Source organism: Tatumella terrea (assembly GCF_039523755.1).
Classification (GTDB): domain Bacteria; phylum Pseudomonadota; class Gammaproteobacteria; order Enterobacterales; family Enterobacteriaceae; genus Tatumella; species Tatumella terrea.
On the sequence record NZ_BAAAFX010000018.1, the window covers coordinates 115,344 to 230,686 of the forward strand.

The 115,343-nt window shown below is 53.8% G+C and carries 99 protein-coding genes, 4 tRNA genes and 6 pseudogenes (1 of these 109 only partly in view); 59 read left to right on the forward strand and 50 right to left on the reverse strand.

Going from position 1 to position 115,343, the window contains the following annotated elements; genetic code table 11:
- Positions 1 to 265: 265 nt before the first annotated feature.
- Complete coding sequence (locus tag ABD035_RS13760; protein ID WP_343870779.1) at positions 266 to 451, reverse strand: hypothetical protein; 186 nt, start codon at positions 449 to 451, stop codon at positions 266 to 268.
- 101 nt (positions 452 to 552) lie between these two features.
- Between ABD035_RS13760 and ABD035_RS13765 the strand changes: the two genes are divergently transcribed.
- Positions 553 to 1,131 carry an acyltransferase family protein gene (locus tag ABD035_RS13765; protein WP_343871024.1) on the forward strand — a complete coding sequence of 193 codons (579 nt, stop codon included), beginning with the start codon at positions 553 to 555 and terminating at the stop codon, positions 1,129 to 1,131.
- Between the two features lie 613 nt (positions 1,132 to 1,744).
- Here ABD035_RS13765 and fliE read toward each other — a convergent pair.
- Positions 1,745 to 2,053 carry a flagellar hook-basal body complex protein FliE gene (gene fliE / locus ABD035_RS13770; protein ID WP_343870781.1) on the reverse strand — a complete coding sequence of 103 codons (309 nt, stop codon included), beginning with the start codon at positions 2,051 to 2,053 and terminating at the stop codon, positions 1,745 to 1,747.
- 217 nt (positions 2,054 to 2,270) lie between these two features.
- On the opposite strand from fliE, the gene fliF reads away from it, so the two are divergent.
- The 14 genes from fliF to rcsA all read left to right on the forward strand — a co-directional run bounded on the left by fliF (position 2,271) and on the right by rcsA (position 13,875).
- Positions 2,271 to 3,962 carry a flagellar basal-body MS-ring/collar protein FliF gene (gene fliF / locus ABD035_RS13775; RefSeq protein WP_343870782.1) on the forward strand — a complete coding sequence of 564 codons (1,692 nt, stop codon included), beginning with the start codon at positions 2,271 to 2,273 and terminating at the stop codon, positions 3,960 to 3,962.
- Entirely contained in the window at positions 3,956 to 4,951 is a 996-nt protein-coding gene (gene fliG / locus ABD035_RS13780; RefSeq protein WP_343871025.1) for a flagellar motor switch protein FliG, read from the forward strand. Before fliF ends, fliG begins: the two co-directional genes overlap by 7 nt.
- Positions 4,944 to 5,678 carry a flagellar assembly protein FliH gene (locus ABD035_RS13785; RefSeq protein WP_343870783.1) on the forward strand — a complete coding sequence of 245 codons (735 nt, stop codon included), beginning with the start codon at positions 4,944 to 4,946 and terminating at the stop codon, positions 5,676 to 5,678. The genes fliG and ABD035_RS13785 overlap by 8 nt, the downstream gene beginning before the upstream one ends.
- Complete coding sequence (gene fliI, locus ABD035_RS13790; protein ID WP_343870784.1) at positions 5,678 to 7,045, forward strand: flagellar protein export ATPase FliI; 1,368 nt, start codon at positions 5,678 to 5,680, stop codon at positions 7,043 to 7,045. Before ABD035_RS13785 ends, fliI begins: the two co-directional genes overlap by 1 nt.
- On the forward strand, positions 7,042 to 7,491 hold the full coding sequence (fliJ, locus tag ABD035_RS13795; protein WP_212712771.1) for a flagellar export protein FliJ: 450 nt from the start codon (positions 7,042 to 7,044) through the stop codon (positions 7,489 to 7,491). Before fliI ends, fliJ begins: the two co-directional genes overlap by 4 nt.
- Complete coding sequence (locus ABD035_RS13800; protein WP_343870785.1) at positions 7,482 to 8,684, forward strand: flagellar hook-length control protein FliK; 1,203 nt, start codon at positions 7,482 to 7,484, stop codon at positions 8,682 to 8,684. The genes fliJ and ABD035_RS13800 overlap by 10 nt, the downstream gene beginning before the upstream one ends.
- 161 nt (positions 8,685 to 8,845) lie before the next feature.
- Positions 8,846 to 9,337 carry a flagellar basal body-associated protein FliL gene (gene fliL, locus ABD035_RS13805; RefSeq protein WP_343871026.1) on the forward strand — a complete coding sequence of 164 codons (492 nt, stop codon included), beginning with the start codon at positions 8,846 to 8,848 and terminating at the stop codon, positions 9,335 to 9,337.
- 4 nt (positions 9,338 to 9,341) lie between these two features.
- The gene (fliM, locus tag ABD035_RS13810) at positions 9,342 to 10,349 is read left to right on the forward strand and encodes a flagellar motor switch protein FliM (protein WP_343870786.1); all 1,008 of its coding nucleotides are present in this window, start codon (positions 9,342 to 9,344) and stop codon (positions 10,347 to 10,349) included.
- Positions 10,342 to 10,731, forward strand: coding sequence for a flagellar motor switch protein FliN (gene fliN / locus ABD035_RS13815; RefSeq protein ID WP_343870787.1), 390 nt, complete (start codon positions 10,342 to 10,344; stop codon positions 10,729 to 10,731). The genes fliM and fliN overlap by 8 nt, the downstream gene beginning before the upstream one ends.
- A gap of 2 nt (positions 10,732 to 10,733) precedes the next feature.
- Positions 10,734 to 11,120, forward strand: coding sequence for a FliO/MopB family protein (locus ABD035_RS13820; RefSeq protein WP_343870788.1), 387 nt, complete (start codon positions 10,734 to 10,736; stop codon positions 11,118 to 11,120).
- Positions 11,117 to 11,857, forward strand: coding sequence for a flagellar type III secretion system pore protein FliP (gene fliP, locus ABD035_RS13825; RefSeq protein WP_343870790.1), 741 nt, complete (start codon positions 11,117 to 11,119; stop codon positions 11,855 to 11,857). Before ABD035_RS13820 ends, fliP begins: the two co-directional genes overlap by 4 nt.
- A 53-nt stretch (positions 11,858 to 11,910) precedes the next feature.
- Positions 11,911 to 12,189 (forward strand): flagellar biosynthesis protein FliQ, encoded by a 279-nt coding sequence (gene fliQ, locus ABD035_RS13830; RefSeq protein ID WP_212712764.1) that lies wholly within the window; start codon positions 11,911 to 11,913, stop codon positions 12,187 to 12,189.
- Positions 12,186 to 12,956, forward strand: a complete 771-nt coding sequence (gene fliR, locus ABD035_RS13835) for a flagellar biosynthetic protein FliR (protein WP_343870791.1) — start codon at positions 12,186 to 12,188, stop codon at positions 12,954 to 12,956. The genes fliQ and fliR overlap by 4 nt, the downstream gene beginning before the upstream one ends.
- 289 nt (positions 12,957 to 13,245) lie before the next feature.
- Complete coding sequence (gene rcsA / locus ABD035_RS13840; RefSeq protein WP_343870792.1) at positions 13,246 to 13,875, forward strand: transcriptional regulator RcsA; 630 nt, start codon at positions 13,246 to 13,248, stop codon at positions 13,873 to 13,875.
- A 30-nt stretch (positions 13,876 to 13,905) separates the two neighbouring features.
- Here the strand turns inward: rcsA and dsrB are convergent, their stop codons facing one another.
- From dsrB to ABD035_RS13865, 5 genes are all read right to left on the reverse strand, one after another.
- Positions 13,906 to 14,109, reverse strand: a complete 204-nt coding sequence (gene dsrB, locus ABD035_RS13845; protein ID WP_212712761.1) for a protein DsrB — start codon at positions 14,107 to 14,109, stop codon at positions 13,906 to 13,908.
- A gap of 119 nt (positions 14,110 to 14,228) precedes the next feature.
- Entirely contained in the window at positions 14,229 to 14,360 is a 132-nt protein-coding gene (locus ABD035_RS13850; RefSeq protein ID WP_256437052.1) for a hypothetical protein, read from the reverse strand.
- Positions 14,361 to 14,392: 32 nt separating this feature from the next.
- Positions 14,393 to 15,307 carry a DUF808 family protein gene (locus ABD035_RS13855; protein ID WP_212712760.1) on the reverse strand — a complete coding sequence of 305 codons (915 nt, stop codon included), beginning with the start codon at positions 15,305 to 15,307 and terminating at the stop codon, positions 14,393 to 14,395.
- An 82-nt stretch (positions 15,308 to 15,389) separates the two neighbouring features.
- Entirely contained in the window at positions 15,390 to 15,668 is a 279-nt protein-coding gene (locus tag ABD035_RS13860) for a hypothetical protein (RefSeq protein WP_212712962.1), read from the reverse strand.
- Between the two features lie 646 nt (positions 15,669 to 16,314).
- On the reverse strand, positions 16,315 to 17,019 hold the full coding sequence (locus ABD035_RS13865; protein ID WP_343870793.1) for a phosphohydrolase: 705 nt from the start codon (positions 17,017 to 17,019) through the stop codon (positions 16,315 to 16,317).
- Between the two features lie 376 nt (positions 17,020 to 17,395).
- Here ABD035_RS13865 and shiA point away from each other — a divergent pair, with 376 nt between their 5' ends.
- The 5 genes from shiA to ABD035_RS13890 all read left to right on the forward strand — a co-directional run bounded on the left by shiA (position 17,396) and on the right by ABD035_RS13890 (position 22,858).
- Positions 17,396 to 18,718 (forward strand): shikimate transporter, encoded by a 1,323-nt coding sequence (gene shiA / locus ABD035_RS13870; protein ID WP_343870794.1) that lies wholly within the window; start codon positions 17,396 to 17,398, stop codon positions 18,716 to 18,718.
- Between the two features lie 613 nt (positions 18,719 to 19,331).
- Positions 19,332 to 20,297: a metal ABC transporter solute-binding protein, Zn/Mn family gene (locus tag ABD035_RS13875; protein WP_343870795.1), complete on the forward strand. Its 966-nt coding sequence runs from the start codon at positions 19,332 to 19,334 to the stop codon at positions 20,295 to 20,297.
- A 1-nt stretch (position 20,298) separates the two neighbouring features.
- Positions 20,299 to 21,123 carry a metal ABC transporter ATP-binding protein gene (locus tag ABD035_RS13880; RefSeq protein ID WP_343870796.1) on the forward strand — a complete coding sequence of 275 codons (825 nt, stop codon included), beginning with the start codon at positions 20,299 to 20,301 and terminating at the stop codon, positions 21,121 to 21,123.
- 12 nt (positions 21,124 to 21,135) lie between these two features.
- On the forward strand, positions 21,136 to 22,035 hold the full coding sequence (locus ABD035_RS13885) for a metal ABC transporter permease (protein ID WP_343870797.1): 900 nt from the start codon (positions 21,136 to 21,138) through the stop codon (positions 22,033 to 22,035).
- Complete coding sequence (locus tag ABD035_RS13890; protein ID WP_343870798.1) at positions 22,028 to 22,858, forward strand: metal ABC transporter permease; 831 nt, start codon at positions 22,028 to 22,030, stop codon at positions 22,856 to 22,858. The genes ABD035_RS13885 and ABD035_RS13890 overlap by 8 nt, the downstream gene beginning before the upstream one ends.
- 80 nt (positions 22,859 to 22,938) lie before the next feature.
- Here the strand turns inward: ABD035_RS13890 and ABD035_RS13895 are convergent, their stop codons facing one another.
- A complete protein-coding gene (locus ABD035_RS13895; RefSeq protein ID WP_343870799.1) occupies positions 22,939 to 23,157 on the reverse strand; it encodes a DUF7661 family protein in 219 nt (72 codons plus the stop codon).
- 155 nt (positions 23,158 to 23,312) lie between these two features.
- On the opposite strand from ABD035_RS13895, the gene ABD035_RS13900 reads away from it, so the two are divergent.
- The 4 genes from ABD035_RS13900 (at position 23,313) to ABD035_RS13915 (ending at position 25,463) form a co-directional block, all read left to right on the forward strand.
- Positions 23,313 to 23,624 carry a hypothetical protein gene (locus tag ABD035_RS13900; protein ID WP_212712754.1) on the forward strand — a complete coding sequence of 104 codons (312 nt, stop codon included), beginning with the start codon at positions 23,313 to 23,315 and terminating at the stop codon, positions 23,622 to 23,624.
- Between the two features lie 384 nt (positions 23,625 to 24,008).
- Positions 24,009 to 24,509: a GNAT family N-acetyltransferase gene (locus ABD035_RS13905; RefSeq protein WP_343870800.1), complete on the forward strand. Its 501-nt coding sequence runs from the start codon at positions 24,009 to 24,011 to the stop codon at positions 24,507 to 24,509.
- A 193-nt stretch (positions 24,510 to 24,702) separates the two neighbouring features.
- A complete protein-coding gene (locus tag ABD035_RS13910) occupies positions 24,703 to 25,077 on the forward strand; it encodes a VOC family protein (protein WP_343870802.1) in 375 nt (124 codons plus the stop codon).
- A 310-nt stretch (positions 25,078 to 25,387) separates the two neighbouring features.
- Positions 25,388 to 25,463 (forward strand) — tRNA-Asn (locus ABD035_RS13915).
- 603 nt (positions 25,464 to 26,066) lie between these two features.
- Here the strand turns inward: ABD035_RS13915 and ABD035_RS13920 are convergent.
- Positions 26,067 to 27,626, reverse strand: coding sequence for a methyl-accepting chemotaxis protein (locus ABD035_RS13920; RefSeq protein WP_343870803.1), 1,560 nt, complete (start codon positions 27,624 to 27,626; stop codon positions 26,067 to 26,069).
- A 402-nt stretch (positions 27,627 to 28,028) separates the two neighbouring features.
- Here ABD035_RS13920 and ABD035_RS13925 point away from each other — a divergent pair, with 402 nt between their 5' ends.
- The 4 genes from ABD035_RS13925 (at position 28,029) to ABD035_RS13940 (ending at position 31,334) form a co-directional block, all read left to right on the forward strand.
- A complete protein-coding gene (locus ABD035_RS13925) occupies positions 28,029 to 29,117 on the forward strand; it encodes an ABC transporter ATP-binding protein (RefSeq protein WP_343870805.1) in 1,089 nt (362 codons plus the stop codon).
- Entirely contained in the window at positions 29,110 to 29,739 is a 630-nt protein-coding gene (locus ABD035_RS13930) for an ABC transporter permease (RefSeq protein ID WP_212712749.1), read from the forward strand. Before ABD035_RS13925 ends, ABD035_RS13930 begins: the two co-directional genes overlap by 8 nt.
- On the forward strand, positions 29,727 to 30,413 hold the full coding sequence (locus tag ABD035_RS13935; RefSeq protein WP_343870806.1) for an ABC transporter permease: 687 nt from the start codon (positions 29,727 to 29,729) through the stop codon (positions 30,411 to 30,413). Before ABD035_RS13930 ends, ABD035_RS13935 begins: the two co-directional genes overlap by 13 nt.
- 99 nt (positions 30,414 to 30,512) lie before the next feature.
- Positions 30,513 to 31,334 carry an ABC transporter substrate-binding protein gene (locus ABD035_RS13940; protein WP_343871027.1) on the forward strand — a complete coding sequence of 274 codons (822 nt, stop codon included), beginning with the start codon at positions 30,513 to 30,515 and terminating at the stop codon, positions 31,332 to 31,334.
- Between the two features lie 179 nt (positions 31,335 to 31,513).
- Here ABD035_RS13940 and ABD035_RS13945 read toward each other — a convergent pair whose 3' ends face one another.
- Both ABD035_RS13945 and ABD035_RS13950 read right to left on the reverse strand, forming a co-directional pair.
- Positions 31,514 to 32,269, reverse strand: a complete 756-nt coding sequence (locus ABD035_RS13945; RefSeq protein ID WP_343870807.1) for a phosphate/phosphite/phosphonate ABC transporter substrate-binding protein — start codon at positions 32,267 to 32,269, stop codon at positions 31,514 to 31,516.
- The gene (locus tag ABD035_RS13950; RefSeq protein ID WP_343870808.1) at positions 32,262 to 33,230 is read right to left on the reverse strand and encodes a fatty acid desaturase; all 969 of its coding nucleotides are present in this window, start codon (positions 33,228 to 33,230) and stop codon (positions 32,262 to 32,264) included. Before ABD035_RS13950 ends, ABD035_RS13945 begins: the two co-directional genes overlap by 8 nt.
- Positions 33,231 to 33,445: 215 nt before the next feature.
- Here ABD035_RS13950 and ABD035_RS13955 point away from each other — a divergent pair, with 215 nt between their 5' ends.
- Positions 33,446 to 34,144 carry an RluA family pseudouridine synthase gene (locus ABD035_RS13955; protein WP_343870809.1) on the forward strand — a complete coding sequence of 233 codons (699 nt, stop codon included), beginning with the start codon at positions 33,446 to 33,448 and terminating at the stop codon, positions 34,142 to 34,144.
- 475 nt (positions 34,145 to 34,619) lie between these two features.
- Here the strand turns inward: ABD035_RS13955 and ABD035_RS13960 are convergent, their stop codons facing one another.
- From ABD035_RS13960 to ABD035_RS13970, 3 genes are all read right to left on the reverse strand, one after another.
- A complete protein-coding gene (locus ABD035_RS13960) occupies positions 34,620 to 35,096 on the reverse strand; it encodes a cold-shock protein (protein ID WP_343870810.1) in 477 nt (158 codons plus the stop codon).
- 332 nt (positions 35,097 to 35,428) lie between these two features.
- Positions 35,429 to 35,674 carry a DUF2543 family protein gene (locus ABD035_RS13965; protein ID WP_343870811.1) on the reverse strand — a complete coding sequence of 82 codons (246 nt, stop codon included), beginning with the start codon at positions 35,672 to 35,674 and terminating at the stop codon, positions 35,429 to 35,431.
- A gap of 511 nt (positions 35,675 to 36,185) precedes the next feature.
- The gene (locus ABD035_RS13970; RefSeq protein ID WP_343870812.1) at positions 36,186 to 37,433 is read right to left on the reverse strand and encodes a hypothetical protein; all 1,248 of its coding nucleotides are present in this window, start codon (positions 37,431 to 37,433) and stop codon (positions 36,186 to 36,188) included.
- Between the two features lie 544 nt (positions 37,434 to 37,977).
- Between ABD035_RS13970 and blc the strand changes: the two genes are divergently transcribed.
- Entirely contained in the window at positions 37,978 to 38,511 is a 534-nt protein-coding gene (gene blc, locus ABD035_RS13975) for an outer membrane lipoprotein Blc (protein WP_343870813.1), read from the forward strand.
- A gap of 37 nt (positions 38,512 to 38,548) precedes the next feature.
- On the opposite strand, the pseudogene fhuE (ABD035_RS13980) reads toward blc, so the two are convergent.
- Positions 38,549 to 40,696: pseudogene (gene fhuE, locus ABD035_RS13980) on the reverse strand (ferric-rhodotorulic acid/ferric-coprogen receptor FhuE).
- 763 nt (positions 40,697 to 41,459) lie between these two features.
- Here fhuE (ABD035_RS13980) and ABD035_RS13985 point away from each other — a divergent pair.
- Positions 41,460 to 43,085 (forward strand): FAD-NAD(P)-binding protein, encoded by a 1,626-nt coding sequence (locus tag ABD035_RS13985; protein ID WP_343870814.1) that lies wholly within the window; start codon positions 41,460 to 41,462, stop codon positions 43,083 to 43,085.
- Positions 43,086 to 43,840: 755 nt separating this feature from the next.
- On the opposite strand, the gene ABD035_RS13990 is transcribed toward ABD035_RS13985, so the two are convergent.
- The 12 genes from ABD035_RS13990 to ABD035_RS14045 form a co-directional block, all read right to left on the reverse strand.
- Entirely contained in the window at positions 43,841 to 44,857 is a 1,017-nt protein-coding gene (locus ABD035_RS13990; RefSeq protein ID WP_025903503.1) for a 1-aminocyclopropane-1-carboxylate deaminase, read from the reverse strand.
- A gap of 459 nt (positions 44,858 to 45,316) precedes the next feature.
- Positions 45,317 to 45,799, reverse strand: a complete 483-nt coding sequence (locus ABD035_RS13995) for an Lrp/AsnC family transcriptional regulator (RefSeq protein ID WP_025903504.1) — start codon at positions 45,797 to 45,799, stop codon at positions 45,317 to 45,319.
- A gap of 232 nt (positions 45,800 to 46,031) precedes the next feature.
- Positions 46,032 to 47,630, reverse strand: a complete 1,599-nt coding sequence (locus ABD035_RS14000) for a rhodanese homology domain-containing protein (RefSeq protein ID WP_343870816.1) — start codon at positions 47,628 to 47,630, stop codon at positions 46,032 to 46,034.
- A gap of 2 nt (positions 47,631 to 47,632) precedes the next feature.
- Positions 47,633 to 48,220, reverse strand: coding sequence for a cysteine dioxygenase family protein (locus ABD035_RS14005; protein WP_343870818.1), 588 nt, complete (start codon positions 48,218 to 48,220; stop codon positions 47,633 to 47,635).
- Entirely contained in the window at positions 48,217 to 48,993 is a 777-nt protein-coding gene (ssuB, locus tag ABD035_RS14010) for an aliphatic sulfonates ABC transporter ATP-binding protein (RefSeq protein ID WP_212712731.1), read from the reverse strand. Before ssuB ends, ABD035_RS14005 begins: the two co-directional genes overlap by 4 nt.
- A gap of 2 nt (positions 48,994 to 48,995) precedes the next feature.
- Entirely contained in the window at positions 48,996 to 49,835 is an 840-nt protein-coding gene (ssuC, locus tag ABD035_RS14015; protein WP_343870820.1) for an aliphatic sulfonate ABC transporter permease SsuC, read from the reverse strand.
- 14 nt (positions 49,836 to 49,849) lie between these two features.
- Entirely contained in the window at positions 49,850 to 50,815 is a 966-nt protein-coding gene (locus ABD035_RS14020) for an ABC transporter substrate-binding protein (RefSeq protein WP_343870821.1), read from the reverse strand.
- Positions 50,812 to 51,801 (reverse strand): ABC transporter substrate-binding protein, encoded by a 990-nt coding sequence (locus ABD035_RS14025; RefSeq protein WP_343870822.1) that lies wholly within the window; start codon positions 51,799 to 51,801, stop codon positions 50,812 to 50,814. The genes ABD035_RS14020 and ABD035_RS14025 overlap by 4 nt, the downstream gene beginning before the upstream one ends.
- On the reverse strand, positions 51,801 to 52,886 hold the full coding sequence (locus ABD035_RS14030; protein WP_343870823.1) for an LLM class flavin-dependent oxidoreductase: 1,086 nt from the start codon (positions 52,884 to 52,886) through the stop codon (positions 51,801 to 51,803). Before ABD035_RS14030 ends, ABD035_RS14025 begins: the two co-directional genes overlap by 1 nt.
- Positions 52,887 to 53,058: 172 nt before the next feature.
- Complete coding sequence (locus ABD035_RS14035) at positions 53,059 to 53,916, reverse strand: N-acetylmuramoyl-L-alanine amidase (RefSeq protein ID WP_343870824.1); 858 nt, start codon at positions 53,914 to 53,916, stop codon at positions 53,059 to 53,061.
- 647 nt (positions 53,917 to 54,563) lie between these two features.
- On the reverse strand, positions 54,564 to 55,868 hold the full coding sequence (locus ABD035_RS14040; protein WP_343870825.1) for a PQQ-dependent sugar dehydrogenase: 1,305 nt from the start codon (positions 55,866 to 55,868) through the stop codon (positions 54,564 to 54,566).
- The gene (locus tag ABD035_RS14045; RefSeq protein WP_343870826.1) at positions 55,865 to 56,305 is read right to left on the reverse strand and encodes a DUF2231 domain-containing protein; all 441 of its coding nucleotides are present in this window, start codon (positions 56,303 to 56,305) and stop codon (positions 55,865 to 55,867) included. Before ABD035_RS14045 ends, ABD035_RS14040 begins: the two co-directional genes overlap by 4 nt.
- Positions 56,306 to 56,723: 418 nt before the next feature.
- Between ABD035_RS14045 and ABD035_RS14050 the strand changes: the two genes are divergently transcribed.
- Positions 56,724 to 56,799, forward strand: a tRNA-Asn gene (locus tag ABD035_RS14050).
- A 197-nt stretch (positions 56,800 to 56,996) separates the two neighbouring features.
- Positions 56,997 to 57,263 (forward strand): annotated as a pseudogene (locus tag ABD035_RS14055) (Arm DNA-binding domain-containing protein); the annotation flags it as partial.
- Positions 57,264 to 57,522: 259 nt separating this feature from the next.
- On the opposite strand, the gene ABD035_RS14060 reads toward ABD035_RS14055, so the two are convergent.
- The gene (locus ABD035_RS14060) at positions 57,523 to 57,855 is read right to left on the reverse strand and encodes a type II toxin-antitoxin system PemK/MazF family toxin (protein WP_343870827.1); all 333 of its coding nucleotides are present in this window, start codon (positions 57,853 to 57,855) and stop codon (positions 57,523 to 57,525) included.
- Positions 57,856 to 58,113: an AbrB/MazE/SpoVT family DNA-binding domain-containing protein gene (locus ABD035_RS14065; RefSeq protein WP_343870828.1), complete on the reverse strand. Its 258-nt coding sequence runs from the start codon at positions 58,111 to 58,113 to the stop codon at positions 57,856 to 57,858.
- Positions 58,114 to 58,206: 93 nt separating this feature from the next.
- Between ABD035_RS14065 and ABD035_RS14070 the strand changes: the two genes are divergently transcribed.
- Positions 58,207 to 58,413 (forward strand): hypothetical protein, encoded by a 207-nt coding sequence (locus ABD035_RS14070; RefSeq protein ID WP_343870829.1) that lies wholly within the window; start codon positions 58,207 to 58,209, stop codon positions 58,411 to 58,413.
- 46 nt (positions 58,414 to 58,459) lie between these two features.
- Here the strand turns inward: ABD035_RS14070 and ABD035_RS14075 are convergent.
- The 3 genes and pseudogenes from ABD035_RS14075 to ABD035_RS14085 form a co-directional block, all read right to left on the reverse strand.
- Positions 58,460 to 58,618: pseudogene (locus tag ABD035_RS14075) on the reverse strand (helix-turn-helix domain-containing protein); the annotation flags it as partial.
- 31 nt (positions 58,619 to 58,649) lie between these two features.
- Positions 58,650 to 60,338 carry a thiamine pyrophosphate-binding protein gene (locus ABD035_RS14080; RefSeq protein WP_343870830.1) on the reverse strand — a complete coding sequence of 563 codons (1,689 nt, stop codon included), beginning with the start codon at positions 60,336 to 60,338 and terminating at the stop codon, positions 58,650 to 58,652.
- Between the two features lie 791 nt (positions 60,339 to 61,129).
- A pseudogene (locus ABD035_RS14085) lies at positions 61,130 to 61,369 on the reverse strand (hypothetical protein); the annotation flags it as partial.
- Between the two features lie 428 nt (positions 61,370 to 61,797).
- On the opposite strand from ABD035_RS14085, the gene ABD035_RS14090 reads away from it, so the two are divergent.
- The 5 genes from ABD035_RS14090 to ABD035_RS14110 all read left to right on the forward strand — a co-directional run bounded on the left by ABD035_RS14090 (position 61,798) and on the right by ABD035_RS14110 (position 66,119).
- A complete protein-coding gene (locus tag ABD035_RS14090; protein ID WP_343870831.1) occupies positions 61,798 to 62,460 on the forward strand; it encodes a DUF3313 domain-containing protein in 663 nt (220 codons plus the stop codon).
- A gap of 126 nt (positions 62,461 to 62,586) precedes the next feature.
- Entirely contained in the window at positions 62,587 to 63,219 is a 633-nt protein-coding gene (locus ABD035_RS14095) for a paraquat-inducible protein A (RefSeq protein WP_343870832.1), read from the forward strand.
- A complete protein-coding gene (locus ABD035_RS14100) occupies positions 63,212 to 63,829 on the forward strand; it encodes a paraquat-inducible protein A (RefSeq protein WP_343870834.1) in 618 nt (205 codons plus the stop codon). The genes ABD035_RS14095 and ABD035_RS14100 overlap by 8 nt, the downstream gene beginning before the upstream one ends.
- A complete protein-coding gene (locus ABD035_RS14105; RefSeq protein ID WP_343870835.1) occupies positions 63,826 to 65,475 on the forward strand; it encodes a PqiB family protein in 1,650 nt (549 codons plus the stop codon). Before ABD035_RS14100 ends, ABD035_RS14105 begins: the two co-directional genes overlap by 4 nt.
- Positions 65,472 to 66,119 carry a PqiC family protein gene (locus ABD035_RS14110; RefSeq protein ID WP_343870836.1) on the forward strand — a complete coding sequence of 216 codons (648 nt, stop codon included), beginning with the start codon at positions 65,472 to 65,474 and terminating at the stop codon, positions 66,117 to 66,119. Before ABD035_RS14105 ends, ABD035_RS14110 begins: the two co-directional genes overlap by 4 nt.
- Before the next feature lie 489 nt (positions 66,120 to 66,608).
- On the opposite strand, the gene ABD035_RS14115 is transcribed toward ABD035_RS14110, so the two are convergent.
- From ABD035_RS14115 to ABD035_RS14125, 3 genes are all read right to left on the reverse strand, one after another.
- Complete coding sequence (locus ABD035_RS14115) at positions 66,609 to 67,226, reverse strand: TetR/AcrR family transcriptional regulator (RefSeq protein ID WP_343870837.1); 618 nt, start codon at positions 67,224 to 67,226, stop codon at positions 66,609 to 66,611.
- A gap of 253 nt (positions 67,227 to 67,479) precedes the next feature.
- Positions 67,480 to 69,651 (reverse strand): catalase/peroxidase HPI, encoded by a 2,172-nt coding sequence (gene katG / locus ABD035_RS14120; protein WP_425579727.1) that lies wholly within the window; start codon positions 69,649 to 69,651, stop codon positions 67,480 to 67,482.
- Positions 69,652 to 70,125: 474 nt separating this feature from the next.
- Complete coding sequence (locus ABD035_RS14125) at positions 70,126 to 70,509, reverse strand: DUF488 domain-containing protein (protein WP_212712711.1); 384 nt, start codon at positions 70,507 to 70,509, stop codon at positions 70,126 to 70,128.
- Positions 70,510 to 70,778: 269 nt separating this feature from the next.
- Here ABD035_RS14125 and ABD035_RS14130 point away from each other — a divergent pair, with 269 nt between their 5' ends.
- Genes ABD035_RS14130 through ABD035_RS14140 form a run of 3 tightly spaced genes read left to right on the forward strand, consistent with a single transcriptional unit; the run spans position 70,779 to position 73,009 of the window.
- On the forward strand, positions 70,779 to 71,450 hold the full coding sequence (locus ABD035_RS14130) for an amino acid ABC transporter permease (protein WP_025903521.1): 672 nt from the start codon (positions 70,779 to 70,781) through the stop codon (positions 71,448 to 71,450).
- Between the two features lie 4 nt (positions 71,451 to 71,454).
- Positions 71,455 to 72,219: an amino acid ABC transporter ATP-binding protein gene (locus tag ABD035_RS14135; protein ID WP_212712710.1), complete on the forward strand. Its 765-nt coding sequence runs from the start codon at positions 71,455 to 71,457 to the stop codon at positions 72,217 to 72,219.
- A 19-nt stretch (positions 72,220 to 72,238) separates the two neighbouring features.
- Complete coding sequence (locus ABD035_RS14140) at positions 72,239 to 73,009, forward strand: amino acid ABC transporter substrate-binding protein (RefSeq protein ID WP_212712709.1); 771 nt, start codon at positions 72,239 to 72,241, stop codon at positions 73,007 to 73,009.
- Between the two features lie 919 nt (positions 73,010 to 73,928).
- Here ABD035_RS14140 and ABD035_RS14145 read toward each other — a convergent pair.
- A complete protein-coding gene (locus tag ABD035_RS14145) occupies positions 73,929 to 75,083 on the reverse strand; it encodes a pectate lyase family protein (protein ID WP_343870840.1) in 1,155 nt (384 codons plus the stop codon).
- 751 nt (positions 75,084 to 75,834) lie between these two features.
- Positions 75,835 to 76,692, reverse strand: a complete 858-nt coding sequence (locus ABD035_RS14150; RefSeq protein ID WP_343870841.1) for an MBL fold metallo-hydrolase — start codon at positions 76,690 to 76,692, stop codon at positions 75,835 to 75,837.
- Between the two features lie 160 nt (positions 76,693 to 76,852).
- Here ABD035_RS14150 and ABD035_RS14155 point away from each other — a divergent pair, with 160 nt between their 5' ends.
- Positions 76,853 to 77,755 (forward strand): LysR family transcriptional regulator, encoded by a 903-nt coding sequence (locus ABD035_RS14155; RefSeq protein WP_212712704.1) that lies wholly within the window; start codon positions 76,853 to 76,855, stop codon positions 77,753 to 77,755.
- A 56-nt stretch (positions 77,756 to 77,811) separates the two neighbouring features.
- Here ABD035_RS14155 and ABD035_RS14160 read toward each other — a convergent pair whose 3' ends face one another.
- Positions 77,812 to 78,600 carry a formate/nitrite transporter family protein gene (locus ABD035_RS14160; protein ID WP_212712703.1) on the reverse strand — a complete coding sequence of 263 codons (789 nt, stop codon included), beginning with the start codon at positions 78,598 to 78,600 and terminating at the stop codon, positions 77,812 to 77,814.
- Between the two features lie 352 nt (positions 78,601 to 78,952).
- Between ABD035_RS14160 and yghU the strand changes: the two genes are divergently transcribed.
- Positions 78,953 to 79,741 carry a glutathione-dependent disulfide-bond oxidoreductase gene (yghU, locus tag ABD035_RS14165; RefSeq protein ID WP_343870842.1) on the forward strand — a complete coding sequence of 263 codons (789 nt, stop codon included), beginning with the start codon at positions 78,953 to 78,955 and terminating at the stop codon, positions 79,739 to 79,741.
- Positions 79,742 to 79,889: 148 nt separating this feature from the next.
- Here yghU and ABD035_RS14170 read toward each other — a convergent pair whose 3' ends face one another.
- The 4 genes from ABD035_RS14170 to nac all read right to left on the reverse strand — a co-directional run bounded on the left by ABD035_RS14170 (position 79,890) and on the right by nac (position 86,518).
- The gene (locus ABD035_RS14170) at positions 79,890 to 81,989 is read right to left on the reverse strand and encodes a putative bifunctional diguanylate cyclase/phosphodiesterase (protein ID WP_343870843.1); all 2,100 of its coding nucleotides are present in this window, start codon (positions 81,987 to 81,989) and stop codon (positions 79,890 to 79,892) included.
- Between the two features lie 178 nt (positions 81,990 to 82,167).
- Positions 82,168 to 83,595: an EmmdR/YeeO family multidrug/toxin efflux MATE transporter gene (locus tag ABD035_RS14175; protein WP_425579728.1), complete on the reverse strand. Its 1,428-nt coding sequence runs from the start codon at positions 83,593 to 83,595 to the stop codon at positions 82,168 to 82,170.
- Between the two features lie 370 nt (positions 83,596 to 83,965).
- A complete protein-coding gene (locus ABD035_RS14180) occupies positions 83,966 to 85,261 on the reverse strand; it encodes an NCS2 family permease (RefSeq protein WP_212712699.1) in 1,296 nt (431 codons plus the stop codon).
- A 339-nt stretch (positions 85,262 to 85,600) separates the two neighbouring features.
- The gene (nac, locus tag ABD035_RS14185) at positions 85,601 to 86,518 is read right to left on the reverse strand and encodes a nitrogen assimilation transcriptional regulator NAC (RefSeq protein ID WP_212712698.1); all 918 of its coding nucleotides are present in this window, start codon (positions 86,516 to 86,518) and stop codon (positions 85,601 to 85,603) included.
- 1,361 nt (positions 86,519 to 87,879) lie between these two features.
- Between nac and ABD035_RS14190 the strand changes: the two genes are divergently transcribed.
- The 7 genes from ABD035_RS14190 to ABD035_RS14220 all read left to right on the forward strand — a co-directional run bounded on the left by ABD035_RS14190 (position 87,880) and on the right by ABD035_RS14220 (position 96,178).
- A complete protein-coding gene (locus ABD035_RS14190) occupies positions 87,880 to 88,419 on the forward strand; it encodes a DUF2058 domain-containing protein (RefSeq protein ID WP_343870845.1) in 540 nt (179 codons plus the stop codon).
- A 431-nt stretch (positions 88,420 to 88,850) separates the two neighbouring features.
- Positions 88,851 to 88,926: transfer RNA gene (locus ABD035_RS14195), tRNA-Asn, on the forward strand.
- Positions 88,927 to 89,519: 593 nt separating this feature from the next.
- A protein-coding gene (locus tag ABD035_RS14200; protein WP_343870846.1) for an IS3 family transposase occupies positions 89,520 to 90,631 on the forward strand; the annotation gives its coding sequence in 2 pieces (ribosomal slippage) (positions 89,520 to 89,781 and positions 89,781 to 90,631; 1,113 coding nt in all).
- Between the two features lie 122 nt (positions 90,632 to 90,753).
- The gene (locus ABD035_RS14205; RefSeq protein ID WP_343870847.1) at positions 90,754 to 91,383 is read left to right on the forward strand and encodes a LysE family translocator; all 630 of its coding nucleotides are present in this window, start codon (positions 90,754 to 90,756) and stop codon (positions 91,381 to 91,383) included.
- A 392-nt stretch (positions 91,384 to 91,775) separates the two neighbouring features.
- Positions 91,776 to 93,236 (forward strand): APC family permease, encoded by a 1,461-nt coding sequence (locus ABD035_RS14210; RefSeq protein WP_343870849.1) that lies wholly within the window; start codon positions 91,776 to 91,778, stop codon positions 93,234 to 93,236.
- Positions 93,237 to 93,339: 103 nt separating this feature from the next.
- The gene (locus ABD035_RS14215; protein ID WP_343870850.1) at positions 93,340 to 94,665 is read left to right on the forward strand and encodes an APC family permease; all 1,326 of its coding nucleotides are present in this window, start codon (positions 93,340 to 93,342) and stop codon (positions 94,663 to 94,665) included.
- Positions 94,666 to 94,726: 61 nt separating this feature from the next.
- On the forward strand, positions 94,727 to 96,178 hold the full coding sequence (locus ABD035_RS14220) for an NAD(P)/FAD-dependent oxidoreductase (RefSeq protein WP_343870851.1): 1,452 nt from the start codon (positions 94,727 to 94,729) through the stop codon (positions 96,176 to 96,178).
- Positions 96,179 to 96,229: 51 nt separating this feature from the next.
- On the opposite strand, the gene ABD035_RS14225 is transcribed toward ABD035_RS14220, so the two are convergent.
- Together ABD035_RS14225 and ABD035_RS14230 are read right to left on the reverse strand one after the other, a co-directional pair.
- Positions 96,230 to 96,940: a PDC sensor domain-containing protein gene (locus ABD035_RS14225; protein WP_343870852.1), complete on the reverse strand. Its 711-nt coding sequence runs from the start codon at positions 96,938 to 96,940 to the stop codon at positions 96,230 to 96,232.
- Between the two features lie 18 nt (positions 96,941 to 96,958).
- Complete coding sequence (locus tag ABD035_RS14230; RefSeq protein ID WP_212712688.1) at positions 96,959 to 97,684, reverse strand: FadR/GntR family transcriptional regulator; 726 nt, start codon at positions 97,682 to 97,684, stop codon at positions 96,959 to 96,961.
- Positions 97,685 to 97,996: 312 nt separating this feature from the next.
- Between ABD035_RS14230 and ABD035_RS14235 the strand changes: the two genes are divergently transcribed.
- Positions 97,997 to 99,421: a gamma-aminobutyraldehyde dehydrogenase gene (locus tag ABD035_RS14235; protein ID WP_343870854.1), complete on the forward strand. Its 1,425-nt coding sequence runs from the start codon at positions 97,997 to 97,999 to the stop codon at positions 99,419 to 99,421.
- 547 nt (positions 99,422 to 99,968) lie between these two features.
- Here ABD035_RS14235 and ABD035_RS14240 read toward each other — a convergent pair.
- The gene (locus tag ABD035_RS14240) at positions 99,969 to 100,271 is read right to left on the reverse strand and encodes a helix-turn-helix domain-containing protein (RefSeq protein ID WP_212712686.1); all 303 of its coding nucleotides are present in this window, start codon (positions 100,269 to 100,271) and stop codon (positions 99,969 to 99,971) included.
- A gap of 4 nt (positions 100,272 to 100,275) precedes the next feature.
- A pseudogene (locus ABD035_RS14245) lies at positions 100,276 to 100,629 on the reverse strand (type II toxin-antitoxin system RelE/ParE family toxin).
- A 229-nt stretch (positions 100,630 to 100,858) separates the two neighbouring features.
- Here ABD035_RS14245 and ABD035_RS14250 point away from each other — a divergent pair.
- Entirely contained in the window at positions 100,859 to 100,999 is a 141-nt protein-coding gene (locus ABD035_RS14250) for a hypothetical protein (RefSeq protein WP_343870855.1), read from the forward strand.
- A 532-nt stretch (positions 101,000 to 101,531) separates the two neighbouring features.
- Here the strand turns inward: ABD035_RS14250 and fhuE (ABD035_RS14255) are convergent.
- A complete protein-coding gene (gene fhuE, locus ABD035_RS14255; protein ID WP_343870857.1) occupies positions 101,532 to 103,748 on the reverse strand; it encodes a ferric-rhodotorulic acid/ferric-coprogen receptor FhuE in 2,217 nt (738 codons plus the stop codon).
- A gap of 402 nt (positions 103,749 to 104,150) precedes the next feature.
- On the opposite strand from fhuE (ABD035_RS14255), the gene ABD035_RS14260 reads away from it, so the two are divergent.
- The 4 genes from ABD035_RS14260 to ABD035_RS14275 all read left to right on the forward strand — a co-directional run bounded on the left by ABD035_RS14260 (position 104,151) and on the right by ABD035_RS14275 (position 108,263).
- On the forward strand, positions 104,151 to 105,245 hold the full coding sequence (locus tag ABD035_RS14260; RefSeq protein ID WP_343870858.1) for a YncE family protein: 1,095 nt from the start codon (positions 104,151 to 104,153) through the stop codon (positions 105,243 to 105,245).
- A gap of 315 nt (positions 105,246 to 105,560) precedes the next feature.
- A complete protein-coding gene (locus ABD035_RS14265) occupies positions 105,561 to 106,952 on the forward strand; it encodes an NAD-dependent succinate-semialdehyde dehydrogenase (protein ID WP_343870859.1) in 1,392 nt (463 codons plus the stop codon).
- 739 nt (positions 106,953 to 107,691) lie between these two features.
- Positions 107,692 to 108,024: a gamma-glutamylcyclotransferase family protein gene (locus tag ABD035_RS14270; protein WP_343870860.1), complete on the forward strand. Its 333-nt coding sequence runs from the start codon at positions 107,692 to 107,694 to the stop codon at positions 108,022 to 108,024.
- 163 nt (positions 108,025 to 108,187) lie between these two features.
- Positions 108,188 to 108,263 (forward strand) — tRNA-Asn (locus ABD035_RS14275).
- A gap of 259 nt (positions 108,264 to 108,522) precedes the next feature.
- Here the strand turns inward: ABD035_RS14275 and ABD035_RS14280 are convergent.
- Positions 108,523 to 109,580 (reverse strand): annotated as a pseudogene (locus ABD035_RS14280) (IS3 family transposase).
- A 529-nt stretch (positions 109,581 to 110,109) separates the two neighbouring features.
- The gene (locus ABD035_RS14285; RefSeq protein WP_343870861.1) at positions 110,110 to 111,015 is read right to left on the reverse strand and encodes a LysR family transcriptional regulator; all 906 of its coding nucleotides are present in this window, start codon (positions 111,013 to 111,015) and stop codon (positions 110,110 to 110,112) included.
- Positions 111,016 to 111,183: 168 nt separating this feature from the next.
- Between ABD035_RS14285 and ABD035_RS14290 the strand changes: the two genes are divergently transcribed.
- Together ABD035_RS14290 and ABD035_RS14295 are read left to right on the forward strand one after the other, a co-directional pair.
- Positions 111,184 to 112,722, forward strand: coding sequence for an MFS transporter (locus ABD035_RS14290; RefSeq protein WP_343870862.1), 1,539 nt, complete (start codon positions 111,184 to 111,186; stop codon positions 112,720 to 112,722).
- Between the two features lie 38 nt (positions 112,723 to 112,760).
- Positions 112,761 to 114,011: an MFS transporter gene (locus ABD035_RS14295; protein WP_343870863.1), complete on the forward strand. Its 1,251-nt coding sequence runs from the start codon at positions 112,761 to 112,763 to the stop codon at positions 114,009 to 114,011.
- Between the two features lie 39 nt (positions 114,012 to 114,050).
- On the opposite strand, the gene ABD035_RS14300 is transcribed toward ABD035_RS14295, so the two are convergent.
- Positions 114,051 to 115,343 carry the 3' portion of an NtaA/DmoA family FMN-dependent monooxygenase gene (locus ABD035_RS14300; RefSeq protein ID WP_343870864.1) on the reverse strand. The gene runs 12 nt beyond the window's last position, so 1,293 of the gene's 1,305 nt are visible here — the last part of the coding sequence; its start codon lies beyond the right edge, outside the window; the stop codon is at positions 114,051 to 114,053.

A 115,343-nucleotide genomic window follows, 5' to 3' on the forward strand; every position in this document is an offset into this window, starting at 1 on the left:
ACGCAGATCAAAAAAAAATACTCATCCGGCGAGGGCACAGATAAATACGGTAACATCCCCTGCTGATATTATCACCGGAAATAACGTCATAATGGAAATAAAAAGAAACCCTGTTATTGATTATATGCGCTGTTTAGGGATGGCTTTAATTATCTTCGCTCTTATTTCCCCGCCTCTCGTTTTGTTTCAGTTACGAACGTTTGACGTTCCGATGATGGTTTTTATTTCCGGCATGATATTTTACTGCGCGGAAAAAAAGTTAAATTTACATCTTATGCCCTTTCACGAGTAAAAAGGCTCGTTTATCCCGTCCGGGCATTTCAGTTGTTTTTTTCCTGGCTCTTTTCATTGTAAAACCTGCCTCCCTGTATCCGTTGGTGTCGTTACAGACCATCATCAGCTCCGCAGCCTTGAGCGGGTTTGGGTTTTTCTGGATAATAAAAATATTCATTCTACTCTCAGTGCTGTCTCCTCTGTATTTCAGGGCGTCAGAGTACCTTTCCGGCGTTAGGCTGACGATAGTGGTACTGATACTCTCTGCTGACAGCCAGCATACTCCCTGCCCTGCAACCGCACGGGGATAATATCAGTACGGATATGATTAATTATCTGATCACGGAGATGATTATACCGTCACTGACCTATGGTGCGATGTTTATTTCAGGTGTCAAATGGCTGACAATGCAGCGAAGTGAACGGATGTTTTGCTTTGTGACTTTTACCGCAACCACCCTGGGATTCATTGTTTACCGCGAAGTGGTTCACGGCACATGCCCCTATCTACAGGATGATAAATATCCGCCCGGATTCTATTTTATCTCCTATGCTATCCCGATGACCTGCCTGGTTTATCACTTTTTATACCGGTTCACTGATAAAGAACAATCACCACCAGAGATTATTCGTTTTATTTCATCCAACACGCTATGGATTTATCTCTGGCATATTCCGGTGGTGACTTATTTCTCCATGAGTCAAAGCAGCATGCATTTTATTCTGAAATATCTGATAGCATTATCCTGTGGTCTGCTGCTGACGCGGATTCAGCATCAGATAATACAGAAAATCCTGTACACCTTCCGGCATCACCGCGGAGTGTCCGCCTTTATCAGACAAACATTTACCGGGTAAGAATTTATTTGATTCTCCGGTGAGTTACCATTTTCGTCGACAGGCCGGTGACGTTATCCCTTAGATGAGTCGCCGGAGATATAAAACAGCCCCTCATGTTCAGAAAGGATCTGATATCCCGGGCTATCCGGCGGTACGGGGAATAATGCCGGCCCCGGGAAAAGTGTCAGAGCGGAAGCCCCTGGGGATCGCTGCACCCGCCGGGAACACTCGCCCGCAGACGACCCTTTTTTGGTGTCGTGTGGGAGGACGATGATTATCGTACTCTTATTCTGTCGTCGCTCATCGGGGTAACGCACACCACAGGCAATCACTCCATCGTCCGGAAAGCAGCCTTGACCAGGCAGGGACAACAGTCAGAGAGGTTTACTCGTGCAGCTGTTTTTATACCGGCGGGTAACCCGATGCAGGAACAGATACTGATCGCGGCATAGCGCGAAGCGCACCCTGCCATTGTCCGGAGGGCAGACAACGGTTACAGGATAGCGATGCCGGATAATGAGAAGTCACAGAGAGCGACTCTGAACGAAAAATTAAATATTTTTAGTCCCATACTGTTCCACGATGGAATAGCAATGAATAATTAATGAGTTAAAACAATATATTAACTACATCATACAGACATATTCATAATGTCGGTATAAGCGCTCACCAGTTTATTACGAACCTGAACCCCCATCTGTAAAGAAAGCGCAGCCTTTTGCTGGTCGATCATCACATCATTCAATGACACATCCGGGATACCGGCTTCAAACGCCTCTGCTTTGTTTTGCGCTTTTTGATAGCGTTCACTCAGGTTATTCAGCGCCCGATGCAATATGCCGGAAAACTCCCCTGCCTGCGTATCGACGCCTGACAGACGCTCTGTCCCGGCAGATACCGGAGTAATCCCGCGGTCGATTTGCTGAAGCAGACTATTCATACCTTATCTCCTCTCTGCCCGATGAGCCTGATAATCTACCCTGCTGCGACAGGAATGAAGCGGAAAACTAACCCTTAAAATACTGACTGTTTCAGCCATCATTCACGGGAAGGAAGTCAATAATGCGCGATATTTCTCCGCAACTTTTCTGTGTTTTTTGGGAGTATGTCGTATTGTTAATTGAATATTATCCTCTTCGGGCCGACTGGAAGATCCTATGACCCTGAGTCCGGCCACCGTTACCTCATCATTTAACGCCTGGCGACAACAACTCCAGTCAAAGCTACGTACCCTGCCAGGGATCCCGGTCATTTTTGCCGGAGCACTCTCCGTGGCACTGGTCGTGGTACTGGCTCTGTGGGCTAAGGCACCGGAATATAAAGCGCTGTACAACACGCTGTCAGACCAGGACGGCGGGCTGATTATCAGTAGCCTGAATCAGATGAATGTCCCGTATAAAGTGGATGATAAAAGCGGTGCGCTGATGGTTCCGGCCGAAAGTGTACGTGAGTTGCGTCTGAAACTGGCAGAGCAAGGGTTGCCGAAAGGCGGGTCAAACGGGTTCGAATTACTGGATAATGAAAAGTTTGGTATCAGTCAGTTCAGCGAACAGGTTAATTTTCAGCGTGCGCTGGAGGGGGAACTGGAGAGGACTATCGAGAGTCTCTCCGCCGTAAAAACGGCACGGGTCCATCTGGCTCTTCCCAAACCGTCGGTCTTTATCCGCGAAGAACAACTCCCGTCGGCCTCGGTGACGCTTGAACTGCGCCCTGCGCGGGCACTGGATGACGGTCAGGTCAATGCCATTGTGCATATGGTGTCCAGCAGTGTCAGCCGGCTACCGCCTGGTAATGTCACTGTGATTGATCAGAATGGTAACCTGCTGACCAGCCCCGGTCTCAACGGTCAGGGACCCGACAGGGTACGTCTGAAATATGCGGCCGAAGTCGAGCGAAATATCCGCCAGCGTATCGAGAATATTCTGGCACCGATGGTCGGTGCCGGCAATGTCAGGGCACAGGTCACCGCGCAAATCAACTTTGACCGTCAGGAACAGACGGAAGAGCGCTACGGCCCCAACGCGACGCCGGATAAAAAAGCCATCCGTTCGCAACAGACCAGTGACAATCAGCAAAACGGGGGCGCATTACCGGGCGGTGTTCCGGGGGCATTAACGAATCAGCCGTCACCGGCCGCGACGGCCCCCATCACTACGCCTGTACCCGCAACTGGCGCAGCCAGTGCGCAGGGGAAATCAGCCACGCCGGCCGTGAAAACGACCACCACGGCGAAGGATCCCGTCCCGATCAATCAGCAATCCAGCCATGACGCTACCACTAATTATGAGCTGGATAAAACCGTGCTGCATACCCGGCTTAACAGTGGAACCCTCCGGCGGCTTTCGGTGGCGGTGGTGGTGAACTATCAGCAGGATGACAAAGGCGTCCCACGCCCTCTGCCGGCCGGGGTGCTGAAGCAGATCGAGGCGCTGACCCGGGAGGCCATGGGATTTTCCGAACAACGCGGCGACTCGCTGAACCTGGTCAATGCCCAATTCACCCCCGATGAAGATAAGGTCGGCCGGTTCTGGGAGCAGCCGGAATTTATGACGCAGATGATCTCTGCAGGTCGCTGGCTGGTCGTGGCGCTGGTCGCTTTTCTGCTCTATCGCAAAGTTGTACGACCAGTCATTGATAAGCAGAAACAGATCAGAGACGAGGAAAATGCCGCAGCTGAAACAACTCCGCCACCTGAGGAACCTCAGGATAATGGCATGCAGGAGACGGCACGTAAGGCACAACAACGAATTAACAGCGAGATCCTTAGCCAGCGCGTACGCGAGATGTCAGAAAATGATCCTCAGATAGTCGCCCTGCTGATCCGCGGATGGATGGGGAATGAATTATGACTCTTAGCGGTACCGATAAAAGCGCCATCCTGATGATGACGCTGGGCGAAGAGCAGGCAGCGGAAGTTTTCCGCCACCTGAACCAGCGAGAAATTCAGCATCTCAGTGCGGCCATGGCTGCAATGAAACAGATTTCACATCAGCAACTGACTCAGGTCCTGCAGCAGTTTGAGAAAGATGCAGAACAGTATTCTGCTCTCAGCCTGAATAACAGTGATTATCTGCGCTCGGTGCTGATCAAAGCCCTGGGTGAGGAACGTGCCAGCAGCCTGCTGGAAGATATCTTTGATACACGGGATACCAGCTCCGGTATGGATACCCTGAACCTGATGGATCCGCCTTCGGCAGCCGATTTAATCCGTGACGAACATCCGCAGATCATCGCCACGATCCTCGTCCATCTGAAACGGTCACAGGCTGCGGATATTCTGGCGCTGTTTGATGAGCGTCTGCGCCATGACGTAATGTTACGTATCGCAACCTTCGGGGGGGTTCAACCGGCGGCGCTGGCCGAGCTGACTGAGGTACTGAACAACCTGCTGGACGGACAAAATCTCAAGCGGGCGAAAATGGGCGGTGTCCGTACCGCGGCAGAGATTCTGAACCTGATGAATGCCCGGCAGGAAGAGTCCGTGATTGAAGCTGTGCGCGATTTCGATAATGAACTGGCACAGAAAATTATCGATGAAATGTTTTTGTTCGAAAATCTGGTCGACGTGGACGACCGCAGCATACAGCGCTTGCTTCAGGAAGTAGATTCCGAGCAGTTGCTGGTGGCGCTGAAAGGGGCACAGCTGCCGTTACGCGATAAGTTCCTGAAAAATATGTCTGTGCGGGCGGCCGACATACTGCGTGATGATCTCAGCAGCCGGGGACCGGTGCGTATGTCTGCGGTAGAGTCTGAACAAAAAGCCATTCTGCTGATTGTCCGTCGTCTGGCCGAAGCCGGCTATATTGTGATCGGAGGTGCGGATGAAACTTATGTCTGATATCCCTGCGGCTGAGCTGTGGAAGAACTGGCAGCCTGAGGAATTTGATCTGACTGGCGAAATTATCACGGCCAGCCTCCCGCAACCTGACATCGCGCAGCCGCCCGCCCCGGCCCCTGAAGGGGAGGCTCCCCCCCGGCACAGCGCCCCGCCACCCTCAGCGCCGTGTCCGGTGTCACTGACGGAAGAAGAGAAACAACAGGCCTGGCAGGAAGGTTATCAGCAAGGCATGGCCCGGGGGGAAATGCTGGGCCACCAGCGTGGCATCGACGAAGCGTTGCAGCAGGCACGGCAGGAAAGCGCGCAGAAAACGGAAGAGATGCAACAACAATTATCCGGACTGGCCGCCGGTTTCTCCCGTTCACTGGCGATGTTTGATGGCATGGTGACGGGACGATTACTGCAGCTGGCGTTGCAGATTGCCTGGCAGATTTGCGGTGACAATGTCGCCTGCGACACGCGGTTGCTTACCGAAAACATCCGTCAACTGCTGGCGCAGGACCCGCTGTTCAGCGGCACGCCTTTCCTGCGTGTTCACCCGCAGGATCTGGATGTCGCGCAACAGGTATTCGGTACGCAAATCAGCGAACACGGCTGGCAACTGGTGGCAGACGCCACCCTGCGACCGGGAGACTGCCGTTTACAGGGCGAGGACGGTGAACTTGACAGCAGCCTGTCAACCCGCTGGCTGGCACTCTGCCAGCGGGCGCAGTCAGGAGCCTACTGATGACCTCATCTCCCCTGAACTGGCCGCAACAGCTGGACCGCTTCGAGCAGTCACTCGCATCTTTGTCCGCGGTGCGTCGCAGCGGCTCACTCACCCGGGCCACCGGGCTGGTGCTGGAAGCCAGCGGGCTCTCGTTACCGCTGGGAGCCTCCTGTCGGGTCGAACGCCGGGCGGCCCCTCCGGCTATCTGTGAGGTCGTGGGCTTCAGCGGACATCGTTTGTTCCTGATGCCGCTGGAAGAAACCGACGGACTGGCCCCCGGGGCGCGCGTGTTTGCCGCAGAACAGCAGGACGCGACACAGAGTAAAACATTACCTCTCGGCCCACAGTTGCTCGGCAGGATCCTCGACAGTGCCGGTCACCCGCTGGATAACCAGCCCTTACCCGCAAATACAGACAAGGGGACGCTCTCCACCCGGCCCTTAAACCCGTTACAGCGTGCGCCGATCAGACATGTGCTGGATACCGGTATCCGGGCCATCAATGGGTTGTTAACCGTAGGGCGCGGTCAGCGTATGGGGCTTTTCGCCGGGTCCGGGGTCGGGAAAAGTGTTCTGCTCGGCATGATGGCACGTTATACCCGGGCCGATGTTATTGTGGTCGGCCTGATTGGTGAGCGTGGCCGTGAGGTCAAAGATTTTATCGAAAATATTCTGGGCGCGGAGGGGCTGCGCCGGTCGGTAGTGATTGCTGCGCCGGCCGACGTCTCGCCCCTGTTACGGCTTCAGGGCGCGGCCTACGCGACGCGAATAGCGGAAGATTTTCGTGACCGTGGCTTACACGTATTACTGATTATGGACTCACTGACCCGCTACGCCATGGCTCAGCGTGAGATCGCACTGGCCATCGGTGAACCCCCGGCCACCAAGGGTTACCCGCCTTCGGTGTTTGCCCGCCTGCCGGCGTTGGTGGAACGGGCAGGAAACGGTGATACCGATCAGGGATCGGTCACGGCATTTTATACCGTCCTGACGGAAGGCGACGACCAGCAGGACCCGATCGCTGATGCCGCCCGCGCCATCCTGGACGGACATATTGTGCTTTCCCGCCAGCTCGCCGAAGCCGGTCACTATCCGGCGATCGACATTGAAGCCTCGATAAGCCGCGTAATGTATGAGTTAGTCAGTGGATCGCAACTGCACCAGGCGCGTTACTGTAAACAACTGCTTTCTGTCTGGCAGCGTAATCACGACCTGGTCAGCGTAGGCGCCTATGTGGCCGGCAGCGACCCGTTGCTCGATCAGGCCATCGCTCATCAGTCAGCCTTGTCCGCCTATCTGCAGCAGGGGATGGGTGAACATTGCAGCTATCAGTCAGCCTGTGAACAGTTACAGCAGCTTTTTACTTCATCTGAGGATGTGCAATGAACAACGATCTTGCTCTGACAACCGTCTGTGACCTGGCCCGGGAAGCACTGGCTGAGATGACCGTCAGGCTGGGCCGGTTGCAACAGGCCCAACAGCAGGCGTTTGAGCAGAAGGTGTTACTGGAAAATTATCATCAGGATTACCAGAAACATCTCCGTCAACGTGCCTTACCGGGGATCACTTTTAATCACTGGAAAGATTATCAGCAGTTTATGCCCTTTCTGCAGCACTCATTACAGCTACAGCAACAGGTCCTGCAACAAAGTGAGCAACAGCTGGAACAATGCCGCCGGCAATGGCATGAAAAGAAACAGCGTCTGCATGCGCTGGAAACCCTGCTGAAACGTCAGTCAAAACGGCAGGCGTTACAGGTAGCACGTCAGGAACAGAAGCAGACCGATGAATTTTCATCCCGCCGATCCGCCGGAGGCACGTTATGCCTGTAATTAATCATGCGACATCTCCGGCGGAGCTGCTTGTGGCCCGGCCGGATTCGCCAGAGGCTCAGCCCTCCAACCCGTCGCCGCTCTTTGCTTCACTGTTTCAGCAGGTACGACAGTTAAGCGGTAAAGGCGGAGTACCGGCGGACTCAGCGCTGACAACGGCCTCGCAGGTAAAAAACAAAAAAAACCATAAACCCGCCGTCACTCCGGCAGACATTTCCCCGCAAATACTGCTGGTTACGCCTGACAGTGCCCCCGTACCTTCCAGGCTGAATATGAGCGGGCTACGGGCACTGACCGCACAGGCTGCTGGCAGCGCCCTGCGCGGACGAGCGGCCACGGCGATTACCGGGGCCGGAAAACCCGCCACCGACGCCGGACCTGGCGGAAAGTTACCGCTCCCTGCCCCTCTGTCCGCGCCAGGAGAGCACGCCGGCGGGGCGCGGCCACCCGCCACGTCTCTCCCACCCGAAGCCAGGCCGTCCTCACGGCCCACGTCAGCGCCCCGGAGAAACCGGTTGGATGACAACAGTGTGCCGATCACCCCCCGACAGAAAACAACGGCAGAGACATCCCGCAATGTGCCGTTTTCCCTGCCTGCGGGCGTGATATCGCCGCCGGCAACCGGGATCCGTCAGGGCCGGCAGGAGGCCCCCGGCACCGTAACACTACCGCCGTTTTCACCGGGGCCGTTACCGGAAAGCCTGCCGGAGAATGCTCCCGCTGCCGGCAGTGCCGTCAGTCTTTCTGCACCGGTTAACGGTCAGTCGTACTGGCAGACCCCGCTGGACCAGCAGATTCTGTTTATGCGGCGTAATGGAGTCCATACCGCGGAACTGCGGCTTCATCCGCGTGAACTGGGCAGCCTGAAAATTTCTCTGGTGATGAATAATGACAGGACCGACCTGGCCTTTATGTCAGACCATAGTCAGGTAAGGAGCGCACTGGAAGCGGCTCTTCCTCATCTGCGTCATGCGCTGGCCGAAAGCGGGATCAGCCTCGGGCAGAGTCATATCGGGCGTGAGCCCCCTTCTCCGTTCTCCGGCTTTACTCAGTCCGATCACTCACCTGACCAGCCGCAGTCCAAAGCCGCTGCCCGGCAGGAACCGGAGAGTCTCGCCGGACACAACCCTTCTCCCGAACCCTCATTACAGGGGCATCCGCCGTCAATATCAGGGGTCGATCTCTTCGCCTGAGCCGGGAATTCCCGGCCGGTGGCTGCCCGCCGGGATAGCCACCGTTAATGACTCCGCAGGATTTTCTGCCGTAAATGGGCTCTTTTCCGGCCATTGGCTGCCGGTGAACTCAGGATAATTCTCCCCGGAAACGCTGTTTATCACAGGAATTGATGAAACTCATGGCTACACTGAAACAAAAAAGCGGCAAAACCTCCCTCCTGATACCGATACTTCTGCTGATCACCGTCTCTGCCTGCGGCATCGCCGGATACAGTTATTACCGGATGAAAAATCCGGGGTCAGCAGCGGCGTCACCGTTGGCGAATACGATGGGGGTCCAGCCTGCACAAACTCCGGTTTTTCTGAAACTGGAGCCTTTTACGGTCAATCTTCACGGATCCCCTGAGGAAGATGATCGGGTGCTCTATACCGGCTTTACACTGCGTCTGCCGGATGATGCTACCCGCGAAAGGCTGGATCAGTATTTGCCGGAAGTCCGCAGCCGCCTGTTGCTGTTACTGACACGACAGGACCAGAAGGCGCTGACCACCGAAGAAGGAAAACAGGCTCTGATCAACGAAATCAAACAGGTTCTGGCACCGCCTTTTACCCGTAATCAGCCACCACAGGCGATCACAGGCGTTTTATTTACCTCCTTTATTCTGCGATAACACCATGGCGGATACTATTCTCTCTCAGGCCGAAATCGACCAGTTGCTTAACGGTGACAGCGCCGGCAACGGCCCTGCAGATACCGCGTCAGCCGGTGAAGACAGCGTCAAAACCTATGATCCCTCCACCCAGCGACGGGTGGTGCGGGAACGGTTGCAGGCGCTGGAAATTATCAATGAGCGGTTTGCCCGCCAGTTCAGAATGGGGCTGTTTAATTTATTACGGCGGAGTCCGGATATCAGTGTCGGGATGATTAATATCCAGCCGTATCAGGCGTTCGCCCGCAATATGCCGGTTCCGACCAACCTGAATCTGATCCATCTGAAACCCCTGCGGGGGACAGCACTGCTGGTCTTTTCGCCAAGCCTGGTGTTTATCGCCGTCGACAATCTGTTTGGCGGGGATGGTCGTTTTCCGACCAAAGTGGAAGGCCGCGAATTCACTTATACCGAACAGCGGGTGATCAACCGGATGCTGAAACTGGCGCTGGAAAGCTACAGTGAAGCCTGGCAAGGGATCTACCCGCTGACCATCGACTATGTACGTTCAGAAATGCAGGTCAGATTCACCAATATCACTACCTCTCCCAATGATATTGTGGTCAATACGCCGTTTCAGGTTGAAATCGGCAATCTGGTCGGCGAATTCAACATCTGTATCCCCTTTTCTATGATAGAGCCTATACGTGAATTGCTGGTCAATCAGCCGCTGGAAAATTCGCGTATGGAAGATCATCAGTGGCGGGAGACGCTGGTCAGCGAGATGAAGCATTCCGAACTGGAACTGACCGCACATTTTGCCGACCTTTCCCTGCCTCTGTCGCAGATCCTGGCCCTGTCCTGCGGGGATATTCTGCCCATAGATAAACCGCCCTATGTCACGATGCACGTTGATAATGTCCCGGTATTCACTGCCGATCACGGGATCATTAATCACCAGTATGCGCTTCGTGTCAGGACACTGATGAATCCGATATTACAATCTTTGCACGAGGAAAAAACCGATGAGTGATAGCCAGCGCCCTTCAGAAATCCGTTCTTCTGAAGACGATCTGTGGGCTGAAGCCATGGAGGAACAGACGGTGGCTGACAGCGCTGAAGGGCCTGCCTCTTCTGAGATGCCGGAAGGCGCACAGGACATCAGCCTGATCATGGATATTCCGGTACGGATGACCGTTGAGCTGGGCCGGACGCGAATGACAATCAAAGAGCTGCTGCGTCTGACGCAAGGGTCGATTGTGCCGCTGGAAGGGCTGGCCGGGGAACCGCTGGATATTCTGATCAATAATTATCTGATTGCTCAGGGTGAAGTGGTGGTGGTGAATGATAAATACGGCGTCAGGATCACCGACATTATTACTCCCTCTGAACGTGTCCGCCGTCTGAGCCGCTGACCATGGCACTGACCTTACCCGCAGAAAAAACCGCATCTGCCGGTTCTGCACTTTCTGCCGTGCCGCTGCTGCAAACCACCACCGCACTCCTGCTGATCATCGTCTTACTGGTACTGGTCGGGTGGCTTATCAGAAAGCAACGGCCGGGCAGGACTTATGGCCCGTTGAATATTACTGCCAGCCTCAGTGTCGGACCACGTGAAAAAATCGTGCTACTGGCGCTGCCGGATTGCCAGTTACTGCTGGGGATCACCGCACAACAGATCACCCACCTTCATACGTTACCGGCCGAGGAAGGGACACAGGGAACGGAAGATGGCTCTGCGGCCGGCATGCCATTTGCCGACAGGCTACGGGCGTTACTGGAAAAAAGAGCGCTGCACAAATGAAACAGACCCGCTGGTTACTCTCTTTCACCCTTCCGACCCCCGCGCTGGCAAACGCTGCCACGCACGCTGCTACCCTGCCCATTCAGTCACTGACCATTAATAGCCCGGACTGGCCTCTGCCGGTGCAGACTCTGGTCTTTATCGGTGCCCTGACCCTGCTGCCTGCGGCATTACTGATGATGACCAGTTTTACACGCATCATTATTGTCCTCGGACTGTTACGTAATGCCCTGGGAACGCCTTCGGCACCGCCAAATCAGGTGATGCTCGGGCTGGCCCTGTTTCTGACCTTTTTCGTTATGTCTCCGACACTGGATCAGGTGTATCGGCAGGCCTGGTTACCGTTCAGTGAAAACCGGATCACCGCCGGTGAGGCACTGGAAACCGGCAGCAAACCGCTGGCGGCATTTATGCTCAGACAGACCCGGGAGTCGGATCTGGCGCTTTTTATGCAACTGGCTAAACAACCGGAGTTTAAACGCCCTGAGGATATCCCCCTGAGGATCCTGATCCCGGCCTATGTCACCAGTGAACTGCAAACCGCCTTCCGCATCGGTTTTACGGTGTTTATTCCCTTCCTGATCATCGACCTGGTGGTGGCCAGTGTCCTGATGGCGTTAGGAATGATGATGGTGCCGCCGGCCAGTATCTCTCTGCCATTTAAACTGATGCTGTTTGTGCTGGCTGATGGCTGGCAGCTGTTAATCGGGTCACTGGCGCAAAGTTTTGTCCATTGATCCTGCCCCTGCCGGACGGTATCCGATGCCGGCGACTGCATAAGGAACTGTCAATGTCTCCGGAAGCTGTGATGTCACTGGGCCAGGGTGCGATGAAAGTCGCACTCTCACTGGCAACCCCGCCGCTGCTGGCCGCCCTTATCAGCGGATTAGTGATAAGCCTGTTGCAGGCGGCAACCCAGATCAACGAACAGACGCTCTCTTTTATTCCTAAAATCATCGCAGTCACACTGACTCTGCTGGTCGCGGGGCCGTGGATGCTGAATCTGCTGCTGGGCTACATTCAGGTGATGTTCAGCTCGATTGCGTTTGTCGGGAGCGGCGCAGGATGACCGGCATTGCCGGGTACCCGGCGGTGGCTCTGGTCAGTGATTATTTCTGGCCCTTTTGCCGAATTCTGGCGCTGTTCAGCACGGCGCCGATACTCAGCGACAAAAGTGTGAATAACCGGGTGAGGATCGGGCTGGCGCTGTGCATCAGCATGCTGATCACGCCGCTGCTCGAAAGCAGCGGGATCCCGCTGTTCTCGCTGCCGGGTTTGCTGACATTATGTTGCCAGTTAATGCTGGGCATGGCGCTGGGCTGGGGGATGACGCTGGTCTTTGCGGCCATCCGTCTGGCGGGCGAAGTGATCGGATTGCAAATGGGGTTATCTTTTGCGTCTTTCTATGACCAGGCCAGTCACGGCTCCGTTTCTGTGCTGGCGAGAATACTGAATACACTGGCACTCTTACTTTTTCTCAGTATTGACGGGCATCTGGTATTACTGCGCCTGTTGACCGAGACCTTTATCGCGTTACCTGTCGGCAACGACTATCATCAGGTACCTTTTTTTACCGGGCTTTGTGATATGGCCGGGCTTATATTCAGCAGTGCCCTCAGGCTCGCATTACCGGTTATTCTTTTATTACTGACCATGAATATGACTCTGGGATTACTGAACCGTATGTCACCACAGTTATCTGTATTTGTGATAGGTTTTCCTCTGACCCTGACATTCGGGATCCTCAGCTGTCGCTGGTTATTTCCGTGGTTTATTTCTTACAGCCACCAGCTGATGAACCAGACATTCAGTGTGCTGACAAAGTTATTACTATAATGACTGGTGCTCGACGTCAGGGACTGATATCCTCAGTTAAAATAAGGCGTTATCAGGATAACAATGCCGATGGTGTCGCAGATTAACACCCTGATAATCAGTTAGCTGCCTTGCGGATGACGTTATTATGACCGTAATTTTCCGGCGGGCCTGGCAATAAATTTTGCGTTTTATATTTTAACACCGGATATTCTGTAACGACCTTCAGCGGAGAAGACAGATATGATAATTATCAGTCGTCTCTTAGCGTGTCATGAAACGATAATTGATCCAGGCAGGAAGAATCAGTATGTCAAGTGTTATCATTGACCCTTGTTGTTTTACCCGACAGGGCTTGAGGGAATATCTGCTTTCCCATCGTATCGATAGCCAATGCTATAACGGAATAGACACACCGCAACACTTCAGTGACATTCTTGGGCAACAGACGCCCTCCTTCGTCTTTATTTCCGGTCACTGTGTGGATAATTTTTGTCCTGAAAACCGCGAGATGGAAGACGTCATCGCCCGTCATCCGGAGACTCTGTTCTTTATCTTTCTGACGCTGCCTAACGGACACTTCAATGGTTACCTGTATCTGCGGGAAAACATTATCGTCACCTCCAAAGCGCTGGAACGCGAAAACCTGGACCGTCTGCTTTCCCCGCATCTGAACAGTGTAAAGAATAACCAGCGCCGGTTGCGAAAGCAGGCCATTAAGCCGGTTGCCCTCAGCCGGGCCGAAACCGATATGTTACGGATGTGGATGTCAGGCTGCGATACCCTGCAGATTTCAGACAGGATGCAGATAAAAGTGAAGACAATCTCTTCACATAAAGGGAATATTAAGAAGAAAATAAATACGCGTAATAAGCTGGTGATCCATCAGTTGATGAAAATCAGCGAGACGCTGACCGGCGGGCTGAACACCAGCTGCTGAACGCTGGCCGGTGTCCCTGCAGGACACCGGTTATCCCCCTGCCGGAGCCTGCGCCGGCTGAACGAAGATCCCCTCAGCGCTCGTATTTTCATTGAAGAACCAGATACCTCGCGGATAGTCCTCCAGTGCCACCAGATACATTATCCCTTCACTGAACGTTTCGACCGCGAGAACTTTCCCTGTCCGTGGTGATCCGCCGGCCGTTTTAACACTGACCCATTCATCCACCTGCATGACGGTTACTCCTTACCGAAAAGCGCCCCTGCACTCCGCGCCGGACGCCGGAAACAACACAGGACAACCGGCTGGTTGTCCTGTGTGAGTATAGCACGCTGACTCAGTGCGTCCCGGTATCAGATCTTACAGCTTTCACAGTCGCCTTCATCTTCAGTACTGACAGGAACGGCACTGGCTTTTTCCTGAGCTTTGGCTTCAGCGTCGGCCAGCTGTGCATCAATGTCAAATTCAAAAATATCGTCACTCATCATCATTCTCCTGTACTGATTGCTGAGCGCTGTTATACCTGCTTACCGGTCAATTTTCCAAACAGTTTTACCAGTAACAGCACAATCGACCCAATGATGGCACCGACAATCAGCGGGGCCAGAATATCGCTCAGTAAGGTCAGCAGCATGCCATGGGTATGTCGGGTTACCCCGCTTAACACATGATGCAACCAGGGAACGCCATGGATAACAATTCCCCCGCCGACCAGAAACATCGCCAGCGTCCCGACAACAGACAGCACCTTCATTAACAGAGGCGCCAGAAACAACAATGCCGCACCGATCTTGCGGGCGACCACAGAGCGTTTCTCTTCCAGCCAGTATCCCAGGTCATCAATTTTGACAATCAACGCCACAATACCGTAGACGCCCACCGTCACCAGTATCGCTATCCCGGCCAGGATCAGAATCTGATTCAGCAGCGGTGCTTCAGCGACAATCCCCAGCGTCAGCGCCACAATTTCAGCAGACAGAATAAAGTCGGTTCGTACCGCCCCTTTGATTTTGTCTTTCTCATAACTGACTGCATCCTGCTGGCTCAGTGTCTCTAAGCGTTTGCGACGTTGTTCAGGGCTTTTACGTTGCTTATCCGCGGTTAACCAGTGCAGAACTTTCTCCACCCCTTCATAACTCAGATAAGCCCCGCCCAGCATCAGCAGCGGTGTGATAAGCCAGGGAGCAAAGGCAGATATCACCAGCGCCAGCGGAACCAGAATCACTTTATTCAGGAAGGAGCCTTTCGCCACCCCCCACACCACCGGCAGCTCGCGGTTAGCTTTAACACCGGTCACCTGCTGGGCATTGAGCGACAGATCGTCCCCCAGCACCCCGGCCGTTTTTTTTGCCGCGACCTTTCCCATCACGGAAATATCGTCCAGTAAGGTAGAAATATCATCAAGTAATGCAAGTAAGCTGGTTCCGGCCAAAGGATGTTCCTTTATTATCTGTTATCCGCTCGCGCAGAGGATCTGTGTATGTCGGGACCGGTCATCATGGCAGTGTCGTAGCTCACAGCTCAGGAGGTTCGTGCCGGCAGCAGGGACAGATCTCGACTTCGGTGACCGTCATATCGGCAATACCTGGCGTCTGCCACTCAACCCTGACCGGCTGACCGGCAGGTAACTCATGATGGATATATTTGCTGACAGCGCTTTCCGTCAGACCGCTGATCTCTTCACTGGCAATCAACTGATCCCCCACATAGATACTGGCTGTGGCCCGGGTGCTCACCATCCGCTCATTCTGTAAGGCGTAAAGCCGCCTGACTGTCAGTTTGATACTGGCCATCATTAAGATCCTGAGAGTGAGTGTAGATTATCGTTCGTCACTTTACTCAATTGTTAAGGGGTTACGCAAATTCCGGCAAGGGATTTATCGCCCGGAGCCGCGTCGTGATCTCTCTGCTGCGCTATCCCTTGCGGATAGCGCAGGGGTGTTACGCCGTGCAATAAATAACAGGCCGGATACCGTTGGTGTTGTACTGTCGTGTTGAGAGGCTGTGTTTGATATTCGGTCGGGCCGTCACAGTATCGTGCCCGGGGGATGACCTGCCCGGCTAAAATCAATAAATAACAGGCCGGAGACCCCTGGTGTTCTACTGTCGTGTTGAGAGGCTGTGTTTGATATTCGGTCGGGCCGTCACAGTATCGTGCCAGGGGGATGATCTGCCCGGCTAAAATCAATAAATAACAGGCCGGGCATCGTTGCTATTGCGCTGTCGTGTTGAGAGGCTGTGTTTGATGTTCTGTCGGGCCGTCACAGTATCGTGCCCGGGGAATCACCTGTCATCAGACGCCGGATAGTCGTTTTCTGCCGCCGATGTCCGGACGGCCCGGGATAAATGGCGTCCGTTAAGATGTGATATCGCTGAAAAGCTGACGGAGGCCCGACGTGGGACGTCAGCCCCTGGCCATGGGCCGGGGCTGACGGGATTTCAGGAGGGTTTTAACCGTTCCATAAATTCCCGGCGGATCTCTCCGGCAGGTTGCTGTTCAGGAAAGAGTTCATCGCTCAGACGGGCCATATACTCCACCAGAAAGGCAGCATGATACTCCGCCAGTGCTCTGCCGGCGTCCGTATGCATGGTCGCCGGTAACCCCAGTAATTTAGTCTGAAAGTGATCCAGTGCCCAGCGGGTATCATCCAGCGGACGCTCGCGGGCGAACGGATCCTGACTGTCGAACAACGGACGACCGAGCGCCCCGGACGTATAAAAGACACGCGCCAGCCCGATGGCTCCCAGTGATTCCAGTCTGTCCGCGTCCTGAACAATTTTCGCTTCGGGCGTACGGGCCGGGATTCCGGCACTGAAACTGTGGGCTTCCACCGCATGGCTGACAGCCGCATACAGTGCCTGCGGGAAGTCAGGAAAATCAGCCGCCAGTATTCTCAGGGTCTCGCGCGCCGCATAGCCCGAGGCCAGGTGCCGTTCAGGGTGGTTTTTCGGTAAATTGACGACATCATGAAAATAACAGGCCGTCAGCACCACCAGCGGGTCTGCATCACTGTCCTGCATAATTTTACGTGCGCTGGCCCATACCCGTTGCAAATGTGCCAGATCGTGTGCTTTATCTTCATGATCCCAGTTTAGCCGAAACCATTGGTCAAACGCTGATTGCCAGTCACTTAATTTTTTCATCCTGCTGCTCCTCTGTCTGACCATCACACTCCTGTCCTGCATTAAGCATATGACAGCTTTGCTGTCTGAGCCTGCTATCCTGTCACTTTTAATGTAACAAACTCAATATCCTGCCGGTTATTTGTCCTGTATTTCCGGCCGGTTAGCATATCTCAGCCAGCGAAAAACACTGACGCCTGCGGGATCACACAATTTTGCGGGGCGTTATAACTTTATTTTATATTTTCTGCCTGAATCTTTAGTAAAACTGTTTTCACAGACCGCTTGTCGCGCTAGTCTCTAACCCCTGCATGCTTTCCGGCCTCAGTGACATCCGAATGCCACGGCCAATAACATGCCTCTGTGATAATAAAAACTAATTTCTGGCAGGACAATTATGGACTCAACACTTACATCAGAGCGCCCGGGGGATACTCTCCATGCGCTGTCCCGGGCGAAGCGGGCAGCCTGGGGAAGTTTCGCCGGTGCCGTTGTCGACTGGTACGACTTTCTGTTATACGGCATCACCGCGGCTCTGGTGTTTAACCATGCATTTTTTCCACAGATAAGCCCTGCGATGGGAACGCTGGCGGCGTTTGCCACCTTTGGCGTAGGTTTTCTGTTCCGCCCGCTGGGGGGCATTATTTTCGGTCATTTCGGTGACCGGCTGGGCCGAAAACGTATGCTGATGCTGACCGTCTGGATCATGGGGTGTGCGACCGCGGCCATTGGCCTGCTGCCGTCGTTTGATCAGATAGGCTGGCTGGCTCCGGTGCTGCTGGTCACACTGCGCGCCATTCAGGGCTTTGCCGTTGGTGGCGAATGGGGAGGCGCGGCCCTGTTGTCTGTCGAAAGTGCCCCCGAGAAGAAGAAAGCCTTCTACAGTAGCGGTGTTCAGGTGGGCTACGGCGTCGGACTGCTGCTATCGACCGGGCTGGTTTCGCTGATCAGCCACTTTACCAGCGATCAGCAGTTCCTGAGCTGGGGATGGCGTCTGCCGTTTATTTTCAGTGTATTACTGGTGGCCATCGCGCTCTGGATCCGCTGTGGTATGCAGGAGTCTGAAGAGTTTGAACAGGCGACACTACAGCAGACCTCGGCCCCGGAAGCCTCTGCCGGTCTGCCGGTGATCCAGGCGATGCTTCGTCACCCGGGCGCCTTCCTGCAGATTATCGCGCTGCGGTTATGTGAATTACTGACGATGTACATCGTGACGACCTTTGCCCTGAACTACTCCACCCAGAGTCTGGGGTTATCGCGCGAGCTGTTTCTGAATATCGGTCTGCTGGTGGGGGCGGTCAGTTGCATCACCATTCCCTGTTTTGCCTGGCTTGCGGACAAATATGGCAGAAGACGCATTTATATCGCCGGTGCGCTCATCGGTACCCTGAGCGCGATTCCGTTCTTTATGGCCTTAGAAACCCGTTCGGTGGCCGGGATTATTTTCTTCTCCCTGATGCTGGCGAATATTGCTCACGATATGGTGGTCTGTGTTCAGCAGCCAATGTTTACCGAAATGTTCGGTGCCCGCTACCGTTACAGCGGCGCCGGCGTCGGATATCAGGTTGCCAGCGTGGTCGGCGGAGGCTTCACACCGTTTATCGCCGCGGCGCTGGTCACCTGGTCAGAAGGTGCCTGGCACAGTGTGGCACTCTATCTGACGGCCGGCTGTCTTATCTCCCTGCTGGTCGCAATTTTTATGAAACCCCGCCGCGCCTGACCCCGAATCCCGGCCCTGCTCCCTCTGGCCTGTGCGCCTGAGGGAGTCATCTCTCTCCCGCTTCTGTTTTTACTGTCCTTCACCGCATAGAAATCGTCATTCCACAGGACGGGTTCCGTTATATTCCGCCGTCATGGCACACTGATGCAGTGTGTACAGGATGTGTCTTAAACATCTTCTGCCGGGTTGACGGAGAGGGGGACTGCTCAGCCCCTGAAAGTGGCCGGCTTACGCCGCCCCGCCGCCATTACCCCGTAAAAAAACCTCTGCAGACTTCACAGATACCCGGTGTTTCTGCGCCGCCAGACGTATGCGGACCTTATCGCTACGAACCACAGGTCGCGGAGAAAATCCCACTGTCCGAAAGGCGTTACACTGCTGCTCAGCGCGACTCTGTGTGCGCTGAGCCTGCCGGGACCCGTGAAGCGCCGTTTCCATTCCGCGCCCCGGAGATGGAAATTTATTCGCACTTACCGTCAAACCCTTGACACTCTCTCCGGATGGTATAGCATTAGCCCGCACAACAATTGTTATATTATAACATTACATTTATATCTGCGAATTCAGGATGGGGATCACGATGCATATCAGCAGGAAATCAGCAAAACACGCAATGAGTGAACAAAACACAGCGCCGCGCGGGAGCCGTCTGCGGCTCAACGCGATGGGAGTACTGGCTGCCATGACGGCTCTGCTGAGTGTCAGCCCGCAGACCCTGGCCGCAGAGACCCCTCACCCTCATATCCATGCTATCGGTGTTGAAAATCAGTACGCAGATATCATCAGCCAGATTGGCGGCAAATACGTGGAAGTCACCTCGCTAATCTCAGATCCGAATACCGATCCGCACTCGTTTGAAGCCAGCCCCGGCATTGCCCGTCAGATAGCGAATGCCACCCTGATTGTCGAAAACGGCGCCGGTTATGATGACTGGGCAGACAAACTGATTGCGGCTTCACCGAATGCCGGGCGTCAGGTAATCAATGTCCACTCACTGTTGAAATTACCCGCGGATACCGCCAACCCGCATTTGTGGTATGACCCTCAGACCATGCCTGTGGTTGCCGATGCCATTGCTGAACAACTGGCGAGTAAAATGCCGGAACATGCGGCAGAGTTCCGGCAAAATGCCGGTAAATTTCGACAGTCCATGGAACCGGTCAATGCAGCAATCACTGCCTTTAAGCGCGATTTTCCTGCTACCCCGGTCGCCGTGACTGAGCCGGTGGCCGACTATCTGCTGAAAGCGATGGGGACTCAGAACCTCACCCCTGCAGCACTGGAATACGGCATTATGAATGATATCGACCCCGCGCCACAGCTAGTCAGTGAACAGAATGAATTGCTGGCACAACGGAAGGTGCGGGTCTTTGTGTATAACCAGCAGGTCACCGACCCGATCACCAGCCATTTCCTGGCGCTGGCGCGCAAAAACCAGATTCCGGTGGTGGGTGTGTATGAGACGATGCCGGAACCCGGTTATCACTATCAGTCATGGATGCTGGCTGAAGTCAGTGCCTTGCGGAAGGCGCTGAGTGATCGGGTGTCTACCGAATCACTGATCGCGGGTAAACAGTGACATGATCTGCGTCTCACCGGTATTACGTGTCCGTCAGCTGGGGGTTAACTACCCTGGCCGACGGGTACTTGAGGATGTCAGTTTTGACATCGGCCACGGGGAATTCTGTGGCCTTATCGGGTCGAACGGTTGCGGAAAAACCACCCTGTTTCGCGCGCTACTGGGTTTACAGGATTTTTCAGCCGGGGAGATCACGCTCAATGGTGGTAATGTCAGGCAGGGGATCTCTGCGGTCGGTTATGTGCCGCAGAAGAATAGTCTGGATCCGGATATTCCTCTCACTGCCCGCGATGTCGTTGCGCTTGGTCTGGATGGTCACCGGCCCGGGATAAGTTTGCGTCCCCGCCGCGACCGGCAGCGTATCGATGAAATACTGGACGCGGTGGATGCGCTGCCTTTTGCAGGACAGCGGATTGGCCGCCTCTCCGGCGGGCAGCAACAGCGGGTGTTAATTGCCCATGCACTGATCCGTCGTCCGCGCCTGCTGTTACTGGATGAGCCTCTGGCGAACCTGGACATGGCCGCAGCGGCTGAGATAGTCAGTCTGCTCAAACGACTGGTCCGTGAGCAGCAAGTGTCTGTGCTGCTCTCCGCCCATGATATCAACCCGCTATTACCGGCCATGGATCGGGTGGTGTATCTGGCTAACGGCCGGGCGGCCAGTGGCCCGACCGGCGAGGTTATCCGTACCGGCGTGCTGAGTCAGCTCTACGGCTATCATATCGATGTTATCCGGGTACACGGCCGTATTCTGGTGGTGGCCGGTGATCCCGCTATAGCTGAAGCGGACACATGTCAGCCGCCACATATTATTTCTGTTCCCTGAAGGACGACGCGGATGTTCTCCTTATTTATCAGCCACGGATTTTTCAGCAGTACTCCCGTACAGACCGCACTGACCGTTGGCGGTGGTGCCGCCATCGTCTGCGGGGTCACCGGGGTCTTTGCATTAATGCGCGGTCATGCCTTTGCCGGGCATGCATTGTCTGACATCAGCAGTGCCGGCGGCGCGGCCTCTTTTTTACTGGGCATGAATGCGCTGGCCGGTTTTATTCTGATGGCTCTGGCAGGGGCTGCAGGTATCGAGCTCAGTGCGACGCGCCGCCAGCGGGAACGGAGCCTGTCCACTGGCATTGTCCTCGGTGCCGGACTGGGCTGTTCTGCACTGTTTCTCTGGCTGGCGGTCAAAAAACAGAATGCTTCCGGCGCAACGCTGTCGGTGATGTTCGGCTCCATCTGGACATTACCGGCATCGATTATCCCCTGGATATTGCTGACGGCAGGATGTGCGCTGCTGCTGTTATCGCTCATCTGGCGCCCGGTATTGCTGTGTGCCATTGACCCCGATCTGGCGAGGATACGGGGCATCAATGTCAGACTGATCGGCGTATTGCAATTGTCTGCGCTGGCGCTGGCCGTCGCCTTATCGTCCATGACCGTCGGAGCGATCTTATCCACGGCGTTACTGACCGGGCCGGCCGCGATTGCGCTTAAATTTGCCCGCTCGCCGCTGTCTGCCGTCGTGCTCTCCGCTATCACCGGGGTGTCAGCCGTCTGGCTGGGCGTATGGCTGGCGTATGAAAGCTTCTACTGGCCTCACAGTCAGGGCTGGCCGGTCAGCTTCTTTATCGTCAGTATTATTTTTATCGCCTGGGCGATGAGCGGCGTCCTCGCACGGATCATTGTGCCGCAAGCCGGTTCGCGCCAGCAGAGATTCAGGAACAGAAAATATGTTTAGCGGTTTTATGTTTACCAGCTGGACCGCGGCGACGCTGGTCGCCATTGTCTGCGGCATGGTCGGATTTTTTGTGATCCTGCGCGGTGCATCTTTTACCGCCCATGCCCTGCCGATGGGAGCCTTCCCCGGTGCCGCTGCGGCGGTATTGCTGGGGATTAACCCCTTCTATGGCGTTCTGCTGTTTGCCTCGATTGGCGCACTGGGGATCAATAGCTTTGGCCGCCAGCACCGTCATGAAGTCGCGACCGCGCTTTGCCTGGTGACCTTGCTGGGGGCAGGTACTCTCCTGCTTAGCCTGAGCGGGCGTTATTCCCGCTCGGTCTATTCACTGCTATTTGGCGATTTACTGGGTATCAGCCGGGCACAGCTGGTCCCGCTCGGGTTAGCGGCCATCATGACCCTGTTACTGATTATTCTGTTGTTCCGGCGTTTGCTGCTCAGTTCCTTCTCCGCTGAGCTGGCGGTGGTACGCGGTGTTTCGGTGCGGGGGACCGAATTCGGCTTTCTTGCCTTGCTGGCCCTGACCACCAGCATCGCCGTTCCGGTTGTCGGATCGCTTCTGGTATTCAGCCTGATGATTGCACCTCCGGCGATTGCCCGTTCACTGAGCCGGCGGCCGCTCCCTGCCTTACTGCTTTCCGTCGCGGTGGCTCTGATCATCGTCTGGAGTGCGATAGCACTCTCCTGGCTGACTGACTGGCCGCCAGGTTTCTTTGTCGGTACGCTGGGCGCATTACTGTACCTCGCTGAACGGATATATTCGGGGCGACGTCAGACAACACACCCCCTGCCGCCACCAGTGGCGTCACACGCCGGCCGGTGATCCGCCTGCCGGGTCAGGGCTCTGGCCTGTCTCTCCCGCTTCTTCACGGAGGGAAAGGCCACGCCACAGAACGACCTGACTTATTCAATACGAATAACCTCCGGATGCTTTTCCGTGGCTGACTCATGGAATATATCGTCCAGCCAGCGGGGGATTTCATCTTCCGTCAGGGTGTCCGGAATAACACACTCCCGCAGCCTTGAATATTTACGCTCTGCCATATCGATACGAAACACCAGCCAGCGGTCCTGTTCACGCCGTACCCCGATATATCGTCCGAATACACTATAAATCAGCATTTTTCCTCCCTGTTTCGTCATACTCAATAGCCGCCGGTACCGCTGTCTGAGGGCAATGAATATTCCGCCGGGCAGTGGAAAGATATAAGATTTTTTATTACGTCAGCACAGATCTTAGGTAACATTGTCAGCTTATCGACGAAGAGGCAATAACAATGAAAGTGAAAAAAATATTACTGTGGGTCGGGCTGATGGTGATTGGCGGCGTGGCGGGATTCTCTGTGAATAATGCCACCGTTGCCCGGTTTAATATTATTAACTCTACCTGCTCGGTACTGAATGTTGCCGTGGATAACCACCTGCTGGCCCCTGATCAGGTCCGTACGCTGGGGCAGTTAACCGCCCAAAAACTGCAGAACTCACTGGTCATCAGCGCGTTCCGGCTGGATCAGCAACAGATCAATGCCGCTTCTGCCGGCTCGAATTGCTCACAGTTTATGGCAGGTATCAGCGAAAAATCCGGCTGACCTTCGTCATGGCGGGCCTGACCGGGCGCAACCGTCGTGTCCCCCGGTGAGTCCCGCCCTCAGTCGCCGTGCGACCCTGTCAGACGGTGAGAGCTTCATCAAAGTCATCCCTTTGCCGCACCGAGGAAAGGCAGCGAGCCGGAGACATCGGTAGACGGATGTACCTTGTCCCCTCAGCTACCCATACCATCCGGCATCTCAACACTGTTACCTGTCCCTCACCGCTCTGGTTAACCTGACCGGTGCATGATCCCTGGTTTACTTTCGGCGTCAGCACTGATATTAAAAGCTATCAGCAACCCGCCTGGTATCGACTGTTCAGCCTGTATACAGCAGGAATCTCTGCCACGTGACGGTGATACCGCGCCAGAAAGGAGCCGGCAGATGTTAATACCCCCCCGGGCCGAAAACGGGACCGGTGAATATTCGTTCTCTGACAGCACGACCACCCTGGGTCCGGTCAGCTACACACACTGTCTGGCACTCAGACAACGCGTGCTCTGGCCGGACAAACCTTTGTCCTTTTCCCGCGTGCCGGGGGATGACTCTGCCCGCCATTTCGGGATCACCCATGCAGGGACCCTCATCTGCTGCCTGTCTGTTTTTTATCAGCAGGAACATTGCTGGCAGATACGTAAATTTGCCACTCTGCCGGAATGGCAACACCAGGGTGCCGGCAGTGCGTTACTGAACCAGGTGATCGCACTGCTGACACAGGAAGGCGCACGGCGCTTTGAACTGGATGCCAGACTGAGTGCTGCAGATTTCTACCGGAAGCGGGGCTTTTCACCTTGCTCAGCACCGTTCGAAAAAAAAGGGCTGCAATATATCCGTATGGTACAACAGGCAGACGGCAACCCTGCCACCGAAGATTTATCCCGGTAACGGGTCTCCGCCTGCCGGGGAAGTCATTCATCATTGCCTGACAATTCAGGCGTGACAGTGCGTCCTGTGTGGCCGGGCACGCAATACGGGTACAACAGGCGGTGAAAAAAGGTTCCGCCGGAAATATAGCGGATCATCGCGGTCCGGCAATCAGTGAAAAAAAACGGATCTGATATTTCAGGAGACAATAATTATGTTCAGTCATGTGGTCGTGGGTTCTGATGACCTTCAGCTATCTAAAAAATTTTATGATGCTATTTTTCGTTTTACCGGCATTGATGATGCCGGTATTGACGCCCTTAATCGTCCCTTTTACCGTAAGGGAGACCAGCGGTTCATTATTACCCTGCCGATAAACGGTCAACCCGCAACCTATGCCAATGGCGGGACTATCGGGTTCCTGCTAAACAGTGCAGAAGATGTTCAGGCCTGGCACCAGGCAGGCGTTGGATCCGGCGGAAAATCGGCCGAAAGCCCCCCCCACCTGCGTAAAGATGGTAAATTTATCGCTTATCTGCGGGACCCGTACGGTAATAAACTTTGTGCCTATGCTCAGCAAACCCTCTGAGCCAGGGATGTGCAGGTTCGCCTGAGGCCGCGCAGCAGACACTGCGCCATCTATGAAAGTCCCTGGCGGTAATAAAGTGCGCCTGTGTCGATCGCCTGACCGGTGATCCGTCGCATCACCGGTCAGGCGAGCCGGGCCACCTCCCTCACTGGCCTGCCGGCAAGCCTGTGCCGTTCTGCGCAGTAAAAACACAAATAGTCTGTTTTACGGCCTTTCTGGTGAAATCTTCGGCATACGGACACAAAGATGACGAAAGTGCTTTGACAAGGCCCTCGTGGCTCGTTAATATTCGCCCCGTCTTCACGACAATTCCTCTGTAGTTCAGTCGGTAGAACGGCGGACTGTTAATCCGTATGTCACTGGTTCGAGTCCAGTCAGAGGAGCCATATTTAAGAAACCTGCTTAAGGAAACTTAAGCGGGTTTTTTGCTTTTCTGCCGGTATTACCCCTTCCCAACAACAGCGTGTCTCTGTTCACTATGAACCTATCCGCCTGACCGGAGACTGTTACGCTAAACCGGGACCAGTGTTACTGAGTCAGAGCAGAAAAGCCATAGGATCTGTCGCTGATACCGGCCTGACACCCACCTCACCGATGAAATCAGCCTCTTTGATCCGCAGGATAACTCAGTATTCTGATGTTCTGAGGGGCTGAGGCCGCATATTCCTGCCCGGCACGTGCCCGGCTCAGTTAAAGGTTCCGGTGTTTCTGTCGGGGGTATCTTTCACGCATTACAGCTCCCCGACAGCAAAACCGGAAATCGCAATGGCTCTTTTACGGGGGAGACCTGATAAGTGAATCGGCTGAATGCCGGTACAGGCAGGGTCTGACGGCAACTCGCGGAAAAGCGCTGATCAATCAGCGCCGGTGGAAGACACCGGGAGAGGTTAAGTATATCGCCTGTTCCCGACGGCACCCGGCCCGCTTATCAGGCGATTCGCTGTCTGAAGACGATATCGCATCGGTCAGAGCAGCACCACGTCCGCTGCCTAGGCATAATTTACAGTTTCTTCGAGAGTAAACGAAGAGACCAGGCCAGATAAGCTTTCCGCCTGTTCCTGCAGCGATCGTGATGCCGTGGAGGCTTGTTCCACCAGCGAGGCATTCTGCTGTGTGACTTCGTCCATCTGCCCGATAGCCAGATGCACCTGTTCAATAGCTGCACTCTGTTCAGAGGTTGCCGTGGCAATTTCATTGACCAGGTCAGCGACCTGCTGAATGGCACTGCTGACATTTTCTGTATTACCTCCCACCTGAGTGGCCTGTTCAAGTCCCTGTTCAACCTGAGAAACAGAAAGTGAAATCAGGTCTTTTATTTCACGCGCAGCAGATGAAGATCGCTGTGCCAGATTACGGACCTCTGAAGCCACCACTGCAAACCCTCTGCCATGTTCACCTGCGCGCGCCGCCTCAACCGCCGCGTTAAGCGCCAGAATATTTGTCTGAAAGGCCACACCTTCAATCAGGCCGGTAATTTCGGAAATTTTAGCCGAACTGACGCGAATGTCGGACATCGTTTGCAGCATCCGGCTGACGGCCTCGCCGTTCTGGCTGGATAGCTGATTCGCATTGTTCGCAAGCTCGCTGGCCTGCACTGCACTCTGTGCATTCTGCCTGACTGTATCGCTTAACGCCGCCATGCTTGCGGACGTCTGTTCCAATGATGCCGCCTGCTGCTCGGTACGTGATGAGAGGTCCTCGTTGCCCGCGGAGATTTGTGTAGAACCCGTGCTGACAGACTGTGCGGAATGGTTTACCGATATCAGTGTTGCGGAGACCTTATTCAGCAGATGGTTAAATGCGGAAGCCGTTTGTCCGATCTCATCATTTCTGAGTACCGGAACCAGTCGTGTTAAATCCAGGCTATTGCTGACGTCAGCCATCGTATTTTGCATACTGTTCAGGCTGTCCCTGATCCCCAGGATGATACGAATCGAAAAGAACCCAAGCACAAGAATGATACCCAGAGACACCGTGGTCATTATCCAGCATGTCCCGGCATAAATTCGTTTATTGATTACTCTCAGCTTGTCGCCAATCTGAATATTTAAATCAATTTGTTTTTTTAATCCTGCCTCTAAATCTCTCGTCGGCGCCCCCACCCCATTTTCACCTTTCATCTCCGCCAGTGATGCCACATTATCATTTCTGTCAGAAGCAGCGAAAAAAGCGGGCAGCGTGGAACGGATCGCGTCGACATCAACGATAGCCTTCTTTATCATTACCCGATCTTCTTCGCTGGAAATATCGTTCGCCTCGTAATACGCCGTCAGCGTTTTAAGTTTACCCACAATACCGTTAAGCGCTTTTTTGGCAACTTCCTTCTTATCCTTCGATGAGGATGTCTGATGACGATACAACTCAATGGCCAGCTGATTACTATTGCTGAGCAATTGGTTAAGATCCTTAATACTGGCTATCGCATTATCCTGAACATATTCAAAGCGGGATTGAAACCCGGAAATCACGGTAAGAGAAACGGCAACCATTAAGATGAGAGATAGCGCCAGCAAAGTAAATGCCAGTAATAACCGCTGTGTGATAGTCATATAAGCCTTTTATCAGAACAGAATAATATATCCGGAGGATATCGACCCGATTTCCTGAGGCTTTAGAGAATTATTATTGATAATTCCTCAGGACAACCTTGATATTCTATGAAGCTCCACATTTAAATCATTGCTATCCATATTTATTACCAACCTATAATATGCTATTAAATTAATGAGTTAGTTCCTGAATACTGTCCCTGCGGTCGGCGATAAGATCTCCGTACAGGGTCAGCTATCGGGCCAGCTTGTGGTGACCGGCCGTCCGGTCTCTCTGAAGGCCGGTCTTTGCCACTATCTGCATTTATAAACAACTATTCGGCATTTCGCCCCGGGGCAGCGCGTCACTACTATCTCACCTATACTGGTTTATTATATTCACCTTATAAGTGACACCGGGACATGATAAGACTCGAGCAAATATCTAAAACGTATCCGGGTAGCGATCAGCCTGCGGTCAGAAATTTAAACCTGGTGATCAACGAAAGTGAATTTTGTACCTTTGTCGGCCCGAGCGGGTGCGGTAAAACCACTATTCTGCGTATGATTAATCAGCTGGATAGTCCAGACACCGGCCAGGTCCGGGTCGGCGGGGTCTTACTGTCTGGCAGCAATATTATCCAGGTCAGGCGACATATCGGTTTTGTGATGCAGAGCGCCGCGTTATTCCCTCACCGGACTGTCTCACAGAATATTGCAACTGTACCGCGCCTCTGCGGCTGGGATAAAGCTCGAACCCGCCACCGGATCGATGAACTGGTTGACCTGATGTCGCTGGACAGGCGGCTGTTGCAACGCTATCCGCATGAACTTTCCGGCGGCCAGCAGGGCCGGGTAGCTATTGCCAGAGCGCTGGCGGCCGATCCCCCTATTCTGCTGATGGATGAACCCTTCGCGGCCATTGACCCGATAGTGCGTGATAAACTGCAGGGTGAGTTATTAGAGATTCAGCAACGGCTGAAAAAAACCATTGTACTGGTCACCCATGACATTAATGAAGCACTCCGGCTGGGTGATAAAATTGCTATTTTCCGGCAGGGCGGCGAGCTGGTACAGTTTGCCCCACCGGATGAAATTCTGGCTCACCCGGCCAGTGACTTTGTACGCCAGTTTATCGGGCCGGAGGCGAATCTGCGTCGTCTTGAACGCCTTCGGGTCGCGGATGTCCCGCGTTATGATGTCCGGCTGATGACCCAGCGGGGGACTCCCATCACAGCGACCTTTTCACAGATTGACAGCGATTTCGGCCTGGTGCTGGATGACGATCATCGTCCTGTCCGCTGGCAGTCCCCCGCTACGCAGGACGCGGAACAGGTTCCGCAGACCATCGGCCCCGATAACAGCCTGCGTTATGCCTGCAACCAGTTACTGACGGCACCGGCTGGCCTGCTGGTCAGGACCGATGCCCTGGGTCGCTATTGCGGTGTCCTGTCACTGGCGCTACTGAACCAGGTATTGCACCGCCACGGGGAGCAACACACCTATGATTGACTGGCGATGGATTGCAGATAATCAGTCAATGATCCTCGGGCTCAGCTGGCAGCACGCACAGATGGTGCTCTATTCACTGTTCTTCGGTACGTTGCTGACCGCACTGTTTTTACTGATTATCCTGCGCTGGCCGAAAACGGCGCAGCCGATAGTGTCATTTTGCGGCGTGCTGTTTACCATTCCCTCACTGGCACTGTTTATTTTATTAATACCCTTCACCGGATTAAGCGTTACCACCTCCGTGACAGGCCTGACCCTCTATTCCCTGCTGATCCTTCTCAGCAATGTACTGGCAGGCATGGAAAAACTCCCTGCAGATGTGCTGGAATCCGGCAGAGCACTGGGCTATACGCGGATTTACCGGTTTATTGATGTCGAATTTTATCTGATCCTGCCGGCCGTGATCAGCGGACTCAGAATCGCGTCAGTGACCCTGGTAGGACTGGTGACCGTGACCTCGCTGATCGGCCAGGGGGGATTGGGTCAGTTACTGCTGGCGGGCTTTAACCAGGATTTCCTGACCCCGATCTATGTCAGCCTGCTGCTCAGCCTGGTGCTGTCGTTTATTTTCGACTTTGTGATTGCACGGACTGGTCAGTGGATTACGCCATGGAACAATTAACCACTATTTTCATTACTACCTTTCACTGGCTGACCGACGCCTCACACTGGTCAGGGGAATCAGGCATTCTGCAGCGGATCACCGAACACGCCTGGTACGTGTCGGTAAGTATCGTTATCGCCACGGCGATAGGCGTGCCGGTGGGCATTTTTCTCGGCTACCGCCCTAAAATGGCCTTTCTGTTTATCAACCTGTTTAACGCCGGCCGCGCCATTCCGTCACTGGGTCTGATTTTGCTGTTTATTCTGCTGATTGGTTTTAACGATTTACCGATATTTATCGCGCTGGTCGCGATGTCAATCCCGCCGATAGTGACCAACACCTATGCCGGTATTTTCTATGCGGATAAACGGCTATGTGATGCGGCCAGGGCGATGGGGATGACCGGCTGGCAAAGCCTGATCCTTTTGCGACTACCGTTAGCGATGCCGATGATCTTTGCCGGATTTCGTACCGCTCTGCTGCAATTAATCGCTACCGCGGTCATAGCTGCCTATGCCGGGGCCGGCGGACTGGGCCGCTTTCTGATCGACGGGCTTGGACAACAGGATATCCCGCAGGTCATCTCCGGCGCATTAATTGTTTCGCTACTGGCCATCGGTTGCGATGTGCTGCTGATGGCCCTGCGGCGTCTGTTTTTTAAACATGCATCACCCGTTTCTTATCAGAAATAACAGGTTGTCCCCGTTCCCTTTACTGCTGAGGTCTCTATGAATAAAAAACTGTCGTTAACCGGCAAAACATTCAGCCTGTCGTTACTCGGTGCCAGCCTGATGCTGACCGGAGCGCAGGTATTTGCGCAACCCCTGACGGTCGGTGGTGCAAATTTTTCAGAACAATCGGTGCTGGCCAATATTTATGCCAAAGCGCTGGAAAAAAAAGGCATTGAGGTGAAGGCCCGGCTGAATCTCGGCAACCGCGAAATCATCATCCCGGCACTGAAAAGTGGCGAGATAGATATTGTGCCGGAATATCTGGGTGCATTACTGAATTACTACGATCCGCAGGCAAAAGTCACCCGACAACAGGATGTGGAGGCAGCACTGAAGAAGGCACTACCGTCAGCGTTTACCTTGCTGAAGGCCTCGTCTGCGGAGTCCACCACCGCCTGGGCGGTACGGCCGGATACCGCAAAAAAATACCATCTGAAAACACTCTCAGACCTTGCGAAAGTGTCTGACCAGTTAGTGGTGGGAGGGCCACCGGAAGTCGCCACCCGGGCGCTGGGTTTACCGGGTCTGGCCCGGGTGTACGGAATTAAGTTTAAGCATTTTGAATCGCTGGATATGGGTGGGCCGTTATCGCGGATGGCGCTGAATTCTAAACGCATTGATGTCGCCACCGTGGTGTCCACCCAGGGGAACCTGGCGAAAGAGGGTTGGGTGGTGTTACAGGATGATAAACATGAACAACCCAGCCAGAACGTGGTGCCGTTGGTCAGAAAAGCGGTCCTGACCCCACAGATCAGCGGAGTTCTGGATGAGGTGTCGGCAAAACTGAATAACAGCGCGCTGGTAAAACTCAACCAACAGGTGGATATTGAGCACAACGATCCGGCAACGGTGGCCGGTGACTGGGTCAACAGCAATCTTTAATCACCAGGGCAGCGGTCACGCGGTCCGTCTGCCCGGCCACCATCACAGGGACGCGGCGGCCCATATCCGCTTCTCCGGGGGCGGCAGAAATGTCGGGCCTGCCAGTACGGCGTAGCGGCAATGTTCACGGACAACGATGACCCTTCCCCTGAGCCACCCTCCGTTAAACTCCGCCGCGGTTAAACCGCCCCCGGGACCGCCGGATACGCCTGCCGTTCGATAGCGCTGAAGCCCTGAATCAGCAGACGATCACACAGTGGCCGGCAGGACGGGTCACTGACGATTGCCTGTAGCGTTGTTCTTAAGAGGACCAGTTGCTTATCTGACGTATGGCCGGCAGTGATTAGCGGTAACCCCGGGGTCAACGGGGATTCGCCGACGATCACCAGCCCTTCTGATTCCTGCGGAAAATGCCGTTGCAGCAAAGCCAGCGACACACAATCGATGGCGGTAATATCGGCGGACTGACGCCGGACTGCCTGTAAGGAATTGCGATGGCCGCCGCTGAAGCTGACCGCGGAGAAAAAGCCGGTCAGCGGTTTTTCCGCCGTTAACCGGCTGACCCACACGTTATAGCCGGACTGTGAGTCCGGCGCATTACAGACCAGCCGTTGTCCGGCAAAATCTTCCGGCGTTTTGTGCCGGTCAGCCAGTCTGGCCACAAAATAGCTACGGTACTGCGGACCGTGGCAGCCGGCAGCCGTATAATGAAAGCAGCCAACGGCACGGACACTGCCCAGCCGCGTCACCAGCGGGTAACCACAGGCCTGAGAGAGTAACAGCCTGCCGGACTGCCAGTGCGCCAGCAGATCCCCGGGCCGGACGCGCCGTGTCTCGTTATCCGCAAACCCCTGCAGCCGCAACCGGTGCTGAATTTCACGCGTCAGTGACTGCGTATCTTCCGGCCAGACGTCATACATGGGCAGACTAATCATGCTCCCCTCCCTGCTCTGACGGATGGACTTCAACATTCACCCGCTGACGCAGATAGTGTTTACACCATTGACGATACCCGGCGACCACAAACCCCTGGTTCTTATGCTGATAATTTTCCCGGTCCCGCTGGTAAAGTTTTCGTAACCCATACCAGGGCACTCCTGGCAGATCATGATGTACCGAATGATAGTTCAGATTAAGAAAGAGTAATCGCCAGACCACACCCGCTTCATTAATGACTGAGCGTGCGGCCGGATCGTCGGCAGCACGATGTTCAAAGAACGACCGGACTTTAGTAAGTGCCAGCGCCGGATACGTGACCGCCAGTAAATAATAGATCACCGAAAAATCATGCAACCTTACCCAGTGAAACACCAACAGTAACAGGCTGCCATGAACTGCCCACATCCCCAGCGCGCGGAAGCGTAAGCCGCAGATATCGGATAACAGCTGTTTTAGTGTGCGGGCAATATCGATTAACGGGCCGATCAGTAACCGGCCGGGAAAGATATTTCGCAGGCGGATAATCGCCCGCTGTACAGGACCAAACTGTTGCCACGCCCCGGCAGAAAAATAATAGGTTTCCGGATCAGCCCCGGGATGGGTCAGTGATTCATTACGATGATGGGCCAGATGGGAATCGCGGTATAACCCATAGGGAAACCACACTGCCAGTGGCGTTAGCCCGAATAACTGGTTAAGCCAGCGATACCGGGTGGGATGGCCATGGATCAGTTCATGTTGTAATGACATATACCAGGCCGTGAACCAGATCAGAATAAGTGTGGTAAGTAACAGTCCCAGCGTCTTGTGCAGGGCAAACACCCCGAACCAGCCCGCATAGATAGCGACTATCAGTCCCCAGGTCGGAAGCTCACTGCGCCACAGCCAGCGTTCCTGTTGTTGTTTAACCCAGACCTGCTGCCGGAGGTTCAGATACACCGTCTTTTTATCTGCCATATCGCCTGTCAGAGAGAATAATATTCAGTAAAATATCGATGATTGGCAGGGGAAAGACAAATCAATAGAAGTCATTAGCATTTCCGGTAATTCGATGATCTTGCTGCGTTGAGGCCCGGTCTGTCTCTGCCGTTCGACGGCCGAAAAAGAGGATTAGTCGCCTGACTCTGTAAAATTGGTTACACTCCGTCCCCGATGATTTTTCCGGTGATCCGATGACTGAAATTACTGATACTTTTATTGCCCCGCCATGCCCGGATGAGATTGAGATCCTCTGGCAGGATGAGCAGATGGTGATGATCAATAAACCCGCAGGGTTGCTGAGTCTGTCCGGCAAAAACCCGGAAAACTATGATTCGGTGCATTACCGGCTGGTACAGCAGTTTCCCGGCTGCACGCTGGTACACCGGCTGGATTTCGGGACGTCCGGTATTATGGTGGTGGCACGTAATAAACGTATTAATGCTGCCCTCTGCCGGCAGTTCAGTGAACGTACTGTCAGTAAAAGCTATACGGCACTGCTCTGCGGCCATCTGCCGGAGGATGAAGGCGTGATCACCGCCGCGATTGCAAAAGATCCGGCACGGTTTCCGCGCATGACGCTGTGTGAAGTGCATGGCAAACCTGCCCGTTCCCGTTACCGGGTGACCGGACGATTCACTTATCCACTGTCACCGGAGCAAGGGGTGCCGGTGACCCGTGTCGATCTGTTGCCTGAAACCGGGCGAACACATCAGCTACGCATTCACTGTCAGTCCGCAGGGTATCCTATTCTGGGATGTGATCTGTACGGAGGAAAAGAGCTGCCGGGCACCGAAAATGTCCCGCGAATGATGTTGCACGCCAGTGGCCTGAATATTATTCACCCGGATAATGGCACCCCTCTGCAGATCCACTGCCCTGCGCCCTTCTGACGGCGGAAGCCTGCCCCTGGCAACAAAGCTTCCCGCAGACCCGCCTGCAGCCTGCCTGCAGAGAATCTGTACCGGTCATCAGGGCCTGACGGGCCGCAGTTATTCACGGACCTGACTCAGACCTTTCAGAACAGAAACACCGCCGTCCGGTTCAGACCATCGGTTAACCAGGCCCCAAATCAGGTAGTCAGGCAGTCAGGCAGTCAGGCAGGCAGTCAGGCAGTCAGGCAGTCAGGCAGTCAGGCAGTCAGGCAGTCAGGCAGTCAGGCAGTCAGGCAGTCAGGCAGTCAGGAAAATATCAATCGGTTGCTGCCAGGCAAGCGTGACAGGAGATAGTTTTCCCTGCAGATTTCACCTTGTCAGCGCAGAATAAACGTAATGCCCCTGCCGCGGCGGACAGAGGTGGCATCCTGCGGCGGGTTGTGATTCAGCGCCCCCGGTGCAGCCGCAGAAGGGCAACACCGGGAGATCCGTATCAGACTTTAAGCAGTTTAACGGTGTAATCGATATCGATTTCATCTTCCGAATAGATCAATGTACTTCCCTGGAAGGTGGTGATCGCCAGCTTTTTCAGTGAACGCATTTCACCTGGCTTGATATCAGATTTCGGCCGGATATTACTCAGCAGTGCGCCCACAGAAAGGACATTTTTTTCTTTATCCAACGGAGCATCGGCAGGCACTTCTTCGTTATAAACGACAAAGGAGCGAATCGACGTCAGTTTCACCCGCTCACCGGCAATATAAAGGTACTGGCTTGGCGGCAGCACCTTCACCGCATACGCGGACAGGCCTTTATTATTGGTGGTCGGCTCAAAAGTTACCGACGCATCCTTTTTGATCAAATCAGGATTAGCGACTTTAATCACATGAAAATAGCGGTTATCGCCATTCTCATCTTTGATAAATCCAAAACCTTTATCTTTGAACCATGTTGTGATCGTTCCGTTCATCGCTGTCAGTACCTGCTTAATCTTCTGTCTACTCAGTTTCGTAGCGCGCAGTGTAAAATACAATGCCGCTAATGACCACGTCTTTGGCGTCTGTACTACGAAAATCGGTGGTAAGCGGTGATTTTTAGGGAAAATGCACCGTCAATCAGCATCCTCTTCACCCTGGCTGCATCAAAACAGCTATTAGCCCGCCGGAAAAGTGGCGGATAAATCGGCCCGCCGGGATCTCCCGCAACAGAAGACAGGAGAGCCTGGCTCAGACCATACCTGGTGAGGACAGGCCAGGGATTGCGGAAGTCACCCCCGACGCTTAACAGCTATGCAGACAGTGATTACTCATTGCCCCAGCGATTGAGGAAATCTGCGACATCATCGATTCGCTCTGCGGCGATGCCTGCTTCGCGGGCCATCTCTTGCTGGGCTTGTTCACTGATTTCTTCATTGTCATTCAGACGGGTGATCAGCAACTGAAAATAATGTGCCAGTGCATCACGCTCATTTTCGGCAACAGCTGTTTCGGTCTCTGTCGCGTACTCATCCACGATGTCATAATATTTAAGCGATACGTCGTTATTCATAATCTGTTCCCGGGGTAAGAGTGGATATCGGCGACTGCCTGCAGCCGCTGCTGACGATAATACCATTATTCCTGCTTTTTCTGCCCTGCAGTCAGGGAGTGCGCGAAAAAACCTGCTCCATCTGGTGAAAAAAACACCGTACCGGCGCGGAGATCCGCTGCCAGTCCCCTTTCGTATTGCCTATACCATTGAACCATTGCGCGAATGGATCTTCCGCCAGCACCTGTAACAGAGACTGCACGACGGAGAACATTCAAAGCGTCGCCCTTGATTGCCCGCTGGCTTGCAGGCCAGCCGGGTAAGGATCGCAGCAACATTTTTCATCGTTCATGGGGATACCTCAAACCGGCTCCGGGCGGAGGTCATCCGGGGAACGGTCGTCCTCCTCTCTGGCATCAATGCGCCCCGGCTCTGAAAATGCGCGTAAGCCACGCAGGTGGCTCGCGACAGTTGACCGGGGGCTCAGGCGCGGACTACAGAGTATATCCGATCCCCTCCCGCCGCAGCCGGCTCACAGGGTATCGTCGATATAAGCCTCACTGTTTCCGGTGCTGTCGCTGATACTCATCTGCACCGGAGAACAAAAATACCCATTACCTGTCCCGCCAAACCCCTCGCAATAGATCCCGCTGTTTTTCAGGGCATAAAATCCGTGGTTGGTATTACCGTTCGCGACCGCATGACTCACCGCCATACAGCTGCTGTACTCACAATGGTAGCCATTATTCTGATTATTCTGTGCCGTGGAGTATCCCCCGGTCATCATTCCCCGCTGTCGGGCGTAAAATCCGTTTCCGCTATTATTCTCACTGCGCAGATAGGTGATATCAACCAGACCGCCGTTGTCACTCATCACTCCGTGGGTATTCTGAAAGCACCAGGCCGTATTGGCGCCGATAAACCCGTTATAGGTCGCATAGATCCCGGCCTCAGAGTTGAGAGAAAACGAGGAGGTATACTCCCCCAGAGAATTACATTCGATCGTTCCTCCCCAGGCCAGTACACCGTAACGATTGTTTTGCGCCGTCGTCCCGTGGGCCCAGACAGTGCCGTTTGTCAGAGCATAGAAACCGGCACGTTCATTCCCCCCGGAAACAGCATACTCACACTGCAGGAACCCTCCCGCTTCGGCGCAGAACCCAAACCCCAGCGACTCACTGCTGTGCGAGGTATACCAGGCTTCGGCACAATTTACCTTCAGAGTTGCCGCGTAGGCATGAAACGCCACATCTCCCGCATTACTGACCTTAATCCCGCCCCCGGGCTGGCCGGACTGTGGTACGGTTTCGTTGGAGATAAATGCGCCATCCATGGCACGGATGCCATAATACATTTTGGTAATACTCAGCGCCGCCCCCAGGATCACCGTGCCCCCGCCGGTAGCCCGAATCCCCGCCCCGTAACATTGATCATTCCAGACCCCGGACGCGGTCCATCCCTTCACCCCGGCCAGAGTAAACCCGTTAAGCCAGGAAATTCCGAAACCGTTTTCAAACAAAAAACCGTCTTTATTGGCTGAGTTATCAATATATAACACGCATTTCGAACAATCCTGCTCATTGCCCCGCAAGGTGAGTTTGTCATAATCACGAATACGCGAGACCAGGGGCGCGGTTATCTGGTACTCCCCATCCGCGACCTGGATATTCACCCCCCCGGTGATTATTTTGTCTGCAAACGCATCCAGTGCCGACTGGATATCCGCATAGTCTGCAGGAACGTTTACGGTCAGTTGCTGAGAAATAATAGTGTCTGTCATCGTTAACCCTCCGGGAATCTGTCTCTCCTCAGTGTGGCGGTTTCGCACAGGAAGATTCCACCGGATGCTGTTCTCCGGTCAGCAGCACAACCCGGCGGTTACCCGCTGACGACGGAGGGTGATTTTCCTTATGGCACCCCACCGGCTGAGAACAGAGGAGATCTCAAACCGTGGCATGACTGGCATCGGGTCCGGCCACGGCCTGATGCAGGCCATCGTCCCGGCAAAGGTGAGAGATCCCGGGGAAATACTTTTTCTGTCGGGTACTCAGTTTATGATCTGCATGATACGGGCCGCTTTCGGCCTTCCGGTCAGGGGCGATGACGGTGGATGTTCGGTTTTTTACCGGTCCGCAGTCCGCCGCCACGGGGAGTGGCGGGTCACAGGCCGGAGCGATCCACCCCCGGGGCGGGCAGTCCGTACCCCGCGCAACACGCCAGATTTTCAGCGCGTTTCGCTGGCCCGGCGCGCTGCGGATGCTATGCTGTACGAAGGAGCACCGCAGTGAGGGCGGTCAATAATCCCGGAATAAACAGGAGTGATGATGAAAGTATGGCCCGTACTGACAGGGGTTGCCTTATCGCTGACGCTGGTCGCATGTCAGTCCCCGGTCCCGCCGAAAGGGGTTACGCCAATCGGTAATTTCGACGCCAGCCGCTATCTGGGTAAGTGGTATGAAGTGGCCAGGCTGGATAACCGCTTTGAGCGCGGTCTGCAGCAGGTCACAGCGACCTACGGTCAGCGCAGCGATGGTGGGATCAGTGTGGTGAACCGCGGTTACGATCCGCAATCGAAACGCTGGAAAGCCAGTGAAGGAAAAGCATTTTTCACCGGTGCCCGTGACGTTGCCGCGCTGAAAGTCTCCTTTTTCGGTCCCTTCTACGGTGGTTATAACGTCATTGCCCTTGATGATGACTATCGCTATGCGCTGGTCAGCGGGCCGAACCGCGGCTATCTGTGGCTGTTATCCCGTACCCCTGATATGCCCCGGGAGGTCAGGCAGCGATATATCACGCTGGCACAGGAACTGGGCTTCCCGGTCGACAAGCTGATTAATGTCAGCCAGCCCGCGTCCTGAGATAAAAATGCCCCTGACGGGGCATTTAACAGAGAGATCAGAAATGATAGCTGGCTGACACGGAGATATTACGCGGCTCTCCGTAGACAGTATTACGACCGACATCGATATTATACGTCTTGTCGAACAGGTTATTCAGGTTGGCCTGTACCGACAGGTTGCGGGTCACGCGATAGCGGCTGAACAGATCCACCAGCGCGTAGCTCCCCTGGTCGGCATACAGGTTTGTTGCGCCGTCAGGCCCTGCCACGCTGTCCCAGGTATGGTTCTGCCAGTTGATACCGCCACCCACCGTCAGATCCTGCCACACAGGTAAACGGTAGCTGGTAAACAGTTTAAACGATGTCTGCGGTTGTGTCGGATTCAGTGCGGCTCCGCTGCCATCTTTGGCGATATAGCGGGTAGCACCGAAGGTCATTTGCAGGTTATCCGTCACTGCGCCGTTGACTTCAAATTCTACCCCCCGGCTGACGGTGCCGTTCTGCTCATAATAGGCATAATCATTACTGCCTTTCACCAGCGCATAATCTGTGGCCCCTAAATGATCCTGCTCCATCCGGAACAGAGACAATGTTGCCGTCAGGCGGCTATTGAACCAGTCACCTTTCAGCCCGGTTTCATAACTTTTCCCGGTGACCGGGTTCAGATACGCGCCGTCGGCATTGCGGTAGGTCTGCGGTTTGAAAATAGAGGTGTAACTGGCATAGGCAGAATAGGTGTCATTGATGTCATACACCAGTCCGGCATACGGCGTGATATTATTCTTCACCATATTCTCGGTCATCGTATCCGCCGTATAACGGGTATAACGGGCTCCGAGGATCATATGCAGCGGGTCAGCCAGCGAAATGCGGGTGGCGAGGTAGGCTGACTTCTGGTGGATAGTGTCATCTCCGGCCAGTGTCTGCGGATCCCAGTCCGGCTCCGGATAATTACCCCAGTCATTAAAGTCACCGACGTCTGCTGACGTCAGATTGGTATAGGCACTGTAATAGCGGTTATTTTGCCGGATATACGTCACACCGGTCATCAGTTCGTGCTGACGTCCGAACAGCTCATAGTTGCCGTTCAGCACGGCGCTGGCAGCATTTTCCCTGCGTTTCGCGGTATTGTCTCCGGTGCCGCCCAGCAGGTCATAGCCGGCATACGGCCCGATCCCCAGCCCGGTATTCTTATCGAAATACCCGTCGATATACAGCAGCTTGCTGTCCATGGTCGCTTCGGTATGGCTGCCGTTCAGTGTGAATTGCCAGCCATTGGCAAAGTTGTGCTTCAGACCGGTAAACACCCGTTTCGACTGCACATCATTGTAAGCCCAGTCCGGCGCGATATTGGTACTGCGGGCATAGCTGGTTTTGCTGCCATCCCGATAGAAGGTGGGGAGCCCGCCCCAGGTCGCCCCGTTAACATGGGTTTCTTCGTAGTCATATCCCAGCGACACGGTGGTTGCATCACTCAGATCCGCGTCCACTACACCGTAGAGGAATTTCTTTTAGGTATGATAGTCGTCAAGCCAGCTGCCACTGTGCTGATACCCGGCCACCACCCGCCCGCGAACATTCCCGGACTCACTCAATGGCCCGGAAAGGTCGGCGACATAGCGCTGATTTCCCCAACTGCCGTAACTGGTGTTCAGATCCCCGGTAAAGGTTTTACTGTCAGCCTGTTTGGTGACCATATCCACCGACGCGGCAGGGCTTCCGGCACCGGTCATTAAGCCGGTAGCCCCCCGCACGACATCCACGCGCTGATAAATGGCCGTATCCGACAGGGTATCGCCCAGATTCCAGGATGAATCCACCAGTACCGGAACGCCGTCGACCTGATAGTTATCCACCATAAAGCCACGGGAATAGAAGTTACTGCGGTTAGCCCCGGAATTAGACTCTGAAAGTCCGGTGGTGTTATTCAGTACATCGTTCAGCGTTTCCAGCTGCTGGTCCTTCATCCGCTGCTGAGTGATCACACTGACCGACTGCGGCGTATCGCGGTTGGTCAGTGCCAGGCCGGTCGCGGCCCGGGTCACCGGCACCGCATAATCGGCAGACTTTGGCGTATCCATGGAATTTTCGCTGCCGGTGACCACCAGCGTCGTGGATTGACTGTTGTCGCTGTCGGCAGCCGTACTGACCGGTACCTGTAACGCAGCGGCGATAACAACACTCAGCAGAGACAAAGCCGGCATACGGGTAAGACGACCGGTGCGGGAAACCCGCCTTGCGGAACAACTGCCAGCGAACATTATCATCCTCAAATATATTTTATTATTTCACCCTGCCTGAAAGCCGGAAGCGTACGGGTACCCGAAAGGCGACATCGTAAGGCAGGCCTCTCCCTGTCCGGAGAACCCTGACATCACGCCTTTTCTGAGCGACCTGCAACCCGGAAAAACAGATGCGGAATGTAAAGAGAATGAGAAGTATAATCATTTTAATTAGTGTTGCAATGAAGGGTTCAGGAACTTCCGGTTACAAGCGGTGTCGAAAAAAGGCTTATTTTAGTGGAAATCTCTCTGGTGGCAGGTAAGACGACAGGAAAGGTACACCCCGTACCGGCATTCACGCACTTCCTTTACCCGCCACACCGGACGCTCCGGATCTCCGGGGCACCCTAAAAATCTGCCTTCTCCCGGGTTCTGCCGTGTTTCCCGCCGGAGCCTGCTCTCATCCTCCCCGGGGACCTGGCCTGCAGCTGTATTGGTAATCCCGGGGGAGCCGCGACATTGATCATAACAAGTGAGTTTTTCCGCTCGTCAGTGTCGGAATCTGCCGGCAGTTCATCCCTCTCCCCTCATCCGTCGGTCCGGAAACAGTATCCCTGATAAATATTTCCTCCGATGCCGGTTTTTCAGCCACACTTACTGGATAAGCCCCCCGGTTCAGCAGGATTGCGGCAGACAACACGGTCAGTTAACGCCGGTTCTCCGGCAAAAACAGCAGAGGAAAGGGATGAAAAAAGTCGCAATTATCGGTACCGGTCCGACAGGCATCTACACTCTGCTATCGCTGGTCAACGATCACCCGCCCTGTTCGGTGACTATTTTTGAACAGGCCGCCGAGGCCGGGGTTGGCATGCCCTATCGTCGGGAGGCCAGCTCACCGATTATGCTGGCCAATATCGCCAGTATTGAGATCCCACCGGTCATGACAACCTACATTGCATGGTTGCAGGCACAATGTCCTGAGATGCTGGCAGGCTTTGGTGTGACGGCCGGATCCCTTCATGAACGGCAGTTTTTACCGAGGATCCTGCTGGGTGAATACTTCCGGCAGCAGTTTTTACAGCTGCTACATAAGGGGGAAAGTCAGGGGTTTATCCTGCATGTTCATACCTCCTGCCAGGTCACAGATATTCTGGCAGCCGGGGGCGGGGTCACCGTGACAGCGCAGGGCCGTCCGCAGGCTGAATTATTCGATTTTGTCGTGATTGCCACCGGCCATGTCTGGCCTGCAGAAAATACCCGACCGCATACCTTCTTCCCGAGCCCCTGGTCCGGCCTGATGAAAGCCAGCGTACCGGCCTGTCGTGTGGGGATCCTCGGAACATCGCTCAGTGCGATCGATGCGGCAATGGCTGTGGTGACACAGCACGGTCATTTTTGCGAAAACACTGCCCGGGGCTCACAATTTATTCTGCGTGACAGCAGCCGGTCTTTGCAGATAGTCCTGATGTCGCGTGCCGGCATGCTGCCTGAAGCCGATTTTTATTGCCCTATTCCCTACCAGCCTTTACAACGGGTGACTCCGGAGGCGATTACGGCCCTGATTGCCGACGGAAGTGCCGGATTACTGGACCGGGCGTTCGGGCTGATGGTGCAGGAAATCACCCTCGCTGACCCTCTGTGGAGCCGTCAGACCGGGCTTGCCCGGCTGAACGCCGATAATTTTTGTGATGCCTGGTTTGCGGCACGGCAGCAGCAGGATCCTTTTATCCACGCCAGAAAAAATCTGCAGGATACTCGCCTGAATACCCTGACCAAATATACGGTGCCCTGGCGGTATGTGATCCTGCGTCTGCATGAAGTGATCGCCGGAATAGTCCCTCATCTTGACCCGCGAGACAGTACCCGTTTCGCGTCCGGGCTGGCACGAGTCTTTATTGATAATTATGCGGCCATACCGCCACAATCGCTGCGGCGATTGTTGGCATTACATGATGCCGGTATTCTCACCCTCCTGCCGCTGGGCCAGGATTACCGCGCCCGCAAAGACGGCAATCGTACCGTGATTTTTGCCGGAGGGGCGCGCCATACCTACGATATCTTTATCGATGCGCGTGGGCAAAAACCCCTGAAAACGCGCGATCTGCCGTTTCCCGGTTTACGCAGACAGATGCTGTGCCACGGAGGAGAAATACCGCAGGTGGCCGCCAATTTTACCTTGCTTGAACCTGCAGTTGCCCGCGGGCGTATTGCGTTTGGTGCAATACCTTACCTGATGCATGACAGGCCTTTTATTCAGGGCCTGACGGTAAGTGCGGAAATCGGCGAGACAATTGCTCACGCCCTTGGACATTCTGTCCCGTCGCAGAGCGCGGCAGAACAGCAGACAGATCTGCAACAGGGATACCTCTGAGTATTCCGGTCCCCGCGTGAGTGGCGGATTACACCCCGCGGCGGGAAACAGAAGGGGAAATACTGAGCGCAGGGGCGCTCTCTGCGCTAAGGGAAGTCCATCAGAGAATAAATGATGCCTGCAGGCGCTACGTTATAGCATTGTGGCGCTGACCGGTGACCCGGTGAAGGATGGTGAATGACGGCAGACCTGTTTATCTCCGGCCTGTAATCATTTCCGGGGCATTGCCAGGGGGGAAATACGCTGACCGTAAGGTATTCCCTGGCCGGGTGATCGCTGAGATAACTCATTGAGAGATAAGCATTCAGCACCGCAGCATCGTCGGGAGTATGGCGGGCATGTCACCGCCCCCCTTCCGGAACCGGAGGATTAACCGTTACGGAAAATATAGCGATAAGTATTCAGCGCCGCAGCACCACCAGGAGCATGGGGGCATGTCACCTTCCCCCTTTTGCGACCTGGTGATTAGCCATTACGGAAAATATAGCTATAAGCACTCAGCGCCGGAGCACCGTCGGGAGCATGAAGGGCATGTTACCGCCCCCCTTCCTGAACCGGAGGATTAGCCATTACGGAAAATATAGCGATAAGTATTCAGCGCCGCAGCACCACCAGGAGCATGGGGGCATGTCACCTTCCCCCTTTTGCGACCTGGTGATTAGCCATTACGGAAAATATAGCTATAAGCACTCAGCGCCGGAGCACCGTCGGGAGCATGAAGGGCATGTTACCGCCCCCCTTCCTGAACCGGAGGATTAGCCATTACGGAAAATATAGCTATAAGCACTCAGCGCCGGAGCACCGCCCAGATGGGCATACAGCACTTTGGAACCTTCCGGGAATTCCCCGTTACGGATCATATCGATCATGCCATGCATCGATTTACCTTCGTAGACAGGGTCTGTCAGCACACCTTCGGTGCGGGCACATAAGCGGATCGCTTCAAGCGTCCCTTCGCTGGGTAATCCGTACTCCGGGCCACCATAGCGGGTATCGAGGATAATATCTTCTTCGGTAATTTCGCGATCCAGCTCCACCAGTTTTGCCGTATTTTGGGCAATACGCAGTACCTGGGCGCGGGTTTTCTCCGGCTTTGCAGATGCATCGATGCCGATCACTTTTCGGGACGGCCCATCTTCCGCAAACCCGACCACCATACCGGCATGGGTACTGCCGGTCACCGCACAGACCACGATATAATCGAAGGTAAAGCCCAGCGCTTTCTCCTGCTGACGGACTTCTTCTGCAAAGGCCACAAAGCCTAACCCACCGTAAGGGTGCTCAGAGCAACCGGCCGGGATCGGGAAAGGTTTACCGCCATTCTTTTCGGTTTCATCCATCGCCTGTTTCCAGCTTTCACGGATGCCGATATCGAATCCTGCCGAATCCAGACGTACATCGGCCCCCATAATCCGCGATAACTCAATATTACCGACACGATCATACACAGCGTCAGAATAATTAACCCAGTTTTCCTGAACCAGTACGCATTTCATACCCAGGTGCGCAGCCACGGCAGCGACCTGACGGGTCTGGTTAGACTGGATACCGCCGATAGACACCAGGGTATCACACCCCTGCTCCAGAGCTTCCGGGATTAAATATTCAAGTTTGCGTGTCTTATTGCCGCCGAATGCCAGACCACTGTTACAGTCTTCACGCTTGGCATAAATCTCTACTTTGCCACCCAGCTCAGCACTCAGGCGTTTCATCGGAGTGATCGGGGAAGGTCCGAAAGTTAACGGATAGCGGGCGAATTTTTCAAGATTCATTATTAATCTCCTGGTGTTGGCCTAAGCATTAAAAGTGTGATCAGGGTCGCTGATTTCCTGTCCAACACCTTACAATAACCGGAGATTTTGTAAATTTCGTTTTAATGGTAAAAAATGAAATTAAATTAATACATAAAATTAATTTACGCACTTAAATCATAGACATTCATTATAATGCACAATATTATTAATCACCCTGCACAAATAAACTATCCATCCGCCGCCGGGAAATACCATAAATCCACTATAAATCAATGAGATATATAAAACCCCTGCACCGACCCTGCCCTCTGATGACGACGTCTGACCCGGCCCGTTCGGATGACTGTTTTTACCAGAGTAAAATGTGATGACGGAAAGCCCGGCGATAAGAAAAAAGCATGGGAGTCTCCCGGGCACGGCCGGCAGCCGTTGCCGGGGGACAGCAGAATAAAACGGGGGGTTAGAAAGGACGACAGATCAGAGCGGTATTTGCGTGGTCGAAAAAACTTCCCGTAAACCGATAAAAGAGCGAATTTGCCTGACCCCGGGCAGAAACAGCAGCTGTTCGGCATGTAATTTATTAAAACTCTGATTATCTGCGGTACGGATCAGCATAATGTAATCAAATTCGCCACTGACCATGTGGCATTCCATACAGCCGCGAATATTACGCACGGCGTCTTCGAAATCGTTAAAGGTTTCCGGGGTTGAGCGGTCGAGGACCACGCCTATCATCACCACCAGCCCGGCTTTCAGCGCTTGTGGATTTAGGATAGCCACATGGCGGGTGATAAAGCCGTTCTGCTTTAGCCGTTCTACCCGTCTCAGGCAGGCAGGCGGGCTGAGGTTAATTTTTCCGGCCAGCACGACATTAGACACTGAGCTGTCCTGCTGCAGAATTTTCAGGATGGCAATGTCAAACCTGTCCAGCGATTTGTCATTATCAGGAAGTTCACTCACGTTTATCGGCTCCGTTTATCGGCTCCGGTCATCAGGAGGACAGGGCCGGGTTATCTTATTCATCAATAAGATAAATCACAGTACCGCCGGCTGTCATGGTAATTCTGAGACTGCTGTAACAAAGCCACGCCCCGGGCGGCTCAGCGTGATACCTTGAGGGATGATCCGGTAGCAACGACGGAGACCTGTCCACCGGTGGCTCCCGGAGGACAGGCATGTCTTAGAGGGAGGATTACAGGGTACGGAAACCGTGGGTCCCGTCATTCGCCAGTTGATCCACCAGACCATATTCCCATTCAAGATAGGCACGCATCGTGTCGGCGGGAATATCGGTACCTTCATAGGGGCGCTGATAACGGTCTTTCCGCACGGATAATAATGCAGTTTCTCCGCTCTCCTGTGCCAGGCCGGCGGCTCTCCAGGCCGTGTTACCACCTTCCAGCACCACGACCGGCTTGCCGGTCAGTTGCTGTAGCTGGTCTACCGCGAACCTGGCCAGCAGGCTGCTGCCACAGGTGACAACGTAACGTTCCCCCTCCGGGAGTGCGCCGGCAGCGATCAGTGCCGGGATATCCGCCCGAAGCAACCAGTAAGCCCCGGGAATATGACCTTTCACATAGTTAGCACTGGTCGTGAAATCCAGCACACGGGTCGTTCCCGCGGCCAGCCATTGCGACACGGTTTGCGGATCGGCCTGAGGATGCAGCCCGGCGTCCGGGACCGGGGCAAGCCAGGGACCTGTCTCACGGAATGCGGCAGCCTCTGCCGGGTCAAGCACCGCCACTTCCCAGTTCATCTGTGCCAGCCAGGAGGCGGTGATCTCCGCCCGGGTCAGCAAATCATCGGTCAGTACGATGCGCGCACCGCGCACACTGGCATAGTGATCCGTTTCCTGAACCAGCTGGCCTCCGGGCACATGCCGTGCCCCGGGCAGGTGCCCCGCTTCATATTCTCCGGCACTGCGGACATCAAACAGATAAGTTGTCCGGTCGGTCTGTTGCTGCCAGGTACTGAGCTGCTGCGCAGAAATCCTTTTCACCCCCGCGCGTTCTGCGATCCGGCGGGCCTCGTCTGCCGCGCGCTGCCGGTTCTCTGCCGTCAGCTCTCCGTATTGTTGCGACTGCCCATGCGTCAGCGACTGTCCGGCGAGGGTCCAGCCGATGGTGCCGTTGCGCAACGCAAAGACCGGGTTTACCAGTCCGGCATTGACCAGCGTCTGGGTGCCGATAATGCTGCGCGTACGCCCGGCACAGTTGATAATCACCTGTGTCTGCGCAGAAGGCAGCAGATCACGCACCCGAAGTAACAGTTCTCCCCCGGGCAGACTGGTGCTGCCGGGGATATTCATGGTCTGGTACTCATCAAAACGGCGGACATCAAAAACCTTCACATCCGCCCCGCTTTCCAGCAGATCTGCCACTTCGTCTGCAGATAACGACGGGGTCTGCTGCTGATGTTCCACCAGTTCCCCGAAGGCCTTGGACGGTGAGTTAACATCAATAAAGAGTTCTTCTCCGGCCTCACGCCATCCGTTCAGGCCGTCCTGAAGTAACGCGACATCCCGGTAGCCCAGATGTTGCAGACGTTGCACCGCGGTAGCGGCCAGCCCGTCATTATTGTCATAAACGGTAACCGGCGTGGTACGCCGCGGGATACGGCTATAAACCCCGGTTTCAAGCGTCGAAAGCGGAATATTCACCGCAAACAGCGGATGGCCGGTGGCGTACAACGCTTCTTCCCGGACATCCACCAGCGCCAGTTCTTCTCCCGCCAGTAATGCACGACGAATATCAGCGGCTGTACGTAATACAAAACGAAATTCCTGTCCCATAACTATGACTCCGTCACTGTCGGTTGCGGCTGACTGGCATAGCCGGAAATAAATAGTTTTTCGCTGCCATCCGGCAGATAAATGGCCCGCTCGACCTTACCGATATCGGCACCGTAAACATGAATGCTGACGGAAACGCGGTCCCGGAAGGCATTACTGACCTGATGAATATCCCCTTCGGCCGGAGACAGCGTTTCCACTTCCCCCGGCTGCAGCAGGACTGCCTCTCCGTCCGGGCGCATCCCGTCCGGGCCACGGACAAAAGATTGCGAGTGCTCTGCCCCGCGTAACATGCCGATTAACCCCCAGACCCGGTGATCATGAACCGGGGTCTGCTGACCCGGCCCCCAGACAAAACTGACGACCGAAAAGCGTTGCTGCGGATCCAGATAGAGCAGGTATTGCTGATAATGCTGCGGGTGCGGCTGACGGTAAGAGGGTGGCAGCCAGTCATCCTGACTGACCAGTGTGGCCAGCAGCGGTGCGCTGCGTGCCAGCAGACCGGCTTCATCCGCAGTACCGTGCGCGGTAATCAACGCGGAGAGTTCGCGAATAAAGGTGGTGAGACGCGGATGCGGTAACGGGCTCATGCCGTCCTCCTCAGAGACTGATTCTCTTGCTGTGATGCCGAAGGAGTCAGAATATGGTTCAGTACACTGGCCTCCAGTTCGGCCAGGCGCGGGTGGCCACGACGGCGCGGACGCGGGACATCGATTTCCTGATCCAGAGTGATCCTGCCGTTATCAATCAGGATCACCCTGTCTGCCAGACTGACAGCTTCGCTGACATCGTGGGTCACCAGAACCACCGTAAAACCATGAGTCTGCCAGAGCGATTCGATCAGTGCCTGCATCTCTATCCGGGTCAGGGCATCCAGCGCGCCCAATGGCTCATCCAGCAGCAGGAGCCGCGGGCGGTGGATCAATGCCCGCGCCAGTGCGACACGTTGTTTTTGTCCCCCGGACAGTGCCGAAGGCCACTCATGGGCCCGGTGCGCCAGACCCACGGCATCCAGTGCTTCACTGGCGGCCTGCTGCCACTCTCCTTTCAGCCCCAGCCCCACGTTTTGCAGCACGCTTTTCCAGGGAAGCAGACGTGCTTCCTGAAACATCAGCCGGGTATCCTGTTGCCTCTCCTGCAGTGGCTGTGTCCCGCTCAGCAGCTGGCCACCGTCGGCGGTTTCCAGCCCGGCCAGCAGCCGCAGAAACGTACTTTTACCGCAACCACTCCGGCCGACAACCGCAATAAACTGCCCGCCTGCGGCCTGGAGATCTATCTGGCTCAGAACGGTCCGGCCCGAATAATGTTTACTGATCTTCCGGATATCCAATGGGGTTCCGGCGGAGGTATCAGGTTGTGTCATGTTCATTTCTCCTTAGACTGATAAGCCGGATGCCAGCGTAGCCAGACACGTTCAAGTAATACCGTCAGAACATCGGCGATTTTGCCAAGCAGGGCGTAGAGGATAATGGCCACCACCACCACATCCGTTTGCAGAAATTCACGGGCATTCATCGCCAGATAGCCAATCCCGGAGTCGGCAGAGATGGTTTCGGCGACAATCAGCGTCAGCCACATGACGCCGAGACCGTAGCGCACACCAACCATAATCGAGGGTAAGGCGCCTGGCAGAATGACCTGCCGGAACAGGCTGAAGCCACTGACACCGTAACTGCGTGCCATTTCCACCAGGCCACGATCAATATTACGGATCCCGTGATACGTGTTGAGGTAAATCGGGAACAGCGTACCGAGGGCGACCAGGAATATTTTTGCGGTTTCCCCGATCCCGAACCACAGGATCACCAACGGGATCAGAGCCAGGTGCGGGATATTGCGCAGCATCTGCACCGAAGTATCCAGAAGACGCTCACCAATGCGGGAAAGGCCGGTAATGAATCCCAGCAGCAACCCAATGGAACCCCCTATGGCAAAGCCGGTCAGTGCCCGGAGGGTACTGATCGCCAGATTACTGCCCAGTTCTCCGTCCAGCGTCATGCGCCAGAAGGTCCTGGCAATGGTCACCGGGGCCGGCAAAATACGGACCGACAACCAGCCAGCCTGGGCCGCCAGTTGCCAGACGATAATAATCCCTATCGGCAGAGACCAGGGGACCAGTGCGTTAAGGAAATGGCGCACCGAAAATCGTCGCTGTCTGGTGCTATGTACGGAAGTTCCGGTTGTATCGATCGAAAAAATAGCCATGATGATCCTTCCTTTCAGGGGGTCTGCCCGGCGGGAACGTTAGTTGCCGGCGCAGTCAGAATAAAACGGTGGTCAAACGTGGACGCCACCTGCAACCTTTGTGGCAGTAATCCGCTCTGATGATAAAAATCGGCCGTCTGCTGTTGCTGCTGTACGGTTTTTGCATCAATGGGTTGCCAGACCATATGCCGGCGGCTGAAGGAGAGTTTCACTGCCTCCTGCGGAAAACCGATAATTTTTGACAATGTCTGGCTGTAACTGTCCGGATGCTGATTCGCCCACTGTTGCGCCCTGGCCAGCCGTAACAGAAAATCCTGTAAGGCCTGCCGTTTTTTCGGGTCAGCCAGCGCGGTATCCGTGGCCGCTACAAAGGTATTTCCCGACCAGAGTCCCCTGCCGTTCACCAGTACCCGCATATGATCCTGCGTTTCGGCAAACGCCGTGTAAGGCTCCCAGGTCGCCCAGACATCCACATCCCCCTGACTCAGGGCCAGTTTGGCATCCGAAGGGGTCAGGAAACGGAACGTCACGTCCGACGGTTTCAGCCCGGCGCTGGCCAGCGCTTTCAGCGCGACGAAATGGCCAATAGATCCCCGGTTGGTAGCGATGGTTTTTCCTTTCAGATCCGCCGCGCTATGGAGCGGGCTGCCGGCATTGACCAGCAAAGCCGTGCCATACGCATCCGATTTCGCTACCGCAATGGCTTTGACCCGGGCTCCCCCTGCTTCGGCAAACAGCAGAGGTGCGTCCCCGATGATCCCTGCATCCACAGCGCCGGCATTCAGAGCCTCTGCCAGCGGGGCTGCCGCCGGGAATTCTGACCACTGAATACGGTAGGACAAATGGGTTAACTCTCCGGCAGCGTCCAGAACGGCCCGCATTCCGCCTTTCTGGTCGGCTATCTGTAATGTCAGTCCGGAAGCCTGAGCCAGGCCACTGCTCAGGCTCAACAGCAGTAATACAGAAGTGATCCGTTTCATGGCTGCTCCCTGAGCGGCGTCGTCAGCGGGGTGGCTGCCACACGGTTTGCGCCTCCCGCCAGGCTATAATCAAAGGCATTCGTGACATTTACCGCGTCCGGCAGTACATGCTGCTGATGGAAGACGTCCGCGGAATGCTGTAACGCCTGCCGGATAGCCGGGTTAAAGACCACCGGCGAGATCCGTGCACTGGCCACCCAGGCCCGGGTAACATTGACCGGCATCTGCAGGCTATCGGCCAGGGCCGTGGCAAACTGTTGCGGATGTTGTTGCGCCCATCGCTGTGCCAGCGCCAGACGGGTGAGTAAATCAGCAATCGCGCTGCGTTTGTTGCTGTTGATCGCGTCATCCCGTGCCAGCACAAACGAATACCCGCTCATGATCCCCTGACCGCCACCGCCGGGCACCCGCAGTGCATGGTCAAGGAGGATGGCAGACGACAGATAAGGTTCCCAGGGGGCCCAGGCATCGACCGACCCGGAGGCCAGTGCTGCCCGGCCATCCGTGGGGCTGAGAAAGCGCAGGGAGACGTCCGAAGGCGTCAGGCCTGCCCGTTTCAGCAACCCGAGCACCAGATATTGCCCCCAGCCGCCACGGTTAACAGCAATGCGTTTACCTTTTAACCCGGCCAGCGAATGGATGCCTGCCCCGGGCCGTGTCAGTAACGCGATGCTGTCCGGATTATTTTGCCAGGCACCGACCGCTTTCACCGGTGCTCCTGCGGCAAAGACATAAAGGAACGGCAGATCGCCGGTGAAACCCACATCCAGCGCCCCGGCGTTAAGCGCTTCCTGCACCGGCGCCCCGGAATCAAAGGTACTGAATTTCAGCTGGTAAGGCAGATTATCAAGCTCACCCGAGGCTTTCAGGGCCACCAGCCGATCGCCTTTAACATCGCCGACCCGTAAAGTGACCGGTTCAGCGGCATGCAGCAGGGGTGAGATCAGTGCCAGCATCACTACTGCCAGCGACGTACGACGGATCATCAGGCACTCCTTGCCAGTGTCTTTTCTGCAGCCACTTTTTCACGGGTCAGCGGGATCAGCGACTCGCCATACTCACGGGCATCATTCAGCGGATCAAAGCCGCGGATCAGCACGTTTTTAATCCCGAGCCGGTAATAGTCCAGTAAGGCATCGGAGACCTGGTCTGCGGTTCCCACCAGCGCGGTAGAGTTATACCCGCCACTGACCAGACCGGCGATCCCCGTCCACAGATGGTTATCCAGCCATTCCCCCTGTTTTGCGGCATCCATCAGTCGCTGCGCACCAACACTTTGTGGCTTAGGTAATCCGAAATGGTGCCCGGATTCAGCCAGTTGCTGTTTCGCGGTATGGTAGATATGCGCGGCTTTTTCACGCGCTTCGGCTTCGGTGGCGCCAATAATCGGACGGAATGAAATACTGAAGCCAATATCACGCTGATGACGGGCGGCACTGGCCCGGACGGCGGCAACGGTCTGTGCCGCACCGGCCAGAGGCTCGCCCCATAATGCGAACACATCCGCATGTTTCCCCGCCACCTCAATGGCCTCCGCTGAGGAGCCCCCGAACCAGACCGGCAAATGTCCGTGAACAGGCTTGATTGCGGAAACGGCAGATTCGGCCTGATAAAAGCGGCCCTGATGATCATAAGGCTGTTCAGAGGTGAGGCTACGGTTAACCACCCCGAGGAACTCATCGGTGCGGGCATAACGTTCGGCTTTAGTCAGATAATCGCCGTCACGGCGTTGTTCAGCATCGCTGCCGCCACTGATGATATGCACGGCCAGCCGGCCCTTCAGCAGATGATCCAGAGTCGCCAGTTTACGTGCGGCCAGCGTCGGGGAAACAAACCCCGGCCGGTGGGCCAGCAGAAGATGAATACGTGATGTCGCAACGCCCGCCAGGGCAGCGACCAGAAAGCCGTCCGGTTGATCGGACCAGTAACCCACCAGGATCCGGTCAAATCCCGCCTGTTCATGGGTTTGTGCAAATCGGGTGATATAGTCGTTATCAAAAACCGGGCCCTGCGCCGGAATGATTTCCGAGGCCAGCCGGTGACCGATCATACCTGAAAACTGAATACTCATGAGTCCCCCTCTTCATGATGCCGGTATTTCACCGGTCTGAGAGGGCATGGTATTCATTGCGTAATCATGAGTGAAATTAATTTTTCAGCTAAGCTAATATACAAAATGCGCATAATAAGGCCGGTATGCAGAACCGGCCTGCCGGATGCCGGGGGAGTAGTGGCGGTCCGGCTTACGCAGCGAAATAGCTCTGTATGCCTCCGGCGATAGCTTTAGCAATCTTCATTCTGAATTGTGGTGTCCCCAGCAGATGCTCTTCCTGCGGATTGGTAATGAATGAGGTTTCAATCAGGGCCGACGGGATGGAAGGTGACTTCAGTACCACAAACGCGGCCTGCTCCGGATGATAGCTGTGCATATTATGAACGGTACGGATATGGCCTATCATATGCCGGCACAGATCCAGACTGCTTTTGATGGTCTGATTCTGAACCAGGTCAAAAAACACCCGCTGTAACTGGGCATCTTTGGTCTGAACATTGATATCCGCATAATCATCTGCCGCATTTTCACGCTGCGAGAGATAGCGGGCCATAGTGCTGCTGGCCCCCCGGGTCGATAACGCATAGACCGAGGCACCATGGGCTTGCGGGCTGGTAAAGCCATCGGCGTGGATGGATAAAAACATATCGGCATTATGGGCATGTGCAATCTTCACCCGCTGATAGAGCGGGATGAAATGATCGTCTTCCCGGGTCAGGCGCACTTCAATATGCTGATGATGTTCAAACAGCGCCTGCAGGTTATGGGCTATCTCCAGCACGACATGCTTCTCTTCTTCACCCCGCTCTCCGATGGCGCCGGGATCTTTACCACCGTGGCCGGGGTCGATCATCACCAGCTTACGGGTACGTGAGACGGCCGGTGTGATTGCCGGGGTCGCCACCTCCGGCGTCGATACCGGTTCGGTGCTGCGCGCTTGCAAGGGAATAAACGTCAGATTGGCAAATTCTTCTTTCGCCAGCGCCGGCAGACAAAACGCCAGGCCGGTGAGTAAAAAATGGCGTCGTGCCAGAGTACACTTCTTCATTGTGTTTATCAGGATCCTGAAACGGGAGCGGGTAAACAAGGGTAAGCGCGCAGTATATCGATGATTCAGATGAATTTTTCGCTGTTTGTTTTGCAAAATACGTCAGAAAGATCGCTGATAACGCGGGACGTGGCCCGGACCGGGCCAGAAACCCGGCCCCCGCCCGTTCAACGGCGGCTGTGGTGAAAGACTCCCTGCTCCGGCCCCGCGACCTTGCCGGGGGGAAATGACTGCCCGCCGCTCAGCCATCAACGGCAGCCGGCAGAGTACCAGGCCTGCCACGGCAAGCCCGGCCAGTTCATCGTCCGGCGGGACCAGGTGGCAATATCTTGTTATATCTTTCGGGATTCACTGACAAAGCTAAATCAGGCGCTAACCGGCCTGCACAGATCCGTGTCAACTGCCCGGTAGCGTTGCCCGGGAAAACAGAGGCCCGGAGACAGGCAGGAAAAGTCAGACATAAACTAAGGTGAAAGCCGCGCCGGGTCTTTGTCTGATAAACCGTTTGCACGCTGACGGTAAGCGGAGACGCTTCTTCATAAACCGGCACGGCAAAACACCAGGGCTTATCTGTATCTGTGATTCCGGGCTGGCCGGCTATCCGGAGGACGGACAGTACCGGCCTTGAGGTTGCTGAGCATGGCCGGTCAGCGGGCCGTCACCCGCCAGACGGCATTCCCTACATCATCGGCAATAATTAATGCCCCTTCTTTGTCCTGCATTAATCCCACCGGGGCACCGTACAGCTTTTTCTGGTCATCCGAATAAAAGCCGGTCACTACCGGTTCCGGTTTGCCGACGGGTTGTCCCTGACGGAAAGCCACATACGAAACCTGATATCCGCTAAGCGGTGAGCGGTCCCAGCTACCATGTTCACTGATAAATGCCCCGCCATGATATTTTTGCGGCAGCGACTGACCGGTATAAAACCACAGACCCAGCGGTGCCACGTGTGAACCGAGAGCGTAGTCCGGCTTAATCGCCTTTGCCACCCAATCCGGACGTTGTGGTTTAACACGCGGGTCAATATGCTGACCGTAATAACTATAAGGCCAGCCATAAAAGCCACCCTGCTGTACCCGGGTCAGGTAGTCCGGCACCAGATCAGCGCCGATTTCATCCCGTTCGTTAGCTATCACCCAAAGTTCGCCACTTTCAGGCTGCCATTGCAGGCCGGTCGGATTACGTATGCCGCTGGCAAAGATACGGCTGGCCCCGGTATCGGTAAAGACCTCCAGAATATCCGCACGCCGGTATTCGGCTTCCATACCGTTTTCGGTAATATTGCTGTCCGAACCTACCCCCACATACAGACGTTTGCCGTCCGGACTGGCCAGCAGAGACTTAGTCCAGTGATGATTTATCCTGTCCGGTAAATCTGCCAGTTCCGTGCCAGGGTCGGTAATTTCGGTGGCCCCGGTCTGATAGGGATAACGCATGATATTACCTGCATTGGCGACATACAGTGTATTACCGATCAGCTGTACCCCGAACGGGGAGTTGAGATGCTGCAGGAACAGGTGCTTTTCCCAGCCATGCGCAGTCTGCCGTAACAGCGTGATCCGGTTACCGCCCTTCGCCCCTTTCCCGGACTGATTTTTGACCAGACTGGCTATCAGCTGTTTCGGCGTCGTAACGGCTTCTGTGCCCGGACTGTTGCTTTCCACCACCAGAATATCGTTATCCGGCAATACGTAAATCTGTCGCGGATGTTGCAGTCCGTCGGCGATCTTTTCTATCTTCAGCCCGTCAGCGACCCGGGGTGTAGCGCCTTCGCGCCATCCGGTCGCTTGCGGAACCTGCATCGGTGGCAGCAGAAAATGCTGCGCCGCCGGTAAATGAGGATCTGCACCCGATTGCTGTTCCGGTGTCAGCTTAGCCTGCTGATCACAGCCACTCAGTGCCAGGGCTAGCAGTAAACTCAGGGGAGTCAGTCGCAGTATCTTATTCACAGCACACCTCCGGTCTGGCGATGGGTACGTACACTAATGACCAGAGAAGCTAACGCCAGACATACCACCGTGATCACCGATAGCACCACATTTTGCGGCACAATACCGTAGGCATCGCTGCTATGGACAAAAGCATTAAAGATAGCGGCGATAATCGCCAACAGATTCAGCCAGAAGTTTAGCCTGATTGACCCGAAGGCCGGACGGTGCGGACCGGTCCAGACCTGAACCAGGTTAATCAGGCGCGGAATAATGGCAAATAACAGCCCGAGGGTTATCAGCCAGCTGGCACTTTTTTGCCACAATACCTGACCGCTGAACAAGGTAGTGATATCAAAAATAAGTGCACCCACAAAAAATCCGTAAGGTATCGGGTTAAGCAACTCATAAACACTTTTTGCCAGGACGGATCCGGGCCGTTCTGCAGATCGGTTCATCGGCACATCCTTTCAGGATAAATAATAATTTTAATCACCTTGCCTGCCCGTTCCCGGGGAGATGCTCTCCTGCATTGCCGGCGACCCGCCTTCCCTGCTCTGTAAGCATAGCGGAAGCCGTCAAAATGTTAATTTTTTAACCGAAATGTTAACGGAGATCACAATTAAGAGACTATACCCGCCCTGAACTTCAACATGCCCGGTTTCTACGACTGATTGGCTGATTGGCTGATTGGCTGATTGGCTGATTGGCTGATTGGCTGATTGGCTGATTGGCTGATTGGCTGATTGGCTGATTGGCTGATTGGCTGATTATTCTGCAGAGTGTTTTAAAGATAGCCAGTTGAATAATAATGTTTTTATTCGGGTTGACAACCTGCCCCCGTGTCATTAATATTCGCCCCGTCTTCACGACAATTCCTCTGTAGTTCAGTCGGTAGAACGGCGGACTGTTAATCCGTATGTCACTGGTTCGAGTCCAGTCAGAGGAGCCATATTTAAGAAACCCGCTTAAGGAAACTTAAGCGGGTTTTTTGCTTTTCTGCTGCATTTCGGGTTTTCATGTCATTAATATTCAATAAGTTACCTTGAAAATAGTTTTCCTGATGCGTTTTCAGTTTTACCTCCGCATCAGGAAAAATCGGTGGTCAAATCCGGGGTCAGGTTGGTTCGATGACGGAGTGCCCCCCAAATGTCTCTTAACGACTCAAAAATCCGCAACTTAAAACCATCCGCTAAACTCTTCTAAGTTTCCGATTCTCATGGTCTGTATTTGCTTGTCAATCCGGGCGATTCACGTCTCTGGTATCTCAAATATCGCTTCAACCGAAAAGAACCCCATATCGCATTAGATGCCTATCCGCAGGTCTCACTTTCCGAGGCCCGCCAACTGCGCGACGGTATCCGTAAACTAATGGCGCAGAATATCAATCCTATACAACAGCGCTTTATCCAGCGCTTTTCTGACAGCTATAACATCAGGAATAATGGTTTCATTCGGGCGGCCGCCTTTGGTAAAGGGATCACAGTCCAGTAAAGGCGCTTCATTCAGGTTGTGAAGAGTGGGAACCGTCCGCCAAGGGGAGATTATGTCATTATCGCTGACACAGAAAGGAGAAACTGTTTTTACCTGTGAAAGGATTTTTTTATCACTTGTCGCTATAAAAAATGAGGATGCTGTTTGTGACAGCGCCCTCGTTCAGGTTACAAAAAGAGCATCAGCTCAGAATGGCTTCCAGTCGGGCCAGCACTTCATTCACGACAGCATCGGGTATACGTTCCAGCCGCTTACCGTTCCTGGCGCCCATATCAATAGTTCCGGGCTGGTCGCAGCGAATAACGCCCGTTGTTTTTGTTCCCGCGCCGTCCAGTGAGACGGTAAAACCGGCTAAACGGGCGAAGTTTCCACCGCTGGTGACAGGGACAACAACGGGTACGAGGGTTAGCTTGTTAAACGATGCCTTCGATACGATGAGTACCGGACGTTTCCCGCTTTGCTCGTGACCGGCAATCGGATCCAGTGAAACGAGCCAGATTTCCCCTCTGTCCATTTACAGGATCTCCTTACCCACCGCAGGCGCATCAATCCATTCCCGATCCTCTTCGCTCATTCCGGCATGCGGATCGCACTGCGCCAGCAGTTCCTCAAGCGAATAACGGGGTCGTTTCCGGGGTTCAATAATCATGCAGCCATTGTCAATGGTCATACCGACTTCGCTGTCTGTCGACAGCTCCAGCGTTTTCAGCACGGCGGGAGGAACCGCCAGCATGATGGATCCGCCGACCTTTTTCAGGCGAGTTGTATACATAGAGCACCTCCGGATATTATATTTTAATATAACATCTGCGACTGGCGATGCACAATTATTCATCAGATTCATTGCGATATCCCTGGCGTAATAATGCGTGAAAAAGCCTTAATCCATCGAAGGAAGGATCCGGCAGTTTTCAAAAGCGGCATTGCCGGTAAAAAGGCGACCCTCCTGATACATCAGGTGCTCCTTTCTGGTCATGAAGCATTTCGCACAGGCGGGAGCTTAGTTCGTGGTAAGAAAGCCGATAATAGGAAATTGTTTTTGCAGTTCAAAGGATTATGGAAGATCGGATAAACAAAATGCGGCACAGCTTCCGTATCCGGGCTGCGCCGGAGGGATCTCAGTGATAGCGTGAAGGCAAGATCTTATCAGGCGCAACCTCTGACGCTTCAGCAATCAATCTTTCACTTTTGGGCCAGCGGCGGGTAAGCACATTTGCCAATGTGGAGGACGCCCGCCCTGCCTGACGGAAAAGCGCTGACAGTGAAGCGCCACGTTTTCCGGAGACTGCGGGTCACAGGGCGTCCGGATTATCCGGCACTGACCATGATTTCGATAAGCCCGGGTTTGCCACTGGCGATGGCCGCTTCGATAGCCGGGGCGATATCGGCCGCCGTCCGGATGCAGCGGGTGGGTAATCCCATCGAGATCGCCAGCGCCTGATAATCTATTTTTGGCTGGGTAATATCCATCGCAATATAGGTGTCGGTTTGTGCGGAAGTATAATGCTGCTGGCCGCGCATAAAGTTCTTCAGGATGTTGTATTCCTGATTATTCATCACCACAAAAGTAACCGGCAGGTTTTCATGTGCCGCGGTCCACATTGCCTGGGGTGAATACATGGCAGCGCCGTCCCCGACCAGGCAGACCACCGGGTGCCGATCGCGACCCAGACAGTAGCCCACAGCCGCAGGCATCCCCCAACCCAGCGCCCCGCCCCGCATAAACCCGTACTGTCCGGCCTGATCACTGGAGAGAAACTTACGCACCAGCGAAGAAACACATAAGGCTTCGTCCACGATGGCCACATCCGGTCCGATGGCGCGAACGGCTTCATGGGCCGCGACCAGCGGGTTGATCACCGGGAGACCGAATTTTGCTTCGACCTCTTTTTCCAGCACTTCGCGGGCCTGCTGCTTTTCATCTCTGGCCCGGGCTATCTGTGCCTCATAGAGTTCACGTTGCGCTTTGGTCGCATTCTCCAGTATCGGTAACATCGCACTGAGTGAGACTTTAATGTCTCCAGCCACCGACAGGCGGGTGGCATAAGAACGCCCGAGATCCTTCACGTCGGCCGAAAGCTGATAAACCGCACAACCTTCAGGCACCGCTGGCCCTTCACTGTAGAGAATGGTAATTAACGACTTACCGCCTAATGCGAAAATGGCCTGATAATTTTTTAAGATATCCGCAATGCCCTGTGCTGTGGTCGGCATATTGCCCCGCCACAGAGGGTGAGAGGTCGGGAACGGAATGCGGGACGGCCAGGAGGAACCATACACATGCGCCCCTAACAGCTCCGCGACCTGCTGCGTTTCAGCCGAGGCATGGCTGCTGTAGATCTCGTCGCCGGCAATCAGCGCGACTTTTCCGGGCGGATAATCAGCAAGTAAATTCGCAAGATGCGGCAGTGAACCGGCCGTCGCCCGCCGGTCAATCCGCGAAGACTCCCCGATGGAGACATCGCTGATTTCATCCATAATATCCATCGGCAGCGCAAGAAATACCGGCCCGCCGGGGGCCGCATTGGCATCGTGAAATGCCCGCCGGACGAGTACCGGTATCTGAGCCGCACTGACCACGTTCTCGGCCCATTTTACGGCAGGCGCGGCGATACTTACCAGGTCGTCATATAACAGAGGATCACTGAAAGAATGGCGTGTATCCTGCTGCCCGGCCGTCACGACCAGCGGGGTGCGTGATACTTTGGCATTCAGCAGATTCCCCATTCCGTGACCAAGCCCGCCGGCGGTATGGAGATTAAGAAAACCCGGCTTCCCCGAGGCTTGCGCATAACCATCGGCCATGGCGACCGCACTCGACTCCTGCAGCGCAAGGATATATTTCAGTGCCGGATTACGTAGCAGTGCATCAATCAGCGGTAATTCAGTCGTACCCGGATTGCCAAAAATATACTCCACTCCTTCGCTGGCCAGTGTCTCCAGCAGAACATCGGCTCCGCGTCGACGTTGCAGTACAGCTGTCGTGTTAATACTCATAGCGATAGACTCCATTGACGGTTGTTCTTTCTCCGTGCGGGTAGCACGGCAGACCACGCCTCATTGACTCTGACTACGACATCCGGCTGAGACGAAACTCAGACGCCGCCAGTGTTGGCTGATAGCCGGTTATCCGGGACTGAGGCCCGGAAGTTATCGTAAGAACTTACTTCAGCCATCAGTGCAATTGTCTGTGAGAGTACATAAACAGAATTTATGGGATCGGGCAGGCGACTTTGCCGGTTTGTCTGTGATCACCGGTAACACGGCAAACGACTGCGGGCTCCGTTATCCTCTGTTGCAGTCAGATATTGTCTGCAACAGGCCGCCGGTCTCATCCCGATACCGGTCTCTGCTTTCCCGTCCCCTGAGACGGGCAGGCATAACGTATAAAATACCAGGCACCGGGATGGCCGGTAAACAGGCTGTCTCGGGTCATCTGAATCCGTCGCCGTACCGGCGCAAATCAGTCTGCCGGAAAACCGGTGAAGGCGAACGCTTCTTCGCTACAGGCAGTAAGCCCTTTTTGTGATATTCCCGGAATGCCGGGTGTATTTTTATCCAGACAACGGGAAACTGAGCGAATATCCCGTCATCAGACAGTTAAAAGAAAATAAAGCATTATGAAAAGGCTGTGAAGGACAGAGTCAGTAACCTTATGTAACTTTCGTGGCTTTCAGTCCCGGAACAGCCTTCAGTGCAGGTCATTCAGGCGGAGTTTTTTTATCCGGAATTTATCCGCAAGGCGCTGCCTGCCGGTTCCGGCAGGCGTGTTCTGCTTCACCGGCTGGCTACGCGGGTGTATCACTTCCGATCAGTGGGTGTTGTTCCTCCAGCCAGCCTCTGCGCATTTCCGGGACTGAATGCAATAACCGCCGGGCAGAGTTATCCAAAGGTTCCTGTAACGCCTCCCTCACCGGCCCCTGATGGATGACTTCGCCCTGAAACAGCACCGCAACTTCATCGGCAATTTCCCGGACTACCTGCAGATCATGGATAAATAAACAGGCTACGGCAGTCTGTTGCTGAATATCCCCTGAACAGCATCCGGACCGGGATACCCGGTTCGTAAAAAATGGGCCTCCCTGACAACACCCCAAAAACAAAACTGTACACCCTGGTTTATTTATCTGAAATTACATACGCCCCCGCACTTTCCTGCTGTCCGGACTTACATAATCATTACATTATCTCTGCGTCCCTCCCGACTTACTGACAAGAAAAATTAATTAACACAATGATAAACATCAATTAAAACACCATCACCCATCAAAGGCCTCTGATTTCCTTTAAGAGGACACATCCGGAAACACGATTGACAGTTTTCCGCCGCCAATGCAAAACTAGACTGTACAGTTATTGCGGGATCGGGTTTCGCCCCTAATCACAGGGACAGAAAGTCACTACAGACACAATAACTCATCCATACCTCTGGCAAATAATTACAGGATATTTAACTATGATGACATCACCGCGGGCTTCACGATCGATGATATTACTGGTGGCTGTTGTACTGGCCGGCTGTGCCGGTGACCCACCACCGCGCTATGCCGGGGTAAGTTCGGCATCACAGATGACCGTGAATACCGGCAAAGAAGCAGACAAAATTCCGTACCGTTTTGTGACCCGCACTGACTGGAAAAAATACCGTAATATCATTATTGATCCGGTCACCGTCTACCAGGGATCGGATAACCAGTTCGGTGACCTGCCACAGTCCGATCGTCAGGAACTCGCCCGCTATATGCAGAATAAATTTGCAGAAACGCTGCGCGAAAGGTTTGTCGAAACCACCGGGGTCACTCCCGGTACTCTGCGTCTGAAACTGACGCTGACCGGGGCTGCGACAACCACGCAGGTCGTCGGCACCGTCACTAAGTTTGATCTGGCCGGCGGCCCCTACAATATCGTGCAGTCTATTCGTGGTGGCCAGGGAATGTTTAGCGGATCCGTGAATTACGCCGCTGAGATCTATGATGCCAGCACAAATCAGCTGCTTGAATCCTATATTACCCATCAGTATCCGAATGCCATGAATATCGGTGCCACCTTCGGTTCGATGAGTGCCGCAGAAACCGGCGTCGATAAAGGTGCCGATCAGTTGCTTGAATTACTGAAATAAGACTTTCCGGTGCCGGGGGCAGACCTCGGCACCGGATATCCCACTGACAGCACGGACCTGAGGGCAATGTATTCCGGGGATACCGGATATCGCCGCCCCGGCCGTTTCAGGCCTCTCAGAGTTACTATGAAAATTTACCCGCATCTCATCGTCTGTCCCTGTTGCGAAAGCGTTTACCGTTACCGGCTTTCTGACCGGCAAGCCAGCCTGCAATGCCGGCGATGCGCAACCGTCCTTTACCGGAAGAGTGCTTTTGCCTGGCAGGATCTGCTGCCTTTCTGCTTTGCAGCGCTGGTCACCTTCCTGATGGCAAACCTGCTGCCGGTGATGACCGTGACGGCTCACGGGCTGACCCGCAGTGTCACGCTGTTACAAGGCATTCTGGCGATCACGGGGAGCTTTCCGGTACTCACCGGACTCCTGACCGCAGTCCTGCTGATCGGCGTGCCTTTACTACAGATCCTGCTCACCGGCTGGGTACTGCTGTTTGCCGGTTTCCGGCGGCCGGCCCCCGGATTTGTGGCCGCGATGAAAATACTGGCGCGTTTGCATCCCTGGAGTATGGCGGAAGTGATCGTTTCAGGGTTTCTGGTGGCGGCGGTGAAGCTCTCTTCTTTTCTCGATGTTTCGCCAGGCCCCGGCAGCTGGGCACTGGTGGCCTCTGTGATTTTACTGATCATTATTAACGGCTATGACCTGCAGCCTCTGTGGTCGCTGCTTCCTGCCCGCCGCCGCAAGGTACATACTCATCATGAATAATATCTCTTTTTCCCGTCAGCTGACGGTCTGCAGCTGCTCCGAATGCGGTCTGGCATTTCGGCTGCAGCCGGAAGATGGCGCTGTTGTGCGCTGTGTACGCTGTAACAGCCTGGTCACTCAGCCACATCATCGCCTGAGCCCCTCCCTGGCCTGCCTGATCACCGCCATGCTCTGCTATCTTCCGGCCAATCTTCTGCCGGTGATGAGTACTACCCTGTTTGGCCGGCGCAGTGAAAGCACTATCCTGCAGGGCGTCGCCGACTTCTGGCACAGCGGCTCCTGTGCGATTGCCGCCATTATCTTCATTGCCAGTGTCCTGATCCCCTGCCTGAAATTTTTGGTGATGATCCGGCTACTGCTGAATGTCCGGCAACTGAATGAACAGCAAAGGCTCAGACGTACCCGTCTTTACCGGGCGATAGAGTGGATTGGTTACTGGTCAATGCTGGATGTGGTGGTGGTTGCCGTCGTCTGCGGTCTGGTGCGTTTTAACGGACTGGCAGAGGCTGAACCCCGGGCCGGGATCCTGTTTTTCGGTCTGGTGGTGGTCCTGACGCTTTGTTCCGCGCTCTGCTTTAACCCGCGTACGCTGTGGAGAACAACTCAATGAAATACGTGCCTCCTGCCGTACCGCATGTTTTGCCGCAAAACCGATGGCATCGCCTGATCTGGCTGTTGCCGGTACTGGCGCTGGTCTGGGGACTGTTTACGCTTATCCGCGCGCAACTGGATACCGGTCCGGAAATTACAATTACGTTTCACAGTGCGGCCGGGTTGGCGGCCGGTCAGACCCCGGTAAAATATAAGGATGTCACCATCGGCGTGGTACAGAATATCACCCTGAGCAAAGATGATGCCTCGGTGCTGGTCAGCGTCCGTATCGATAAAAATGCCGAAAATATTCTCCGTACCGATAGCCGGTTCTGGGTGGTGCGGCCGCGCATTGATATGAATGGAGTCAGCGGGATAGATACCCTGATTTCCGGAGCCTATATCGAAGCCGATAAAGGCTACCACCCGCAGCCAGCGATCCGTTTTACCGGTCTTGAAACTCCCCCGGCGGTGATCCATGACACCCCGGGCAGCCAGATACTCATCGATGCTCAGGACCTGGGATCGCTGGATATCGGCTCGCCGGTGTACTTCCGCCGCATTCAGGTTGGCCGGATTGCCTCTTATCATCTGAAAGAAGATGGCAGTGGTATTACGCTGACCGCTTTCGTGGATGCACCTTATGATCATCTGCTGACCCCGGACACCCGATTCTGGAATGTCAGCGGACTCGACCTGTCGGTTGGCGCGAACGGCTTCCGGCTGAAAACAGAGACCGTCGCGGCGATTATGGCAGGAGGGATCGCCTTTGCAAATCCCCCGCCTGCCCCCGAAGGAGCGCAAACTGCGCCAGCAACTCACTATGTCCTGGCGGCGGATCAGGATGCGGCAATGGCCTCACCGGACGGCCCGGCGATCCGCTTCCGGTTACGTTTTAATCAGTCGTTACGCGGCCTGACGGTCGGTGCACCGGTAGAATTTTCCAGCGTACAAATTGGCCGTGTCAGTTCGCTGGAACTGGACTATAACCCGACAGGTTACCGCTTTCCGACCCTGGTGAATATTGATGTGTATCCGTCACGTCTGGGCCATGTCTTATCCCGGTTACCGGGCCGCACCTCAGACGATTTACAAAGCGATGCCGCGCTTTTTACCCGTGAACTGGTGGCGAACGGTTTACGTGCGCGGGCCGTCCCGGGTAATTTGCTGACCGGACAACTTTATATTTCGCTGGATTTTATCGCCGATGCCCCCCGGGTCCCTTTCAACCTGCAGGCGAGGCCGATAGAACTGCCGACGATCAATGGCGGACTGGATAAAATACAGGAGCAGATTGCCGGCATTGTGACCAGGGTTAATCAGATGCCGCTGGTCTCCATCGGCAGACATCTTGACGGGACGCTGGCAGGCCTGGACCGGACCTTAACACTGGTTAACTCACAGACATTACCGTCGGTGAATACACTGACGGGCCAGGCCCTGAAAACGACAAAAACTGTCGGGGATTTACTCGCCGATGACTCCCCGGTGATGGTCAGTTTGCTGCAAACACTACAGCAGGCCAATGGCACCTTGCGTGCTGTACGCCTGTTTACCGACCAGTTAAGCCGATCACCAGCGGCGCTACTGAAAGGGCGTCAGGAAGAGATTACCCCTGAAATTCCGTCCGCGACATCACATGGCAGAAAGGAGAATGATCCATGAGTTATATCCGGCATATTGCGGGGCTGATAATTTTTTGTCTGCTTTGCAGCTGCGCTTCACCGGCCATCCGATACCATACGCTTACCGGCCCGGGGGCGGCCGATCATCCGGCGGTACCGTCGTTACTGGCCCCGCTGGAAATTCTGCCGGTCGGGGTTCCGGTATCGCTGGACCGGTCGCAGATCATCGTCCGTGAAGGCACAGACCGCGTTTATATCCTGAACGACGATCAGTGGCTCAGCCCGTTAAGTGATGAAATCCGGGAGGCACTGGAAACCCGGTTACAGGCGCCGGTCTCCGTGAACCCGGCAAAGGCGGCGTTACCAGCCCAACGATTATGGCTGCAGGTGAGGCGGTTTGATGCAAGACCGGGACAGAATGTCTCTCTGGAAGCCGACTGGCAACTTCTGACCCGCGAAGGGGCTGATCGTGAACGTCTGAGCTGCCATCGCTCGTTAACCCTGCCTGTACAGGGCGGAATTGAACCTCTGTTCCTGGCATGGCAGCAACTGATATCGCAACTGGCCCGCCAGATAGCCGATACCGCGAATACCCCTGCTCCCGTGAGGCACTGCCCTGGCGGCAGCCCCGGTGGTGCTTTCACTGAAGCCACCAGAGGGTATCCCGCCTTACCGGAACGGTAGTACGCTTAATCGCGCTAAAGTACGGTTCCCGGTGCGACCGGCTTATCTGTACCACAGGATAGCGGGCGGCCTCCGGCCGATGCCGTGACTGACCTGGCGGTAACAGATGTGCGCGGATGAATTTATCTTTTACCCTGCCGTTTCGTGGCGGCAGGCCTGGCTACCCTCAATGCCCGGTGACGGGGAATACCTGAGCTAACGCGAACAGGTTCCGGCCAATGCCAGACAAAGGCTTACAGGTCGCCGTACAGCGCGGGTAGATGTATCTTTTACCCTGCCGTTCCGTCGCAGCAGGCCTGGCTACCCTCAATGCCCGGTGACGGGGAATACCCGCGCTAACGCGAACAGCTTCCGTCCGATGGCAGACAAAGGCTTATAGGTCGCCGTACAGCGCAGGTAAATGTATCTTTTACTGTTTGGGTCGTCGCGGTAATGGCTGGCGATCCTCACTGCCTGCGGGTAGCGCAATGAGGATCGCAGTAACCGGCATCAGTGTGCGGCTGCACCTTTCATAAACAGGCTGACGCCGTTCTTTACCATCTGCCGGATCTGCTCGTCAGTGCAGCGGGGCAATTCACGGCTGAACATCATGACTTCGGTTTCGGCCTTAATCAGCGATGTGAACTGAGAGGCCCGCAGCATCGGATTGGCCGGAGCCAGCTCACCGTTATTCATCGCCCCGGCAAACAGCTCACCCAGTTTTTCCATACTCTCTTTCGGCCCGGATTCGAAGAAAAGCCGGCCGATATCCGAACGCCCTGCTTCAGAAATAACACAACGGTAAATCTGCATTGCCTGGTTTTCGCTGGTCAGCACCGACAACATCTTTTCACCAAAGCGCGTCAGTTTCTCTTCCAGCGACAATGGCAGAGGCCCGCTGTCCCGCAACTCTGCGGCCGCTTCCGTCAGAAACAGTGTGCTGTAACGGCGGACGACGGTCTCAAACAGTTCTTCTTTGGACGAGAAGTAGTTATACAGTGTGGCCTTCGAACCACCGACCCGTTTCGCCACTTCGTTCATGGAGGTACGTTCGTAGCCCATTTCCTGGAACAGTGCCAGCCCGGCGTCGATAATGGCATCTCTGCGTTCTTCTGATAATGTTCTCATCTGGCTCCCTGCAATTAATAACCGAACGGATCAGTTTAGTATTGTACCTTGCCGGCCGGAGATATGCTTTTTTTTCTGTGAATAAACATGACAAAGGCTGAACTGCCGGTGAACCGGCACAGAGATGAGATCGCAGGCAGGAAACAGCAGCAGAGTGCTGCTGAACACGGCCAGGCCGGCCGTTTCGGGTCTGACTACTCAGCAGAAGCAGAGCCGGTCAGACCCGGTGATGACCTATTTAGCGGAATGAGGATCAGCCGTCAAACCGATCCAGCTCCATGACTTTGGTCCATGCGGCAATAAAGTCCCTGACAAATTTCTCACGTGCATCATCGCTGGCATAGACTTCCGCACTGGCGCGTAATACGGCATTCGAACCAAACACCAGATCCGCGCGGGTGGCCGTGTATTTCACCTGCCCGCTCAGACGGTCGCGCCCTGCAAAATGTTCGCCAGACGGGTCGGTGGCCTTCCATTCAGTCCGCATATCCAGCAGATTAACAAAGAAATCCGTGGTCAGCTGGCCGGTATGTTCCGTGAAAACGCCTTGTTGTCCGCCATCATAGCTGGCTCCCAGGACACGCATCCCCCCCACCAGCACGGTCAGTTCCGGCACGGTAAGTGTCAGTTGCTGCGCTTTATCGATCAGCAGGCTTTCCGTGGAGGGCCCTTTCCCGGCACCACGGTAATTACGGAAACCATCGGCTAACGGTTCAAGCAGAGCAAAAGATTCAATATCCGTCTGATCCTGATGCGCATCGACACGGCCGGGGGTGAAAGGCACCTCTGCCTTGATACCGGCCGCTTCGGCGGCTTTTTCTATCCCCACGCCGCCGGCAAGCACAATCGTATCTGCCAGGGAGACGCCACCACAGGATTGCCGTAGGGCTTCCAGGACCGGCAATACCCGGGTGGCTGTGACATTGACCTCCCAGGAACGCTGTGGTTGCAGCGCCAGACGTGCCCCGTTTGCCCCGCCACGTTTATCGCCCCCCCGGAAAGTCGATGCCGATGCCCAGGCTACTGAGACCAGTTCGCCGTTGCTCAGTCCACAGGTGGCAATGGCCTGTTTCAGTACGGCAATCTCTGCGGCTGAAGGGTGGAAAACCGGTGCCGGCAACGGATCCTGCCAGATGAGATCGTCTTTTGCGACTTCCGGCCCCAGATAGCGGGCTTTGGGTCCCATATCACGGTGAGTCAGTTTGTACCAGGCCCGGGCGAAAGCTTCATTAAATGCCTGTGGATCACGATAGAAACGCCGGGATATTTTCTCAAACTCAGGGTCATAGCGTAATGTCAGATCGGTCACCAGCATCGTCGGTTTCCGGCTCACCGAAGCGTCGAACGGGTCAGGGATAATCTCACCGGCGTCGACGGCTTCATACTGGATGGCTCCTGCCGGGCTGTGGGTACGAACCCATTCATAGCCGAACAGGTTAGTGAAAAAGTAGTGGCTCCAGCGGGTGGGCGTTTGTGACCAGATAACCTCCAGTCCGGACGTGATAGCGTCAGCCCCTGCCCCGTTGCCGTAGCTGCTCGCCCACCCCAGACCCTGAGCTTCCAGCGGGGCTGCCTCAGGATCTGCACCGACATGGCTGGCTGAGGCGGCTCCGTGTGTTTTGCCCAGAGTGTGGCCCCCGGCAATAAGTGCGACGGTTTCTTCATCGTCCATCCCCATATTGCCGAATGCGGCGCGGATAGCCGGTGCGGCAGAAGCGGGGTCGCCGCTGTGTTCAGGGCCTTCCGGGTTCACGTAAATCAGCCCCATCTCGGTCGCCCCCAGCGGCGATCCCGCCAGTGCCTCCGGATGACGATGTGCAAGCCAGGTGTCTTCGCTCCCCCAGTTCACATCCAGGTCCGGCTCCCACACATCTTCACGGCCGCCGCCAAATCCGAAGGTACGGAAACCGGCGTTTTCCAGCGCCACATTCCCGGCCAGAATATAGAGATCTGCCCAGGATATTTTCTGCCCGTACTTCTGCTTCACCGGCCACAACAAACGGCGGGCTTTATCCAGGCTGACATTATCCGGCCAGGCATTCAGCGGGGCAAAGCGCTGCTGCCCCCGCCCGGAACCGCCCCGGCCATCCGCAGAGCGATAAGTGCCGGCACTGTGCCAGGCCATACGGATAAATAACCCGATATAGCTTCCCCAGTCTGCCGGCCACCAGGCTTGCGATTCTGTCAGTAACTTATGCAGATCTGCTTTCAGTGCATAATAGTCGAGGCTGGCAAAGGCCTGCCGGTAATCGAAATCTTCATCCAACGGATTTGAACGACGTGAATGCTGGTTTAACAGGTCAACCCGTAACTGGTCAGGCCACCAGTCCCGCGGACGGGTACCGCCGCCTGTAACCTGAGGTGTGACAGCGGCATGAAAAGGACATTTACCTGCACTCTCTGCAGGAGGGTTAGTATCGCTCATGGTCATACTCCGGTCTTAATGGTTGACGCCACTTTATACGGCGGGGCACCTGACACCAACCTGTCTGGACCGATGTATTTGATAGCTATTTCCTTTGGTTTTTGACGAAGTTAGCGCAAATTCACTTCACGGCAAGGTCAGCAGACAACCTAAAAAAGAGATAACCCCTGCGTGGCGGAGGGACGGGTGTTACCGCAGGCTGACTATCGAAAATTCAGTGTATGCAGGAATAACGCACCCCGAATGGCATGCTAACGACAGCGAACCACTGTCTCTCTGAGCAGGCGCTAAGCGCATTCCCTGGCAACAAACACTGACGGCATAAAGAAAGAATATGGCCGGTTAAGCCATGTTTTCCGTCACGATACCCGCGATGGCGCGGCCAGGCAATCACGCGGCAGCAAACCACTGGCGGCAAAAAAGAAAAAATGCCCGGTTAAGCCACCCGCGTTATCCGTGCCGGATACGACGGGACTATGGCTCTGTCAGGCCATCGTTCAGCAGGCGAATATGTTGCTCCAGCGCATGAACCAGCCAGGAAATATGACTGGTCTGCGGTGATTTCACCGCACTCAGTAGCGTCAGATGGCCGCTGCTGGCTTTCCGTGCCAGTCGTCGCAGGCAAACCTCAGCCTCTGCATGCGTCAGTTCTGCCAGGTAGCGTTTACCAAAGGTCTGAAAGTCAATCTGCTGATGATGATAGGCCTTGCGCAGTTCTGCGGAGGGGGTAATCTCAGGGCACCACTCATCCATTTGCAGCGAAGATTTACTGATCCCACGGGGCCATAGGCGATCAGCCAGCACCCGCCAGCCATCCTGTCCGGTTGCCGGGTCGTACACCCGTTTAAACGTCATCATTTGTCTGACCTCACTTACGCGGAAAACTGAGTCCGCCTTTACTTTCAGCTTCACCCGGCTTGTCAGTATCCCCCCTTCAGCATAAATTTTCGCTCAGAATTCCGCCAACCACTGCCACTAAGGGGTCAAAAAGCCATTACGGTTAAATATCTCTCTAAAGATATACTCAATTATTATTTCCCTGCCGCCGATTACTGCCTAAAATAGTCAAAGCGGTCAGCCTTGCGGGCTGGCCTGTTTTTTTTCTCTTTTTCTTTGGAAGGTGTACTGTGCCAGCATGGTTATCTCTTGCCGCTGAATCATTCTGGCCGATGTTGCACGCCGGATTGACTTTCACAATCCCTTTGACGTTATTGTCATTTGTTCTGGGACTTTCTCTGGGCTTTATTGTCGCGCTGATCCGTCTGTACGGACCTAAACCGTTAAAGATCTTCGCCCGTTTCTACGTCTGGCTGTTACGGGGTACTCCCCTGCTGGTCCAGTTATTCCTGATTTTCTATGCGCTGCCGAGTGCAGGGATCACTATTTCTGCCTTCCCTGCGGCGGTGATTGGCTTTACCTTAAACATCGGCGCCTACTCGTCTGAAATTATTCGTGCCACCATTAAATCGGTACCGGTCAGCCAGTGGGAAGCCGCACATTCCATCGGAATGAGCTGGCGACAGGCACTCAGCCGCATCATTCTGCCACAGGCGGCGAGAATTGCGGTTCCGCCGTTATCAAACACCTTTATCTCCTTAGTGAAAGATACCTCACTGGCGTCGGTGATCACGGTACCGGAAATGTTCCTGGCCGCACAACGTATAGCCGCCGTGACGTATCAGCCGCTGATCCTCTATACCGAAGCGGCACTGATTTATCTGTTCTTCAGCACAATTCTTTCTGCGTTGCAGAACAAACTGGAGATTCATTTCTCCCGCGAAGAGAAAGCGGAGTCGTAAGCCGATGATTTCATTAAACGGGATTAACAAATATTTTCAGGACAACCATGTGCTGAAGGATATCTCGCTGCAACTGCCTAAAGGCTCAGTCACCGCGCTGATCGGCCCTTCCGGCAGCGGGAAAAGTACTTTATTGCGTTGCCTGAATCTTCTGGAAACACCGCAGTCCGGGAGTATCACGCTCGATCAGGAAACCCTGACTTTTAACGGAAAAGCGCTGCGTACCCGGGACATCCAGCGCATCAGCCGCCAGACCGGCATGGTATTTCAGAACTTCTCTCTGTTTCCGCATAAAACGGTACTGGAAAACATCACCGAAGGTCTGCTGGTCGTGCACAAATGGAGTAAAGGCGACGCTATCGCCCGCGCCGAAACCTTGCTGGAAAAAGTAGGCCTGCTGCATAAACGTGATGTGATGCCGGCGACACTCTCCGGCGGGCAACAGCAACGGGTGGCCATTGCCAGAGCCCTGGCCCCTTCCCCGAAAGTGCTGCTTTGTGATGAACCGACATCCGCACTGGACCCGGAGCTGTCCGCAGAAGTGGTGGCCGTGCTGAAACAGCTGGCAGAAGAAGGGACTACCATGCTGATGGCAACCCATGATCTGCGGCTGGCCGCCTCGGTGGCGAGCCACACTATTTTTCTGGAAGCCGGTGAAATCATTGAAACCGGAGATTCCGCACAGCTGTTCAGGCACCCGCAGAAAGCCAGGACTGCCCAATACATTGCCACACTGACCGGCGGCCTCTCTGCCGTTGGCCGGGACTGATATTACTTAGGAGCAATTAATGAAAAAAACAACACTATTACTCTCAGCCCTGTTATCTCTGGGTGTTGCTCACTCAGCGCTGGCAGATGATTCTCTGGCAAAAGTCCGCTCAGCCGGTGAGCTGACCATCGGTACCGAAGGGACCTACGCGCCTTTCACTTTCCATACGATCTCCGGTGACCTGACCGGATTTGACGTGGAGATCGGCCGTGCCATCGCACAAAAACTGCATGTTAAACCGGTCTTTGTAGAAAGCAAATGGGACGGCCTGATCGCCGGTCTGGATGCAAAACGTTATGACGTGGTCATTAATGAAGTGGGGATCACCCCGGCCCGTGAGAAAAAATATGATTTCTCACAGCCTTATATCGCCTCCAAGGCCGTGGTGATTGTGAAAAACAGCAACGACAGCATTCACAGTTTCGCCGATCTGAAAGGGAAAAATGCTGCCCAGTCGCTGACCAGTAACTATGCCCAGCTGGCCCGTAATGCAGGGGCTAACCTGGTCAGTACCGATGGGTTTAACCAGTCTATCGATCTGGTGGTTCAGGGCCGTGCAGATGCCACTCTGAATGATAAGCTGTCATTCCTGGACTTCAAAAAACACCGTCCTGATGCGCCGGTTAAGATCGTTGCTTCAGAAGACAATGCCAGTGCATCCGGTGTTCTGATGAGAAAAGGCGAATCGTCTCTGCAGGGTGCCATCAACGATGCTCTGACCGATATGAAAAAAGACGGGACTTACCAGAAGATCTCTGAAAAATACTTCGGCGAAGACGTTTCTCACTAATCGCCAATCGCTTCGTCAGTGACCCCCGGCCCGGCCGGGGGTATTTTTTTATACAGAGCCAGACGACTTATGGCCGGTTTACGTCTTACCGTTAACGCCGGTTATGATCACGTCGTATATCTTAGGTACGGGTTGCCAGAGAGGTTCAGCTTCCCTCGGCCCGCAAGCTTGTCGGCAGAGGCCTGGTAGCTCTGTTTATTGAATATAAATACGTATCATTAATTGATATGCTCGTAATAAAACTTTATATACATCCAGAGGGTTGTGATGGGGACTCGATACAAAAAACTGTCCGGAAAGTTTTCACTGCTTTTTTTATGTCGTAGTACTAACATCTGGTTATTTGGGCTCCCCTCATCCCTTGGATAAGATTGACGTCTGCATGGCTTTATCTGGACTCATATCTTCATTTTTATTCCCATTCTCCTTCAGCTTTGCCGAAAGATTCAGCTCATCTCCTGCCAATTCTATATACATTGGAAAAGAGGGCTCGCCGTCCCTGCTCTGGTTCTGGCTATCCCCATTGCTATTATTGAACTCATTTTGCAGAAATTGAAAAAAGGGTAGAATTCGCAGAGTGTTCGGGTACGGAAACCGTGTCGTACAGTATTCGTGATAAAAAATGCTGAAAGCCCGGACAAAACCTTTAGTTCAGCCCGCAAACGACTTTACGCAGGTGACTGGCAGCCACAGCAGGGATAAAAATAACCTTTACTCCCCCGACAGAAAGAACTGACTCTGCGCTCAGCCGGGTAAAGATCTGCTGAACCGTCGGTACCGGTTATCTGTACACTCTGTCCGGTCTGCAAACCTATGCGGCTCGTTGGGTCAGCCACGTCAGTCATCAGGCCTCTTATAAAAAAGAAGACCCGGCCGGCTGGCCGGATCTGAGAACCGTTCAGTTAAGGCGGTTGCCAAATCATTTCGGACCGGCGTTTGCCATCACATAGGCCGGTACACTGGCACTGGCAGTGACAGAGTAAGAATAACTGACCGGAGAGCTGAACGTGGTGCCGGTGGCCGACGTACCAGTGGTTCCGCTGTAGGTATTATTCTTCTCGTAAAACGCATCGGTATAGCTGCTGCCGTCGTTAGTCAGCGTATTAGTATTATTCGTCTTCAGGAAGTAGTTTGATTCGGAATATACCACGCTGCCGTTCACCAGCTGCAGTGCTTCATATTGTTGTTTCGGATATTTATTGCCGTCTGTTGCGGTATTGTAATCCGTGCCTGAGTAAGTTTCGCTATTATCAAAATAGTTACTGTACGCATGGATCCAGCCACGGAATAACGGACGTCCCCGCACGTTCGGACCAATCCAGTTATGGTGTAAGGTCACGTGCAATTTCCCTGTCCCCTGCCAGGAGTCAGAGGTATTAGCCCCCACGACCATCGCCAGACGCTCACCGGCGAGATCCGTATTATATCCCACCCAGTTCCAGACCGGATCCGGACTCATATTGACCCAGCTGTCACTGAAGTAGAGATGGTTATACGACAAGGTCACATTATCTGAACTCAGTGCCACACTCATCAGATCATCACTGGTGTCATAAATGGCGCAGTGGGTGATCAGGGCATTGGTGACCCGGCGTAAAGAGATGCCTTCGTAATTGATCCCGACTTTTTTAGTGCTGTCAGAAGAGCCGTAAACCTGCTGAGGCATTGCCTGTAAATCTGATATTTTCCCGAAGAACGTCAGGTTAGATACCTTAATGTTCTGGATATTTGTGCCGCTGGCCAGCAGTTCACCGTCAAACTTTAGCTGGATATTCTCCAGTACCGCTTTGCCCCCCGCGGCCCCCTCAATGGTCGTGTTGTTATTGCTGGCTGACGAGAAAGTCAGGGTGGTTAATCCTGCACCTCCGTAGAGGGTGCCGCTAACGATAATATGATGCTGACCACTTCTTACCGCGCTTTCCAGCTGACTGAGGTTAGTCACGGTGACTGCTGTATAGCTATCGCCGCCGGTTGTGTTTGAGAATCCGCCGGTATCTGCCGCCGAACACGCAAATCCACTAAGACTTAATGCTGCCAGTAGTGAAGCCTGTACCATCCGTAATTTTGTTTTCATAATAACCTTCTTAGTGATTGTTATAAGTTAAGTTGTGTCTTATCGACAAACGTAATATTGCACTTATAGCGCATCACTGCCCGCGATTGAGGTTGTCGGCTGAAGGATACAACAATTGGTATTCCAGCCACTGTTTCAGAGGCAAAAATAACGGATTTTCCGGGGAAGATAGCGTAGTCCCGAACGTTTCAGACGCCGGTCTGTCAGGCCGATCGGGCCGAAGATTCTTTGCATCATTAAGGTTCTGTCGGGATAGCTAAAAAAAGGAAAGACTCAAAGACCGAAGTACATCAGTACATCAGTACATCAGTACATCAGTACATCAGTACATCAGTACATCAGTACATCAGTACATCAGTACATCAGTACATCAGTACATCAGTACATCAGTACATCAGTACATCAGTACATCAGTACATCAGCACATCAGCACATGTAGCGGAACTCTGAGGCCCGGCTATATAGCGGAAGCAGAAAGCGGAGTGACTTAGCGTCAGCTGTAAATCACTTGCCGGTTCAGGCCGGAGCACAGTCCATTGCACAGCGCCATCTTCTGTTACCGGCCGGGCAGAACTCTCCCTCCGGGGCCGGCGCAGACCTCTGCCGGTAAAGAGACGGCCGGATAGCCGGTTTCTTCGGTGAATTTGCCGGCAGTGATCAGACGAGGGCCGGGAGAGACGTCTCCCCGGCCCCCGGCCGGCGCCTGTAACGCCCGATAAGACAGCCCGTCGTCAGCGATTGGCGGCAGGGACTACTGCCATTTCATTTCACCGGTATTCACTTTGGCACTGAGTTCCAGTGAACTCACATCCCCCAGATTCGGCCAGGCTTTCTCCATCACCCGGGTCAGGGTCGCTGCGTCATGATGCAGCTGTAACGCACGTTCGAAGTCTTCCAGGTATCTCAGTGTAAAACTCACTGCCTGATCACCTGGCAGTGCCTCGCCCAGATAATGGCCCGGGATCACCCGTCGCGGGTGTAATGCCAGCATCTGTTTCAGGGTATCCCGCCACTCTTTCCGGCTTTCCGGGGTCTGGGTGTCTGCGGTCCAGACATGGATCCCTGCATCCACGGCGGTTCCTCCGAGCAGGGTTTTTTCTTCCGGGAACCAGACGTAAGCTTGCTGTGAACCTGCCTCACGAATCTCTACCGGCTGACCTTCAAATGTAAAACGGGTCTGCGGGATCACCTGCGGAGTAAATAACTGCCCCGGAGCTCCGTCCTGCATTTTAGGCCCCCAGTAGGCCAGTTTCGCTTTTTGTGTCGCCTCAATATGGCTGACGACCCGGGGGGTCGCGACAATACTGACCCCGGGAAAGGCTTTCACCAGTGGCTCCAGCCCAAAATAGTAATCCGGATCACCGGCGGTGATCACTATTTGCGTCAGTTTCTTACCGCTGCTATGGATCAGCTTCACCAGCTGCTCTCCGTCTTTGACACTGAATTGTGCATCAAACAGAATCGCGTCTTTTTTTCCGGTCACCAGTGTGGAAGAGACCGGAAAAATACCGTTTGCGCCGGGGTTATATACGGTGAAGTCTAAAGGTGCAGCGGTAGCCGTGGTGACCCCTGCCAGTCCGATCACCAGGGTCAGTGCTGATGCTTTCATAGTTGTGCTCTCATCAAAGTGGGTTTCAGGGCGGATTTGATCGCGCCCTCCGGCGAAATATTCTTAGGTTTGTCGGTTTTCATTCTAACCGTTTCATAAACTGTTAAAATTACCGTAACAAGAGATGCTATGTTTCATAATCCGGACAGATGAGGTACCAGTGGACAGAATTATCGCCGCACGGGTGTATATCGCCATCTGCGAGTACGGCAGCCTCAGCGCGGCCTCCCGGGGATTACAGATGTCCCGACCGATGGTCAGTCGATATCTGGAAGCCATGGAACAGTGGGCCGGTACCCGCTTAATTCACCGTACGACCCGCCACCTGACGCTGACCCCGGCAGGCGAGAGTATCCTGCAGAAGACACGCCAGCTCAGCCGTCTGTCGGACGATATCGGTGAGCTTTCACGACGGGCGATCCCCTCCGGAATATTGCGGGTGGCCTGTGCACACTACACGGCAGCCGATATTATCAGCCCGATGCTGCCACGGTTTCTGCTGCGTTACCCTGAACTGCGCATCGAGCTGGATATCAATAATCGCAGGGTCAGTATGGTAGGGGAACGGATTGATGTGGCTATCCGTATTACGGATAACCCTGAACCTGGCGCAATTGCCAGGCGGATCGGCGAATGTGCGTCGGTGCTCTGCGCTTCACCGGAATATCTGGCCATCCACGGCAGGCCGGCAGACCTGGCCGGACTGGCAGAACATAATTGCCTGTGCTACAGCAATTTTGCCGATCAGCGCTGGTCTTTCACCACGGCTGAAGGAGAAACCCTGTCTCAGGCAGTAAACGGTAATCTGAGCGCCGGGATATCTTCGGTACTGCTGGATGCCGCACTGGCAGGCTGCGGCATAACGCTGATCCCGCTGACCGAGGCCAGCAACTGGCTGGAGAACGGACGGCTCGAACGGGTTCTGCCCCAACTGACCCCCGCCTCGATGGGTATCTATGGCATGTACCTGTCGAGAAAGCTACTGCCTGCCGCACTGCATCTGTTCCTTGATGAGGTCCAGCAGAGTTTACAAATGTCCGCCAGGACTTCCGGCGGACAATGAAACAGCGGCAGCCGGGGGCTGCCGCTGTACGCTATCGGAAACGGCACCGGACTGCCTCAGAGTGCGCCGGTCGTTGTCTGGCGGTCCGGACGATAGGCCCGGTAGTAAATCAGGGCTACAAAAATCGCCCCACCCGCCGCATTACCGGCAAATACCGCCACAAAATTAGTGAAATAATCGCCCCAGTTCCCCTGCCCTGCAAAAATGGCCGCCGGGATAATAAACATATTCGCTACCACGTGCTGAAAACCAATAGCGACAAACGCCATTACCGGAAACCAGATACCCAGGATTTTTCCTGCAGCGTCTTTACCTGCCATTCCCAGCCAGACCGCCAGACACACCAGCCAGTTACAGCCAATCCCGGAGACAAATGCCTGCAGGAAGGTGGCCTGTGTTTTCGCAGTGGCTATCGCCAGGGTACTTTTCAGAAACACCCCTTCAGTCATTCCCAGCAGATGCCCGAAAAACCAGGCGACCGCCACGCTGCCGATAAAGTTGGCAATCGTCACCCAGAACCAGTTACGTACCAAAGCAGCCCAACTAATTTTTTTAGATAATGCCGCGATAGTCATCACCATCATATTCCCGGTCAGTAATTCTGCACCGGCAAGCACGGTCAGAATTAATCCAAGCGGGAAAACCATCGCCCCAAGCAGCCCTCCGAACGAGCCCCAGTCAGCGGGTAATCTGGCCGTCACATGCAGGTCCAGCAGGAACCCGATGGCGATAAAGGCACCGCCCAGAAAACCCAGTATCAACAGATTCTGTATCGAATGATGGCTTTTTTTCACGCCGGCCTGAACGGCCTGTACTGCAATTTCATTAGGTGTGCTGAATGACATGATGACCCGGTAATGTAAACACCGCAAAACGGCTTAAGTGAATAGGTGGTCATAACCCTGACCCTGATTGTCATAATGGTGCTGACATCAGTGATAGTAGTTCGATTAGCGACACTTTCCAACGTAAAGGTTACAAGGTTTTAACTATCACCCGAGGGAATAATTAGTCCTGAATTTAAGTCTCCATAACAGCAGAGTGTTAATAGTGCTGATAAGTAAACCGGTTAGCATAAAAAACAGCCACCGGTATGACCGCACATGCAGATAACTGCCACCGACCGGGAGTGTTATTCTTAAGAAGAATGACAAGTTAACCAGGGCCCTTCATTCAGCCTAAGGAGCAGAAAATAGTATGAGTACGTCCTCTTATGTCCCGCCTGAAGTCTGGAAAAACGATCAACCGCTGGGGGGTAAATTCGGGGGGATTAATCGCCCTGAATCCGGTGCCCGTCATCAACAGGAATTGCCTGCAGGTCCGCATCCCTTCCAGCTTTACTCACTGGGGACACCGAATGGGGTAAAAGTCAGTGTGATGCTGGAAGAGTTACTGCAACTCGGTATTGAAGGTGCCCGTTATGATGCCCACCTGGTAAATATCATGCAGGGTGAACAGTTCGGATCCGGTTTTGTAGAAGTTAACCCTAACTCGAAGATCCCGGCGCTGGTCGATCAGAGTGGCCCGGAGCCCGTCAATCTTTTCGAATCCGGAGCCATGCTGCTTTATCTGGCCGAAAAATTTAACCGCTTTATCCCGTCCGACCCTGTCGGACGTGCATCCTGCCTGTGCTGGTTATTCTGGCAAATGGGCAGTGCCCCGATCCTGGGCGGTGGCTTCGGACATTTTTTCGCCTACGCACCGGAAAAAATGGAATACCCAATCAACCGCTTTACGATGGAAGCCAAGCGTCAGCTGGATGTGCTGGATAAGCAGCTGGCGAAACACACCTATATCGCCGGTGAGGAATATACGATTGCCGATATGGCCATCTGGCCATGGTATGGCGTGCTGGTTCTGGGAGGTATTTATGAAGGCTCAGCCCGGTTCCTGGATACCGCGTCTTATAAGCATCTGAACCGCTGGGCAGAATCAGTCGCTCAACGTGAAGCGGTTAAAAAAGGAAGAACCGTACTGAAGATGTGATCACTTTCGGTACAGGCCGGACTGTCCCCGGCCGGTGGTCAGCCTCCCCGCGCCCGGGAGGCTGCTGCTTTCCCTATACCGGCCACTCACACCCGTCATGCCAGTTGCTGTTCATCATCGTCGGTGCCTCTCCCCCGCGGGGACGACATCAGGAGTTTACCGGGTACTGCAGCAAGCTAAAGGTATGACGGTTTTTCAGGAAGCCCGCGATAACCTCTGACGGCACCGCCACGCTAAACAGGAACCCCTGTCCCAGCTGGTAACCCTCGCGGATCAAGGCATCCCGTTGTCCCGCATCTTCAATACCTTCCGCGACCACATCCAGTTCCAGCTCCGTCGCCAGCAACCAGAGTGCTTTAATCACCGCCAGTCCCTCTTTACCTTTACTCAGGCTGGCGACAAAACTCCGGTCAACCTTAATCACATCCACAGGGTAGTCGCGGATATTTGCCAGGGCCGAATAACCGGTACCAAAGTCATCGAGCGAGATCCGTACGCCCTGCGCTTTCAGCAGGTTCAGTGCACGGAACACATACCCGGCCCCGCGACCGTCAAACATATGTTCGGTGATCTCAATCTCCAGCAGTGCCGGCGGGATACGGTAATGTTCCAGCTGCTGCAGTACCTTTTCGGCGTAGTTATCACGCATAAACTCCACCGGAGAAGCGTTGACCGACACCGGCACCACTTCCAGGGCGTTATCTATCCAGCACCGGATATCAGCAAACACTTTGTCACGGATAATATAGCCAATACGTTCCACCAGCGCGTAGTTTTCAAACGCTGACCAGATATCCCCCGGGAAGCACAGCTCACCCTGGCTGTTAAAAAAGCGCATCAGCGCTTCCAGCCCGATGATCTTCCCGTCCTCTAACCGGACCTTCGGCTGATAAAACGGTAAAATGGCTTCATCGGAGATCAACTGCTTTGCCAGTTCCATTTGTCCCCGCGTGGCATCGACGGCATCTGACATCACCGGGTCATAACAGAGGACCCCGCCGCGACCGTTCTTCTTCAGCTCGTTCAGGGCGATATCTGCGGCTTTGATCATCGCGGTGCTGTCTGCGGCCTGTTGCGGGAAAATAACACCGCCCATACTGAGGCTGATATAGATAGTCTGCCCCTGATACGTCAGCGGCATCGCCGTATCCGCGATCAGTTTATACCCCGCCCCGAGCAACGCCTGAGTATCTTCAATGCCCGGTAACACGGCGGCAAATTCATCACCGCCGATACGGGCAATAAAGGCATCGCCACTGAGTGATTTTTTCAGCCGGTTAGCCACCACTTTCAGCAGATAATCGCCTGCCGGGTGTCCCAGGGTATCATTCACCAGTTTAAAATAGTCCAGGTCTATCAGTAACAGCGCCAGAGACCGGTTCTGATACCCGGCCTGACGCAGGTACTTTTTCAGTGTGGTGTTAAACATGCGCCGGTTGGGCAGTCCGGTCAGTTCGTCATGCTCACTGATATATTTAAAACGTTGCTCTGCCTGATGTAAACGGGTGATATCCCGTGAGACACAGAGAATACTGGTCACCCCACCCTCAGCGTCCTGCAACGGGGTCAGAATATTATCCCAGTAAAAGGGCTTGTTTTTTTCCAGCTGACTTTTCCCCGAAAAACGAACATTCCTGCCGGTATTAGCCAGTTTCAGGGCCTGACGGCCACGTTTGCGTATTTCGGGAGGCAGCAGATTTAACCAGTCCATGCCGAAGCCGGAATCCGGCGGGACCCCGAGTGCATTGCACCCGGACAGATTCATATCGATTAACTCACCCTGCAGATTGATCAGTTTGATGCAGTCAATACTCGCATCCAGCATGCTTTTATACATCCGCAGATGCTGCGTGATATTCTCGCGGGACTCCTGCAGTTCATCAATATCAATGAATTTGATCAGCCAGAGGTTGCGTGCGCGGATAAAATAGCCATAGGCAATAAACCAGCAATAATGCCCTGCCGCGACGACCAGCCTGACCCGCTGGTGGAAGACCTGATAATGCGCTGAGGATTGCCCCCAGGCTTCATGAACCCGGGCCTGGTCCTCCGGGTGCAGCCAATGCACCCAGAGTGATTCAGGTGTCGACGGGGTCACCGACATGGTTTGATGCCAATGCTGATTGGCCGCGACTTCCTGCCCGCAGCCAGAGATACACCAGGCAGGTAAAGGCAGGCTGTCGAAAAATACTTCTTTAAAGATCTGAAATGCCTCCGCCGATGCAGAGGATGTGGGATCAGTTATCACTGATTCTTCTTTTAGTGGTTGTTTTTTATTATTCATTTAGCCTGACCAACATTATGACCCAAAATAAGATTAACCAATCATTACCACTTTCCCTGAATAAGATATCACTACTCTTAATGATTTAGCCGACGTTTGTACCCAACTTCACACAATGACTTCTCTTCCCGTTCCTTGCGGATCATTTTCCCTGACGGGCAGATTTTCCCTGAAGACGGCGGTAGTTATTCAGCCAGCGACCGCTGACCAGTCGCCACCAGAAACAGCTTCCTCTCACCGCCCAGTCCATAAACATGCCCAGCCAGACGCCGGTCACGCCCATGCCCAGATAAATTCCCAGCAGATAACCCAGTACGACCCTGGCCCCCCACATACTGAACATCGAGACGAACATCGCAAAGCGGGCATCCCGCGCGCCTTTAAAACTGGCGGGTAACACCCAGGAGGTGGCCCATATCGGCATAAATGCCGCATTCAGCCAAATCAGGTGTTCCGTGACTCTGATAACCTCCGGATCCCGGGTATAAAACCGCGCCAGAACCCCTGCCAGTGGCACAGAAAGCAGCGCCAGACTGCATAGCCCGAGGGTAGCGAGCCAGAAAACATGACGTACCTCTACCGTTGCCTGATAGACCTGATTTCGCCCCAGCCGGGTTCCGGTAATGATAGTGGACGCCGAACCGAGAGCATTACCCGGCAGGTTGATTAATGAGGCAATCGAGAATGCGATAAAATTCCCGGCAATTTCACTGGTGCCCATCCCGGCCACATACACCTGAGTAAGGAGTTTACCACCGTTAAACAATACCGACTCAATACTTGCCGGAATACCGATACTCAGTACCTCACTGAGGATCGCCGGATTCCATCGCCGGAAATAACTTTTCAGTGGCAGCGTGAGCGCCCCGTTCAGACGTCCCCTCAGGACCACGATCACTACCAGCGCACCGAGGTAGCGGGAAATCGTCAGCCCCCAGCCTGCACCAGAGAAACCAATGCCATGCCACGAGAAGCACCCATAAATGAGCACACTGGTGATAACAATATTCAGTATATTCATCCCGGCGTTAATCAACATCGGAATTTTGGTATTTCCTGCGCCGCGCAGTGCGCCACTGCCGATGAGGGCAATGGCCGCCGCCGGATAACTGCAGGCTGAAATCTGCAGGTAATTGAGTGCAAAAGCTTTTACCTGTGGTTCTGCGCTGCCGGCTATCATATCGATGATCACGTGTCCGCGAAATTCGATGACCACCACCAGCAACAGGGAAAGAAGCGTCATCAGTCCCAGCGACTGACGGGCTGCGGCTTTGGCTCGCTCACTGTCCCTTTTCGCCAGACTGAAGGCGACCACCACGGTGGTCCCCAGGTCTACCGCCGCGAAAAATGAGACGATCACCATATTAAAACTATCCGCCAGCCCTACCCCGGCCATGGCCGCTTTTCCCAGCCAGCTGACCAGAAAAGTGCTGAGAACCCCCATTAACATGACACAGAGGTTTTCTATCAGGATGGGCAATGCCAGCGGAGCTATCTCCCTTTTCAGCAAGGTCGTATAACGTCTGCGCCTGGGGTACCAGGGGGTTCTTTTTATTGCATCAGTTAACACTAAGCCAGGATTTCGCACAGCGATACCAAATCATCTGAACAGGAAAGAGAGGAATAATCAGTGGTTCCCGGCGCAGGGAAACCTGTGGGCCACTATTCATACCGTAAAGGATACCGCCCGGGATCAAAGCGCGGTGATATAATTTTATACCCGGTGGGCTAAAAAGACTACCGATGGATTGTACAAACTCTGTCCCTGAGCGGAAGATAGCACCTCATAAGCCCTCCGTCAGCGCGGCCAGAGCAGGCCACGGCAAGACCGGAAACTTACCGTAAAATGCGCGATCCTGTCGGGTAATGCTGAAAACACGATGCCGTCAATACAAAAAAGGAGCCGAAGCTCCTTTTTTAATCTTTCGCTAAAACCAGTATCAGGCGCTGAGCCAGCCCAGCTTGATAACAAATAAGACAGAAAGAATAATCAGTGCCGGGTTAACTTCGCGGACTTTACCGGTCAGTAACTTAACCACCGTCCAGGTAATAAACCCGAAGGCGATACCATTTGCGATAGAATAAGTTAACGGCATCGCCAGCGCGGTCACCGTTACCGGTGCTGCCGTAGTGATATCTTTCCAGTCAATCTCAGCCAGTCCGGAGGTCATCAGTACCGCAACAAACAGCAATGCCGGTGCGGTTGCATACTCAGGGACACTGCCAGCCAGCGGCGAGAAAAAGAGTGACAGCAGGAACAGGATAGCGACCACGACAGAGGTCAGACCGGTACGGCCGCCGGCACTGACGCCCGCCGTGGATTCGACAAAACTGGTCGTGGTTGACGTCCCCAGCAGCGAACCGAACAGCGCCGCGGTGCTGTCTGCAACCAGGGCCTTGCCCATCGCAGGGATATTCCCTTTATCATCGGTCAGCCCGGCACGGCGGCTGACACCGATCAATGTCCCGGAATTATCGAAAACATCGACAAACAGGAAGGCAAAAATCACACTGACCAGACCGATATTGAAGGCCCCGGCGATATCCAGTTTCAGGAAAGTCGGTGCGATAGACGGTGGTGCAGAGAAGATCCCGGCAAACGGTGTCAGACCCGACAGCATCGAAATGGCGGTGATGACCAGAATACCGATCAGTACAGCCCCCGTAATACGGCGGGCTTCCAGGATCACGATCAGGAAAAAGCCCAGGATAGCCAGTAACGGACCGGCTTTAGTGAGGTCCCCTAAGCCCACCAGCGTTGCCTGGTTACCCACAACAATCCCCGCACCTTCCAGTGCAATCAGCGCCAGGAAAAGACCAATACCGGCGGCGATTGCAGAGCGCAGCGGTAACGGAATGCTGTTGATAATCCATTCACGGATCTTAAACAGAGATAATGCGAAGAAGATTAATGCAGAAATAAAGACCGCCCCGAGAGCGACCTGCCAGTGATACCCCATATGCAGCACGACGGTATAGGTAAAGAAGGCGTTTAAGCCCATACCAGGTGCCAGAGCGATAGGCATGTTCGCAATCATCCCCATCAGTACAGAGCCAATGGCCGCTGCCAGACAGGTAGCCACGAAGACCGCACCTTTATCCATACCTGTGGCGCCGAGAATACTCGGGTTAACAAACAGGATATAGGCCATTGCCAGGAACGTAGTTAATCCTGCAATGATTTCTGTACGAACAGTAGTCTTATTTGCTTTCAACTTAAAGAGTCTTTCAAGCATGAGTCGGTCCTTTATAGATCTCGCTTATCACGATTTTTATTTTTAACAGTCTCTAAGAAAGGGTTGTCATCGTCCGGCCACTGACCGGAAATGCAAACCTTCATTCCACCCCAAAATGACATAAGCAAAACCCGTGCCATGACGCGGCACGGGTTCAGTATTCGGAATAAGTTCCTGCGAGAGGAGAAACCCCGGCCTGCACGATACTCTGCGCAAACGTTTTCTTACCGGCGCCAATCCTAATGATCCAGACCTCCGGGGGCAATAATTTTTTGTCCCTCGGGGGCGGAAAACGGAAACAGAAGCCGCTAAACCGGCTTCCGGCGGGAAAAGTGGCGATTAACTCACCAGCATTAGCTCACGTTCGGTGATGACCGAGCGCTGAGTCAGTGCCAGCAGACACTGCTGAACCGCGCGCGCAGAGGCTGACATAGGTAAGGCTGATGAGGTATTCAGTGTTAATGGCAGGTGCAGGGACGGAGAAATAATTTTCGACATCCAGCCATTAATCGGTGCAGTGAGCGATTTTGCCGCCGATTCAGGCAATACCGAAACCCCCATACCACTGGAAATTGCTGCAGACAATGTCGACAGTGATTCAATTTCACCAATGATATGTGCACTGAGGCGACGCAGGGAGAAGGCTTCGTCCACTCGTTGTCTGACCGCACTGTAATCACGCGGCAGATACAGATTCATGCCGGCCACTTCCGAGAGATCAATCTGCGCCCCCGGAGAAACGCCTGTGCCGACCAGATACAATTCTTCCTGCATCAGTGGCTGACAGTTCAGGCCTTTCTCAGGCGTGCGATCGTAGAGCAGGGCCATATCCAGCTGACCGTTGATAACTTTCTCATTCAGGGCATGACCACTGTTTTCGTGCAGATAGACCAGAATATCCGGCCAGGTTTCACGGATTTCACGCAACAATGGCATGACCAGGGAAGACGCCGACGTGCCCGGGGCAAGTCCGATAGAAACCTGACCTGACAGGACATTTCCGGCGTTATGCACCGCCATCTGTGCCTGTTCACACTGCCGCAGGATGTTGCGGGCATGAGTATAAAGCACCTTACCGGCATCGGTCGGGGTCACTCCACGTTTAGTGCGGATCAGTAGCTGCTGATCCATCTCACCTTCAAGGGTGGCGACCTGTTGGCTGAGTGCCGGTTGAGCGATGTGCAATACCTCTGCGGCCTGAGTGAGGCTGCCGATATCGACAATTTTCACAAAGTATTTCAGTCGTCTTAAGTTCATTTTCTCTCCCGTCACTAATCCGGATACTCAAAGCAGGCTGTGCCTGTGGCTGGATATACCGGTAGTTGCAATTAACAGGCCAGAAATGACTAAACCGTTTCGCTCATCCTGATGTCATAACAAAAACACTATGAAAAGAAGCCTTTTTGACGATTTTCTGTCCGCAATGACCACGCCGTCAGAGGCGGCTACCCGCTGCCGCCTGCACAAGGATAGTGCAGAATGTTTCCGTACAGTGCGTGAACCCGGGGACTCTATGAGTCTCCTTTTCTCTGCGGACCATGAACTACCAGGCATGACTCTCCTCTGAACAACGAGGACGGGATCGGTCCCCTGCCCGCCCGCCGCGTGTTGCCGGCAGTTGGGGGCGGAACACCGGGTGGTCGCCCTGCATGTTACAACCTGCACCGTCACGGGTCCGCAGCGCCGCATCCCGTGGCCGCTCCCCTTTCCCCGCTGACACATTTCAGCGGATGAAACGTCATAAACTGTCACACTATCACGGGAGGGCTGACGGCCCCGGTATTATAAAAAGTTATCGCTGAAAGCACAGAAAAGCCTGTCAGCGGATATCTGCCGCGGCACACCAGGAAATGTGGCTCGCCGGGAGCCTATACGGAATTCTGCGGGGTCGCCGTTAATGGCGCCCACAGTGAGGGGACAGCATATTTTCATCACATAACGGAATATCAGAAGATATGCCCTGCTGCAGGTCATTCAGTGGATCCGGCGGAACCTACATGGCTTGTCATCGGGCCGGGGGACAATACATTTTCACCCCAAACCGGAATATCAGAAGATATGCCCTGCTACAGGTCATTCGGTGGATCCGGCGGAACCAACATGGCTTGTCATCGGGCCAGGGGGACTGTACGTTTTCCCTCACAACGGAATATCAGAAGATATACCCTGCTGCGGGCCATTCAGTCGATCCGGCTGAACCAATATGGCTTGTCATTGGGCCGGGGGACAATACATTTTCACCCCAAACCGGAATATCAGAAGATATGCCCTGCTACAGGTCATTCGGTGGATCCGGCGGAACCAACATGGCTTGTCATCGGGCCAGGGGGACAATACATTTTCACCCCAAACCGGAATATCAGAAGATATGCCCTGCTACAGGTCATTCGGTGGATCCAGCGGAACCAACATGGCTTGTCATCGGGCCAGGGGGCCCCGGCCCGTCTGTTGTCCTGTTCACTTTTTCAGTGAGTCCGTCGGCAATAGTCCTTTGCGCGGGCGGAATGCACGCCTCTGCAGGCCGTCAGGCTGCATTGCCCGGCCGTCACGCGATGCCTGCACAAAACCGACGATTGCAGGTATAATCCGGACATTACCCCATAAATTCAGATACAGACATGGCAAAACTTACCTTACAGGAGCAGATGCTCAAAGCCGGACTAGTCACCGATAAAAAGATGGCCAAAGTTCAGAGAACCGCAAAAAAATCCCGGGTTCAGGCACGTGAAGCCCGCGAAGCGGTCGAGGAAAACAAAAAGGCACAGGCAGAACGCGCAAAAGAACTGAACGAGCAACAAAAACAAGCGGCACTTTCCCGGGAATATAAAGCTCAGGTAAAACAACTGATTGAAATGAACCGCATCAGCGGTATCAAAGGTGATATCAGTTTCAATTTCACCGATAATAACCTGATCAAACAACTGACCGTGGATAAAGCCACCCGGGATCAGTTGATGAATGGCCGTCTGGCCATTGCACGGTTGCTGAAAGAGAAGAGTGATATCGCCGATTATGCGATTATTCCGGCAAGCGTTGCGGATAAAATTGCGCAGCGGGATGCCGACAGTATCGTCCTGAACAGTGCGCTGAGCCAGGAAGCGCAGGACGAAGATGATCCTTACGCCGATTTCAAAGTGCCGGATGACCTGATGTGGTAAGGCAAAGCACACCCGCACGTCACTGACGAGACTGTCCGGGCCTGTCTTCGCGGCAGGCCAGGTACTATCAGCGCATTTTCTGTATGGGTCCGGTCTGCATTTTTACTTAATGGCAATGCAGTCCACTGAAAATTCATGAATATCCCCGATTCAATTTCCGGTCCGCCAACCTGCCAGCACGGGTAAGGCACATTGCTGCCAGCCAGGGGCCAGCATTTCACACTGTCCGGGGCAGGAGCCTGCCACAATCTACGGGGGGCCTGTCGGACCTATTCTCCTGAGATGGCCTTTCGCCAGGAACTCACAGCGGACACCATTGACCACTTCTGCATCATTGTGTCTTTTTTATCAGCAAACAGTTTATTTTACGCGAAAACAGCTTTGACAACGTCGCACTGGCCCGTTACTATTCGCCCCGTCTTCACGACAATTCCTCTGTAGTTCAGTCGGTAGAACGGCGGACTGTTAATCCGTATGTCACTGGTTCGAGTCCAGTCAGAGGAGCCATATTTAAGAAACCCGCTTAAGGAAACTTAAGCGGGTTTTTTGCGTTTATGCCTCTCTGCGAATCCTTATCTGGTATTGATTCTGCTTGCCAATATCCCCGGTATTATTTTCTTTTGTGATGTCTCTAAACTGTTTCCATGTGAACCTTCTACGTGTGCCTGTTTACATGTCATCCAGCAGGAGTCACTGACTCTTTTTTTGACGCGCTGCACCACAACAACATTGCCTGCCAGCTTAACTCTGTTAATTTCATTAGCACTATTGTTAAGTTGGATTTTTTATTTTAAACAATCGTCAGTAAGAGTTATCGGGAATAGCTATGCAGAAAGATTGTTTGAAACATTACACTCTTTAAAGAAAACCGTAAAAAACAGCCAATCTTAGAATAACGCCACCCAGCTAAATCGTATAAAATAAGACCTGATCTGGCACAGTTGCTGTGTACTGATAGACAGCTCTGTGCCAAGAGCATATGCCTGAAATTCTTTTTTATAGCAGTTAAGACTGTTAAGGTGTAAGCATCCCTGCAAAAATAACCGTTCACTTTTAGAGATCTTCAGACATACTGAATATGTTTCCTGAAGGAGATCACTATGCGTAAAGCCCGATTTACTGAACACCAGATTATCGCCGTTCTGAAGTCTGTTGAAGCTGGTCGAACGGTGAAAGATGTCTGCCACGAGGCTGCAATTTCTGAAGCCAGCTATTACAACCGGAAAGCGAAATATGGCGGAATGGAAGCTTCTGATATCCGAAAAATCAAGGACCCGGAAGAAGAGAACCGGCGTCTCAAACAGATGTTCGCTGATCTGAGTCCGGAATGCCGTGCCCTTAAAGACGTTATCGAAAAAAAGATTTAAAAACAGAGATAAAGCGTGAGCTCGCCCATTATCTGATTTCGCAGTTTACAATGAGCACACGTCAGGCATGCAGGACATTATCACTGAGCAGGACGGTATTTTTCTGCAAACCGGATACACGGCGTAATGACGCTGTCATTGAAGTCCTCACAGAACTCGCTGAGCGTTATCCGCGATACGGTTTTAAAAAGCTTTTTCAGGTCATTCGCCGGCAAGGCCATGTATGGAATCATAAGCGGGTTCACCGGATTTACTGCCTGCTGAAACTGAATTTCAGACGTAAAGGAAAGCAATGTTTGCCGGTGCGTAATCCGGCACGGCTGGCGACACCAGAGGCAGTAAACCAGAGCTGGTCGATTGATTTTATGCACGATGCTCTGGTCAGTGGCAGACGTTTCCGGACATTCAATGTGGTGGATGATTTTATCCGTGAGGCACTGGCCAGAGAGATTGACCTGAATATTCCGGCTCAGCGGGTCATCGGAGTATTGGATCGAATCGTTGCTCACCGTGGCTATCCGCTGAAACTGAGGATGGATAACGGACCGGAATTTATCTCACTGACACTGGCCCAATGGGCTGAAGATCATGATGTACAGTTGGAGTTCATTCAGCCCGGGAAACCCACTCAGAATGCTTTTATTGAACGATTTAACCGGACATACAGGACTGAAATACTGGATTTTTATCTGTTCAGAACACTGAATGAAGTACGGGAGATCACAGATCGGTGGCTGACGGAATATAACCGCGAACGACCCCATGAATCCCTGAATAATCTGACGCCGGAAGAATACCTGTTGATGGCTGAAAAAACGGAAACCTCAAAAAGTGTCTGGAACTAAAACAGGTCTACTTACAATATCAGCTAAATTTATATTTTTTCCTCTAAAAAGATAAAATCTTTGTTGTCCCTGACTAAAACCCGCTATATAACAAATATGCCCCCTTGCTGCAGGAAAATACTATGTCTATTTCGCACGAATTACTCCTGATTTACACCACTTATTTTGTTGCTACGGCAAGTCCCGGTCCCAGCAATATGGCTATTATGGGTGCAGCAATGAAACGCGGACGCGGCGCTGCTCTCGCGCTGGCCTCCGGAGTGATTAGCGGTTCCATGCTGTGGGCCCTGCTCGCCGCCTGCGGCATACTGACGGTGCTGGCTACATTTGCTCAACTGCTGATCGTGTTAAAAGTCTGCGGCGGTTTATATCTGCTGTGGCTGGCCTTCAAAGCCGGTAAATCGGCATTACGCCATCCGGTCACGGAAACCTGTTTGCAGGAGACAAAAAAAGCCGCCTACACCAGCCTGTTCCGCCAGGGAATATTAATGCATATTGGCAACCCGAAAGCTATCCTGACCTGGGTGGCCATTATGTCTGTAGCACTGAAGCCAGGTGCGGCAGCCTCCACCTTACCTATGGTGATCGGCGGCTGTGCCGTAATATGCATGCTGGTTTTCTGTGGATATGCTCTTTTATTTTCTACCACCATGATGGCGGCTTTTTACCGCCGGATCCGTCGCGGCCTGGATGCTCTGTTAGCCGTCTGTTTTGCAATTGCCGGTCTGAAACTGGTTCTTAGCCGCAGCTGAATCCGTAATTTCCTTGCGATTCTGGGAAAATCGCGATAACACCGGGTCTGCTGTGGCAGTCCCGGTCTTACCTTCTTCCGCCGGTCTGATCCTTTCGTTTTATCCACGCCGCCGCCGGCGTCAGAGATACAGGTCCCCTGCGCCCTGAGGCATATATGCTCCACCAGCCACCTGATTCCTGCCCGCATAACTCTCAACACACCGGAACCTCCCCGCCCCCGCATTGCATATAAAATCACCGTTTTTTTCATAAGAAAGTAATATGGGGTAATTTATCCATTTATATCAATTAATTACTATTATTCTCTTTTAGACTATATATACATATAAAATCTTATGATTTATACATTCAGACATCTCTTGGATCTGTGAAATTTTTTATCGAGGTGTTAATGCGTAGTTCTCCCCCCGACTTGGTTACACCGTCATCAGCCCCGGTTGTACAGCAATTCAACCGTTCAATCGGCCTGATGTCTAACTTCTCTCTTGGTTTCACCTATCTTTCGCCACTGACCGCCGTTTATTCACTGTTTGCTCTGTCAATGACCCTGGCCGGCCCGCCCGCCATCTGGTGGATCCTGATTGCTGCCGCAGGCCAGATGCTGGTAGCTATGGTGTTTGGTGAGATCGCCTCACAGTATCCGATCACCGGCGGACTTTATCCCTGGGCGCGGTTGTTATGGGGTAAGAAATATGCATGGATTGCTGCCTGGATCTATCTGTGGACACTGGTGGTCACCATCACCTCTATTGCAGAATACAGTGCAACCTTCGTCGCTTCCCTGTTTAGTTATACCCAGACAGCCAGCCATTTATTGCTGACCTCGGTATTACTGTTATTACTGATGATGGCGGTTAATCTCTCTGGCACCAGGAACCTTGCCCGTGTGGCACGTATCGGATTCTGGTGCGAAATTATCAGTGTGATCGCACTGGGTATTTACCTGTTAATTTTCCACCGTACCCAGCCTGTGGGGATCCTGTTTGATAGCATGGGTGCAGCCACCGGATCTGCCGGTTTCTCTCATGCCTTTATGACGGCCTCATTGCTGGGATTATTTATGTTCTTCGGGTTTGAAGCCTGCGGCAATGTGGCAGAAGAAGTCAAAGATGCCGGCAGGAAAATTCCGGTGGCGATGATACTCAGTATTTTCTTTGGCGCTATCTCGGCCATTATTTCGGTACTGGGTTATCTGCTCTCCTATCCGAACCTGAAAGATATTGTCTCCGGTAAAATCCAGGACCCGATTCCGGAAATTCTGAATAATGCGCTGGGGACTGAGGGTGAGAAGATCTTTGTGGTGATTGCGATTATTGCCATGCTGTCCTGCATTCTTTCATTACAGGCCGCGTTAAGCCGGCTCATTTTCTCATTCTCCCGCGACAATATGCTGCCCGGCAGCCGATGGATGGCCCGTATCTCAAAAAACGAGGTTCCGGATAATGCCATGATCGTCAGTTGTGCCTTACCGCTACTGATTTGCCTTTGGGTGTATTACCAGCCGGATAATCTGGCCAGAATTACCGCCTTCGCGGTGGCCGGTATTTATATCTCTTTCCAGATGGTCGTCCTGGCCGCGCTCCGTAAAAGGGTTCAGGGCTGGAAACCGGCCGGCCCGTGGTCGCTCGGGCGTTGGGGCTTTCTGAATAACCTGCTGGCACTGGGGTATGGTCTGTTCGGTATTTATCTGCTCTGCGTGCCGGCCTCCGGGGATAGTTTTCTTGACCGCTGGATTGTTTTAACCGGGCTGGCGGTGGTGGCAGGCTGCGGACTGATCTATTTATTGACTGCACGTCCGTACCGGAAAGAAACCGATGGCCAGCATTACCAGAACCATAGTAACGGTCAGTAACAGGACAGAGGCCTCCGCCTGCTGTTAATCACTTTCATTGCACACCGGTGCTGCTGTTATCACGGAAGAAACCGGCACCGGATGCTATTTATAAGGACTGACGATGGATAAAAATAACCACTCGCGAAAACAACTTTCATTATTGCAGGTCGTGATCATCGGTATCGCGTATATGACCCCGATGACTGTCTTTGATACGTTCGGTATCGTCTCTGGTGTCACGGTGGGCCGGGTGCCTCTGGCGTATCTGATTGCGCTGGTCGCCGTATTATTTACGGCCCAAAGTTATGGCCGGCTGGTGAAAATTTTCCCGTCAGCAGGTTCGGCTTACAGTTACACCCGACATATCTTCGGGAAACACAGTGGTTTTATGGTCGGGTGGTCTTCACTGCTGGATTACCTGTTATTGCCGATGATCAATTCGCTACTGGCCGGGATCTATCTGCGTTCTCTGTTCCCTGAGATACCGGGCTGGATATCGATCCTGATATTTACGGCGCTGGTCACTTACCTCAATTGCTGCAGAATCAAACTGCTGGCGAATGCCAATGTCTTGTTCGTCGGCTTGCCGGTATTACTGATGATGGCCTTTATCTATATGGTCGTACATGACCTGACGACCACCACCGGGATCCACCGGGTCATGACCACGGCTCCGCTGTTTAATGGTCAGCATTCCGTAATGCCTTTAATCAGCGGCGCAGCGATCCTTTGCTTCTCATATCTGGGTTTTGACGCCGTCACTACGCTGTCCGGAGAGACGCAACGCCCGCACACGCTCATCCCTAAAGCCATTTTTTATACGGCATTAAGTGGCGGGATTATTTTCTTTATCGCCGCCTGGTTTATACAACTCTATTACCCGGATAATTCTGCCTTTAAAAACCCGACCGAAGCCATGCCAGAAATTGTGCTGTATGTCGGTGGCCGGATATTCCAGACTCTGTTTCTGGTGGCTATTTTATTTAATACGTTTGCCTCTGCGCTCGCCTCTCATGCCAGTGCCGCCAGGCTGTTGCATATTATGAGTAAGGATAACCGTTTCACCGCACCGGTCTTTGGTTATCTTGACCCTGTGACAAACACACCGCTTTATTGTGTGCTTTTTACCGGCCTGCTTTCTCTGACCGCCATTTTCTTCAACCTGGATACCGCCGTCTCCTTAATCAGTTTCGGTGCACTGGTTGCCTTCAGTGCCGTCAATATCTGTGTCATTGCCAGGTTTGCGGTTAAAGAGAAAGGGCTGAACTCATTCCGTAACATCCTGCATAACCTGATTTCTCCGGGCGCCGGCCTGGCCAGTGTCGCCTTTATGTGGGTCAACCTGGATCACGATGCCTTCGTGCTGGGCTCAGTCTGGGCAGTGATCGGTCTGGGCTGGGTTGTTTATACCTGTATGAGTAAACCGGCTACCACCGTTTCGGAATAGCGAAAACCACTAACGCACAGTGAGGTTACCTGTGCTTTTATCAATTACCCGGAAAAACACCATGAAAAATAATGACAGGATAATTAAACCAGAACTGGTCAGCAACGCGCGAACGGGCCTTATCAGTCGCATTATTACCGACGGAGACTGGAACTGGGTCCGGCCTGACAGTGAGCGCCCTAACGATGAAAGTCAGAAAATTGACCCGGGAAACCCCGCCAATTACTACGAGTCTACGCTTGCCCCCTGGATGTCCTTCCCGCCCCTGGAAAGTGATAAACAGTGTGAACTCGTAGTGATTGGCGGCGGTTTATTAGGTGCTTCAACGGCACTTCATCTGGCGGAGTCGGGGGTAGAAACGATATTGCTGGAGAAAAATGCCATCGGGTCAGGCGCGTCCGGACGCAATGGCGGCCAGCTTACCCCGGGTCTTGCCCGCTGGGAGGCCGAATCCATGCTGGAAAATCTTACGTATCAGGAGGCCCGCAGACTCTGGAAATTTACCTCTGCCGAAGCCATGGCCCTGATTGATAATATCACCGCAAAATACTCGCTGGACCTCGATCGGAAGCATGGACATCTTACTGCCGCAGTACACCCCGGGCACATGAGCGCGCTGGTTAAGGCCGCCGATGCCCGACACTATCTTGGCGACCATCAGGTCACCGTGCTGGGCAATTATGAGCTGCAGGAACATATTCGTTCAGAAATTTACCATGGCGGGATCCATGACGATTGTGGCGGGCAGATCCATTCTCTGGCCCTGAACCGGGGCCTGATTTATGGCTTTCTGAAAAATGGCGGTACCGTGCATGAACACAGTGAGGTGATCCGAATTGAGGAAACCCCTGACGGCACCCGGGTGCATACACCGTCCGGTATTGTCACCGCAACGCGGGGGGTCATCATCGCTGTTCATGATGATACCCACTCGTTACTGAGTCAGGATCCGGCGACTACTCTGCCCTTTTATACCTACGTCGGGGTCACCCGTCCGGTTGATGGCGGTAACCGCAGCCTGCTGCCGACAGGCAAGGCGGTTTATGATACCCAGCTACAGATCGATTATTATCGCCCGGTGCGGGATCAGCGGCTGTTATTTGGCGGTCAGGGGACTGGCATGCGCTGGGATAATAACCGGACCGTAGACTACCTGACCTCCCGGTTACGCACCGTGTTTGCAGACCGGGATGACCTTGAACTCGATTTTGCCTGGAGCGGCACAACTGACCTTACCCTGAATGGTGCCACGGACTGCCGCAGAAGTGGGTCACGGGGGCAGATTTACTCGGTCCACGGGTGGAGCGGGCACGGCGTAGCTCAAACCGTCAGGATAGGAAAAGCTATCACCGACGATATCACCGGGGCCAGCGATGATTTCGCCATGCTGGCTGCCATAAAGCACACCCCGTTATTTATGGGAAGGCAACTGGCGCCGGTCGCTATTCCGCTGGCAAAAACCTTACTGGGGATATCCACGCGGCTGGCACCCGGTAAAATGATCTCGTTCTGACAAACACGCTCATTGCTTACCTGTCACGCCGGTGACAGGTAAGCTATCAGCTCAGTACGGCGCAAACAACATAAAGTGCTGCCGGCGAAGCGTATCGCCCTGCTGTTCATCGTCAATCAACGTCCCGGTCCGGTAACGCGGATGACTGGAGATCATCACTCTGCCACCCGGATTAGCGATGACCAGTTTTTGCCGGCATTGACGAAGTAAGGCAAGTAATTCTGCCTCTATCACACTGACCAGCACATCTACCGCCGCAATGCCGACCTGCTTATGGTTAAGCATCACCGGCGAGGATGCCGTCAGTGTATAGGCCGAGGTACAGACGTAATCCACATACGGTCCGTGCAGAGATACGCTTTCGGTATCCCGGGTATTTCTAAACCATTCAAAGGTACTGAAGTCCAGCCGTTGCTGCGTGGCCTGGTCCAGTTCCAGACAGGAATTCTGATTTTTTCGGGAGTTTTTAAACCACCATTCCAGAAACCAGTAAGGCTGCTTATCCTCCGGCAGATGATGATGACAGGCAAACCCTGCGCCGAAACAATACCGGCTTTCGGCAAGCGTGTGTTCAATCACCGGGAACAGGGCTTTTCTTAACTGGCTTTCGGGCAGCTTGCGGGGAAAGTGCTCAGCATCCGCCATCACCGAGAGTACGTCAGCCATGCCGGCAGAGAGCGCGGCTGCCGATGCGGCAACCGAACTGAACAGATGTTCAGTTCTTTCAGCGACACAGACTTTAACTTCATCTTCATTTAACATGTTATTCCTGCCGCGGAGCTAGAGCGTTTGTACGCTGAACTTAAACTCGATCAATCTGGACGTAAAATGGTCAATCAGTGTCCCGGCCATTCTGGCTGCCAGCTGTTCATCCTGCGTCCGGAAGGCAGCGATAAGGTGACGATAGTCATCCACGATCTGCCGGTGAAATGTCTCTGACTGATAGAGGATGGTGACCAGTGCCGCCCATTCAGCCTGAATCATCAGTTCCTGATGCGCTATCCGTGCCGACTGGGAGTTAGCCGCAATGGTCAGCAAACATCGCATATCGGATTGACAGCGAAGTTCCGGGCTGTCCGACTGTTCAAGTACGTCGATAAACTCTGTTAATCCCTGCCGATCTTTTTCGGTCATCCGCGTGGCGGCGAGCCGGGTTGCATGACAAAAAATAGCACTGTGCCATTCGCCGAGATCCGACAGATATTCGGTACTGATATTGTAAAAAGGATCTTCCGGTGCCGCCTCTTTCTGAACTGAGTCGGCCACAAAACTGCCCCCGTTCCGGCCGCGGGCGGTATAAATCAGCCCCCGGGCCCGCAGGGTGTTCAGTGCTTCCCGGATGGTAATATGTGAAACACCCATCATCCTGGCCAGATCAGCCTCATTCGGTAATTGCTCATTGGCTGACAATAAACCGGAAATAATGGCATTAGCCAGTCGTTGTATGATCTGGTCTGAACGACTGGACTGACCGATAGGCGAAAAAATCACAGCATGAGTAATCATAGGCCTCGTGATTTCTTGAGGTAGAGCTCAATTAAGGGGGAAGACAGACGGAGCGGGATTTTCGTTCTCCGGCGGTCATAAGACAATACCTCCGGATAACTTGCCCGCAGCTGACGTTCCCCTTTCCCTGTTAATCTCACCATTGCGTCCTTACCGTAGGTTCCGTTCGGGTGAAGTTACACGCTGATTTTATCATTTCTTTCCCCCCTCCACCGGTCTGCTTTCATATAAAAATCGTATGATGCTGTCGCTATAAATTCCCATTCACGGATGATAAAACATAATAAATATTATGATTAAGGATAAAACACCGTGCGCAAATTATCGCATTTTATCAATCATGCTTTTACTGCGGGAACGTCCTCTGACTATTTTGAGTTAATCAGCCCGGTTAGCGGCGAAGTCTATGCACTATCACCCGAGGCAGGTCAGGCCGAAGTAGAGGCTGCGTATGATGCTGCGCATGCGGCTTTCCGGATCTGGAAAAAGACGACCCCATCACAACGGCAGCGGGCATTGCTGCAGCTTGCAGACGCGATAGAAGAGAATGCCGATAAGATTATCACTGTGCAGAGCCAGGAAACCGGACAACTTCGGCACTTTATCCGGCAGGAAGAGATTATGGCCTCCTGCGATACACTTCGCTTCTTCGCCGGTACAGCACGTTGTATGGAGGGTAAGAATTCCGGCGAATACTTAGCGAATATGAACTCGGTGATCCGCCGCGAGCCACTGGGGGTAGTTGGTCAGGTCACCCCCTGGAACTATCCGTTTATGATGGCGGTATGGAAAATTGCTCCGGCACTGGCGGCCGGCAATACGGTAGTACTGAAACCCAGTGATACCACCCCACAGAGTACCCTGCTGCTGGCTGAACTCGCCGCACCGTTTTTCCCGGCCGGGGCCATTAATGTGTTACTGGGCAAAGCGGCCACCGGCTCGCGGGTGATTTCATCTCCGCGGGCGGCGCTGGTCTCTATCACCGGCTCGGTTCGGGCTGGCCAGCAGGTCGCCGCCTCCGCCGCAGAGAACCTGACGCGGGCACACCTGGAGTTGGGTGGAAAAGCCCCGGTGATCGTCTTTGACGATACGGATATTCCGCAGGCCGTTGAAAAAATTTGTGCTGCCGGCTTTTTCAATGCCGGTCAGGATTGTACTGCGGCCACACGGCTGATTGTTCAGCAGACGATTTATCCCTCCTTCCTGGAGGCGATGAAAGTGGAGATAGGAAAATTACGGTATGGTCATCCGGAAGATACCTCGGCGTTTTATGGGGCACTGAACAGCTTAAGACAACGTGATCAGGTCCGTGGTTTTATCGAACGCCTGCCCGCCCATGCCCGAATTGAAACCGGCGGAAAAGCCGGTGAGGGGCCGGGCTTCTACTTTGAACCGACATTAATTTCCGGACTCTGCCAGCAGGATGAAGTCATTCAGCAGGAAATTTTCGGTCCGGTGATGACCATTCAGTCATTTACTACCCCGGAAGAAGCCACTGAAATGGCGAATGATGTGGACTTCGGGCTGGCGGCCAGCGTATGGACGCAGGATCTCCGTCTGGCACACAGGATCAGTCATGATCTCGAGTTTGGTACCGTCTGGATCAATAACCATATTCCGCTCTGTGCCGAAATGCCTCATGGCGGCTTTAAAAAGTCCGGTTACGGCAAGGACTTATCTGCCTACTCGCTGGAAGAATATACCCGAATCAAGCACATCATGACCGATATTTCGTGACCCTGGCCGGTCCTCCGCATAGAGAGGGCCGGTTTCAGCACTCCCCCCGCCAGCGATGCCGGAAGACAGCAAGAGACTACTGATGGTCAGACCGGCAAAGGATCATCGTTTCCACCGCCATCACAAATTCGCCCCCTTCATCCGGTACACTCCCACCGGAAGAAGCACTAACCATTCATAATGTTCCCCGAACAGGGCTCATTATCCCGCCGATCACACGGGTACGGTTGTACCGGACGGTTGCTCAGACGGCAGGTACAGGTCTTTTCTGCCTTCCGGCGCCGCTCACAGCATAACAGTCAGAACGAATAACAAAGACTGACAGACACACTGCATGGGGCACCATTCACAGGGTTATGAAGGTAAATTTAAACTCCGCCCCCTCCGGTCGAAAAGAGTGCATACGTCACTTCCCGCACTGTGCCTTAAAGTGACGCGCCGGATGGGTGTCATCAATAAAAATCGCAGACTACTGCAGCACTGCGTCAGTCTTTGCCGGTAACAGTGTCTCCGGAAACATCGTTCTCTTATTAAGAGAGCGCGGGATTTACAGTACAAACCCGTAGTGAGAACCATCCGGTAATTCAACATCCAGGCGCAGTTTTCCTCCGGTTGCCTCGATATAACGCTTAAGCGTGGACAGTTTCAGGTCGCGCCCCGGTTTTTCCATACCGGCAACCGTCGGTTGTTTGATACCCAGCGCCTTCGCCATGTCGACCTGCGTTTTTTGTACTTTCTCGCGCAGTTCAGCAAGGTGGATATTCAGCAGGATGTCCGTAGCCATCGCCTGAGCTTCGGCCACGACTTCAGGTTTTTCATCCGCAATAAGCTGCTCCAGCGTTCTGCCCATCGCGTTACTCCTTCTCTCTCATTGTGTTCAACCAGAGGGTGAATTCCCGATCTGCCACCGGGAGCATCTCATCGTAAAAACGTTTTTCATTGCCAACTTTATTTCCGGCACACAGCACAATACCTGCACGGGCCGGATCAAAAGCGAAAAATGCCCGTATGGGTTTCCCCCGGCTCTGAATGCGTAACTCTTTCATATTGCTATAGCGAGAGCCTCTGAGCGTATCGGCATAAGGCCGGGACAAACCCGGCCCCTATTCTCTCAGGACCATCAGGGCTGCAAGTACGCAAGCCCGGTCGGTATCATTGAGCGAGGAATACCAGTGATCAAACCTATCCGTTGTTTTAATCGTCCACACAAGCCCTCCTGAGAAATATAGCCTAAAACCTATATAGTCGCAAAGCTATAATTCCGATAATAAAGTGATAGCAAGAGGGATTCACGTATCGTTATGGCAAGCCCGGTGAGGTCTTCAGGTCTTTCTGTGAATATCCTGCACGGTATTCACCGTTTTGAGATCTGTATCGAAATCAGTTCAGGAATTGATGTCATTTGGTGAATAGTCTTCACTGCCACGTAATCTGCGAATGGCAAAGGTATTCCCGGTCACGGCAAAACCCGCCGGGTTGCAGGCTGCCTGTAAAGCGAAGAGTGCCCCTGACGAGAATCTGGTGCCCGGGGAAGATCATGCGAGTGTGAGTGGTGGTGAAAACTGGTTTAAGCAATAACCCTAACGAAAACCCGCTGACTGGTTTCGTCACGACCCGGAACGTCAGAACGGGATTTGATATCCCTCTTTCGCCTGGTCCCGCGGTAAAGCAGCCAGCGTTGCTGTACCTTCTGATCTCTGATTTGCGCAGGCACGGAGGTCTGAAACAGACCGTTTTCCCCGAATCAGAACCCTTTATTTTTATTATTCCATTTTTGATAGCAGCCTGTTTGTCTGCGACCTGAATTATGCTCTCAGACATCCGTGAGGGTTACAGGTCAGTCAACCTTATGCAGGTCTGCCGGATTCATGCCGCCTGATGCTTTATCATTTATGTTATTTACTGCTATCTCTCATGCGTGCGGAATCTTCCGCTTATCAATGGCCAGAGGTTCTGTGGGTAGAAACCTGTGGATTTTAACCACTGCTGACGGCTCTGAATCCCGCAAGGTAACGGGGGTAGCCGTCAGCTAAATCACCGCTATTTCCGGTAGATTGAACACACGTCAACCCATGCCATTGTCCCTATGGCCCGGATCTTTTTTCACCGGTCAGAACTGATAAGAAAGGCTGACCGACGCGCTGCGTGGAGCGCCATACACATAATTGTTCAGGTAACTGTAATAGGTCCGGTTAAACAGGTTGCTGATATTTGCCTGTACCGAGAGCTGACGAGTGACCTGATAACGGGCAAACAGAGCTGCCAGCGGATAACTGCTCTGATACACCCGTACGGTCTCACCGTCCGCACCGGTCACATCGTCAAAAATGCGGTTTTGCCAGTTGACGCCCCCACCGACGGTTAAATCAGGCATCGACGGCACCTGATAGCGTGCAAAGAGCTTCAGAGATGTCTGTGGTTGTTCCGGATTGAAACGCCCCTCAGCATCCCGGGCCACATAACGGGTTGCGCCAAACGTCATTTCCAGATTATCCGTGACCGCACCGTTAAGCTCAAACTCAACCCCTTTGCTGACGGCGCCTTTAACCGCGGTGTAAGCCTGTTCACTGCTATTATTGACGTAGACCCCGTTCTCTTCCTGACCGACATTGTCCTGTTCTATGCGGAATACCGCGAAGGTCGCCGTCAGCCGGCCATTCAGCCAGTCAGATTTCAGACCCGTTTCATAACTTTTTCCGGTCACCGGGGCCAGTGTCTGACCGGACCCCGTCCGGTAAGTCTGTGGCAGGAAGATGGAGGTATAACTGGCGTAAGCCGACAGCGCATCGTTGATGTCATAGACCAGCCCCGCATACGGGGTAATGTTATTTTTCGCCATATTCCCGCTGGTGCCGTCGGTGTTCCATTGGGTATAACGCGCACCCGCAATCAGTGTCAACGGGTCAGCCAGTGAGAATCGTGCCGCCGTATAGGCCGATTTCTGCCGGACAATATCATTAGCATTCACATACCAGCTTTGCCATTCAGGTTCGGCAATATTCCCGCTCCAGTGATTATCAAACACCCCCATATCGGCAGCTGAGATATCGTAGTTATCCGCATCCGTAATGCCGTCCTGACTGTAAGTGGCATTATGCTGACGGCTATAGCTGATCCCTGCCATTAACTGATGCTCACGCCCCAGCAGACTGAACGGTCCGCTGGCATAGGTATCGACCGAATCCAGGGAACGGTGTCCGCGATCCTTACTGCCAAACCCGGTCGCCCCTTCGCCTGTATCCTCATCCGGGTATGTCATCACATCCAGCAGTTTGTCATTAAAGGTACTGATCGCATGTGTGCCGTTGATACGGTATATCCAGCCGTTATCAAAATGATGCACCAGATTGGCTAACAGCTTGTGCGAGTTGGTGTTATAACGCGTCCAGTCAGCGGCAGAGTTGAGACTGCGGCGATAATGCGTTAAGTCACCGTTGCTGTAGAAATCCGGTAAGCCCCCCCAGGTCGGGTTACCGGTTTCGGTATCATTATAATCATAGCCCAGCGAGAGCGTTGTCCGTTCACTGAGGTCAGCCCCGGCCACGCCATAAAAGAACTTACTGGTTTTATGATAGCGGTCGAGCCAGCTGTCCTGATCCTGATAGCCCGTCACCACCCTGCCACGCAATGAGCCTGACGCATTCAGAGGGCCCGAAAGGTCCGCCACATAACGCTGGTTATTGCGGGTGCCATAACTGGCGGTCAGATTTCCGGTGAAGGTTTTGCTGTCGGCTTGTGTACGGACCATGTTAACCGAGGCGGCGGGATTTCCGGCTCCGGTCATCAGGCCCGTGGCCCCCCGCACTACCTCGATTCTGTCGTAGATTGCGGTGTCTGAAGCCGCATCACCAAAGTTCCAGTCATCATTCACCGAGGTGGGGATGTCGTCGAAGGTAAAACTGCTGATTTTGAAGCCCCTCGAATAATATTCAGAACGTTCACTGTCCACCAGATCCGCCGAAACACCGGTAGTATTGGCCAGAACCTGCCCGATGGATTGCAGATCCTGATCCTTCATTCTGGCCTGAGTGATTACGCTCAGTGACTGAGGGACATCCCGGGGTGTCATCAGCATTTTTGTGCCGGCACGGGTAGTCTGTACCGTATAATCGGTTTTCTTCCCGCTATCCGCGGCCCCGGGACTGCCGGTAACGACTAAGTCTGACACATTACTGTCGGTGGCTGGTGTGGCAGAACTGTCTGCGGCCTGAGCGGCCAGTGAGCCGATACTCCACTGAACAGCGAGAACCAGCAACGAGACACGAAACGTACGATGGCGAAACGACAGAATGCTGTCTTCAGCCCCTGCATGATGGTTGCCGGACATGTTATCCCCTGACAAAGATGAATGACGAACGTTGTTATAATGTTTACCCGGAAGCCGCAGCCCATTACCCGGCTACCAGATAAAGAATGATAAGGATAATGATAATTATTTCTTTTCAGGAAATACTAAAAAGTTACATTTCTAAATATAACCATTTGTATAAAAGTAATAAAAGTGACGGATGTTTTAATTTAAGATGCTGATACATAAACATTAATCAAAAATCATACCGGTTAAAGACTAAATTAACCGGTAAATACTTTCCTTTGCACTTCCCGGTCTGCTCACGCAGCATCGCAAGATTTACTTCTTAATGGTTAATGCGTATGCTTCTCATTCTTTTTACTATTTGCTACTGAAAGTCAGCACTGAACGCCGCCTTTCACCCTTCCGGAGCTAAGAATGAAACCATTATTCAGCGCACGTAACGCTGCACTGGCTGTTGCTATTGCCACGACCTTTGGCCTGACTGCCTGCCAGGCCCCTGCCGGAAAAGCTCCGCCTCCGGCCGTGACCGCCACGAAAACCGCGCCGGCTGATCAGTCTCTGACTCAGCGTGAATTAGGCGATGGGTTGTATGAAATGGCCTACTCACAGGAGGCAGGTGTTCTGTATGTCGCCAGTGCGCAAAGCTTTAAAAATGTGAACGGCGGTGTGCTGTACCGTCTGGATCCGCGCACACTCAAAGTGGTCGGGGAAACGCACACCGACCTGAAAAACTTTGGGATGGCGACCGATGCGCAAGGCAAGGTGTTTTACACCACAAATACGCTGGATGGCGGGGTCTCGAAAGTCGATGCACAGACCGGTAAGGTGCTGCAGCGTCTGATGTTCGGAGGTAAAGATAAAGAGGGTGATGCGATAGGCGCACGTGAAATCTTATGGCATGGCAATGAATTATACGTTGGGGCTGTGGCCGACCCGGGCTTTATCTCCGTCGTGGATACCCGCACTTTTCGCCTGAAAACACGGATCAAAAATGCCGGTAAATGGGTCACCGGGATCATTTATTCTCCGCTGACGGACAAAATCTACGCCGCCAATGGCGGCGGGGAAATCCTGGTCATTAATCCGCACAGCCATAAAATCGAAAAACGCCTGACGGCGGAAGATGGCAAAGCGTATCTGTTCCTGAATATGGCTGAAGATCCTGCCACAGGACGTCTGTTTGTCACCGATGATTCAAAACAAAAAACCACCCTGGTCTTTGATGAACATACCGGTAAGGTGATTAAACGTCTGCCGGGCGATGCGCTGGGCATTAAATTCAATGCAAAACGCAATGAACTGTATATCAGCCAGCGTGAATCGAAGAAAGTGCTGGTACTGGACGGCACCACCTATGCCGTAAAACATCACTGGTCGTTCAGCAGTCACCCGAACAGTCTGCTGGTTTCTCCGGACGGTAATACCCTGTATGTCACCGTGAAACAGGACTTTAATAAAGATATGTCAACCAAAGGCCCTGACAGCATTGTTCGCATCTCCCTGAACTGAGTCCTTCAGTCTACGGGCATGTAAGGTAAGCCGCCTTTCCGGCAGGCCGCCCGGGTCTGCCGGAATTATCCGCGACATCCACGCTATAGGGCTTTGCTGTCCAGGACAGAGACCGTCATACCCTTGCAGATATTAAGGGTAATCACCTGAAAATACTAAAAAATGTGACCTATAACACCAATAGAGCGTGCCATCTGGAATATCCGGTCATCTTTACTTATAAATCACTTAACGAAAGAGTAATGACACCCCGGGGAAAAATCCCCCCTACGGACTGAGGCAATACGCCCGGCCGGTTAACAGAAGGTACGCTTTATGCCATTTTCAACCATTAATCCCTACACCGGTGAAACGATAAAAACTTTTGCGGATGCTACCGACAGCGAAATCGCCGCGGCGATCACCCGTGCCGATGAAACCTTTAAACAATGGCGTGTGCTTTCCATCAGTGACCGTGTGCCAGTGTTACAGAAAGCCGCAGATATCCTGCGGGAAAGGAAAACAGCATTCGCCAAAATCATCACCCTGGAGATGGGCAAGATCCTTGCCGAGGCAGAAGCCGAAGTAGAATTATCTGCCGCAATATTCGAATACTACGTGAACAACGCCGGCAAACTGCTGGCAGACGAGCCGCTACCGGTGACCGACCCGGCGGAAGGCAAAGCCGTACTGGTCCACCAGCCCCTCGGCGTCATTCTGGCCATCGAGCCCTGGAACTTTCCGTTCTATCAGATTGCCCGTATTCTGGCCCCGCAGCTGGCCGCGGGTAATACCTTGCTGCTGAAACATGCCTCTAATGTGCCTCAGTGTGCCGAAGCCTTCCAGCAACTGATGCTGGATGCCGGGCTACCTGCCGGCGGATTCACCAATCTGTTCCTGCCACACAATAAAATTGAGGACGTACTGAAGGATCCGCGTGTGCACGGCGTAGCCCTGACCGGGTCAGAAAAGGCCGGGGCCAGTGTGGCGCAGACGGCCGCAAAATACCTGAAAAAATCTACCCTGGAACTGGGCGGTACGGATGCCTTTGTAGTACTGGCCGATGCGGAACTGGATAAGACCGTCAAATGGGCAGTGTTCGGGCGGCACTGGAATGCCGGCCAGGTGTGCGTGTCATCCAAGCGGATGATCATCAACGAAAAAATTTATGATACTTTCCTGGAAAAATACACCGCCGGTGTCGCTGCACTGAAAGCCGGTGACCCGATGGACAGCAGCACGCAACTGGCCCCTCTTTCATCACAGCGGGCGGCGGATAGCGTGCGGAAACAGATTGAAAATGCCGTCAAACATGGTGCGATCGCCACAGAAGTCGGTGAGAAGGTTCCGCAGCAAGGTGCCTTTGTTCAGCCGACCATACTGACCAATGTCACACCGGATAACCCGGCATGGTATGAAGAGTTCTTTGGCCCGGTATCCATGATTATTAAGGCCCGGGATGACGAAGATGCCGTGCGTATTGCTAATGACTCGCACTTCGGGCTGGGAGGCTCAATATTCACAGCGGATACCCGCTACGGTTATGCCCTGGCAAAAAAAATCACCACCGGGATGGTCTTTATCAACCACCCGACCATGGTTAAAGCGGATCTGCCGTTCGGCGGAGTAAAACGCTCGGGATATGGCCGTGAATTGCTCGGCCTGGGCCTGAAAGAGTTTGTTAACCACAAACTGATCGACGTTGTGGATATTGATGCACCGTTCTGACCCGCCGCGCCCGGTCTGCTGACCCGGCCCGGTGTGATAGCCCCGTTCTGCACGGGGCTTTTTTATCCGCCTTTCCCGGCAGGGAAAATGCTCAGAAGCACCAATAAGAATTAACAGCGCTGTAGGGAAGTGATCCCCGGTCAGGGGGATGTCTCCGGGGGGCATGGTCCCTGCGTCTCTGCCAGTCATCCCGGTAATCCCGTCATCTATCCCCAAAATCACGCTGGCAAAAATGCTGTCGAATGACCCATAACCCTGACGCCGGTCACTTAAGCAAGTAAGGCCCGAAAATTCGGGCCCGGGGTGAAGCGGAAAAAGGTTGCCACCCGTCTTAATTCACACTTCTTCAAAGCATGATCAGGAATTTATATTCATTCAAACGCTTAACGTAAGGATATAGCCATCGCCCCGGTCAATATCCGCTTTAACTGAGCTGATTAAAAAGTCATTGATATCCTTCATCCGCAGGCCAGGTATCATCTTTATTTTTATCTGATCGCCGCGTTCTGTACCACAGACGACAGACTCACAGGCTGACGACATTCATAACACTTTTCGTACCGGGTATCCCCTCAGGGCGGCCGGACCGGCGAAACAGCTGGCTTTGCTGGGATACGGAGGTCCGTCACTCCGGCATCCGTCACAGAGGCCGGCATTCACCATGCTCTTCTGCCTTGTGTTAGCCGTTGTCGCCGGGTATGTTGGCAGAATACAGCCCCCTGCTACTGATGAGGTACTTATGACTCCCCTTTTCGTCTACGGAACATTACGCCCCGGCCAGTGCAATGCCTGCCTGCTGGAAAATATCGGCGGTGAGTGGCAAGCCGGAACCATCCACGGGAGATACTTTGCAAGTGGCCGGGGAGCCGCAGCCGGTTTCCCGGGCGTTGTCCTTGACCCTCAGGGCGCAGCTATCGAAGGATTTCTGTTTTTCTCAGAGCATCTGCACCATCACTGGCAACGGCTGGATGAGTTTGAAGACGGGTATGACCGGGTACTGACAGAAGTCACCACCCCGGATGACCGCCAGATCAGCGCCTGGGTCTATCAGTTGCAGCCTGGTTGCGTATAACTGCCGGGTCTGGCGAATCCGTCTTTATTTGTCCCCGGCAAAGCAGTCAATCAGCGCCCCGCCGCTGATTGTATCTTTTATCAGCAAACAGTTCATTCGCGGCTAAAACTGCTTTGACAACCCGGCCCGGCCCCGTTACTATGCGCCCCGTCTTCACGACAATTCCTCTGTAGTTCAGTCGGTAGAACGGCGGACTGTTAATCCGTATGTCACTGGTTCGAGTCCAGTCAGAGGAGCCATATTTAAGAAACCCGCTTAAGGAAACTTAAGCGGGTTTTTTGTTTTTCTGCTGCTTTGCGAATCCTATCTGGTACTGATTTACATGGTTAGCGTGAAAAGTCTAGCCTTCCCGCTGCATTTTGATTTAATCCTCCGCATCGGGAAAAATTGGTGGTTAACTCCGGGGCAGGTTAGTTCGATTATGGAGCTGTAAGCGCACCCGTTTTAGTTCCACGCACTTTTTGAGATTTCCGGGGTTTCAGCCATCAGCCGGTATTCTTACGGCGTCAGCTTATTCAGGGATTCATGGGGGTACTCGCTGTTTTCTTCCATCAGCCAGCGCTCTGTAATTTCCCGTGCTTCATTCAGTGTTCTGAACAGGTAAAAATCCAGGATTTCTGCCCGGTATTTCCGGTTGAACCGTTCGATAAAGGCATTTTGTGTTGGCTTGCCCGGCTTAATAAATTCGAGCTGCACTCCATGTTCTTCGGCCCATTGTGCCAGCGCCTGTGAGACCGGTTCTGGCCGGTTGTCCATCCGTATTTTCAGCGGATATCCGCGGTGTGCCACGATCCTATCCAGCACTCTCATGACCCGCTGCGCCGGGATATTCAGATCAATTTCGATCGCCAATGCTTCGCGGTTAAAATCATCCGCTACGTTGAAAGTCCGAAAGCGTCTGCCGCACACCAGCGCATCGTGCATAAAATCGATGGACCAGCTCTGGTTCATCGCCTCTGGCGTCGCCAGCGGAGCCGGATTACGCACCGGCAGGCGCTGTTTTCCCTTACGGCGAAAATTCAGTTTCAGCAGGCAGTAAATACGGTGAACTCTTTTATGGTTCCAGGTATTGCCCTGCCTGCGCAGCACCAGAAAAAGCTTTTTAAATCCGTATCGCGGATAGCGTTCAGCCGCCACGGTCAGCGCCATAATGGCCGACTCCTTACGTCGCGTATCCGGCTGATAATGAAATACCGTCCTGCTCAGCGGCAATGTCCTGCATGTCTGGTGTCAGCTCATGGCACACTGCGCGGTCAGATAGTTGACCAGCACACGCTTTATCGCTGGTTTTAAAGCTTTTTTTCAATAACGTCTTTCATGGCTCGGCACTCAAGACTCAGGTCCGTAAACATCTGTTTGATACAGCGGTTTTCATCCTTCAAGTCTTTCATCTTTTTGATATCAGACGCTTCTATGCTGCCGAACTTCGCTTTCCAGTTGAAGTACGAGGCCTCAGAGATCCCGGCCTCGCGGCAGACATCCTTAACGGTGCGTCCGGCTTCGACGGACTTCAGAACGACGATGATCTGGTGTTCGTTAAATCGGGCTTTGCGCATGACGCTCCCCTCCGGGGACATAATCAGTATGCCGGAAGATCTCTAAAAGTGAATGGTTCTTTTTGCAGGGATACTTACAAGACTTCATCAATATAATGGTGGTTTGACGCCGAATGAATCAGAACGATTGTTCTGGAGAAACTCTAAAGCTGTGGCCAGTTTTTGTTGACCACTTCAATAAATCACTATCAATAAATTGGAGTCATTACCTATTTCGCAGATATATAGAAATCGGCGGAATATACGGCAGCGGCAGAGTAAGAATATCATCCGAAAAGTTTTTTTCTTCCGGGTACCGGGGGACTGTTGCCTCAATATGGGTACCTTCCGACAGCGGATCAACAACAACCGGGTGGGGTATCCTTTTTAGTTTTCCCTGTATCCCACAGTTTATTTTTATCTGTATCATCAGAGATCAGGATAATAGCAATACAGAAAGACCTTATCATTATCGTCGACAGACCGTCGTCAATACCTTTCAGAGACTCAGGAATCTGTCCCGGTATTTTATACGGCCCGGGCTATTTTATTACCCGTGACTGCCCCGACGTTCATTAAACAAATGATGGCACATAAAATCTATAAAAACGCGTAGTTTTGGCGACAGATAACGGCTTGAAGGCCAGAGAATATGAAATACCCCCTGATGCTGAGTATAGTCGCTTAACACCACTCTCAATTCACCTGCGGCAATCGACTGTTTCACCATAAAATCAGGCAGACAGGCAATACCTAATCCGGCTCTGGCTACCTCCACTAACGCCCCGGTGGTATTGCAAATCATTGAAGCCGGTAGCACCGGCGGAATTTGCCCCTCAGGTACCGCTAAAGGCCAGGTTTCGAAACGGCCGGTACCGGGGAATTTATGCTGCAGGCAAGCATGCTGCTGTAAATCTGCCGGGACTAAAAGCGCAGGATGTTTATCAAGATAAGCCGGTGAGGCAACCAGCAGTAGCTGAAACTTACCTAACTGACGTGACATCAGCCGGGAATCACTCAGTGCGCCGGTGCGGATCACTGCATCAAATCCGTCGTTAATCACATCCACCAGGTTATCGGTAAAATCGAGGTCGGGTTCAATGTCAGGATAACGCGCCATAAATTCCGTTATGGCAGGCATGACCAATTCGCTGACCAACGGTAAACTGATCCGCAGACGCCCTTTCGGTTTATGCTGTGTCTCCAGTAGTTCCTGTTCAGCGGCATCCAGTTCCTGCAAAATCCGCCGACAGCGTTCCAGAAACATCGCCCCCTCAGCCGTCACCGTTATGCTGCGCGTGCTGCGGTGCAATAACCGGACGCCCAGACGCTCTTCAAGACGTGCAACCCCCTTTCCTACTGCTGAAGATGAAACACCTAATATTCTTCCCGCGGCAGAGAAACTCCGTGTTTCTGCCGCATGAACAAAAAAGGTCATACCGGTTATTGATTCCATTGTATTTCCATTGAAGAAAATTTGTCCGAATTGTCAGGAACATTAACCTATTTATCTTTACTTCGCACCCTCTTAGCCTGTGCCGACGGGCAAAAAAATGACGCTTTCATCGGAGATTTCCCGTCATTCTTTTCTGCTGCTTAATTAACTTATTAACAAAGGATATCTATGACGCAATATCAGGTAGCTGATACCCCTTCAGATGTGCGAAAAGGAATATTATTACTGACCGCCTGTCTGACCGGTATTCTTATCCCCCTCTGCTTCACCGGGCCGGCAGTCGTTTTACCTGCTATCAGCCAGCAGTTGGGCGGAAGTGCAGTACAGCTCAACTGGGTCGTTAATGGATATATCCTGACCTACGGCAGTGCAATGCTGGCGGCCGGAAGCCTGGCCGACGTCTGCGGAAGAAAACGTGTGTGGATCGCCGGGTTGCTGTTATTTGTACTGGTAACCTTCGCCATTCCGCTGGCGACTTCGGTTATCGGGATTGATATTTTGCGCCTGTTACAGGGCCTCGGTGGCGCGGCGGCTTTCGCCGGAGCCATGTCATCTTTAGCCCGGACTTTTTGCGGACCGCGCCGGCCTCACGTATTTAGCATGTTAGGGACCACCTTCGGCATTGGTCTGGCATTCGGCCCGCTGGCGGCAGGCTGGCTGACCGGGATTGCCGGCTGGCGCTGGGTGTTTCTGGCCACGGCACTGATTGGTCTTATCGGACTGTTGCTGGTTATGGTTGCGGTAGAAGAGTTGCGGGATCCTGAGACCAACGGCCTCGACTGGCCCGGTGTTATCAGCTTTACCGCCACATTGACACTATTTACCTGTGCCGTATTGCTGGCTCCGCAAGCCGGCTGGAACAACAGAACCGTCATCATGTTGCTGATATCGGCACTGCTTTTACTTATCGCGTTTATTCGGATTGAGCACCGCGTTATCCACCCCATACTGGACCTAAGCCTTTTCCGCCAGGCCCGCTTTATCGGTGTTCAGGTACTGGCTGCGTCACCGGCGTTTTTTTTCGTGACGCTTATCGTCCTGCTCCCTGGCCGCTTTATCGGTATTGATGGCCTTTCAGCGTTCGCCGCCGGAAAAATGATGATTGCGCTGGCAGCTCCGCTATTACTGGTTCCCTTTATCGCCGCGTGGTTATCCTGCTGGTGGACTGCTGGCGTACTTTCCGCGACTGGCCTGGTATTGTCTGCACTGGGTCTGGTCTGGCTCGGGGAGGTAGTCGCTGGCGGTCCCGGGCCCGTACTGATTGCCCCCCTGGCTCTGATTGGTATCGGTATTGGCCTGCCCTGGGGGCTAATGGATGGTATGGCGGTAAGCGTTGTGGAGAAAGAACGTGCAGGGATGGCCACCGGTATCTTTAACTGTGTTCGCGTCACGGCGGACGGCGTAGCCATTGCTCTGGCCGGAGCGCTGCTTGCCTTTCTTATCCAGGGGTATCTGATGAATGCCCTGCCTGACTCGCCGGCCGGTGTCGTCGCTTCCGCTGCCAGCCGTGCCGCGCTGGGAGAACTGCAGCAGGCTGCCGCGCAGTCAGGGGGAATGCAAAAACTGATATTACAGGCTTATGATGCCGCGTTCCGCACGATGTTGTTTACGCTCGCAGGGCTTTCAGCGCTGACCGCGCTGCTCGTATTGAAGCTACTGGGACGTCAGCGTCCTCATCAGCCAGATCAAATCGAACATCGAATCTGAAAGCCGTTAGCGCTGATTTCTTTAACTAAGGTATGGCCATGAAAGGACAAAAAACACACCCTCCCCGGACAGTCTCATCTGCTGCGATGTACGGCTCAGCGTGGCTGGTCACCGCTGTATTTATACTGTCAAATTCACCCACACCGCTTTATGTGTACTGGCAGAACCGGTTAGGATTTTCAACCGGCACACTGACCCTGATTTTTGCATTCTATATTGCAGGATTACTGGGCACACTGTTCATTGCCGGACAGCTTTCCGACCGCTTTGGCCGCCGCCGGGTGCTGATACCCGGCCTTGTATCCGCACTGCTGGCCTGTATTTTATTCGCAGGTTCGGGGTCGGTAGCCTCTCTGGCAATAGCCCGGCTATTGACGGGGATCGCCGTAGGCGTAATGGTTTCAGCCGGGATGGCGGCCGTCGGTGATTTCGCGGATAACGGGCGCAGGCGTCAGGCTGCATTATTAGCCTCCGTTTCCATGGTGCTGGGCGCGGGTCTGGGTCCTTTACTGGCAGGAAGTGTGGCACAGATCTCGTCACAGCCTGCACATCCGGTCTTTATCATCGGATTTATCGTGCTTTCCAGCGCATTATGGGTTGCGCTGCGGCTACCCTACCCGACCCCGCCGGCAAAGCAGATACAGCGCATGCCATTGCGACTTCCCCGCATACCACGGGAAAACCGGCCTCATCTGACTTGCGGTATTCTGGCTTTTGGCCCCAGCATCACTGCGACGTCATTTGTGCTGTCGCTGGGTCCCTCGCTGCTTTCCCGTTTACTTCATATCCAAAACCCGATAATTGCTGGCGGCATCGCATGTGCCATGTTCCTGACGGCAACCGGTATACAGTTCGCACTGCGGCACTGGAACGTTCGCCGGATTTTTTTCGCAAGCGCAGGTGCAACGATCCTGGCGATGGTATGTCTTATCGCCGCAGTGCAGTATTCAGTGGCGTGGCTGTTGATACTTGCTGCACTGTTCGCCGGTGCAGGCCAGGGATTAGGCCAACTGGGAGGATTGACCCTGATCGGTCTGCATGTGCCGGATAATCGCCGGGCCGAAGCCAGCGCAGTAATGAATATCGGCGGATATATTCCGGCAGGGCTGTTGCCGGTAGCGGCCGGTTTTCTGATTGATTCTCTGGGGCTGGCTTCAGGCGCAACCTTGTTCGCATTGGTCGTCATCGTAGCGGCGACAGCGGGAGGGATTTTTATCAGTGGCTTATTACGCAAGGATTCAGCAACTCCCGACACTCACTCATCTGCCGTTACCCCTGAGAACAGCTAAAAGATCAACGCAGTCAGGCAAGCCTGACTGCGGCGTTACTCATGACCGCCATTCGCGTAACGGGGCCAGTTCGAGATTAGAACGAAAATCTTCGCCAACGTAATCGTTATCCAGCAACCCGCGGCGACGCAGCTCGGGCAATAACCCATTGATCAATAAATCCTCCTGATCAGGATTACCGAGACCATGCAGAGAGATCACATCCAGTACACCGGCGTTATAGCGTTCCTCGATAGCATCCGCCAACTGTTCCGGGACGCCGGCGACAAACCAGTGTCCGGTCTCTTCCGCCCTGTGGATGAGCTCTCGCAGTGTCAGCCCTTGTAAGGCATAATTGCGGAATATTTGCGCCCGCCCCTGACGACGATTCACCTGCGACACCCCGGGGATCAGTGCGGCAGGGACCGGCGCATCTAACGCTAATTCAGTCAGGTCCACCTCACCTCCCAGCATATCTGCCAGACGTAAGCGCCCTTGCGAATAGTCAATACGTTCATACTTTTGCTGCAGGCGGCGGGCGACTCCCTCCTCACTTTCGCCAATAATGGCGTGGAACGAATTCATAAAGAGCGGTAGTTCTCCTTCACGACTCACGCTAACGGCACGACGCTGTACTTCAGCCACAAAATTCACCGCATCGTCCAGCGTAGGTTGTGAAGTATAAATCACCTCAGCAAAGCGCACACCGAGATTGATCCCTGCATCAGATTGCCCGGCCTGAAACTGTACCGGACGCCGTTGCGGGGGCGGCGGTACATTTAACGGTCCTTCGACCTGAATATAGTCCCCGCGAAAATTTATCGGATGAAGTTTTTGAGGATCGATGGCGATCCCCCCTGCGGATTTACGCCATACGGCGGAAGGATCGTTAGCGTCTAATAATGCATTGTAAGCGCTGATAAATTCGCTGGCGCGCGCATAACGTTGATCCGGCGAGGGCAACGGCTCAAGGCCGAAGTTCTCTTCGCCGACAGAGGACGTCACTGCATTCCACGCCGCGCGGCCACCACTCAGATGGTCCAGCGTGGCCATTTGTCGCGCCAGATGATAAGGATGCAGCCAGCCAGTACTGACGGTAGCCACTAATCCGATATCACTGGTTTGCTGGCTGAGGGCTGACAGCGCAATCAGTGGATCCTGACTGCCGGTACTTCCTGCCAACCCGGCACGATCGGTCTGCAGTAAATCTGCGGTGAATAAACCCGTAATTTTTTCGCGTTCGGCAAGTTGTGCCAGCTTAGCGGCCCGCGATATACCGTAACCACGCTGTTTATCGTTAGAGGCCGTCACGACATTGCCGGCACCCACCAGCGTCTTCAATCGCCTGCGTTT

Excerpts from the sequence above, each read along its gene's own strand:
- blc (WP_343870813.1), top strand. The coding sequence starts at position 37,978 with ATGAAAGTATGGCCCGTACTGACAGGGGTTGCCTTATCGCTGACGCTG.
- ABD035_RS14180 (WP_212712699.1), bottom strand. The coding sequence starts at position 85,261 with ATGCTTGAAAGACTCTTTAAGTTGAAAGCAAATAAGACTACTGTTCGT.
- shiA (WP_343870794.1), top strand. The coding sequence starts at position 17,396 with ATGGACTCAACACTTACATCAGAGCGCCCGGGGGATACTCTCCATGCG.
- ABD035_RS14035 (WP_343870824.1), bottom strand. The coding sequence starts at position 53,916 with ATGAAGAAGTGTACTCTGGCACGACGCCATTTTTTACTCACCGGCCTG.
- ABD035_RS14160 (WP_212712703.1), bottom strand. The coding sequence starts at position 78,600 with ATGTCATTCAGCACACCTAATGAAATTGCAGTACAGGCCGTTCAGGCC.
- ABD035_RS13885 (WP_343870797.1), top strand. The coding sequence starts at position 21,136 with ATGTTCTCCTTATTTATCAGCCACGGATTTTTCAGCAGTACTCCCGTA.
- ABD035_RS13905 (WP_343870800.1), top strand. The coding sequence starts at position 24,009 with ATGTTAATACCCCCCCGGGCCGAAAACGGGACCGGTGAATATTCGTTC.
- fliF (WP_343870782.1), top strand. The coding sequence starts at position 2,271 with ATGACCCTGAGTCCGGCCACCGTTACCTCATCATTTAACGCCTGGCGA.
- ABD035_RS13880 (WP_343870796.1), top strand. The coding sequence starts at position 20,299 with ATGATCTGCGTCTCACCGGTATTACGTGTCCGTCAGCTGGGGGTTAAC.
- ABD035_RS14060 (WP_343870827.1), bottom strand. The coding sequence starts at position 57,855 with ATGGACAGAGGGGAAATCTGGCTCGTTTCACTGGATCCGATTGCCGGT.
- ABD035_RS14090 (WP_343870831.1), top strand. The coding sequence starts at position 61,798 with ATGATGACATCACCGCGGGCTTCACGATCGATGATATTACTGGTGGCT.
- ABD035_RS13860 (WP_212712962.1), bottom strand. The coding sequence starts at position 15,668 with ATGGCCAGTATCAAACTGACAGTCAGGCGGCTTTACGCCTTACAGAAT.
- dsrB (WP_212712761.1), bottom strand. The coding sequence starts at position 14,109 with ATGCAGGTGGATGAATGGGTCAGTGTTAAAACGGCCGGCGGATCACCA.
- ABD035_RS13910 (WP_343870802.1), top strand. The coding sequence starts at position 24,703 with ATGTTCAGTCATGTGGTCGTGGGTTCTGATGACCTTCAGCTATCTAAA.
- fliQ (WP_212712764.1), top strand. The coding sequence starts at position 11,911 with ATGTCTCCGGAAGCTGTGATGTCACTGGGCCAGGGTGCGATGAAAGTC.
- yghU (WP_343870842.1), top strand. The coding sequence starts at position 78,953 with ATGAGTACGTCCTCTTATGTCCCGCCTGAAGTCTGGAAAAACGATCAA.
- ABD035_RS14295 (WP_343870863.1), top strand. The coding sequence starts at position 112,761 with ATGAAAGGACAAAAAACACACCCTCCCCGGACAGTCTCATCTGCTGCG.
- ABD035_RS13960 (WP_343870810.1), bottom strand. The coding sequence starts at position 35,096 with ATGAACGGAACGATCACAACATGGTTCAAAGATAAAGGTTTTGGATTT.
- fliR (WP_343870791.1), top strand. The coding sequence starts at position 12,186 with ATGACCGGCATTGCCGGGTACCCGGCGGTGGCTCTGGTCAGTGATTAT.
- ABD035_RS14125 (WP_212712711.1), bottom strand. The coding sequence starts at position 70,509 with ATGATGACGTTTAAACGGGTGTACGACCCGGCAACCGGACAGGATGGC.
- fhuE (WP_343870857.1), bottom strand. The coding sequence starts at position 103,748 with ATGTCCGGCAACCATCATGCAGGGGCTGAAGACAGCATTCTGTCGTTT.
- ABD035_RS14065 (WP_343870828.1), bottom strand. The coding sequence starts at position 58,113 with ATGTATACAACTCGCCTGAAAAAGGTCGGCGGATCCATCATGCTGGCG.
- ABD035_RS14260 (WP_343870858.1), top strand. The coding sequence starts at position 104,151 with ATGAAACCATTATTCAGCGCACGTAACGCTGCACTGGCTGTTGCTATT.
- ABD035_RS13920 (WP_343870803.1), bottom strand. The coding sequence starts at position 27,626 with ATGACTATCACACAGCGGTTATTACTGGCATTTACTTTGCTGGCGCTA.
- ABD035_RS13935 (WP_343870806.1), top strand. The coding sequence starts at position 29,727 with ATGGAACAATTAACCACTATTTTCATTACTACCTTTCACTGGCTGACC.
- ABD035_RS13950 (WP_343870808.1), bottom strand. The coding sequence starts at position 33,230 with ATGGCAGATAAAAAGACGGTGTATCTGAACCTCCGGCAGCAGGTCTGG.
- ABD035_RS13990 (WP_025903503.1), bottom strand. The coding sequence starts at position 44,857 with ATGAATCTTGAAAAATTCGCCCGCTATCCGTTAACTTTCGGACCTTCC.
- ABD035_RS14270 (WP_343870860.1), top strand. The coding sequence starts at position 107,692 with ATGACTCCCCTTTTCGTCTACGGAACATTACGCCCCGGCCAGTGCAAT.
- ABD035_RS14140 (WP_212712709.1), top strand. The coding sequence starts at position 72,239 with ATGAAAAAAACAACACTATTACTCTCAGCCCTGTTATCTCTGGGTGTT.
- ABD035_RS13895 (WP_343870799.1), bottom strand. The coding sequence starts at position 23,157 with ATGCTGATTTATAGTGTATTCGGACGATATATCGGGGTACGGCGTGAA.
- ABD035_RS13800 (WP_343870785.1), top strand. The coding sequence starts at position 7,482 with ATGCCTGTAATTAATCATGCGACATCTCCGGCGGAGCTGCTTGTGGCC.
- nac (WP_212712698.1), bottom strand. The coding sequence starts at position 86,518 with ATGAACTTAAGACGACTGAAATACTTTGTGAAAATTGTCGATATCGGC.
- ABD035_RS13865 (WP_343870793.1), bottom strand. The coding sequence starts at position 17,019 with ATGAAAAAATTAAGTGACTGGCAATCAGCGTTTGACCAATGGTTTCGG.
- ABD035_RS13820 (WP_343870788.1), top strand. The coding sequence starts at position 10,734 with ATGGCACTGACCTTACCCGCAGAAAAAACCGCATCTGCCGGTTCTGCA.
- ABD035_RS14020 (WP_343870821.1), bottom strand. The coding sequence starts at position 50,815 with ATGAAACGGATCACTTCTGTATTACTGCTGTTGAGCCTGAGCAGTGGC.
- ABD035_RS13970 (WP_343870812.1), bottom strand. The coding sequence starts at position 37,433 with ATGACAGACACTATTATTTCTCAGCAACTGACCGTAAACGTTCCTGCA.
- ssuC (WP_343870820.1), bottom strand. The coding sequence starts at position 49,835 with ATGGCTATTTTTTCGATCGATACAACCGGAACTTCCGTACATAGCACC.
- ABD035_RS14135 (WP_212712710.1), top strand. The coding sequence starts at position 71,455 with ATGATTTCATTAAACGGGATTAACAAATATTTTCAGGACAACCATGTG.
- ABD035_RS14070 (WP_343870829.1), top strand. The coding sequence starts at position 58,207 with ATGCGTGAAAAAGCCTTAATCCATCGAAGGAAGGATCCGGCAGTTTTC.
- ABD035_RS14250 (WP_343870855.1), top strand. The coding sequence starts at position 100,859 with ATGGCAAAGGTATTCCCGGTCACGGCAAAACCCGCCGGGTTGCAGGCT.
- ABD035_RS14105 (WP_343870835.1), top strand. The coding sequence starts at position 63,826 with ATGAAATACGTGCCTCCTGCCGTACCGCATGTTTTGCCGCAAAACCGA.
- ABD035_RS13850 (WP_256437052.1), bottom strand. The coding sequence starts at position 14,360 with ATGAGTGACGATATTTTTGAATTTGACATTGATGCACAGCTGGCCGAC.
- ABD035_RS14240 (WP_212712686.1), bottom strand. The coding sequence starts at position 100,271 with ATGGGCAGAACGCTGGAGCAGCTTATTGCGGATGAAAAACCTGAAGTC.
- ABD035_RS14030 (WP_343870823.1), bottom strand. The coding sequence starts at position 52,886 with ATGAGTATTCAGTTTTCAGGTATGATCGGTCACCGGCTGGCCTCGGAA.
- fliN (WP_343870787.1), top strand. The coding sequence starts at position 10,342 with ATGAGTGATAGCCAGCGCCCTTCAGAAATCCGTTCTTCTGAAGACGAT.
- ABD035_RS14190 (WP_343870845.1), top strand. The coding sequence starts at position 87,880 with ATGGCAAAACTTACCTTACAGGAGCAGATGCTCAAAGCCGGACTAGTC.
- ABD035_RS14145 (WP_343870840.1), bottom strand. The coding sequence starts at position 75,083 with ATGAAAACAAAATTACGGATGGTACAGGCTTCACTACTGGCAGCATTA.
- ssuB (WP_212712731.1), bottom strand. The coding sequence starts at position 48,993 with ATGACACAACCTGATACCTCCGCCGGAACCCCATTGGATATCCGGAAG.
- ABD035_RS14285 (WP_343870861.1), bottom strand. The coding sequence starts at position 111,015 with ATGGAATCAATAACCGGTATGACCTTTTTTGTTCATGCGGCAGAAACA.
- ABD035_RS14025 (WP_343870822.1), bottom strand. The coding sequence starts at position 51,801 with ATGATCCGTCGTACGTCGCTGGCAGTAGTGATGCTGGCACTGATCTCA.
- ABD035_RS14225 (WP_343870852.1), bottom strand. The coding sequence starts at position 96,940 with ATGTTAAATGAAGATGAAGTTAAAGTCTGTGTCGCTGAAAGAACTGAA.
- ABD035_RS14205 (WP_343870847.1), top strand. The coding sequence starts at position 90,754 with ATGTCTATTTCGCACGAATTACTCCTGATTTACACCACTTATTTTGTT.
- ABD035_RS14150 (WP_343870841.1), bottom strand. The coding sequence starts at position 76,692 with ATGAAAGCATCAGCACTGACCCTGGTGATCGGACTGGCAGGGGTCACC.
- ABD035_RS13760 (WP_343870779.1), bottom strand. The coding sequence starts at position 451 with ATGAATATTTTTATTATCCAGAAAAACCCAAACCCGCTCAAGGCTGCG.
- ABD035_RS13940 (WP_343871027.1), top strand. The coding sequence starts at position 30,513 with ATGCTGACCGGAGCGCAGGTATTTGCGCAACCCCTGACGGTCGGTGGT.
- fliL (WP_343871026.1), top strand. The coding sequence starts at position 8,846 with ATGGCTACACTGAAACAAAAAAGCGGCAAAACCTCCCTCCTGATACCG.
- rcsA (WP_343870792.1), top strand. The coding sequence starts at position 13,246 with ATGTCAAGTGTTATCATTGACCCTTGTTGTTTTACCCGACAGGGCTTG.
- ABD035_RS13985 (WP_343870814.1), top strand. The coding sequence starts at position 41,460 with ATGAAAAAAGTCGCAATTATCGGTACCGGTCCGACAGGCATCTACACT.
- ABD035_RS14095 (WP_343870832.1), top strand. The coding sequence starts at position 62,587 with ATGAAAATTTACCCGCATCTCATCGTCTGTCCCTGTTGCGAAAGCGTT.
- ABD035_RS14290 (WP_343870862.1), top strand. The coding sequence starts at position 111,184 with ATGACGCAATATCAGGTAGCTGATACCCCTTCAGATGTGCGAAAAGGA.
- ABD035_RS13890 (WP_343870798.1), top strand. The coding sequence starts at position 22,028 with ATGTTTAGCGGTTTTATGTTTACCAGCTGGACCGCGGCGACGCTGGTC.
- ABD035_RS14080 (WP_343870830.1), bottom strand. The coding sequence starts at position 60,338 with ATGAGTATTAACACGACAGCTGTACTGCAACGTCGACGCGGAGCCGAT.
- ABD035_RS14005 (WP_343870818.1), bottom strand. The coding sequence starts at position 48,220 with ATGAGCCCGTTACCGCATCCGCGTCTCACCACCTTTATTCGCGAACTC.
- ABD035_RS13900 (WP_212712754.1), top strand. The coding sequence starts at position 23,313 with ATGAAAGTGAAAAAAATATTACTGTGGGTCGGGCTGATGGTGATTGGC.
- ABD035_RS14210 (WP_343870849.1), top strand. The coding sequence starts at position 91,776 with ATGCGTAGTTCTCCCCCCGACTTGGTTACACCGTCATCAGCCCCGGTT.
- ABD035_RS13945 (WP_343870807.1), bottom strand. The coding sequence starts at position 32,269 with ATGATTAGTCTGCCCATGTATGACGTCTGGCCGGAAGATACGCAGTCA.
- ABD035_RS14220 (WP_343870851.1), top strand. The coding sequence starts at position 94,727 with ATGAAAAATAATGACAGGATAATTAAACCAGAACTGGTCAGCAACGCG.
- fliE (WP_343870781.1), bottom strand. The coding sequence starts at position 2,053 with ATGAATAGTCTGCTTCAGCAAATCGACCGCGGGATTACTCCGGTATCT.
- ABD035_RS13930 (WP_212712749.1), top strand. The coding sequence starts at position 29,110 with ATGATTGACTGGCGATGGATTGCAGATAATCAGTCAATGATCCTCGGG.
- fliI (WP_343870784.1), top strand. The coding sequence starts at position 5,678 with ATGACCTCATCTCCCCTGAACTGGCCGCAACAGCTGGACCGCTTCGAG.
- ABD035_RS14045 (WP_343870826.1), bottom strand. The coding sequence starts at position 56,305 with ATGAACCGATCTGCAGAACGGCCCGGATCCGTCCTGGCAAAAAGTGTT.
- ABD035_RS14265 (WP_343870859.1), top strand. The coding sequence starts at position 105,561 with ATGCCATTTTCAACCATTAATCCCTACACCGGTGAAACGATAAAAACT.
- fliJ (WP_212712771.1), top strand. The coding sequence starts at position 7,042 with ATGAACAACGATCTTGCTCTGACAACCGTCTGTGACCTGGCCCGGGAA.
- ABD035_RS14110 (WP_343870836.1), top strand. The coding sequence starts at position 65,472 with ATGAGTTATATCCGGCATATTGCGGGGCTGATAATTTTTTGTCTGCTT.
- fliP (WP_343870790.1), top strand. The coding sequence starts at position 11,117 with ATGAAACAGACCCGCTGGTTACTCTCTTTCACCCTTCCGACCCCCGCG.
- fliM (WP_343870786.1), top strand. The coding sequence starts at position 9,342 with ATGGCGGATACTATTCTCTCTCAGGCCGAAATCGACCAGTTGCTTAAC.
- ABD035_RS14215 (WP_343870850.1), top strand. The coding sequence starts at position 93,340 with ATGGATAAAAATAACCACTCGCGAAAACAACTTTCATTATTGCAGGTC.
- katG (WP_425579727.1), bottom strand. The coding sequence starts at position 69,651 with ATGAGCGATACTAACCCTCCTGCAGAGAGTGCAGGTAAATGTCCTTTT.
- ABD035_RS13965 (WP_343870811.1), bottom strand. The coding sequence starts at position 35,674 with ATGAATAACGACGTATCGCTTAAATATTATGACATCGTGGATGAGTAC.
- ABD035_RS14100 (WP_343870834.1), top strand. The coding sequence starts at position 63,212 with ATGAATAATATCTCTTTTTCCCGTCAGCTGACGGTCTGCAGCTGCTCC.
- ABD035_RS13955 (WP_343870809.1), top strand. The coding sequence starts at position 33,446 with ATGACTGAAATTACTGATACTTTTATTGCCCCGCCATGCCCGGATGAG.
- ABD035_RS13785 (WP_343870783.1), top strand. The coding sequence starts at position 4,944 with ATGTCTGATATCCCTGCGGCTGAGCTGTGGAAGAACTGGCAGCCTGAG.
- ABD035_RS14000 (WP_343870816.1), bottom strand. The coding sequence starts at position 47,630 with ATGGGACAGGAATTTCGTTTTGTATTACGTACAGCCGCTGATATTCGT.
- ABD035_RS14230 (WP_212712688.1), bottom strand. The coding sequence starts at position 97,684 with ATGATTACTCATGCTGTGATTTTTTCGCCTATCGGTCAGTCCAGTCGT.
- ABD035_RS13875 (WP_343870795.1), top strand. The coding sequence starts at position 19,332 with ATGAGTGAACAAAACACAGCGCCGCGCGGGAGCCGTCTGCGGCTCAAC.
- ABD035_RS13925 (WP_343870805.1), top strand. The coding sequence starts at position 28,029 with ATGATAAGACTCGAGCAAATATCTAAAACGTATCCGGGTAGCGATCAG.
- ABD035_RS14115 (WP_343870837.1), bottom strand. The coding sequence starts at position 67,226 with ATGAGAACATTATCAGAAGAACGCAGAGATGCCATTATCGACGCCGGG.